The following is a 100,891-nucleotide window of genomic DNA, read 5'->3' as shown; positions in this document are numbered from 1 at the left end:
GCCTGCTCAAAACACTCAGCGAGCTACGAAAACGCAAGCCGAAAAAGATGCGGCATAACGTAATGTAGTCCGCAAACTTGCCGGATAAAAGTGCGACGCGCTTCCGAGCCAAGGCGCCAACGCTGGCGCAAGTCTTTGATCCGTAAGCGGTGTCTGCATTTTTGCCGTCCCTGTTGCTTTCAACTCTGAAAGTTTTATCCCGCAGATTACTGCATGCCGGATAAAACCGCCAAATATTCGGGTCGGTTGCGGGATAAAAGTGTTGGGCGCCTCGCGGTAAAAGTTTTATCCCGCAATCGCCGGTATAAATCTCCCGGGCAGACCCCGCAATGGTCGTCAAGCAGCCCTTGTAACTCGACTCACGATGGCAGGGCGCTCAATAGCGAGCGCGGCGTATCCAATCGAGAAGATCAAGCGAGGTGCAAAGAGAGGGTCAATCGCACCTGCCACTCGATCCAGTGCCACGGATGCCGGGTGGCCGCTTCCCGCAGGTAGAGGAAGGAGCTCGCCCATAGGGCGGCGGAGGGACACGGAGGGAAGCGGCCACCCGGCGTCCGTGACACCGCCCTGAACAGAAAACGAGTCAGCGGCTAATCCCCAGCCGCAAACCACTCCCTCACCACCCGATCCCAAAACCCCGCCCCCACCCCCAAGATATCGTCATTAAAGTCATACGCCGCGTTGTGCAGATTCACCCCCGGCTGCCCATTGCGCCCATTCCCAATAAACCCATAAGCCCCTGGCACCTGCTCCAACATAAAGCCGAAGTCCTCAGACGTCATCGCAGGCAACACATCGTCATGCGCATTGGCTTCACCCACCGTCGCACCCATCACCCGCGCCATGAACCGCGCCTCATCCGGCGTATTCACGGTAGTCGGATAACCGGGTTTGATGATCACCTCCGCAGACCCTAAATGCGCAGCCGCCACATGGTGGCTGATGCGCTCAATGCCTTCCACCAACTGAGCCTGCGTCTGCGTACCCAGTGTGCGGCACGTGCCGTAAATGAACGCATCGTTCGGAATGATGTTTTCCACCGTGCCTGATTCGATCTTGCCAATCGTCAACACCGCGCTATCGAGTGGATCAACGCCACGCGCGACCAGCTTCTGCAACTCACCCACGATGGCGCAGGCTATCGCTATCGGGTCCACCGTGGTATGCGGCTGCGCAGCATGCCCGCCCTTGCCGTGCACGCGTATCTCAAACCGGTTGGCTGACGCCATGATCGGCCCGATGCGCACGCCCATTTGCCCCGCAGGCAGCGCTGGCCAGTTATGCAGCGCGAACACGGCTTTCATCGGGAATTTCTCGAACAGGCCGTCTTCCATCATCCGCTGTGCGCCCGCACCTCCTTCTTCACCGGGTTGAAAGATGAAGTGCACCGTGCCGTTGAAATCGCGGTTCTTCGCGAGCAGCGTCGCGCCGCCCAGCAGCATCGCCGTGTGGCCGTCATGGCCGCAGGCATGCATGCGGCCGGGGTTGGCGCTGGCGTAGTCGAAGTTGTTGGCTTCCTGCACGGGCAGGGCGTCCATATCGGCGCGCAGGCCTATGGCGCGTGCGGGGTCGTCTGCATCGGGCCCGGTGCCGCGCAACGTGGCAACGATGCCGGTGCCGCCCATGCCGCGATGCATTGGCAAGCCTAGCGCTTGCAGCCACGCGGCGATCTGGTCGGAGGTGCGCGATTCTTCAAACTTCAGTTCCGGGTGCGTATGCAAATCCCGCCGGAATTTGATGAGCTGGCCGATGTACGGCGTGATGTCGGGTGGCATTTTCATAGGTGTCCAATCATCTTACTGTCGCAAGGCCGCAGCCTGTGCCAGTTCAAACCAGGGCCGCGTTCTGTCGTGCGTCGCGTTGATCGCAAGCACATCGCCGGCGACCAGTTGCACTGGCTCCATAAAGCTATAGATCGTGTGCTGCCAGTTCGACACGGCGCGCGGCTGCCCGGGGTGGTTTTCAAACCGCACGCCTTCCACCATGTCCACGCGTATCCACTGGATCACGCCGTAGCACAGGCCCGCTTGTGTGCTGGTGATGTCGATCGTCTTTTGCGCTGCGGGAAAGCTGGAGTCGTTCTGAAAATCAAACTGGAACGCTTCCACCGCATCGCTCATCAGCGTCGGCGCCAGGTCTTCGCGATAGATCGGCCGCTTGCGCGGGTTGATCGCGTTGAACGCGCGCAGGTCAAAGCCGAACGATTCATCCACATACAGGTTCTTGCCCAGTGTGTCGCCGCCCACCAGCGCAATCATCACGCCGGCTGCTGCAGGCAACACGGCACCGCCGGGTTTGAGCAGCCGCGCTTTTGCGTCTTCGATGGAAGGCAGCACATGCTCGCCAAGCAACTCGCTCGAAAACACTTCATGCACCAGGATGTCGGCCTTGGCGGGCAGGTCCACACCAATGCGTACTTCGCTCGATGGCTTTGCGAGCACGGTCACTTGCGAATGCAGGCCGTTGCGTTCCACGATCTGCCGCGCGGTCTCGGCGATCAGGCTCACCGCCTCGCACGTCACCACTTTCTTCGCGCCCAGCTTCGCGGCCATCATCGCCAGCAGGCCCGAGCCCGCGCCGATCTCGAACACCACTTTGTCAGGCGTGATGAGCGCGGCCATTCCGTCGTGGAAGGCCTTGTTGCGCTCGTACTCGTTCATCATCGGCACGTGCCACAGCGGCACAAGCTGTGTCAGCACCCATTCGGCGCCTTGCTTGGCTGCCAGGTTGTCAGGCTCGTGTTTGAGGATGCTGTTGCACAGCGCCAGCGCTTCATCGCCCCGGCCCGAAGCAAGCAGGCTCAATATGGCCTTCTTCAGCTCGTCGGGGCCAGTAGGTGTTGGCTTGTTGGCCAGCTTGATGCTGCCTGTTGCAGGGTGCGGGGTGGTTGAGATCATGGCCACAGGGTACGTGCAAATTCGGTTGCACGCGCCGGGCCCAATGCAAAAGGGGGCTTGCGCCCCCTTTTGTTGCTGGCCCTCGGGCTGCTTAGTTGCGGTCTGCGCGCGGGCGGCGCGTGGCGGTTGCAACCATTTCAGGGGCGGGGGCGGGCGTGGCGGCCATCATCGGCGCGGCCGGTGCCGGTGCAGGTGCCTGGACCACAGCGGGCTGCGCCATCATGGGTGCCGGTGCGGCAGCCGTGGGCGCCGGGTTCGACACGCAATCCTTGTTGGTGGCAGAGCCGCCCAGGTTGCCGCCGCGCATGGCGTTGGCAGTGGCCGTGCAGCCGGCGCCGGGCGTCGACGTCACGGGGTTGCCCTGTGCAATCGCGAGGCCGCCAACAGCCATGGTGGCGGCAGCAGCGAGGGTGGTCAGTGTCAGTTTGATGTTCATGGGGTAGCTCCTGGAAGTTGTTGAGGTGGCAAGTCCTCGCCACTGATGAGAAAGGTACTCCCCCACGGTCGAGCCTCGTGTGCGCCAAACGGCATCACACGGCGTGGGACACGGCGACGTGTTCGGCATCGTTTTGTCCTACAACTGCGCCAACTGCCGGACAATTCGGCATCCGCTTGCGAACAGAAAGACACCGTGGCAACTCCCTCTCCGTGGCCGGGCAAGGTGATGGCGATCCTGAAGTCGGGCAACTCCGCCGCAGCCATTGCACAGATCAAGGTGGCACCTACCGTGCGTGATTTGCGCGCGCTTGAAAAGGCGTTGGCCGCCGCCCAACTCACGGGCCGCTGGAAAGACGTTGACATCGCCATCGCTGAAAGCCTGCAGGCCTTGTCTGCACCGCGGCTGCATCGCTCGCCATGACAGCGCACTTCCTCGCGTTCAGCCCGCAGGTCGCCGCCGCGCGTGAAGCAGGCCGGCCCATCGTGGCGCTGGAGTCCACCATCATTGCCCACGGCATGCCGTACCCGCAGAACGTGGAGACAGCGCGCGAGGTAGAGGCCTTGATTCGCGAGCTGGGTGCAGAGCCTGCGACGATCGCAGTGATCGGCGGGCGCATCCGCATCGGCTTGTCAGACGCAGAGCTGGAATTGCTGGGCCGCTCAGGCGAGGCCACCAAGGTCAGCCGCCGCGACTTGCCGGCGGTGCTGGCCAGCGGCGGCCTCGGCGCAACGACGGTGGCGGGCACGATGATCTGCGCAGAGCTCGCGGGCATCGAGGTGTTCGTCACAGGCGGCATCGGCGGCGTGCATCGCGGCGCGGAAACCTCGTTCGATATTTCTGCCGACTTGCAGGAGCTCGCGAAAACTTCCGTGGCCGTGGTGTGCGCAGGCGCGAAGTCAATCCTTGACATCGGGTTAACCCTCGAATATCTCGAAACGCATGGCGTGCCCGTGATCAGTTGCGAGCAAGACAGCTTCGCCGCGTTCTACACGCGCGACAGCGGCTTCAAGGCGGACTATCGGATCGACGACCCCGCCGCGCTGGCCCGCTTCATCCGCACCAAGTGGCAGCTGGGGCTGGCGGGTGGCGTCGTGGTGAGCACGCCTGTTCCCCAGCAAGATGCGATGCCGCGCGATGAGATTGATGCCATCACGCAGCAGGCATTGGCCGAGGCGACGCAGCAGGGCATCACCGGCAAGGCGGTGACGCCCTTCCTGCTGGCGCGCATCAAGGCGCTGACGGGCGGGCGCAGCCTGGCCACGAACATTGCGCTGGTGAAGCACAACGCCTCAGTAGGTGCACGGATCGCTTTGGCTTTGGGGAAATGCTAGGCTTTGCCTCCCATAAACAGGAGACCGCTTCATGTCGAAAAAACGCCTTTTGCCCCTCGTGCTGGTTGTTGCAGGCACTGCTCTAGTTGCTGCATGCGCCACTGGCGGCGGCGGCAGCCCCATGAGCTTTTTCATCACCAGCGCGAATCCTGGCAAGGGCGGCGATCTGGGCGGCCTTGATGGCGCAGACAAGTACTGCCGGCAGCTCGCAGCGAGCGTAGGCGCCGGCAACAAGACATGGCGCGCTTACCTCAGCACGCAAGCCACCGGCAGCCAGCCCGCAGTCAACGCGCGTGACCGCATTGGCAAAGGCCCGTGGATGAACGTGAAGGGTGTGGTGGTTGCCACCAGCGTTGACGACCTGCACAGCGCCAACAACAAGCTCGGCAAGCAGACATCGCTCACCGAAAAGGGCGGCGTGGTCAACGGCCGTGGCGACACGCCGAACATGCACGACATCCTCACGGGCTCCACGCCCGATGGCCGCGCACCCGCCGCAGGCAACGACATGACGTGCGGCAACTGGACGAGCAGCAAGGCCGGCTCCGCCATCCTGGGCCACCACGACCGTGACGGCATCAACCCCAACCCGGTTGCCAACGTCTCGTGGAATTCATCGCATCCGTCACGCGGCTGCGACATGGATGCGCTGAAGGCGACCGGCAGCGCCGGCCTGATGTACTGCTTCGCGGCGAACTAACTCGCCGCTTGTCTGAACGTTACTTCTTCGGGCTCATGACACCCATCATGAGCTCGGTGTTGAGCTTGGCCATTGCCTGAATCAGCGCCCACTGCTTGGTGAGGATGCCGGAGAACTCCGGGCTGCCCGGGTTGGCCTGGCCTGACATGGCGAGCTTCGCCGTGGTCTGCGCCAGGGCTTGCTGGTCGGCCATCAGCTTTTGCACGGCTGTGTTGTATTCGTCGAGTGTCATGTGCTGTCCAGTACGGGCGGGATGCCCTGTGGCATCTTAGCCCCGTAGCGCAACGCGACGTCCCGCGCTCAGGTGGCGTCAGGCTGCGCCATTTCGCGCAGCTGCCACGACACATCGAACAAGCGCGCCTTGCCCATGTAATACCGGTCGAGCCGCCAGTCGCGCAGCACATCGAGCGCGAGCTCGAAGTTGTCGGGGCTGAGGGTATAGAGAAGGCCGAGGTTGAAGGTGCCTTCGCTCTCGAGCGAGAGGACCAGTTGCGCAAGGATCCTGGCGTCGGGGAGATCAGGACTCGTCTCGATCAAACGACGTGCCGACTTGATTGTGCTCATCTGCAGATTTCGGGGGTGAAGACGCGACTGTCACACGAGTATGAGCCTGCTGTCTATCGCGCCGCCGTGTGCCCGGGGTATCTTTGCAGTGTCATCGAAATGTCACATCACTGACACATTCATCCGGGCCAAGCTCAGCGATGGCCGATAGAATTGCGGCGGGTCGTCAGTTCACCCAGGCGTTGCCGGAGCCACATGCTCACGCTAAACCTGCACCACCAAAGCACCAAGCACCCGGACGCAATGTTCCCGTGCCTTCGCTGCAAGCGGCAACCCCAGCACTCATCCTGAGCTCAAGGCACTCAAGGAAAATTGACATGCCCAAACTGCTTGTGCCCTTTGCCACGCCCGATCTTTCGTCGCTGGCCAAATCCCTCAAGGGCTATCTCGACGAACGCCACAACGCCGGCAAGGCTTTGCCTTCGCACGTGGAACTGCTGAACTTGCTGGCGCGCGCCGCCGGCCACCGCAACTACCAGGCGCTCAAGGCCGCTGCGCCAGTTGCTCACGCCGCTCCAACAACCACGGATGTGCGTGCCGCACGGCGCAGCCGCGTGGCGCCCGAGCAGGTCGACGCGCGCGAACTCAGTGCGACGGCACGCAAGACGCTCATGCAGTTCGATGCCCAGGGCCGGCTGGTTCGCCTGCCGAACAAGTTGTCTGTGCAGCAGATGGCGTGCTGGGCGCTATGGACGCAATTCGCGGCCAACCGCGACTACACCGAGAAAGAGGTCAACGCGATCCTCAACCTGCACCACAAGTTTGGTGACCCCGCGACGCTGCGGCGCGAACTGGTCAACATGAAGCTGCTGGGCCGCGAGTGTGACTGCAGCCGCTACTGGAAAGAGCCGCGCCGCCCCGATGAAGAGACGCGCCGGTTCCTGCGGGCATGGCGGGCCGGTTCGCGCTGATCAGCCGCCGGTGCCCAGCGCCGATTTCGGGAACATCACATGGATGCCCTTGTGCTCGTTCACAAGCTGCGACACGCGCACATCAGCCACCAGGCTCATGAGCATCAAGGCGTGGTTGCGTGAAAGACCGGCCTGCGCCACCACGCGATCGACCATGCGGCGCAATGCGTCGCGCGCAGCCGTGTCGAGATCAGGGTCCATGCCCATCGTGATCAGGTGTGTGGGTGTTTCTGCTGCGGGGTAGTCGAGCTGCAGGTCTTTGCGAACATGCAGCTCGAACGTGCCTGTGAGTGCGGTTTCGATCGCTGTCGTGCACACCTCGCCATCGCCTTGCACGGCATGACCATCGCCGCATGAAAAACCTGCGCCTTCATTGAACACGGGCAGGTAGAGCGTGGTGCCCGGAATCAGCTCCTTGTTGTCGAGGTTGCCTCCATGCGCGCGCGGCTGGATCGACGAGATCGAGCCCCATGTTTTGGGCGGCGCCACGCCCATCACACCGAAGAACGGCCGCAGTGGGATCGTGAGGCCCCACGGCAGCAAGGCCGCGTTCTTCTCGCGGTCGAGCCGCGTGTGGATTTGCTCGAACGCTTCGATGTCGTGGGGCAGCGCGCCTGCGAGCGGGCGCACGAAGGTGTAGCCCCAGTCCTGTCGCAGCTGCACGTCGATGATGCGCACTTCGAGCACGTCGCCCGGCTGCGCGCCGTTGACGTGCACCGGGCCAGTGAGGATGTGGCCGGGCAGGCGGCGCGGGGATTGCTCATGCACTTCCAGCAGTTCCGGCGGAACGTGAAAGCCTTCGCCGGGCAAGTTGGCAGGCCCGCCGGAAATCGTGCCGATGGTGATGCGGTCGCCGCTGTCGATGGTGAGCGCGTGCGGGATGCTGGCGTCGAACCAGCCCCAGTGGGTGGTGGCGGGTGAGGCGGCGAGGGCGTGGTTCATCGCGCCCATTGTCCACCTGCGGGAATTCAGCGCATGACGACGCTGGACTCAAAGAGGTAGGGCTTCAGCGCATCCTGCACGGCGGGCAAAAGCGCCCGCGCAGACTCGGGCAGTTCAACTGTGACAGTCATGCCGCGGCGCCCGCCCTCGCGCACATCAATCACAGCGTCGCTCACGCCCAGCTGCTTCACCCATTGCGTCACCAGCCGCGCCGCTGCGTCGCAGCGCAGGCTGGGTTTGTAGATCTTGCCCACGGTGGTAAGCGGCACGACGTCCACGATGAAGATGCTGCGTGGCCATGCGGGCCGCTCGCTGATCGTGGCTTCGGCGTGCTCGCGCAATTCGTCTTCGGTGGCGGTCATGCCCGGGCGCAATTGCACGTAGCAGGCGGGCAGCTCGCCCGCATAGGCGTCGGGGATGCCAACGGCGGCCGCCACGGCCACGCTCGGGTGCTGCTGCATGGCGTTTTCGATCATGAGCGGGTCGATGTTGTGCCCGCTGCGAATGATCAGGTCTTTCGCACGGCCAGCGATGTGCAGCCGGCCCGTGTCGTCGAAGTAGCCCAGGTCGCCCGAGTTCAACTCGCCGCCGTCGATGAACACGCCGTTGTTGTGGTCGGCGCTGCGATAGCCGGGCGATACGTGTGGGCCGGCAATCGTCACCACGCCTACTTCCCCCGGTGCGCAGTCGGCTCCGGGCTTGCCATGGGCGTCGAGCCGGCGTGTGCGCACCTTTGTGTACGGCAGCGGGAATCCCACCGAGCCCACACCGCCCGGGCCTTGCACGGGGTCGATGCAGATCAGGCCCGAAGCTTCGGTCATGCCGTACACCTCGTACAGATTGCATCCCGTCACTTTCCTGAACCGCTCTCCCACCGCCAGCGGCAGCGAGGCAGCGCCGCAGAACCCCGCACGAATGGAGCTGATGTCGGCATCGCCCACAGGCACGTCGAGCACGGCGCCGACGGAAGTGGGCACTGCGCCCGCCAGCGTCACTTTGTATTTGTCGACCAGGCGCCAGAACTGGCTGACCATGGCGGGGTTGCGCATACCGCCGGGCGACATCACCAGCAACTGCACGCCCGCCATAAAGGCCGAGAGCCCGCAGAAGATCGTGCCGCCAACGTGGAAGAGCGGCAGCGATGCCGTGAGCACGTCGCCCGCACGCATGTCTGCCAGCGACGCACCGCCCAGCGCAGCGCTCAGCTGGCCCGTGTGCGTGTGAGCGACGAGTTTGGGCGCGCCTGTAGTGCCACCGGTGTGGAAATAGGCGCACACGTCGTCGCCTTCGCAGGGCTTGCCGAAGACGAGGTGGTCGTGTGGCTGCAGCGCAATGCCTGAATGAAAATCGACGACGCCCGGCTCCAGCGCAACGCCGGGCGCGGCAATGCGCACCAGCGTGAGCCCCGGCACTTCATCGCGCAGCGCCAGCGCCTTCTGCCAGATATCGAGCACCGGATGCGGCCCCAGCGCCACCAGAATCTTCACGCCCGACGCCTTGAGCAGTTCCGCAATCGCTGCGGGCTGCAGCAGGAAATTGATTGGCACGGCATAGCCCGCCGTTTCTGCGCCCCACAGCGTGGCATGCGTCTCGACCAGGCTTGGCAGCATGTACGCGACGCCAGCACGCGGGCCCGCAATCGAATGGAACAGGTTGGCGGTGCGCCCGATCAGCTGCAGCAAATCGGCGTAGTTCACGCGGCGCGGCTGCTCATCGGGCGCGCCGGTCATCAGCATGGTCAACGCCGTTGCATCGGGCCATTGGCGTGCGGCCGCCTCAAACACGTTGTAGATGCTGCGGCCGGGTAGGCGTGCCTGCAGTGGCAGTGCTGCCTCAAAGTGCGCGATATCGGCTGGCGTGCAAAGCGGTGCGTGGCTGGAGTCGGCGTTGGGATGCGTCATGAACAAATGGTCGCATCGCCGCCTGCCTCGCGCAGTGGGGTTTTTCCCGTGCTAGATGCACTGGCCCTGTAACGCCACCACGTCCTCGTAGCCGATCAGGCCCTTGAAGTCGTCCATGCTCACGCGCTCGTGCGGCAGCGCCTTGGACGAATGGGTTTGCGCGAGCACCGCCAGGTTGTCCTGCAATGCCTTGGTGACCGTCATGAGCGCCACGAGCGGGTACGTTGCGAAGGTTGCGACTGATTCGATGTCGGCCGGCGTGAGGTCCGTCTCCAGCCAGTTCAGCAATTGCAGCGACACGAGTTTGCCCACCGCTTCTTTCAGCGCGCGAATGTCCGCCAGCGACTTGATGCAACCCGAGATCGGTTGCACCACATCGGCGCCGGCCTCTGCATACGCTTTGAGGCGCGCGATGCATTCCTCCATCGTGGTTGCATCACTGCGCGCGACGATCACGGTGTCCGGGTTCAAGCGCGCCTCAACTGCTGCGCGAATCTTGGCCTGGCCTTCTTCCAGCGACACCAGGTCGATGGGGCCGGGCAGGCAAGGGCAATGCTTGGGGCTGCGCTGGTCTTCGAAGATCATGCCGGCCACACCGGCCCGCTCGAACTGGCGCATCGTGCGGTGGATGTTGACGATGCCGCCATACCCCGTGTCGCAATCGGTCACGAGCGGCACGCCGCGTATCGCCTCAACCATCGCTGCGACGACGGCCAGGTTCTCGGACATGGTGTAGATCTCGACATCGGGCTTGCCCAGATGCGAGCCGGAAATGCCGTAGCCCGTGGTGCACACCGCCTTGAAGCCCGCTTGCGAAATGAGCCGCGCCGACAGGCCGTCATAAGCGCCCGCCATCCACACGGTGCGGCCCGACGCCATCATCGTGCGCAGCGCAGCAGCCTCGAAGCCGAAAGCAGGAGTGTTGGTCATCACGTGTCCAGTTTGATGTTGGCGGCGCGGGTGACTTCGCCCCACTTTGCGATTTCAGAGGCGATGTAGGAGCGAAACGCGGCCGAGTCGCGCAGGTTGATCACCATGCCTGCGCTTAGCACCGCTTCGCGTACGTCGGGTTTGGCGAAGGCTTGATCGATGATCTTTTCGTACTGCGCCACGGTGGCGCGCGGCATGTTTGCAGGGCCGACCAGCCCGAGCCACGAGTCGGCTTCACAGCCCGCTACGCCCTGCGTCTTGAGCAGCGGCACGGCGGGCAGCTGCGGCGAAGGCTTGTCGCTCGCAATGGCCAGCGCGTTCATGGTGCCGGCCTTGATCTGGCCCAGCACGCTGGGCACCGTCGCAAAGGTCGCGTCAATGCGCCCCGCGACGATCTCCTGCGTCATCTGTGCGCCGCCCTTGAACGGGATGTGCACCAGGTCGATGCCCGCCTTGAGCTTGAGCAGTTCCATCGCGAGGTGTGCGCCAGCGCCACTACCTGTTGATGCGTAGTTCAGTTTGCCCGGGTTGGCCTTGGCATACGCAATCAATTCCTGCACGTTCTTCACGGGCAGGTCTTTGCGCACCACTAGCGTCTGCTGTACGTCGGCCAGGCCCGAGACCATGGTGAAGTCTTTGAGCGGGTCGTAGCCGACGCCTTTGAACAGCACGGCATTTGTCGCCTGCGACTGGCTCGTGCAGAGCATGAGCGTCATGCCGTCGGGTTCGGCGCGCATCACAGTCTTTGCAGCGATGGAGGCGAGGCCGCCCGGCTGGTTCTCGACGATGGCCGCAACGCCAAGTGAATCGCCGAGGATGCGCGCGACGATGCGCGCGAGCGCATCCGTTGGCCCGCCCGCTGGATAGCCGACAACGATGCGAAGCGTGCGGCCTTGCGCCCGCGCGGGCATGGCAGCGAGTGCGGTGAAACCGGCGGCACTGGCGGCACCGACAGCGAGGAGTTGACGGCGGTTCATCATTTCGTAGCCTCCAGCCCCAGTTCGCGGCGCGCCATCTGCGTCTGGTCGCTGCCGTCACGCTTGCCGATGATCCAACCTTCGCGCGGCTGCAGCGCCTTGTACTTCACGTCCTGGATCTGCTTCCAGTCCTGCACGAGATCGCGGCGGGCCACGCGCCACTCGCCATTTCGGCGCTCGACGCGGTCGAGATAGCGCGACGAGGTGAACATGTCCATCGCCGTGCCTTCGTCGCCAGCCGACCCGCCCGTCAACTGCGCGAGCTGCTGTTTCGCTTCCGGCGGGTACTGCTGGATGGTGCGCACATAGGTTTCCACCAACGCCACGTCTTCGCTCGCGAATTCAATTAGCAGGTTGCCGACGAAGTGGCTCGATGTGGCAATGGGTTGGTGGCGCACAAGAATCCAGTCCACCAGCCCTTCAGCGGGCCCGATGTAGGGCCCATGGCTGTCGATGGCACCGGGCCAGAAGATGTCAAGCATGCCTTGCTTGTCGAGCCTGTCCACGGCGCGGCACCACCGATAGACCAGGTCCTGGATGCGAAGGCGGTCGGCGATGCGTTCGGGCGAGTACGCATCGAGTGATTGGGGGGCGGGCGTGGCGGCCATGGCGTTCAGCTGTTGCGCAGGTTCACACGCGTGGAGAGCTCGCGCATCTGCGCGGCTTCGCGCTTCATCAGGGCCGCAAGGTCTTCCGGCGTGCCGCCCACGGGCAGGATGCCAAAGCCTTCGAGCTTGGCCAGCACGGCCTTGTCGGCGAGCATGCTGTTGAGCGCCGTGTTCACCCGCATGATCACGGGGCGCGGTGTACCGGCAGGTGCTCCCACGCAGAACCATGGCGAGCTCACGAAATCCGGAATGGTCTCTGCCAGCGTCGGCACGCCGGGCAACTGCGTCGAGCGAGTGCGTGATGCAACAGCAAGCGCACGGATGCGCCCGGCCTGCATCAGCTTGAGCGCGGATGAAATCTGGTCGATGCTGAAGTCGATCGTGCCGGCCATCAGGTCGTTGAGCATGGGCGTGCCGCCCTTGTAGGGCACGTGCACGGCATCGACGCCGGCGCGCAGCTTCAGCAACTCGCAGGCCACGTGCGCGCTCGATGCAATGCCCGAGCTGCCGTATTGCAGCTTGCCCGGGTTGGCCTTCATGTAGGCGATCAATTCGCCGGGCGTCTTCACCGGCAGGTCGGGCCGCACCATCAGCACGTTGGGCGTTTCGGCGAGGTTGATCACCGGCGCAATCGAGTCGATGGTGAAGGGCAGTTTTTCGTAGGCGAAGTGGTTTGTCACCATCGTGCCGACCGAGCCCATGAGCAGTGTGTAGCCATCGGGTTTGGCGCGTGCCACGGCTGCAACGCCGATGGTGCCCGTGGCGCCCGGTAGGTTCTCGACGATGACCGTGGCACTGAGCTGCTTTTGCAGGTGCTCGGCCACCATGCGGCCGATGATGTCGGTGGAGCCGCCCGGCGGGAACGGCACCATGACCTTGATGGTCTGGTCGCCCGGCCAGGTTTGCGCGTGGAGCGCACTGGCGAAGGGCAGGGCGGCGCCTGCGGTGAGGAGGGTGCGGCGGGTGATAGTCATTGTTGTCTCCTGGGGTCTCAAGCTAGGGTGCCGCGTTCCATGCGGCGGCAAGGGCGGGCGCGCACGCCAGCCCTTGTTCGAGCCCGGCACGTGCACTCGGCACACGGCGGGCGGGGTCGAGGACGTTGTCGCCCATCGCTTCGATAGAGGGCGCGTCGGGCACGATGACGTCCACAAGCGCGCCTGTTCTTTCGAGGAGGGCGATTTCTGCGAGCAGGTGGCCGCTCACCGGGTTGTCTTTGCTGTAACCCAGCGGCGCGAGGATCACCACGTGCTGCGCGCCCGCAGCAAGATCGGCGTTGGTCATCGAGCGGATGCCGCCGTCCATGTAGCGATGCGCGCCAATGGCCACGACCGGCCATGTGCCCGGCACGGCGCAACTGGCGGTGACGGCATCGATCAAGTCCACGCCGCTCGTGCGATCGAACATGCGGTGCTCGCCTGAATCGACATCGACAGCGACGATGCCCAGCCAGCGTTCAGGCCACTGCGTTTGCGCCAGGCGCGACGCGATGATGTCGCGGCGTGCCTCGGGCGCTGTCGTCTCGCTTCGCAAGGCGAAGGCGCCAATGCGTTGACGTGCGGCCTTCAAGTCGCCGCCGACTTTGTCGAACAGCTTGCGGTTCTGTGCGTCGGCTTCCGCTTGCGAATAAGCGCGAGGCTGCTCCTTCGAATCTGCCGGCGGCTCAAGCTGTGCGGCCAGCAAATCTTCAACACTCGCGCCGCATGCGATCTGCGCGCCGCACACCGAGCCTGCCGATGTGCCAATGAAGCCATCCGCCTGCGACAGATCGGCGCCACCGCGCGCCAGCCCTGCGAGCACGCCAGTCGCCCAGGCGATGCCGGCCACGCCGCCACCGCCAAGCACCACCATGCGCTTCACAGGATGCCTGCCGCGGTCAGCTCGGCCACGCGTGCTTCGCTCATGCCCAGCAGGCCGCCATAGATTTCCTGGTTGTGTTGCCCCAGGTCAGGCGCGCATTCGATGGGCTTTTCAGGCGTGCCGGAGAACTTCGGGATCACGCCTGTCATGCGCACCGGGCCGATGTCCTTGTCGGGCACCGACGCGATCGTGCCGCGCGCTGCGTAGTGCGGGTCTTTCATGATGTCGTCGATGCTGAAGATGAACGAGTACGCGAGCTTGGCGTCGTCGAGCTTGCGGCACATCTCTTCGACCGGCTGGTTCTCGATCCACTCTGCCAGCGCGGCGTTGAGCTCATCGACGTGTTCCCAGCGGCTCGCGTGTGTGGCCAGGCGCGGGTCGGCCAGCCAGTCGTCGCGGCCCATCACTGTGGCCAGCCGCTGGAAGCCAGCATCTGCGGATACCGTGAGAATCAGATAGCGCCCGTCAGCCGTGCGGAAGTGCTCGCCCGGTGCAGCGGCAAAGTGCTTGTTGCCGCGACGCTCGCGCACGGTGCCCAGCCTGTCGTACGCGGGCACCAGCACTTCGGTGAAGCGGATGATCGACTCGTACATGGCCAGGTCGATCTCCTGGCCCTCGCCGCCGTGCATGTCGCGGTGATAGATCGCCATCATGAGCGAGAAGGCACCCAGGATCGCAGACTGGTAGTCCGCAATCGATGTGCCGATGCGCACGGGCGGCCTGTCGGCGTAGCCGGTGATGCCCATGAGCCCGCCGAAGGCGAGCGCGATGCGGTCATAGCCCGCGCGTTCGCGATACGGCCCCGTCTGCCCGAAGCCCGAGATGCGCAGCATGATGAGCTTGGGGTTGCGCGCCTTCATCACGTCAAAGCCCAGGCCCCATTTCTCCAGCGTGCCGGGCCTGAAGTTCTCCACCACGGCGTCGGCCTGCTCGATCAGTTGCAGCAGCAAGTCGCGGCCTTCTGGCTGGCGCAGGTCGAGCGTGATCGACTTCTTGTTGCGCGCCTCCACGCTCCAGTAGAGGCACTTGCCATCGACAAAGGGGCCGATGTCGCGCACGGTGTCGCCGCGCTTGGGCACCTCGACCTTGATCACCTCCGCGCCGAAATCAGCAAAGAGCGTGCAGGCCACTGGCCCTGCCACCATCGTGCCCAGGTCCAGGATGCGCAGGCCGCTGAGCAGGTGCGGGCCAGCCGCGCCATGCCCGAGCGTCATGTCGTTTCCCCAACGAGGCCCTTGGCTTCGCGAGCTGCAGCGCCCGTGCGAACCACGTAGTCGCCCAGGTTGGTGGCGCGCATCATGTGCCAGTAGTCGTCATTGCGAAACGGCGTGGGTGCCACCACGCGGCCCGCCGCATTGCGATACCAGTTCGACATGCCCTTGTGCGTCCAGATCATGTTGTCGTGCGCCTTCTGCACGCGCACGTTGTAGGCGTCGTGCACGTCCTTGCGCACTTCGATCTCGAAGGGTCCTGGGTTGGCGTTCATCACCTGCTTGAGGATGCCCATCACATAGCGCACCTGCGTTTCGAGCATGGCGACCACGCTGCCGCCGTGGCCCAACGCCGTGTTCGGGCCCGCCAGCATGAAGAAGTTCGGAAAGCCCGGCGTCGCGACGCCCATGAAGGCTTCTGCGCCCTTGGCGTCCCAGGCCTCGCGCACGGTCTTGCCGCCGCGGCCCACGAGGTTGAACGACGACAGCAGGTTGATCGCATCGAAGCCGGTGCACACCACGAGGATGTCCACTTCATGGCGGCGACCGTCGGCCGTGATCACAGCGTTGCCGTCCACTTCAGTGATCGCGTCGTTGACGAGCGTGACGTTCTCGCGCGTCATCGTGCGGTACCAGCCGTTGTCCATCAGCATGCGCTTGCCGAAGGCGGGGTAGTCGGGCTGCACGTGCGGCAGCAGGTCTTGCCGCTCGCCGAGCTCCTTCTTGATATAGCTTTCGAAGTAGTTGCGGTGCTTGTCGTTGTGCTTGTTGATCGCGCGCTCGGGATGCGGCCATGCTGGGTCGATCTGCAGTGAACCGTGAATGCGGTCATTGAAGACCCACGCAAGCCGCTGGCGATACCACTCCTGGTAATACGGCACTTCGCGCAGCATGAAGCGCTGCAGGGCCGGCACTTCCTTCTGGAATCGCTCGAACGGCGCGGCCCAATGCTTGGAGCGCTGGAACACGGTGAGGTGCGCCACATCTGGCGCAATCGCAGGCACGATCTGCATCGCGCTTGCGCCATTGCCGATCACTGCTATGCGCTTGCCCTGGTATGCAAGGCCCTCGGGCCAGCGTGCGCTGTGAAAGCACGGGCCCTTGAAGGTGTCGAGCCCTTTGATCGCGGGCATCTTGGGCACGTTCAGCAGGCCTACGGCGCTGATCACGATGTTGGCCCGCAGCACATCGGCGCGGCCTGATGCGTCTTGCAGGCGCACCGTCCAGTCCATGCCCGGCTCGTTGTACGAGGCCGATTCCACACGTGTCTCGAAGCGGATGTTCTTGCGGATGCCGAACTTGTGCGACACGCCCACGAAGTAGTCCTGGATTTCGCCGCGCAGTGCGAAGTAGCGCGTCCAGTCAGCCTTGGCGAAGGAGTACGAGTAGATGTGGTTGGGCGTATCGACGCCTGCGCCCGGGTAGTGGTTTTCATACCAGGTGCCGCCGACTTCCGCGTTCTTCTCGATCACCGTGTACGGAATGCCCGCGCCTTGCAGACGGATGGCTGCACAGATGCCCGCAACGCCCGCGCCGATCACGACGACATGAAAATCCTTGGGCACGTTGAACTTGCCCTTCTGGTCCAGCGCAAATTCAGCGTCCAGGCCCAGCCATGAGGCGACCATGGGGCCGTAAGACGCAGGCACTGGCTCGCCAATGCTGCGCGTGAGCATGTCGACCAGCAGCGCCGTGTCAGGCGCCTGCATCGCAGCGGGCTTGCCGGCCTTCCACGCGAGGATCGCTTCGAGCGCATGGCTGCGCACTTCGGCCTGCACCTCGTCGGGCAAGCCGCCCGAATCGTTGTCTTCCAAGCCCTTGATGCGCGTGCATTGAAAGCGCTCGGCCAGCCAGCGCTTGTCGCCAGTCAGGTGCAGCAGCACCATCAACAGCGTGGGAACGTTGGCCGATTGCAGGGCTTGTTCGAGTTCTGCGGCCCATTCAGGGCTGACGGCGACGGGTGAAGTGGTGGTCATCTTGAGTCCTGAAGGCGGTTTATTGCGCGGCCATGCCGGAGGCTTTCACCACATCGCCCCAGCGGGCGTATTCGCTGGCGACGGTGCGTTGCAATTCGGCGGGTGAGCCGGGCCACGGCTCAAAGGCAATCGACATCAGCTTTGCGCGGATTTCCGGCTGGGCCAGGATCTCGCGCACTTGCGCGTTCAGCTTGTTGACGATGGCGTCGGGTGTGCCCTTGGGCGCGACGAGGCTGGTCCAGCCCAGTGCTTCGTAGCCGATCACGCCGGACTCGGCCATGGTCGGCACATCGGGCAGCACGGCGGAGCGCTTGCTGTCGAGCACGGCCAGTGCACGCAGCTTGCCGGCCTTGATGTTCTCCTGCTGCGCGCCAATGGTGTCGATCATCAGCGGCACGCGGCCTGCCATCACGTCGATGGATGCCTGTGCGCCACCGGGATACTGCACCGTGCCGATGTTGACGCCCGCCTTGGACTTGAAGAGTTGCGCTGCGAGCTCGAAGGCCTGCGCGCCCGATGCCAGCATGATCTCACCGGGCTTGGCCTTGGCTTCACGCACGAGCGCATTGACGCTGTCGTACTTCATGGCGGGGCCAGCCAGCAGCACCATCGGTGCCTTTGCCACCATCGAGATCGGCTGGAACTCGGTCAGCGGGTCATACATCTTTGCCTTTTGCAGATGCGGGCCGGTGGTGAGCGTGCCGCTCACACCCAGGCCAAGGGTGTAGCCATCAGGCGGCGCCTTCGCGAGCAGGCTCATGCTGAGCATGCCGCCCACACCGGGCTTGTTCTCGACGACGAAGGCCTGGCCGTTCAACTTCGACAGCTCCTGCGAGAGCAGGCGAGCCACGATGTCGCTCGCGCCTCCAGGCGGGTAGCCCACGAGCACACGGACCGATTTGGTGGGGTAGGGCGCCTGTGCCATGGCCAGGGGTGTGGCCAGCGGCGTTGCGAATGCGGCGATGCAGGTAAGGGCGAGGAAGGCAGAACGTTTCATCAGTTGTCTCCGGGTTCTTTTCAGGTCTTGCCCAGTATCGGCGTGCATGCCGTCGCAGCCCTATTCGAAGTTGCTCAATTGCGCACAATGTGCACGTAGGGTCTTCATCAATTCCCGGAGTGAATCATGGGTAATATGTGCATATGGTGAACATCTCGACCCGGCGCAAGGCGGCTTCATCCACAGACCGTGTGCAAGGTGCGCAAGCGGTTTTTCGCGCGATCGAACTGCTCAAGCTCGTGGGCCTGAACCATGAGCGCGGCATGACGCTGGCATCGATCGTCGCGAGCACCGGCATCGACCGCACGACGGCCTACCGGCTGCTGACGTCACTCGTGCAGACGGGCCTGGTGGCGCGCAACGACCGCAAGCTGTACCGGCTGGGGCTGGAGGCCATGCAGCTGGGCCTGGCCACCATGAGCCGCGTTCCCATCCTCGAGCGTTGCAGGCCGATGATGATCCGCCTTGCGCGCCGTACCGAAGACACCGTGTATCTCGTCGTGCGAAACGGCGATTTCGCGCACTGCATTCACTACGAGGAAGGCGTGTTCCCGATCAAGGCACTGGTGCTGCAAGTCGGCGGGCTGCGGCTGCTTGGCATCGGCTCTGCGGGCACTGCCTTGATGGCGACGTTGAGCGATGAAGAGATCGAGAGCTTCTACACGCGCAATCGCGATGACTTGCCGGCTGATCGCACGCTTGCGCAAATCCGCAAGCAAGTGGCGCAGGCGCGCAGGCGCGGCTACGCGTGCACCGACAACCTCGTGGCCGATGGTGTGAGCGGTGTCGGCGTGAATTTCGAAGTGACGCCTGGCACCTATGCCGCAATCAGCGTGGGTGCCATACGCGCCCGCATGCCTGAAGACCGCAGGCAGTGGATTGCAGGTGTGATGTTCGAAGAGCTGCTGGCCAGCGGATGGGCACCGCCGGGCAAAGGCTGAGCTTCATCGGCGCTGCTGTCGAGTCTGCATTGCGCCACACACGGGCTACATGCGTTGAAGTCCTACAAAGCGCGACGGTTTAACGCGTGATGCTTGCGCTCGTTCCACCGACACAGAAGGTGGACTTCATTTATCTCCAAAGGACTTCTCCATGACCCAACCTCACCAGTTGCCGGCTCGTCTCAAGCTCTCGCTTGTGACGCTTGCCATGCTGGCATGTGCCCCGGCGTTTGCTGCCGAACCTGACGGCTGGTATGCCGGCGGCAACTACGGCAAGACGCGCGGCCACTTCGACAACGCCACCACGCTCACGCCCTTCATCGGCCCCGGCTTCGGTATCTCGGGCGCAACGTCCGACGATAGCGACATGGGCTGGAAGCTCTACGGTGGCTATCGCCTCAACCGCAACTTCGCCATTGAAGGCGGCTACTTCGATCTGGGCAATTTCAACTACACCTACAACACCGTGCCTGCCGGCACGTTCAGTGGTGAGCTTCGCCCGCGTGGCCTGAACCTGGACCTCGTCGGCATCATTCCGATGGGCGAGCGCTTTTCGGTGTTTGGCCGCGTTGGCGCTGCGTACATGGACGCGAAGACGAGCTATAGCCGCTCGGGCGCTGTGCCCCCGATCACGGGTGCTGACGGCGACAAGCACGTTCGCGCCAAGTTCGGCATCGGCGCGCAATATGCGTTCACCGACCGCCTGTCGATGCGCGCAGAGATCGAGCGCTATCGCGTGAGCGATCCGGTGCGTCGCAGCTCGCACATCGACATGGCCTCGCTGGGCCTGGTCTATTACTTCGGCGACATTGCACGCCCTGTCGTGATGGCACCGGCACCTGTGTACGTGGCTCCCCCGCCGCCGCCCCCGCCGCCGATGCGTCCGCTGCCGCCGCCGCCCCCGCCGCCGGTCTACGTGCCGCCGCCCCCGCCCCCGCCGGAGCCGGCACCGCTGCCGCCCAAGCAAGGCCGCAACTAAGTAGCTCATGAGCTATCGAACGGACTTCGCGTCCGTTCACGCAACGGCGGCGAGCCTTTTTCGCCGCCGTTGTGCTTTGTGGCGTGCGTAAAGCACACCCTTACAAATTGATCCACACGTAGACTCGGCCGTGTGGAATTTCAAATGAGGTTGATCGACATGCTGGGTGGCTCATCAGTGCGCAAGTGCCTGGTCATTGCTCTTTCGGGCCTGCTGGCCTTTGGTGCTGTCGCCGCGGAAGAATCGTCCGCGCAGCGGCCGGTTCGCGCGGTGTTCACCGGCGGTGAAGCGCCGTCGCTGGATGTGCAGGATGTGGCTGACCGCATCGTGCAGTCGGCTGACAACAAGCAGCTTCCTTTCATCGTGATCGACAAGGCGCAGGCACGTGTCTTCGTGTTCCACCCCGACGGCAGGCTGCGTGGTGCCACACCGGCCCTGCTGGGCCTGGCGATTGGCGACCACACGGTGCCCGGCATTGGCCAGCGCAAACTCTCGAGCATCCGGCCCGACGAGCGCACCACACCCGCAGGCCGCTTCAAGGCATCGCTCGACAAGGACATTCACGGCATTGAAGTACTGTGGGTGGACTACGACTCTGCGCTGTCGCTGCATCGCGTCGTGCAAGGCACACCCAAAGAGCGGCGGGCGCAGCGGCTCGCATCGCCCGATCCGGCGCAGCGGCGCATCAGCTTTGGCTGCATCAATGTGCCCGTTCGTTTTTACGACGAAGTCGTGAGCCCGGCGTTCAAGGGCACTTACGGCATCGTCTATATCCTTCCGGAGACCAAGCCAGCGCGCGAAGTCTTCACTTTCCTGTCGGCGCAGTAGCGTTCCTGCGCTGGTAGCCATTGGTCTGGCGGGCGGCGCGAGTGGCATCGCGCAGACTCGTGCCCCATGCCTCGACCTTCCCTCCTGCGCCGCGCGCCCGCGCGGCGCTTTCACTTCGCGCCGCCACGCGCACAGACCGGCCCCCCGACCAGCACCCCATCCTCTCTGCGGCGCGGCTACCAGAGTCTGCCAAGCCTGCACGACAAGGCATTTGCCGATGTCGTCTTTCATCTCGACACCACGCGCGCAGGTGTCTTGCTCCAGCACCCTGAGCCGCAAGAGCTGCTGGCCGATCTGCAGCTGTGCGGCAGGCACATGCAAAGCGATCCGCTGGCCTGGCAGGAAGCGGTGCGCCATATCGATCGCGCGATGCAGTCAAGGCAGCTGTCGCAACAAGGCAGCCTGGCGCTTGTGATGCAAACAATGCGCGCGGCTCGCGCATTCACCGGCGAGATGGCAACGCCAGCGTTTGTGTCACTGCTCGCCAACATGCAGCCACTGGACGGCCTGGTTCTTGGCACACAGCAGCAAGACAGGATTGCCAGCTTTGCGAGCGCGGCCGTGCAGCTGGCCGCTGAATGCCTGCCTTCAGGTGGCGCCGCGTTCTTTGCCATGCCCACCAAGCGGCGCATTGAGCTGTTCGCGCGCTTTCTTGAAAAACTTGTCGATGCAGCCTGCGAGATGGAGATGGGCATCCATGAGGATGATCGCGAACTGTTTGTTGTTGAGGCCACTGGCGAGAGCCGGTTTGCGGGCCGGTTCGACGTGCTGGCTGACTCGCCTGACTGGCCGGCCACAGCGCGCTTCAGCCTGGGCGGGCCGATAGGAGCCACTGATGCGTGCAGCCAGCCGGCTGAGGCAAACAGCCACTTCGCCATGCTCATCGAGGTGGCCGTGCATGAAGTCATTCATGCCTGCCAGAACTCATTGGTTGACCGGTCGAGCTTTGCCTGCGACAGGTCATTTTCAAGCGATGCGCAGTATCACGAAGCCCTTGCGGCACTTCTGGGCAGCTGCATTGCTGATTGGGCAAGCTGGGTCGAAAGCGGCACGCAGGCTGATGCTGTGCCACGCACCATCTGGTTGCCCCTGCCCGAGCGGCCTGCGTGGTTCTCATCATGGATGGCGCGCGAGAGTCTGGCCAAGTGCGGCTTCTTCGATGTCGAGCTACGCAACGTGGCGCGAATGACCCATCCGATGGAACGAGAGGCGATTGCCAGGCTGGTCGGCATACGGCCCCGGGGCGCGGTCACCGTCAGCGAGGATGAGCAAAGCGCAGTGCGCATCGTCACTGAACCGTTCCGCTTTCTCGACTCGCAGGAAGACGCTGCGCTGGATGCGCGTGGGCACGCGCTATCAGGCTGACTTGTCGGGCGGCGCTGCAACGATCGGCGCGGCCTTGGCGTTTTCTGCGGCGATGCGCTCTGTCAGGGCCGTGAGTTCGGCGATAGTCATTCCATCGCGCGGCACTTGCCGGTAGGCGCTGTTGCCTTGCGGATCCGAGCGGCCGTGAAAGCGTTGGGTGAAGACTTCGGCCTGCGGAAAAGACTGGGCGAATGCCGCCTGTGCGAATTCGTCCTGCAGCGGATCGCCTTCTGGCATCGTGTGGCCGGACTGGTTGCCCACCTTGAGCACGATGCGCCCGTCTTCCGGCCGCTGGCGGGCCGTGACCATTCCCGCCATGACCATGCGCGGCTCGCTCGTGTCTTGCGCCTTCGCCTTCGCATCGATGCGGGCCATCAGGTCGATGTGCCCTGACTGTTTGCCGTTCGCGTTGATGCCTGCGATGTAGATTTCACCGTGGCTGTCGATGCCATATTTGCGAGGCTTGCCGAACGGAATTTTTCCAGACTCAAGGCCCTCCATGTATTCGGTCTTTGTCAAAGCGGCAGCCACCGGGTTGCCAGCTTCAATATGGCCGTGTTCGTCGCGGTACTGGTTGGTCAGGGTTCGCAAAGGGCGGGCCAACTCGGCCAGGTCGTGTTCAAAGGTGACAAGCCCACCCATAGAGCCGCCCTGCGGCCTGGCGTTGCCATCGGCAACTGTGGAGAAATTCCTTGCCGGCTGTCCGCGCTGGGGCTTCGAAAAGCCACGCGTGCCTTCGTTGGCAGGCACGGCGGCAGGCAGATGCATGAACACCTGGCTCGCGCGTCTTGCGCCCTGTGTGGCTTGGGTGGCTTGGTTAGCTTGGGTTGAGGCGGCACGGGCCACGGCCGTGGCAAGTTTGTCTACTCTGGGCATGTGTTTCTCCTGGCGATGAAGGTTCACTGACAAAAAAGTTTGGGGGCGCGTGACCTACCGGTCCGCACGAGTCATGGCCTGCAGGGCTTGCGCCGACAGGTCGATTTGCGAGTCGAGATAGGCGGCCAGCTCGTCGCCGTCCATCTCGTCGAGGCCGAGGCTGAACGTATAGACGGCCTGCTGTGTTTCAGGGTGCAGCCCGAAGTGCCCGGGTGTCTCTGGCGGCATGTTCAGGTTGGCTTCGAGCATCCGCGCATGCAGCGATGCATCGCGCGGCAGATGGGTCTGGCCCAGTTCGATGAAGATAGAAAGACGGGGCGGATCGCTCTGGTCGTCTGGCACCAGCCCGACCAGCCGGTCGCCCATGCGCAGATGCTGGCTGGCAGCGATCTCGCCCCACGACTCAATGCCCGCAGCACGGCAGAGGCCGTGGATAAGGCTGTCGTACTGTGCTGCCGGATTGCCCATCGCATCTCCTTGGCTGGTGTGTGAACTGAGTAACACGACACGACACTTGGTTCCCGCGCGCTGGCAGCGACGCAAGCGCTGCCAGTGCCTGATGCGCCGCGATAATCGGCGCATGACTTCATCAGCACTCCCGGAAGACGAAACCACACCCCGTTCCACGCCGCTCGACGACGTTCGCATCCGCGACATCCGCCCGATCATTTCGCCCGCGCTGCTCCAATATGAAATGCCGGCAGGGCAAGCAGTGCAGCGCAGCGTGATGCGCTGGCGGCAAGCCACGGCGGACATCGTTCATGGCCGCGACCCGCGCCTGCTGGTGGTGGTGGGCCCGTGCTCCATTCACGACTCGGACGAAGCGCTCGAGTACGCGCGTCGCCTCAAGGCATTCGCGGCTGAAGTGCAGGATGAACTGCTGCTCGTGATGCGCGTGTATTTCGAAAAGCCCCGCACGACGGTGGGCTGGAAGGGTTTCATCAACGACCCGCGGCTGGATGGCAGCTTTCGCATCAATGAAGGGCTGCGCCGTTCGCGCCAGCTGCTGCTCGACATTGCGCAGATGGGCCTGCCCGCCGCGACGGAATTCCTCGACTTGCTCAGCCCGCAATACATTGCCGACCTGGTGACGTGGGGCGCGATCGGTGCGCGCACCACGGAGAGCCCGAGCCACAGGCAACTCGCCTCTGGCCTGTCATGCCCGATCGGTTTCAAGAACGGAACGGATGGTGGTGTGCAGGTGGCGGCGGACGCGCTGGTGTCGGTGCAGTCGCCGCATTCGTTCATGGGCATGACGAAGATGGGGCAGGCCGCGATCTTCGACACATCGGGCAACAGTGACTGCCATGTGATCTTGCGCGGCGGCTCGCGCGGGCCGAACTATTCAGCCCAGGACATCGACGCGGCCTGCGCGATCTTGCGCAAAGCGGGTGTGACCGAACGCGTGATGGTCGATTGCTCGCACGCCAATTCGCGCAAGGACTATCGCAAGCAGGTTGAAGTGGCTGACGATCTCGCCGCGCAGATGCAGGCGGGCGAGCGCCGCGTGATGGGCCTGATGATCGAGAGCCATCTGGCTGAAGGCAACCAGAAGCTCGAAGCCGGTGTGGCCCTGCGCCCTGGTGTGTCGATCACGGATGCGTGCATCGGCTGGGACGCAACGCAGGACGTCTTGCGCAGGCTTGCCAAGGCTGCAAGATCGCCGGCCTGAGCGTTGGGCTGACTGCTGCAAATCCCGGCCTGGGCCAGGGGCTGCCGGTCAGGGCTTGCTGGTCAGGGCTTGCTGATGCGCAGGTGCGTATCGGTCACCTGCATCAGCGCAGCTGACGCATACAGCGCGTGATACTCCGCGACCATCTCGCCATTGATGATGACGGGGTCAGTCGCCGTGAGCTGCTTGGCTTCTTCGATGGTTTTCACGGCGTAGATGAACATGCCGCGCCAGCCTTCCTTGCCATCGAACGGGCCGGCCGCCGCAAGCTTGCCTTGCGTGGCCAGCCGCGTCATGTTCGCGAAGTGCCCCTTGAACATCTCGTCTCGCTCGGGGCCGGCGGGCATTTTGTTTGGCCCGGTCTTGAGCACCACAAAGACATAGCTGCGCATGCCGCGCTCGTCAGCGCCGAGAGACGCGGCTAGCGCGGGGTCGTAGGCGGGCGGGGGTGTTGTCTGTGCAATGGCAGTTGCTCCTGTCAGTGCGACAAGCAGGCACGCGGCGGTGCCTTTCAAGGCGGCGAAGGGCATGGATCGTTCCTGGTGGAGTCGCTGGAATCCAAATATTACCGCTCGTCCGGCGCCGGGCCATCGGCTTGGGATCAGTTGATCCATGTCAAGCGACGCGTCCGGCGGCGGGAATAAGGTGCACGGCAAATGCACCTAATAAATTCCATGAAGGAACCCACGATGAAAACCGCCAGAACCATTGCGCGTGCACTCGCACTCATTGCAGGACTCGGCTTTGCGACGCTCGCCTGCGCAGCGCCCAAAGACGCCGGAGACTTCGGGCCACCGCGCGGCCCGGTCATTCGCGCCGTGCTCACGAGCCCGCCGCAGGTGCCGCCACCCACGGGCCGCAACTACCCGGCCAAGGTGATCGTCGAGCTCGAAGTGATCGAAAAGGAAATGGAGATCTCCGAGGGCGTGAAGTACATGTTCTGGACGTTCGGCGGCACCACGCCGGGCAGCTTCATTCGTGTGCGCCAGGGCGACACGGTGGAGTTCCACCTGAAGAACCATCCGGGCAGCAAGATGCCGCACAACATCGACCTGCACGGCGTGACCGGCCCGGGCGGCGGCGCTGCATCGAGCTTCACGGCACCAGGCCATGAGTCGCAGTTCACGTTCAAGGCGCTCAACGAAGGCATCTATGTCTATCACTGCGCCACGGCGCCCGTGGGCATGCACGTTGCCAACGGCATGTACGGCCTGATCCTGGTGGAGCCGCCACAGGGCCTGCCGAAGGTCGACCACGAGTACTACGTGATGCAGGGCGACTTCTACACCACCGGCAAATACCGCGAGAAGGGCACGCAGCCCTTCGATATGGAAAAGGCCATCGCCGAGCAGCCCACCTATGTGCTCTTCAACGGCGCCGAAGGCGCACTCACCGGCGACAAGGCGATGCTGGCCAAGGTCGGCGAGAAGGTTCGCATCTTCGTGGGCAACGGCGGGCCGAATCTGGTGTCCAGCTTTCACGTGATCGGCGCGATCTTTGACCAGGTGCGCTATGAAGGCGGCACCAACGTGCAGAAGAACGTGCAGACCACGCTCATCCCGGCGGGCGGCGCAGCCGTGGTGACGTTCACGGCCAAGGTGCCAGGCAGTTACGTGCTGGTTGATCACTCGATCTTCCGTGCGTTCAACAAGGGGGCGCTCGCCATCCTGAAGATCGAAGGGCCCGAGAACAAGGCGATCTACTCCGGCAAGGAGCTGGACTCTGTCTACCTGGGCGACCGTGCTGGCACCAACATGGCGGCGGTGAGTCGTGCAACGCAATCGGCTGTCGCCGGCAACCTCACGCAGGAGGAGCAGGTCAAGGCAGGGCAGGCGCTTTTTGCCGGCACGTGCTCGGTGTGCCACCAGGCGAACGGTGCCGGCCTGCCCGGCGTGTTCCCGCCGCTGGCGAAGTCTGACTACCTGGCCGCCGATCTCAAGCGCGCCATGAGCGTGGTGCTGCACGGACTGACCGGCGCCGTCACCGTGAACGGCCAGCCCTACAACTCCGTGATGCCGCCGATGAACCAGTTGAATGACGACGAAGTCGCCAACATCCTGACCTACGTGATGAACAGCTGGGGCAACCCGGGCGGCACCGTGTCGAAGGAGGATGTGCGCAAGGTGCGCGCCACGCCGCCCGCACCGGCCAAATCGGCCACCGGTCATTGAATTGCGCCCGCGCGTGATGAAAGCCCTTGCGACAATCGTGACCGTGCTGGCGGTGCAGCTGGCAACGCCGGCGATCGCGGCAACATACGTGCCCGTTCCGGGCGGGACATTCGAGAGCGTGCTGCCGCAGGGACTGGCGCCAACCGTTTCAACGCCGGTGGAGATCACCAGCTTTGCGATGCGCTCCACGCCCGTCACGGTGGCGCAGTATGAAGCCTTCGTCCGTGCGTACCCGCAGTGGCAAAAGGGCGAGGTGCCCGCGACGCTGGCCGAACGCCGCTACCTGGCCTCGTGGAAGTCCGCCACGGCGGCGGCGGGCCCGGCGGGCGACGCCGCCGCCCCGGTGACTGATGTGAGCTGGTTTGCTGCACGCGCCTTTTGCGAGAGCGAGGGCGCGCGCCTGCCCACCTGGCTTGAATGGGAATACGCCGCCGCCGCCGATGCGACGCGCACCGACGCGCGGCGCGACCCGGCATGGCGCCAGCGCATCCTCTCGTGGTATTCGCAGCCCACGGGCGACACGCCCGGCAGGGTGGGTGGCGAGCCCAACGTGTACGGCGTGCGCGACATGCACGGCCTTGTGTGGGAATGGGTCGACGACTTCAACGCGCTTTTCATTGCGGGCGACAGCCGCACGCAGGGCGACGCGGACTTGCTGAAGTTCTGCGGCGCAGGCGCCATCAACATCATCGACAAGGACAGCTATGCAGTCGTCATGCGCATTGCACTGCTGTCGTCGCTCAACGCTGCGGACACCACAGCCTCCTTGGGCTTCCGGTGTGTACGCGATGCAGGAACAACACCATGAACCAGACACTATTGAACCGGCGCGATGTGCTCGTATCGCTTGCCGCAGCTGGCGCTCTCGTTGCGCTGCCTCGCTTGTCACAAGCAGCGCCGCCACTGCCGGGCGACTCGGTCTACCAGATGCGTGCATCGCTGGTCGACCAGGATGGCCATGCGCTGGAGCTCGACGCCATGCGGGGCACACCCGTGCTCGTGAGCATGTTCTATTCCTCCTGCGACATGGTCTGCCCGATGATCTTCGAGACGATCCATGCGGTGCTGGCTGCTGTGCCTGTGTCAGAGCGCAAGGCGGTGCGCGTGTTGATGGTCAGCTTTGACCCGGCGCGCGATTCGGTCGCGGTGCTGAAGAAAACCGCGGACCAGCGCAACTGCGATTCGCAATGGACGCTCGCACGCTGTGACGAGGCCACCGCCCGCAAAGTGGCGGCGGTGCTCGGCATCCAGTACCGGCGCCTGACCAACGGGGAATTCAACCACTCGACGCTGGTCACACTGCTCGATCGTGATGGCCGCGTGGCAGCGAAGTCGGCCAAGCTCGGTGGTGCGGACGCCGTGCTGGTCAAGGGCGTGCACAAACTCGCTGCGGCATGATGGCGACATGCGCCTGACTGCCTTTACCGACTACTCACTTCGTGTGCTGATGTACCTCGCGACCCGTCCGCAGGAGCAGGCCACGATCTCGGCCATTGCCACTGCTTTCGACATCAAGGAGAACCACCTGACCAAGGTCGTTCACTTCCTGGGCAAGGAGGGCTGGATCACGACGACGCGCGGCAAAGGCGGCGGCATGCGCCTGGCCCGCGACGCGAGCGCCATCGTCGTCGGCGAAGTCGTGCGCAGCACCGAAGGCGATGCGATGCCTGCCGAGTGCTTCGCGCTTGAAGGCGGCAATTGCTGCATCACGCCGATCTGCATGCTCTCGGGTGCACTGCAAGAAGCGGTGGATGCCTTCTATCTCGTGCTGGACAGCTACACGCTGGAAGAAGTGGTGAGCAACCGCGACCAGATTGCGCAATTGCTTTTTGTGCGCAGCAAGGAGCTTCGTGCACCGCATTGAAGAGCCGCAGCAGGGCGAACGGGTGTTGAGCGGTGCGTTCTGGCAGCTGGGCTTTCGGCCGTTCTACCTGGTGGGTGCAACATTCGCCAGCGTGTCGATCCTGTTGTGGGTGTTGCAGTTCACGGGCATTGCCAGCATCACGTACTTGCCCGGTCCGCTCTGGCATGCGCACGAGATGCTGTTCGGCTTTGTGCTCGCGATCATCGTGGGCTTTCTCTTCACGGCGGGCAGCAACTGGACGGGACAGCCCACACCAAGAGGCGTGCTGCTCGCGGTGATGGTGCTGGTGTGGATGCTTGCTCGCGTGCTGTCCGTCACGCCCTATGTCACAGCCGCGGCGATTGTCGATGTCGCATTCCCATTGCTGGCGGCCGTGGGCATTGGCAAGCCGCTGCTCAAGAGCCGCAACCGTCGCAACTATTTCTTCGTTGTGTTACTGCTGGTGCTCGCGGCCATCGATGTGCTGTTCTATCTCGCGCAGTGGGGTGTTGTCAGTATTTCTCCGCGATGGGCGATACAGGCCGGACTCGACGTTGTGCTTGTCATGCTCACGGTGATGGGTGGCCGCGTGATACCCATGTTCACGAACAACGGCGTGCCCGGCGCGGGCGCACGTCGAATCGAAGTGCTTGAGAAGGCCGTCATCGGCACGACCGTGGCCATCCTGGTCTGCGACATCGCCGGCATAGGCAGTGCCTGGATGGCGCCGTTGCTCGCCGCTTGCGGCATTGCGCAGGCCGTGCGCTGGAGCCTGTGGCATCCGTGGACCACGACGCGCACGCCCATCGTCTGGATTCTTCATGCGGGCTACGTGTGGATCCCGATTCACTTGTTCCTGCGCGCGTTGGCCGAAGTGGGTTGGGTCACGTCGTCGTCTGCCACGCATGCGCTCGCAGTGGGTGCAGCCGGTGGTGTCATCCTGGGCATGATCACGCGCACCGCACGCGGACACACCGGGCGCCTGATGAAGGCGGGTCGATCCGAGACAGTGGCGTATGTGCTGGTTGTTGTTGCAGCGTTAGTGCGCGTCGCGCTGCCACTCATTTCGCCGGGCGCGACTGTCGCGGCCGTCACCATCGCTGGTGTCTGCTGGAGCGCAGGGTTCGCGATCTATGCCATTCGCTTCTGGCCAGTCCTCACGCGCAAGCGGGTCGATGGCAAGCCGGGCTGATCTCCCCGGTGATTCGGTCGCTTGTCCTGCTTTCGTGGCGCCACTGTGGAGTAAGGGCCTCGCGTTGCGTTCGGGGTGGGCCACCCATCGGCCGCGGCCCACCCCGAACGGCCGAGTGACTCAAGCAGCCGTCGTCACCCGTATCCCCCGAATCTGCCCGGCAGCTTTCGACACTGCAGGCCGCGGATACACCTGCGGATCAAAGCGATGCAGCAGCTCGGCCTCGCGAGCACGCGTCACCGCAACATTGGCGAGCTTCACATGGCCGTAGCCGCGCATCTGCATCGGCAATGAGGCGATGTCGGTGGCGACTTTCAGACGCTCTGGCGTGAGCGCAGGCAACATGGCTTCGATGCGCTGCATGAAGCTGCCGATCAGCTCGCGCTCCATGCGCCGCTCATCCGTTTTGCCGAACACGTCAAGCGCAGTCCCACGCAGCTTGCGGCCATGCTTGAGCACACGCAGCGCATTCATCATCCAGCTGCCCATCACGACCTTGCGCGGCGGCTTGCCGTCTTTCGATTTCGACAACGCCGGCGGCGCCATGTAGAACTCCAGCTTCACGTCGCCTTCGAACTGGTGGTGGAGCGACTTGAGGAATTCGCCATCGGCGTACAGGCGCGCGACCTCGTATTCGTCTTTGTAGGCCATCAGCTTCAGCAAGCTGCTGGCAACGGCACGGGTGAAGGGCAGCTGTGCATCAAGCTGCGACTCGCGCGCACGCACGGCCTGGATGAAGTCTTCATAGCGCTTGGCATAGGCCGCGTCCTGGTAAGCCGTGAGGTGCAACTTCGCACGCGCGAGCATTGCATCGAGCGACTCGACAGCGGGCGCGTCGAGCTCGTCGCCCTGCGTCAACAGCGACTGGACGGCCTGCGGATCAGCCGCAGCAAGCCGGCCGAGCGAGAACGCGAGCTTGTTGTTTTCCACCGCCACGTTGTTCAGGCCGATCGCATGCAGCATGGCCTCGAAGCTGACGGGTATCAGCCCGCGCTGCCACGCGTAACCCATCGCGACGATGTTGGAGTAAATCGAGTCGCCCAGGAACGTTTCCGCGAGCGATTGCGCTTCGAGTGTCTCCACGCGGTCGGCGCCCGCCGCAAAGCGCAGCTTCTCGATCAGCTCCGGCACTTTCAGGCTCGCGTCGGGGTTGCGCAGGCTCTCGGCCACCGGCACTTGATGCGTGTTGGCCAGAATCTTCGTGCGGCCGTGGCGCACCGTGACGAGCGCATCTGCCGAAGCGCCCACCACCAGGTCGCACGCCAGAATCGCGTCGGCCTGTTGCGTGTCGATGCGCACCTGGTTCAGCCGCTGCGGCACATCGGCGATGCGCACAAAGCTCAGCACCGAGCCGCCTTTTTGCGCAAAGCCCATGAAGTCGAGCACGCTCGCGCTCTTGCCTTCCAGGTGCGCGGCCATCGAGATGAGCGCGCCCACCGTCACCACACCTGTGCCGCCAACGCCCGTCACAAGCAAGTCGTAAGGGCCTGTCCACTCGTGCGCGGCAGGGCGGAGCAGTGCATCGACGAGACGCTCGAAATTGGCCTTGCCGCCACCAAGCGCGCCCGCGCGTTTGCGCAGCTGCCCACCCAGCACGCCGACAAAGCTCGGGCAAAAGCCCTTGGCGCACGAGTAGTCCTTGTTGCAGCTGCTCTGGTCGATCTTGCGTTTGCGCCCGAGCAGCGTTTCCGTCGGCAGCACGGCCACGCAATTGCTTTGCACCGAGCAGTCGCCGCAGCCTTCGCACACGCGTTCATTGATGAACACGCGCCGCGCCGGGTCGACCAGTTCACCTTTCTTGCGGCGGCGGCGCTTTTCGGCGGCGCACGTCTGCTCGTAGATCAGCACCGTGACGCCCGGCATCTCGCGCAGGCGCCGCTGCACGGCGTCGAGTTCGGCGCGGTCATGAAATTCGGTGCCTGCAGGAAAGCGGTGGTGGATCGCGTCGTACTTCGTGATGTCGTCGGACAGCACCACGACCTGCTTCACGCCTTCGGCCTCAACCTGCCGCGCGATGCCGTCCACCGTGATGATTCCATCGACGGGCTGCCCGCCTGTCATCGCAACGGCGTCGTTGAAGAGGATCTTGTAGGTGAGCGTGGCCTTGGCCGCGACGGCCTGGCGAATGGCGAGATAGCCTGAGTGGTAGTACGTGCCGTCGCCCAGGTTCTGGAAGACGTGGGGCACGGTCGTGAACATCGCGTGCGACACCCAATCAACACCTTCGCCGCCCATCTGGATCAGCCCTTCGGTGTCGCGGTCCATCCAGCTGGCCATGAAGTGGCAGCCAATGCCGGCCTGCGCATGCGAGCCCTCGGGCACTTTGGTGGAGGTGTTGTGTGGGCAACCGGCGCAGAAGTACGGCAGGCGCTTGACGCTGTCGCTCGCGTTCGACAGCAAGTCGGGCGGCGTGAAGTCGCGCACGAAGTGGCGGCGGTCCAGGTCGCTGAAGTGGCTGACCAGCCAGTTGGCAACGATCTCGATGAGCCGCGAAGGCCGCAGCTCGCCCAGCTGCGAGATCAGCGGGCGGCCACGCGCGTCGTTCTTGCCGACGATTGCGGGCCGCACCGGCGCGTTGTAGAACATCGAGCGCAGCTGCTCTTCGACGACCGGGCCTTTCTCCTCGATCACCAGCACCTCTTTCAAGCCCTTGACGAACTCGGTCATGCGGGTCGGCTCGATCGGGTACGTCAGCCCCAGCTTGTAGATGCGCACGCCGTGCGCTGCGAGCGTCGATTCTGAAATGTTCAGCCGCCGCAGCACTTCCATGAAATCGTAGTGGGCCTTGCCGGCCGTGACGATGCCGACGGTGGCCTGCGCGCTTTCGACGACGTGCCTGTCGATGCTGTTCACGCGCGCAAAGGCGCGCACGGCTTCGAGCTTGGCGTGCAGCCGCTGCTCGATCACCAGCGAGGGCAGGTCGGGCCAGCGGTAGTGCAGGCCGGTGGCCGGAGGCGTGTAGCCGGTAGCGGCAAGCACGGTATCAGCGCCTTGCCATGCGGCGATGCGCGCGTTGACCAGGTCGAGATCAACTGTCGATGCGCTCTCCACCACTTCGCTCAGCGCCGTGAACCCCACCCAGTTGCCCGAGAACCGCGACAGCTGCCAGCCATACAAACCGAACTCCAGGTATTCCGCCACATTGGCCGGCGACACGATGGGTGCGTGCCAAGACTGGAACGCCTGGTCGCTTTGATGCGGCATGGATGACGACACGCAGCCGTGGTCGTCCCCCGCCACCATCAACACACCGCCGTGGGGCGAGGCGCCGTATGCATTGCCATGCTTGAGCGCGTCGCCAGCGCGGTCCACGCCTGGCCCCTTGCCGTACCACATGGCGAACACGCCGTCGCAGGTCTTGTCGGGATCGGATTCAACGCGCTGCGTGCCGAGTACGGCCGTCGCGCCAAGCTCTTCGTTGATGGCGGGCAGGAAGCGGATGCCGGCTTCTTCAAACTTCTTGCCGGCCTTCCACACCTGTTGATCGACCATGCCGAGCGGCGAGCCGCGGTAGCCGCTGAGAAAGCCGCGTGAGTTCAGGCCGGCGGCTGCGTCGCGTTGGCGCTGCATGAGCATCATGCGGATGAGCGCTTGTGTGCCTGTGAGGAAGATCGCGCCTCCGGTGCCCCAGAGGCTGTCTGCAAGGCGGTAGTCGGGCCGGGCGAGCGGGGAGGCTGTGCTGGTCTTGGGCATGGTGTCGGGCATGCCGAAGCTTAGGGACTTTTGCGAAAAAATTGATTCTCCATTCCGCAGTTCCAGAGCCGGGTGGAGAATATCCTTCTTCAATTCAAGGAGTTCGAAGAATGGATGCCCTCGACCGCCATGACGTGTTGTTGCTCACCGAATTGCAGCGCGATTCGCGCCAGACGGTGCAGCAGCTGGCCACCGCAGTGGGCCTGTCGAGCACGCCGTGCTGGAAGCGTGTGAAAGAGATGGAGGCCGCCGGCATCATCCGCGGCTACACAGCGCTGGTCGATCGCGAGAAGGTCGGTTTGTCGCTGTGTGTGCTGGCCGAGGTCAACCTCACGCGGCACAGCGAAGACGAGGTGCGGCGTTTCGAAAAAGAGGTGGCCGCCTGCCCGCAGATCGTGAGCTGTTACTCCACCACCGGGCAAGCCGATTACGTGCTCAAGGTGCTCGTGCCCGACATCAAGAGCTACGAGTCATTCCTGCACGAGACGCTCTTCAAGCTGCCCGGTGTGACGCATGTGCGCTCGAGCGTGGTGCTCAAGGAAGTGAAGGCTGAGACGCGGCTGCCGTTTGATGCGCCTCGCGCGAAGGCGCCTGCTCGCAAGCGGAAAGCTTGAGGACTGGAATGGTTTAGGCTTGCAGTTGTTCAACACATCAGCCACAGACGGAGCCACCCCATGAAACGCAACCAGTTCCTGCTCACGGCGCTTGCCGCTGCCGTGACCCTGATCGCCGCACCCGCGCAAGCCCAGAACAAGCAAATCCGCGTCGCGCACATCTACAGCAAGACCGGGCCGCTGGAGGCCTATGCCAAGCAGACACAGACCGGCCTGATGATGGGCCTGGACTACTACACCAACGGCACCATGACGGTGGGCGGCAAGAAGATCGTGATCCTCGAAAAGGACGACCAGGGCAAGCCCGACGTGGGCAAGAGCCTGCTGGCTGCGGCCTATGGCGACGACAAGGTTGACTTCGCACTCGGCCCCACGTCGAGCGCCGTGGCACTGGCCATGCTGCCCGTCGCCGAGGAATACAAGAAGATCCTGATCGTCGAGCCCGCAGTGGCCGACGCGATCACCGGCGAGAAATGGAACAAGTACATCTTCCGCACGGGCCGCAACAGCAGCCAGGACGCACTGGCCAACGCCGCCGTCGCCGACTTCGCCGACGTGTCGATCGGCACGCTCGCGCAAGACTACGCGTTTGGCCGCGACGGTATCAAGGCATTCAAGGATTCACTCAAGAAGGCCAAGATCGTCCATGAGGAATACCTGCCGCCCAACACATCCGACTTCACCGCTGGCATCCAGCGCCTGGTCGACCAGCTCAAAGACAAGCCGGGCCGCAAATACATCTCCGTCGTGTGGGCGGGCGCCACGCCGCCGTTCAACGCACTGGCTGCGCAGAACCTCAAGCAGCGCTATGGCATTGACGTGGCCAGCGGCGGCAACATCCTGCCCGCGATGGTGGCGTACAAGCAGTTCCCGGGTATGGAAGGCGCGGCCTACTACTACTTCGGCATGCCGAAAAATCCGGCCAACGAGTGGCTCGTCGCGAACCACTACAGGCAGTTCAAGCAGCCGCCGGACTTCTTCACGGCCGGCGGCTTCAGCGCTGCGGGTGCCATCGTGGCCGCGATGAAGAAGACGAACGGCGACACCAATGCCGAGAAGATGATTGCGGCCATGGAAGGCATGAGCTTCGAGACGCCCAAGGGCAAGATGACCTTCCGCAAGGAAGACCACCAGGCGATGCAGTCGATGTATCACTTCCGCATCAAGAACGACCCGGCGTTTGCTTGGGGCGTGCCGGAACTGGTGCGCGAGATCAAGCCTGAAGAGATGAACGTTCCCATTCGCAACAAGCGCTAGCCATTAGCCTGCGCTATGGGCATCGCGCGTCTATCATGGCGCGCCATGGCCCATCGCTTCCAACTTCCCTTCAAGGCGCTGGCGGCTCTCGCCGCGCTTGCATTGAGCCTCCCGGCCCTTGCGCTCGCAGCGGCGCCCCAGCCGCCAGTCATGCAACTTGGCGACGACGTCAAACCGCTGGCGTACGCGCTCGATGTGACCGTGGTTCCCGACAAGCCGGGTATCACCGGGCGCGTCGACATTGATGTCGATCTTGCAAAGCCGCTCTCGTTCTTCTGGATCAATGGCTCAGACCTTGAGATCAGGCAGGCAACGCTGACTTCGGGCCGAGCGAAATTCGTGGCGAAAGCCATTCGCGGCGGCAAGGACTTCATCGGCCTGCAGTTTGGCAAGACCATTCCTGCCGGCCCCGCCAGGCTGTCCATTGCGTACGCGGCGCGCTTCTCGCTCAACGAAACGCGCGGTGCGTTCAAGCAGAAGGAGCGCGGCGAATGGTATGCGTACACGCAGTTCGAGGCCGTGGATGCACGCCGTGCGTTTCCGTCCTTCGACGAGCCGCGCTGGAAGACGCCCTGGACGCTGACGATGAACGTCAGGCGCGAGCATGTCGCGGTCACGAACAATCCGGTCGAGTCCGAGAAAGACATCGAAGGCGGCATGAAGCAGGTGCGCTTCAAGACAACGCCGCCATTGCCGACGTACCTCGTCGCATTTGCTGCCGGGCCGTTCGATGTGGTCGATGGCGGCACCGCTGGCATCAACAAGACACCGCTTCGCTACATCGTGCCGAAGGGCCGCGCCTCGCAGACGCGCTACGCGAAGGAGACGACGCCAAAGCTCGTTGAACTGCTCGAAGAATATTTCGGCCGCCCGTATCCCTACGCCAAGTTCGACAGCGTGGCCATTCCGATCACGATCGCGTTCGGTGCGATGGAAAACCCGGGAATGATCACCTACCAGTCGGGCTTGCTCACTGCCACGCCAGAGCGTGAGAACGACCGGTTCAAGCAGTACTACACCAGCATCGGCGCACACGAAATCGCGCACCAGTGGTTTGGCGACCTCGTCACGATGAAGTGGTGGGACGACGTGTGGCTCAACGAGTCCTTCGCCACGTGGATGGCGCGCAAGGTCGTGGGCCAGTACAGGCCCGAATGGGATGTGGTTTCGTTCCGCCAGCGCGAGCGCAACGAGGCCATGGGCACTGACCGGCTGAGCTCCACACGGCAGATCCGCCAGCCCGTGCGCACAAGGGATGACCTGGGCAACGCCTTTGACCGCATCACTTACGACAAGGGCGGCGCCATCCTCACGATGTTCGAGCAGCACGTGGGGCAGGAGAAGTTTCGCGATGGCGTTCGCGCCTACCTGAACAAGCACGCGTGGGGCAATGCGTCAGCCGAAGACTTCTTTGCCGCGATTGGCCAGAGCGACCCGGTGGTGGCGCAGGGCTTCGCGAGCTTCGTGTTGCAGCCGGGCCTGCCGGTGATCGACTTCATGATCGATTGCTCACGCCAGGCGGCGGCCGTCGTGCTGCGCCAGAGCCGCTTCGAGCCGCTCGCGCCTGCGGGCAAGGCTGCGCAGCGCTGGACGCTGCCGGTGTGCATGCGTGTCGAAGGTGATGCGGGCGGCAAGCCTGTGTGCACCATGATGCGCGAACAGCAAGAACGCATCGAGCTGGCTGCGGGTGCCTCGTGCCCGGCATGGGTGCTGCCCAACCCCGGCGGCGTGGGTTACTACCTCTCGCGCCTGGAGCCCAGGGCCGCTGCAGCACTGCCGGCGTCGCAGTTCAACGAGCAGGAGGCCACCACGTTCATCAACGACCAGGCGCTGCTCGCCGGCTCCGGCGCGCTGCCGTGGCAGCAGCTGCTCGCCTCGATCAAGCCGTTCACTGCTGACGCACGGCCCGCGGTCGTCGGTGCAGCCGCACACGTTGTGGGCGAGCTCAATCCCGCGCTGTTCGACACCGGTCGCGACCAGGCGCTCGGCGGCTGGGTGCGCGAGCACTTCGGCGCCCGCGCGGCGCAGCTCGGCTGGCTGGCCCAGCCCGGCGACAGCGATGCGGTCAAGCGCCTGCGGGGCGTGGTGGTCCCGCTTGTCGCGGAGATCGCCAGCGATGCTCAGCTGCGGTCGCAAGCGCGTTCGCTGGCATTGGCCTGGCTTGGCGGCGACCGCGGCGCGCTGGGCGCCATGACGCGCTACGTGTTGCAGACGGCTGCCTATGACGGCGATGCAGCACTGTTTGACGCCATGTCTGCTGCGCTTGCCAAGTCGGATGAGATCACCGTCCGCTCAGAGATCTTCGAAGCGCTGGGCCACCTGCGCGACCCCGTCCAGCGCCAGCGCGCGTTCGAGCTCGCCCTGTCTCCCCAGCTCGACGCGCGCGAGTCGTCGAGGATTTTCGAAGGCGCATCCGAGGAGGCGCAGAACGCCGTCGCCTTGCTGGGCTTCATGCAACAGCACTTCGACGCGTTGCAGCGCCGCATGCCTGAGGAGTCGGTGGCGCGCGTGCCGCGCTGGCACACGAAGCTGTGCAGTGCCCAGGACCGCAAGTCGCTTCTGGCGCTCTACGGCAACCGGCGGCCCGCACCACCTGGCTTCGAGCGCAACCTCGCGCAGACCGCCGAGACTGTGGACATCTGCCTGCTCGCGCGCGCTGCTTCGGCGCGTCACTGACCTTCACGCTCGCGCGGCTCACTAGGGCCGCTTGTTGCGAAGTCGCGCTGCACTTGCCTTGTGCAGCGACTTCCACTTCGACCGCTCGGCAATGCGGTCGAGCGGTGTCTGCTCGCTGCGTGCGGCATCGCGCATGAGCTTGTGGAAGTTGAGCAGCCGGTCTGCGGCCACGTGCGCGGCCACGTTGCAGCCTGGCTCGCCCTGATGCCGGCAGTCGCGGAACTGGCATGCTTTTGCCAGCATCTCGATGTCGTCGAACGTGGCGGCGAGTGCTTCGCTGTCCGCATCGGGCCGCCAGGTCCGCAGGCCGGGTGTGTCGATGATGCAGGCGCCTTCACTGCACAGGTGCAGCGAGCGTGACGTTGTCGTGTGCTGGCCGCGGCCATCGCCTCGCCGCACGGGGCCCGTGTCTTGCAATGGCTCGCACGTCAACGTATTGGTAAGCGTTGATTTGCCTGCACCTGACGAGCCGAGCAGCACCAGCGTCTGGCCCGCGCCGAGCCACGGCGCGAGTTCGACGCGTGCCTGTGCATCGAGTCCGTTGACGGCAATGATGGGCAGGTTCGCGGGCAGTCGCTCGCGCAGTTCGGCGACGCGCTGCTGCACGTTGGTGCCAATGTCCGCCTTGGTCAGCACCACGACGGGCGCGACACCCGCGGCGCCGGCCATTGCGATGTAGCGCTCCATGCGCCGCGGGTTGAAGTCTGCGTCCAGGCCCATCGCGAGCAATGCGGTGTCGATATTGCTCGCGAGCGACTGGCGCCGCCCGTCGTTGGCGCGCCGCGCGATGTGGGTGAAGGGCGGTATGCGGGTGGTGATCCACCAATCGCCGGGCGCGTGCTGCTGCACGAGGACCCAGTCGCCCACGGCAAGCGTTGTGGCCTGCGCTTGCAGGACATGGAGCAGTCGCGTCGCAGCGCGTGCGCGGTGCTGTGAATCTCCATCGTGCAGCGTGAACTGGTCACGCTGGGTTTCGACGATGCGCATGAGCTGGGTGGCGTCGTCTGCGTTGGCCGGTACAGCCGAGGTTGAGGTTAAAGAGGCAATGTGCTGGATGAGCTCTTGGTTGAGCCCGATCCTGCGCAGTTTTGCGAAATCGAAATCGATCATTGTGGGGTGCAATCCAGTGCTTCGCTCGCGCGCAGGGCGCGAACAGGTGACCCGTGCGTGCGCCATGCACGCCGGGCCTGAGGAAGGGGTGTGGATGCCGGCCGCTGAAACAGCGGCGATCAACTCGCGGGAATCAACTCGCGGGGATCACCTTGCGGGGATCACCTTGCGGGGATCACCTTGCGGGAATCACCTTGCGGTGATCAATCTGTGATCTGGGGAAGCGCTGAATAGATCAGGCGGCCGACAGGATGAGGGCAAGGGGCGTGTTCGTCATTGCTTTGTCTCCTGTGGCGGTGGATGGGAACGCGGAGTCTGCCACCGCACATGGGGTGGGTCAAGCGCGCGACAATAGGGCGATGGAAGAGAACAACACACCCAACCCCGCCGCTGCCAAGCCAGCATTGCCCGACCGCCTCTCGGCCGATCCGTCGAGCAAGTTTCATGTCGCCGAAATTTTCCAGCACGACATCGGTATTCGCTTCAATGGCAAGGAGAGGCGAGATGTCGAGGAATACTGCATCAGCGAAGGCTGGGTCAGTGTGCCGTCGGGCAAGACGGTGGACCGCAAGGGCAACCCTGTGATGATCAAGCTCAAAGGTCCTGTCGAAGCGTTCTATCGCTGAACAATGAAAAATCGCCCGAGCGAGGCCGGGCGATGATCTGGTGAGTGTGCGTTCATGTCGCGAGCGTGCATTGCAGCCCGCCCGGCATGGAACGCGCTGGCTCAGCGGTTCTTCAGTTTGTCTGCCGCGTCGTCGATCAGGTCGTCCACCTTGGCGACTGCGTCGCCGACATTCTTCTCGGCCTTGCCCTCTTGTTCGCGGATGTGGCCCTTGAGTTCCTGCTCTTTGCTGCCAATGGCGCGGCCGACATGCTCTTGCACTTCGCCTGCAGCTTCCTTGATACGGCCTGTGACTTGTTCCTTGTTCATCTGGAGCTCCTTGAGATAACGAAAAGTCCAGACTAGCGCGGCTGTGGCCCGCCTCATGCAAGTACAGAGGCGGCAAGCCTGTGGGAGCCGGACTACGCAGCAGATTCAGGCTCCTCTTCTTCCAGCTGCTGGAGCAGGTAAAGGCGCTGGTACAGCCCGTTGTCGATGGCCATCAGCTCGCTGTGCGTGCCCAGCTCGGCGATGCGCCCGTGGTTGAGCACCACAATGCGGTCGGCATCGCGAACCGTCGAGAGCCGGTGCGCAATGGCGACGATGGTCACCTTGCCGCGCAGCTGCGTGAGCGCGCGCTGCACGATCTGCTCGGTCTCGGAGTCGATGTGTGACGTGGCTTCGTCCAGGAACAGGATGCGCGGGTCGCCCGCCAGCGCACGCGCAATGGCGATGAGCTGCTTTTGCCCCACAGACAGGCGCGCGCCGCCTTCGCCCAGCGGCGTGTGGTAGCCGCCTTCAAGCGCCGCAATGGAGTCATGCGCATGCGCGGCGCGCGCGGCCCTCTCCACCTGCTCATCGCTGAGCGTGCGGCCCATCGTGATGTTCTCGCGCGCGCTTGCAGCCAGCAGGAAGGGCTCCTGCGGCACCAGGCCGACGCGATCGCGGAAGTGGTCCTCGCCAATCGCATCGACGGGCGTGCCGTCCAGACGGATGCTGCCAGCTGGCGCCGGGTAGAAACGCAGCAGCAGCGAGAGCAAGGTGCTCTTGCCGCTGCCCGTGTGGCCGACGATGCCAACGAAACTGCCGGGGGCGATATGCAGGTCGATGTCGTGCAGCACGGGCCGGCCCGGCAGGTATTCGAAGTTCAGGTGATCGATTGCAATGCCGCCGGCCGTGACTTCGCCTTGCGCGACGGCCACAGGCGCCTCGGCTTCGCGCAGCAGCACATTCACGCGCGCCGCGCCCACCATCGCCTGCTGCAGCTGCGAGAACTGCATCGTGATCTGGATCAGCGGCTCGACGACCCGGCCGATGTAGTTGATGAAGGCGTAGATCACGCCGACTTCCAGCGCCGTCATCGCTGTGCCATGGCTGCGTGAGCCGAAGACGTAGATCACCACGCAGACGAGCAGCACATTCATGAAGTCGAGCACGGGGCGCAGCAGCCATGCGTTGGCGCGTATTTCAAGCTGGCGCGACTGGTAGTGCGCCTCGTTCAGGCCCGCAAAGCGTGCGTTGAACCGGGGCGCTGCGTTGCTGGCCTGCAGGATGGGCATGCCGCCGATCGACTCGGCCATCTGTGCGTTGAGTTCGCTGCGCAGCTCGCGCGAGCGTGTCACGGCCGGGGCCGAGAGGCGCTGGTAGGCATACACAATGACCACCACCACCGGCAGCAACGTCGCCACTATGAGCATCAGCCGCCAGTCAAGCCACAGCATCGCCGTCATGGCGCCGCACAGCACGATCACGCTGTCGAGCATGACAAACAGCACCTGCACATAGAGCGTCTTCACCGCCTCGGTGTCGTTGGTGACGCGGCTGACCAGCTGGCCCGTGATGGCGCGGTCGAAAAAGCTCATGGGCAGGCGCAGCACATGGCCGTAAACGTTTTCGCGGATACGCCGCACGGAGCGCATGGCCAGGCCGGCCAGCCGCGTGAGTTGCATGAAGCGGATCCAGCTCGCTGCCATGCCGGCGACGAGCGCGCCTGCAATCAGCGCGGCGATCTGCGGCACCTGCGCGTCGCGCGGCAGCAGGTAGTTGTCGATGAGGTACTTGCCGGCGAGCGGGCCGAATGTTTCGAGCAGCGCGGCGACGACGAGCCAGATCACGCCCTGGATGATCAGCTTGCGCTCGGGCGCGGCGGCGCGCAGCAGCAGGTTGGCGGCGTCGTTGAAGAGCTCGCGCTTGGGCAGCTGCTCGACGGGCGGCGATGTGGTGATGACGGTATCAGCTGGCATCGAGGCTCGCCTGAAGTTGTTGGTAGCGCCACTGGCGCGCGTACCAGCCGTTGCCTGTGGCGCCGCCCGTCACCAGCTCGGCATGCGTGCCTTGCTCGGCGACGTGGCCATCGCGCAGCACGATCGTTTCGTCGGCATCGGCGACTGTGGACAGCCGGTGGCTCACGATGATCACCGTGCGGCCGACGCGCGCTTGCCGCAGGTGCGCGAGGATGCGCGACTCGGTGTCGGTGTCGACCGCCGACAGTGCGTCGTCGAGCAGCAGCAGCGGCGCATCGGCCAGCAGCGCGCGCGCAATCGCGACGCGCTGGCGCTGCCCGCCCGAGAGCGTCACGCCGCGCTCGCCCACCGGCGTGTCGTAGCCATTCGGCAGTCGCGAGATGTCGTCGTGCACGGCGGCGAGCATGGCAGCGTGCATCACTTGCTCGCGTGTCGCGTCGGGGCGGGCGAGCGCAATGTTTTCAGCGACGGAAGCAGAGAACAGGAACGGCTCCTGTGGCACCCACGCGATGCCGGCGCGCAGCGCGTCGAGCGTGTAGTCGGCAAGCAGCACGCCGTTCCATTCGATGGAGCCTTGCGCCGGCGCATCGTGGCGCATCAACAGGCGCAGCAGTGTGGACTTGCCCGCGCCCGTGGGGCCGACCAGTCCGAGCGTGCGGCCGGGTGCGAGGCTGAGCGACACGTTGTCGAGGGCTGGCCGGGGCTGGCCGGGATAGCTGAAGCTCACGCGCTGCGCCACAACCGGCCCGGGCGTCACGCTGGCAACCGTGCCGTGATCGTCCACCGTCAGCGGCATGTCGAGCACCGGCTGCAGCCGCTCCCACGCCGCCTTGCCGCGCTCGAGCAGTGACAGCACCCAGCCTGCCGCAAACATCGGCCAGATCAGCTGGCCCAGGTAGAGGCTGAACGACGTGAGCTGGCCCACCGTGAGCTCGTCGTGCCACACCAGCCAGCCGCCTACGCCCAGCGTGGTGGCCGTTGCCGTCGCGAGCGTGAAGCCGACAGCCGGCTCGTAAGCTGCTTCCCAGCGCTGTGCATCGAAGCTCGCGTCGGCAGCCGCGCCGGCGAGTTGCGAGAACTGCGTCTCGCTGCGGCCCAGCAGGCCGAGGGCGCGAACGGTGCGCACGCCCGACAGTGTTTCCTGCACGTGGTCGTTGAGTGCGCCGAAGCGTTCGAGCGACAGGCGCGATGCCTCGTGCACGTGGCGCGAGATCCACCAGAAAGCGATGGCCATGAGCGGGAAGGGCAGCAGCGCCATCGCGGCGAGCCGCCAGTCGACGCCCAGCGTCATCACCGCAACGATCAGCGCCAGCGTGAGGCTGCCGTCGAAGCCGGCGAGCATGGCTTCACCGGCGGCGGCTTCGACAGCGTCGATGTCGTTGGTGGCCAGCGCCATCAGGTTGCCGGTGCGCTTTTGCTGGAAGAAGGCGGGCCCCTGCAACGACAGGCGGTGGTACAGGCGCTGGCGCAGCTCGACGCCCAGCCGCATCGACGCGGCAAACAGCCGCAGCCGCCAGCCTGCGCGAAAGAAGTAGACCATGACGCCTGCTGCTATGAGCCAGCCGAGCTGCAGCATCAGCTGCGTGCCTTGCAGCTGGTTGGCGACCAGTGCGTCGACCACATGGCCGATCTGCCGCGGAATCCAGACGCTCAGCACCGCAATGCCCGCCAGCATCAGCGCCGAGGAGGCGTAGGCGGCGGAATGGCGACGCAGGAACTGGCCGATCAGGCGGTAGAGGGACATGCGAAAAAAAAAGGGGCGGGCCGCCCTTGTGGGGCAGCATGGCTCGAAGACTGGGATGACGAATTCTAGGCAAGAATGCTGCATGCCGTGATGCACACAGCAAGTTCACCGGCTGCCTGCAGCACTAGCGCATGTTCACTACTGAGCCGCATGCCTGCGAAGGTGCTCCAGCTCAGGCCTTCTTCTCGATCGCCTTCGCGATGCCGCGCGCCGCCCACGGGCTGCCGGGCCTCTCGACGAGCGCCTCACGGTAGGTGGCTTCAGCTTCCTTGAATTTGCCCGCGCGCAGCTGTATTTCACCGAGCTTCAACTTCGTGCCGTCCCCCAGCGCGGGTGGCTCTTGCGCGTCGATCTTCTCTGCGGCCTTGACCATCGCCTGCTGCTGCGCAATGGCTTCGTCGAACTGCTTCTTGGCGAGCGCCACCTCCGCCTGCAAGCCGGCTTGCGCTGTGTCGGCCATGGCGCGCAGGTTGCGTTGCTGCCTGCTGCTCTTGGTGTACTTGTCTTTCACACCTGTTGCCGTGGCCTTGAGTGCGACCAGCGTTGCGTCAGCTTCGGCCAGCCGCCCCAGCCGCGCCTGTGCCACGCCGCGGGCGTACTCGAACCACAGCTGCGAGATGCCCCTGTCACCCTCTGGCTTGGGCTGCGCCAGGATCTTGTCCCACTGCTCGAAGCGCACGAGCGTGACGAGCGGCAGGCTATTGACGTATTCGGCAAACGCGTGCGGCGTGCCGGGGAACATTTCGCGCATGGCCAGCGCCGTGGTCATGGCAGCGTCTTCGCGCTCGGCCATCAGCGAGGCGTACCAGAGGAAGTGCTGGTTGTGGCCGCGCCAGTCCTTGGTCGTCTCGAAGCCTTGGGCCTTCTGCGTTTGCGCGAGCGTGGCGTCAGCGGCGACGGCGCTCTCGTTCACACGCACTGCATCGGCATAGCGGCCGACATTCACGAACGTGTGCGCGGGCATGTGCACCAGGTGCGGCGACAGGGGCGCGAGCTTGCCCAGCCGGTCAGCTGCCGCCACGGCGCGATGGGCCACGTGCCGGTCATCGACCATGTGGATCATGTAGTGATTGATGCCGGTGTGGCCGGTGTTCGCAGTGAGCAGACGCTCGAGCCGGTCAGCCACTTCGCCCACGCGGCCGACGGGTTTGCCGTCGGCCGTCCATGCATCGTCGCCCGGTGTGGCGATGAGTTCGGCCTCGGCGTAGAGCGAGAGGATGTCTGCGTCCATCGGGTACGCATCCGCGAGCTTGCGCATGCGATCGGCATAGGCGGCGTCGAGCGGATTGACGTCATCGCTTTCACTGGCAGCACCCTTGCCGCAGACCATGGCCACCAGCGGCGCAGTCTCCCGGGCCGTGCTCTCGTGGGCGTAGCGAATGGCAAGCGCCTCGACCAGGGCGCGCTCGCGCGGCGTGGCGTTGGCCAGGCGCTTGAGCGCGTAATCCACGTAGTTCACTGCATCGGCTTCGCGCCGACCGCTGTCGTTGATGTTGGGGCCGAGCTGCCAGGCCACGCCCCACGCGCACATCGCGCACTCGGGGTCTTGCGCGAGCGCGGCCTTGAACGTGCGCACGGCCTCGTTCTCGTTGAAGGCATAGGCTTGCAACACACCTTCATTGAAGAGCTTGCGCGCGGCTTCGGATCGTGTGGTGATGGCAATGCTGGAGCTGCCGTAGCCGTCCAGGTGCGGCGCCCTGGCGGTGAAGTCGGGCGCGAAGGGCGCGGGCACGTTTGCGCATGAAAGCAGCGCCGCCGTGCAGGCCAGCGCGATCGATGTACGGGTGAAAGAACGTGCAGAACGTGCGATGGGCATGCAGGAACTCCTGGCGTCGAGCTGGCAGTATGCATGGGTTCACCGGCGCAAGTGCAGCCAAATCGATGGGACGTTTGACAGCTTGCACTGCCTCTCCTATTATCGACCGCTTGGTCGGTAATCTCTTTTCAGGAGAGCGCATGTACACGCAGGCAATGGACACGATGGGCAAGGACGAAGGCGCTGCAAAGGCCGTTCGCTCGGCTGAGGAAATGAAGCTGCAAGAGCGCTTTGATGCCCGCATCGACAACGGCGACTTCATCGAAGCCAAAGACTGGATGCCGGACCACTACCGCAAGACGCTGGTGCGGCAGATCAGCCAGCACGCCCACTCTGAAATCGTCGGCATGCTGCCCGAAGGCAACTGGATTTCACGCGCGCCCACCCTCAAGCGCAAGGCCATCCTGCTGGCCAAGGTGCAGGACGAAGGCGGCCACGGGCTTTACCTGTATTCCGCCGCTGAAACACTGGGCACCTCGCGCGACCAGATGATTGAAGCGCTGCATAGCGGCCGCGCGAAGTACAGCTCCATCTTCAACTACCCCACACTCACCTGGGCGGATGTTGGCGTGATCGGCTGGCTCGTCGATGGGGCGGCGATCATGAACCAGGTGCCCATCTGCCGTTGCTCGTTCGGCCCCTATGCGCGCGCGATGATCCGCGTGTGCCGTGAAGAAAGCTTCCACCAGCGGCAAGGCTACGAGGCCTTGCTCACCATGATGGAAAAGGGCACGGAAGCGCAGCGCGTGATGGTGCAGGACGCGGTCAACCGCTGGTGGTGGCCGTCGATCATGATGTTCGGCCCGCCGGACGACCAGTCGCCCAACAGCGCGCAGTCCATGCGCTGGGGCATCAAGCGCGTGTCGAACGACGAGCTGCGCCAGAAGTTCATCGACGCCACCGTGGAGCAGGCCAAGCTGCTCGGCGTGACGCTGCCCGATCCTGAACTCAAGTGGAACGAAGAGCGCCAGCACTACGACTTCGGCAAGATCGACTGGGACGAGTTTTTCAACGTGATTGCAGGCAATGGCCCGTGCAACCGTGAACGCCTGGCCGCGCGCGTGAAAGCGTGGGACGAAGGCGCCTGGGTGCGTGAGGCCGCCATGGCCTACGCAGCGAAGCAAACCGAACCGATGAAGGAGGCCGCATGAACGCCGTCACCAAAAGCAATGAATGGCCCTTGTGGGAAGTGTTCGTGCGCAGCAAGTCGGGCCTGGACCACAAGCACTGCGGCAGCCTGCACGCGTCTGACGCGAAGATGGCCATCCAGATGGCGCGTGACGTGTACACGCGCCGGCAAGAGGGCACCAGCGTGTGGGTCGTGCAGTCGGACCAGATCGTCTCCAGCGACCCGGGCGACAAGGACATGTACTTCGACCCGATGGAAGACAAGGTGTATCGCCACCCCACGTTCTACAAGCTGCCCGCAGCTGTGGACCACATGTAAGGCATGCACATGCAAGCGTCGATCCGCGTCACCCTGACTCCCGCCGTGCAGTACCTGCTGCGCATCGGCGACACCGCGCTCGTGCTCGGCCAGCGAATCGCCGAATGGACGGGCCACGCACCCCAGCTTGAAGAAGACATAGCGCTGGCCAACATGGCGCTCGACCTCGTGGGCCAGTCGCGCGCCGTGCTCACCTATGCGGGCGCTGTCGAGAGTGCGGGCCACGATGAAGATGATTTCGCCTTCCTGCGGGACGAGCGCGACTACCGCAACGTCACGCTCGTCGAGTTGCCGCGTGGCGACTTCGCGTTCACCGTGCTGCGCAACGCGATGATGGGCACGTTCTTTCGCCATCTGTGGGACGCACTCAGGTCATCGAGCGACCCGGAGCTTGCGGCCATTGCAGGCAAGGCCGTGAAAGAAGCGCGCTACCACCAGCAGCATGCGGCAGACTGGATGGTGCGCCTGGGCCACGGCACCGATGAATCGCGCCGCCGCCTCACGCAGGCCATGGCTGACCTGTGGCATTACTCGGCTGAGCTGTTCGCGTCGGACGCGATCGACGAAGCCGCGCATGCGTCAGGGCTCGGCCCGCGTTGGGGTGACTTGAAAGACGCGTGGATGCGCGACATGGGCGAGATCCTCACCGCATCAGGCATTGCCATGCCGGCTGAGTCAAAGTTCCTGAGCACGGGCAAGAGTGGCGTGCACAGCGAACACATGGGCTTCATCCTGGCTGAAATGCAGTACCTGCAGCGCGCCTATCCCGGGGGCGTGTGGTGACACAGCCCGCCACACGCGCCGGCCGCGCAGAGCAGCAAGCCACGCGCGCCAGCCGCGCATGGGACGTGCTGGGCGGCGTGCTCGACCCCGAAGTGCCGGCGCTGTCGGTGCGCGACCTGGGCATCGTGCGCGACGTGATCGACCACGGCGACGAGCTCGAAGTAGTGCTGACGCCCACGTATTCCGGCTGCCCCGCAACGGAAGTGATCGAGCAGAGCTGCCTGGCAGCCATCAACGCAGAAGGGCTCGGCCCCGTGCGCGCCACGCTGCAACGCTCGCCCGCGTGGACGACCGACTGGATCACCCAAGAGGGCCGCCGCAAGCTGAACGACTACGGCATTGCGCCGCCCGGCCCGGCGATGCCAGAGGCTGAGCAGCCGATTCGCGTGTTTGGCCGCCGGCGCGAGCCTGATGTCGCCTGCCCGCGCTGCGCCAGCCTGCACACCGAGAAGCTCGCCGCGTTCAGCTCCACCGCATGCAAGGCGATGTATCGGTGCCTCAGCTGCCGCGAGCCGTTCGAGCATTTCAAACCCATCTGACAAGCGAATGACCCCCATCTTCCATCCGCTGCGCGTGCGCGCCATCCAGCCCGACACGGCCGAGGCCGTGATCGTCTCGTTCGATGTGCCGCAAGCGCTGCGATCGGTCTTCGGCTTCACGCAGGGCCAGTACCTCACGCTGCGCAAGGAGATCGAGGGCGAAGACCTGCGTCGCTCGTATTCGATCTGCGCGGGTGTGGACGACGGCGAGCTGCGCGTGGGCGTGCGCAAGGTCAAGGGCGGCGTGTTCTCGAACTGGATCAACGACCACCTGCAGCCTGGCGACACGATCAATGTGATGGCGCCGCAGGGCCGCTTCTTCGTGCCGATCGAGCCGAATGCGCAGCGCCACCACCTGGGCATTGCAGGCGGCAGCGGCATCACGCCCATCCTGTCGATCATGAAGACGGTGCTGGCGCGCGAGCCGCACAGCCGCTTCACGCTGATCTACGGCAACCGGGCGCTGCGCTCGACGATGTTCAAGGAAGAGATCGAGGACCTGAAAGACAGGTACATGACGCGGCTGGTGCTCAACCACGTGTTCTCCGACGAGCACACTGACGCGCCGATCAACATGGGCCTGATGGACCGCCACAAGCTCGGCGAGTTCCTGTCCACCGTGGTGCCCGCCGCGCAGGTGGACCACGCGTACATCTGCGGCCCGTTCCAGATGAACGACGAGGCCGAGGCAGCGCTGCTGGCGGCGGGCGTGCCTGAAGACCGCATCCACATCGAGCGCTTCGGCATCGCGCAGCAGGCGGCGGGGCAGGTTGGCGCTGTGGTGCATGAAGCGCGCCCGGGAGACGCGGAGCAGTCGAAGGTGACGATCATTCGCGATGGCATGCGCCGCGAGATCCAGTTCTTCAAGGGCCAGCCGAGTCTCCTCGATGCGGCGTCGGCGGCCGGGCTGGAAGTGCCGTACTCGTGCACGTCAGGCGTGTGCGGAACCTGCCGGGCGAAAGTGATCGAGGGCGATGTGCGCATGGAGCGCAACTTTGCCCTCGACAAGAATGAAGTGGCCAATGGTTTCGTGCTGACATGCCAGTCGCACCCCATGACCGAGCGCGTCGTCCTGTCATTCGACGAACGCTGACCCAACGCTCAACGCTCAACCAAAAAATGGGACGCGGCCGCCATGCGGGTTATGACGACCAGCGCGGGATGATCCTCGTGCAGGCCGCGGCGCTGTTTGCGCAGCGCGGCTACCCGGCCACTTCGATGAATGAAGTGGCGCAGGCCTGCGGCCTGTCGAAGGCCACGCTGTATCACTACTTCGAAGACAAGTACGCCTTGCTCGTGAGCATCTGCGACAGCCATGTCACGCGGCTGCAGGGCATCGTGCTTGCCACGCTCACGCATGAGCCCACGCCACAGCGACGCCTGCGCGAGCTGATCCGCCGCCTCGTGGAGGAATACGCCGACGCGCAGGACGCGCAGCGCGTGCTCACGCAGGACGTGAAGTTCCTGCAGGACCAGGACCGCCACCGCATCCTCGACAAGGAACGCGAGGTCGTCAATGGCTTCGCGCGCGTGGTGGGCGAGCTGCGGCCCGAACTGGCCCAGGTGGCCATGAGCAAGCCGCTGACCATGCTGCTGTTCGGCATGGTCAACTGGATGTTCACCTGGATGCGGCCGAACGGCGCGCTGGATTACGACCAGATGGCGCCCATCGTCACGGACTTGTTCCTGGGCGGGCTCTCGGCCGTGAAGCTGCCCGAAACCCAGCAGGCATGACAAACAACGATTCGAACGAGGATTGACAAATGACCACCACGCTTCAGAGCTACATTGCCGGCCAATGGGTTGGCAAGCAAGCCGCGCAGGAACTGCGCAGCGCCGTCAACGGCCGGCCTATCGCGTCAACGCACGCTGACAAGATCGACTTTGCGCAAGCGGTGCACCACGCGCGCAAGGTGGGCGTGCCCGCGCTGCTCAAGCTCGACTTCCAGCAGCGCGCCGAGCGGCTGAAGGCGCTCGCAAAATTCCTGGGTGAGCGCAAGGAAGCGCTGTATGCCATTTCGGCGCACACAGGCGCCACGCGCAACGACAGCTGGATCGACATCGAAGGCGGCAGCGGCACGCTGTTCGCGTATGCGGGCGTCGGCTCGAACGAGCTGCCCTCGGGCAACGTCGTTCATGAAGGCCCGGCGCTCTCGCTGGGCAAGAAGGGCGGCTTTGCGGGCACCCACATCCTCGTGCCGCGCGGGGGTGTGGCGGTGCACATCAACGCGTTCAACTTCCCCATCTGGGGGCTGCTTGAAAAGTTTGCGCCGAGCTTTCTGGCGGGTGTTCCATGTATCGGCAAGCCTGCGACGTCAACGAGCTACCTGACTGAAGCGATGGTCCGCCTCGTGATCGAGTCGGGCATCCTGCCTGAGGGCAGTTTGCAACTGGTGATCGGCAGCACGGGCGACTTGCTCGACCGCCTCGACGGGCAGGATGTGGTCACGTTCACCGGCTCTGCCGATACGGCCGCCAAGCTGCGCGTTCACCCGAACATCGTTCGCCACTCGATCCCGTTCAACGCCGAGGCCGATTCGCTCAACTGTGCGGTGCTCGCGCCCGATGTGGAGCCGGGCGATGAAGAGTTCGACCTGTTCGTCAAGGAAGTCGCACGCGAGATGACGGTCAAGGCCGGCCAGAAATGCACGGCCATCCGGCGCGCGATCGTGCCGCGGCGGTATATCGACGAAGTCTCGCAACGCCTGCGCGCGCGGCTGGCCAAGACCGTCGTCGGCGACCCTTCGCTCGCCGACGTGCGCATGGGCGCGCTGGCGTCGCATGACCAGCAACGCGATGTCGGCGAGCGTGTTGCCGCGCTGCTGCAAAACGCTGAGCTTGTGTTTGGCGAGCGCGATGGCTTTGCGCCCCAGGGCGAGGGCGTTGCGCAAGGCTCGTTCTTTGCGCCGACACTGCTGCTCGCGCGCAACCCGATGGGCGACGACAGCGTGCACGACATCGAGGCGTTCGGGCCCGTGAGCACGTTGATGGCCTATGACGGCATCGACGAAGCGCTCGCGCTTGCGGCCAAGGGCAAGGGCAGCCTGGTGTGCACGCTTGTGACCAAGAGCGCGGCGACTGCGGCGCAGTTCGTTCCCGCAGCTGCCATGACGCACGGCCGCATCCTTGTGCTCGACCGTGAAGCTGCCGTTGAATCGACGGGCCACGGCTCGCCGTTGCCGATGCTCAAGCATGGCGGGCCGGGCCGCGCGGGTGGTGGTGAAGAGCTGGGCGGCGTGCGCGCGGTGAAGCATTACCTGCAGCGCACGGCGGTGCAGGGTTCGCCCTCGATGCTGGCGGCAGTGACCGGTGAGTTCGTGCGCGGCGCGAAGGTCACGGAAGACGGCACGCATCCGTTCCGCAAGTATTTTGAGGAGCTGAGCATTGGCGACTCATTGCTCACGCACAGGCGCACCGTGACGGAGGCTGACATCGTCAACTTCGGTGGCATGAGCGGTGACTACTTCTACATGCACTTCGACGAGATCGCCGCGAAGCAATCGCAGTTCGGCAAGCGCATTGCGCACGGCTACTTTGTGCTGTCGGCGGCGGCGGGCCTGTTCGTGTCGCCCGCGCCGGGGCCGGTGCTGGCGAACTACGGGCTGGACACGCTGCGCTTCGTCAAACCCGTGGGCATTGGCGACACGATTCGCGCGCGCCTGACTGCCAAGCGCAAGATCGACCGCAACCGCAAGGACGCGAATGGCGTCGGGCAGGGTGTGGTCGCCTGGGATGTTGAGGTGACGAACCAGGACGAGGAGGTGGTCGCGAGTTACGACATCCTCACGCTGGTCTCCAAGCGGAGTTAGGTCGCAACCCATAAGATGCCGGGTGTCATTCATCACCAGGGCATCAACATGAAGGTACTCGGAATCTGCGGCAGCCTGCGCAAGGCGTCTATCAACCGGATGGCGCTGCACGCGGCGCAGGCGCTCGCGCCAGCGGGCATGCAAATCGATATCGCCGATATCTCGGAGATTCCGCTCTACAACGAGGATGTGCACGCTGCCGGCTTGCCGCCTTCGGTGCAGGCGTTTCGCGCCGCGATCAAGGCTGCGGATGCGTTGTTGATTGTCTCGCCCGAGTACAACTTCTCGATACCGGGTGTGCTCAAGAACGCCATCGACTGGGCTTCGCGCCCGCCCGAGCAGCCGTTCGACGGCAAGCCCACGGCCATCATGGGTGCGAGTCCGGGGCAGGTTGGCACGGCGCGTATGCAATATCACTTGCGCCAGACGCTTTTGTTTCTCAACACGCAGACGGTGGTCAAGCCTGAGGTCTTTATCAACATGGCTTCGGGCAAGTTCAACGCGCAGGGTGAACTGACCGACGAGGGGACTAAGAAGGTTATTGCTGACCTTCTGTTGTCGCTGGAGAAGACTGCGTTGCGTCCTCGGTAAGTCTGTTCGACGGTTCGGGGGTGGACTGCGAGCGGCGGGTGGCCTTTTCCCTCCGTGTCCCCCGCCGGCCCTAGGGGCCGAGCTCCTCCTTTACCTGCGGGAAAAGGCCACCCACCGCTCGCAGTCTGCGCAGTGCGGTGATTGATCAACTCAGTGATAACGCGCTTGTCCGAAACTCGCGCGCAACGGTTATCACCGAGTAACAACTCAACGGCTCTGAGCGGTGCCACACAGCAGCCGTGGCACTACCCCGAATGTCCCCCAACGACCCAAGAGCAAAATTGCTAAGTAAGCGTATTATTTTGCAAATGACCGCTGAGCAAACTTCTTTGGGCAACGAGCACAACTGGAAAGACGCCACCTCCAGTCGCGTGCCGTTCTGGGCGTACACAGACGCACAGCTGTACCAGCGCGAGCTCGACCGGATTTTCTATGGCGATCACTGGAGCTACGTGGGGCTCGAGATTGAAGTGCCGAATATCGGTGACTTCAAACTGAGCTGGATCGGCGAGCGGCAGGTGATCCTGGTGCGCGACCGCGTGGCGCCTAAAGATCGGGCGACAGACACTGGCATTCGCGTGGTCGAGAACCGTTGCGCGCATCGTGGTGTGCGGTTTTGCCAGCAGCCGCACGGCAATGCGCGCAGCTTTGTGTGTCCGTATCACCAGTGGACCTACAAGCTCAATGGCGATCTGGCGGGGTTGCCCTTCAAGGACGGCGTGAAGGCCGAGCAGGCCGACGGCACACCATGCGTCAACGGCGGCATGCCGGCTGACTTTGATATCAAGGACCATGGGCTGACCAAGCTGCGGGTCGCGGTGTTGCATGGACTGGTGTTTGCCACGTTCAGCGACAGCGCACAGTCCCTGGACGACTATCTCGGGCCGCAGGTGATGCCCTGGCTGGACCGCATCTTCAAAGGCCGCACGCTCACGCTGCTGGGCTACAACCGCCAGCGCATTCCAGGCAACTGGAAGCTGATGATGGAGAACATCAAGGACCCGTATCACCCCGGCCTGCTGCACACGTGGTTCGTCACGTTCGGTCTGTGGCGCGCGGACCAGAAAAGCCGGATGGTGATGGATGAACAGGGGCGGCACGCGGTGATGATTTCGCGGCGCAATGAAGGCGGGCAGAACGCCGCCGTGACGCAGGGCGTGACATCGTTCAAGGCCAATATGGCGCTGCATGACGACCGGCTGCTCGACGTGGTGGCCGAGCCGTGGTGGACGATCGACGATCCGTCGAATCCGGGCAGCCACATCACGCCGACGGTGACGATGATCACGCTGTTCCCCAGCTTGATCATCCAGCAGCAGGTGAATTCGCTATCGACACGGCATATCGTTCCGCGCGGTGAGGGCGAGTTCGACTTCGTGTGGACGCACTTCGGCTTTGCCGACGACACGCCGGAGATGACGCGGCGGCGATTGCGCCAGGCGAACCTGTTCGGCCCGGCCGGGTTCGTGAGTGCAGACGATGGCGAGGTGATTGAGTTGAGCCAGCAGGGCTTTGCCCAATGGGGCGATGGCGGCTCGACGCTGTGCGAGCTGGGCGGAACGGGCACAGAAGCGACTGAACACATGGTCACCGAAACGCTGATTCGCAGCATGTACGCCTACTGGCGCAAGGTGATGGCGCCATGAGTGGCTATTCAGACGAAGCGTTTGATGCTGGCCGCCCGGCATCGCCGGCGCCTGCGCGGCAAAGTGCCGCATCATCGACACAGGCGTTGATGCTGCGCCTGCAGGTCGATGCGCTCAATGCCGCCTATGCAGCTGCGCTTGACGAGCGCCGCTTCGACGACTGGCCCGAGTTCTTCACCCAAGACGCGCTCTACCAGGTGCAGGCCCGCGAGAACTTCGACCGCGGCCTGCCGTTGTCGCTGATGGCACTGGAGAGCAAGGCGATGATGAAGGATCGCGTGTACGGCATCACGCAGACGATCTACCACGCGCCGTATTACACGCGGCATGTGATTGGCCCTGCGCAGCTTCTCGCGCCACAGCTGCTCTCGCACGAGGGCGATCGCATCCGGGCCCAGGCTCACTACGCGGTGTTCCGCACGCGGCCCGGTGACGCCACGCAGGTGTACAACGTGGGCCGCTATCTCGATGAATTCGTGCAAACGCCGGCGGGCCTGAAGCTGGCCAGCCGGCGTTGCATTTACGACAGCGAGATGGTGCTCAACTCGCTGATCTATCCGATCTGAGCTTGCCGGGCGCTTAGCGCTTGGTGGCCTGGTTGCCGATGTACGCACCGGCAGCAGCGCCGCCGATCACACCGACAGGCCCGCCGATCACGGCGTCGCCCACGACACCACCCACGACGGCGCCGCCCACCGTACCGGCAGTCTGGCGATCCATGGTGCCGCAAGCGGTCAGGCCCAGCAGCGAAGCGGCGAGTGCAGCCGTAGCAATCAGTCTGGTTTTCATGATGTACCTCTCTTGTGTTGAACTGCAGGCGCGTTCGCAAGTGCGTACGCTTCGATGAACCTGTGGTGCAACTCTAGGGAGCGTTGAAGAGGCGCAGGTGTAGGAGAAGGGGCGCGCGGCGAGTCGGCAGCGGGCGCGACAAGCTCAGCGGCGCCCCAGTACAGGGGTTGATCGGCCCCTACACCACCCGGCTGCGTGCAAGCGGCGGGTTCTTCGCGAAGTAGCGCTCGATGCCGCGCATGATCGCGTCGGCCAGCTTCTCCTGGTAGTCGTCGCTGCGCAGGCGCTGCTCTTCTTCCGGGTTGCTGATGAATGCGGTTTCGACGAGCACGCTGGGAATGTCTGGCGCCTTCAGCACGGCAAAGCTGGCCTGCTCGACACTGCCTTTGTGCAACTTGCCCACGCGCACGATCTCGCCGAGCAGCGCGCTGCCGAGCTTGAGGCTGTCGTTGATCTGGGCGGTGGTGCTCATGTCGAGCATGGCGAGCGAGACGTGGCGGTCTTTCGTTTTGACGTTCACGCCGCCAATCAGGTCGGCGCGGTTTTCCTTGTCGGCCATCCAGCGCGCGGCGGTGCTCGACGCGCCGCCCTGGCTCAAGGCAAACACGCTTGCACCGCGGGCTGTGGGCGTGAGGAACGCGTCGGCATGCAGGCTCACGAACAAGTCGGCCTGAACGCGCCGCGCCTTTTCCACGCGCACCTGCAGCGGCACGAAGAAATCGGCGTCGCGCGTGAGGAAGGCGCGCATCGGGTTGCCGTTGACGGACGACGCATTGATGCGTTCGCGAAGGCGATGCGCAATCTGCAGCACGACATCTTTCTCGCGCGTGCCCGCCGGGCCGATCGCACCGGGGTCTTCGCCGCCGTGGCCCGCGTCCAGCGCGACGATGATCAGGCGGTCGGTTTTGCTGGGCAGGGGCGCTGCAGGTGAGGGCGGCGCCGAGGCGGACGGCGGCGTTGGTGCGGGCGCGGCCTGCGCACTGGGGACCACGCCGGCTTGCGGCGTCCTGTCGAGGCGCTGGGCAATCAACTCGCCCAACGGATCGCCGGGCGGCGCGGCAGGCGCTGCGGGAGCTGAGGGAGCGGAAGCCGCCGGTGGCGAAGGCGGCACCGGCCGGGCTGGCGCAACCGGCTTTTCCTTCAACCGCTCGGCGATCAGTGCTTCCAGTGGATCGACTTCCTTGACGGGATAGAAGTCGAACACGAGCCGGTGCTGGTACGCGGCCACGGGCGACAGCGCGAACACCTGTGGCACGGCAGGCTGCTTCAACTCCACCAGCAGCCGCACGACGCCCGGCGCCTGCTGCGTGGCGCGTATGCCAGCGATGAAGGGGTCGTCCGCGCGCACCTTGCCGACGAGTTCGCGCAGGTGTCCATTGAGCTCCAGGCCTTCGATGTCCACACCCAGGCGCGGCGGATTGGTCATGACGACCTGCTTGCTCGACAGCTTGGTGTCGGACTCGATCGTCACGCGCGAATATTCGGGCGCGGGCCACACCCGCACGGCCACGATGTTCGCGCCGTGTGCAATGTGGGCGGCACCCAGTAGCAGCGCGAGGCTGCCGCCTTGCAGCACGTCACGCCGCTTCATGCGAGCAGCTCCTGGCCGCGCGCTGTTTGTGCGCGCAAGGTGACGTGGCGCGTCTCCTGCGCGTCCGGCTCGATCTGCATGACGAGATCGGCGAGCGGCAGCAGGCCCTGCGCTTTCTCGGGCCATTCGGCGATCTTCAGGCCGGCGCCCGCGAACAGGTCGCGAAAGCCCGCGTCTTCCCATTCCTGCGGGTCATTGAACCGGTAGAAGTCGAAGTGCCAGACCCGCATCGAAGGCAGCTCATACGGTTCGACCACGGCATAGGTGGGGCTCTTGACGCGGCCCTGCACGCCCAGCGCGTGCAGCAGGTGCCGCACGAAGGTGGTCTTGCCGGCGCCCAGGTCGCCATGCAGCTCGATGAATGCGTCGGCGATGGCCGGATGCGCGGCGAGCTTTGCAGCGAAGGCCCGTGTGTCGTCTTCGGTGTGCCAGACGGCGCTTCCTACAATCGGCGGGTGATGTTCAACGGTGGTCAGGCAACAGGTCCTCAATGGGTCGCGCAGATCCAGGAGTGGGCGCGCGAACTCGGATTTTCCCAAATCGGCGTGGCAGGCGTCGATCTTTCTTCGGCCGAGCCCGGTTTGCTGGCATGGCTGGCCAATGGCTTCCATGGCGACATGGCCTACATGCAGGCCCACGGCTTGAAGCGTGCGCGCCCCGCTGAGCTTGTTCCGGGAACCGTGAGCGTGATCACCGTGCGGATGGATTACCTGCCGCGCGACACGCCTGGCGACTGGCAGGCTGTCGAGTTCGCGCGCCTGCAGCGCCCGCATGAGGCCATTGTGTCGGTGTATGCGCGAGGCCGCGACTATCACAAGGTGCTGCGTGCGCGGCTGCAGGCCCTGAGCGAGCGCATCGCGCAGCGCATCGGTGCGTTCGGCCATCGCGTCTTCACCGATTCCGCGCCTGTCCTTGAAGCCGAACTGGCTGCTCGCAGCGGCCAGGGCTGGCGCGGCAAGCACACGCTGGTGCTGTCGCGCGACGCGGGGTCGATGTTCTTTCTGGGCGAGATCTACGTCGACTTCGCGTTGCCCGAAACAGAGCCTGTCACCGATCACTGCGGCAGCTGCCAGGCGTGCATCGACGTCTGCCCCACGCAGGCGATTCTTGGCCCCGGCAAGCTCGACGCGCGGCGCTGCATCTCGTACCTGACGATCGAGCATCACGGCGCTATCCCCGAGGACTTGCGCGCGTTGATGGGCAACCGCATTTACGGCTGCGATGACTGCCAGCTCGTTTGCCCGTGGAACAAGTTTGCACAACGCAGTGCCCTGCCGGACTTCGATGAACGCGCTGGGCTGACAGGCCGGCAGCTCACCGATTTGTTCGCGTGGTCTGAAGGCGAATTCCTGCAACGCACCGAAGGCAGCCCGATCAGGCGCATCGGTCATGAACGCTGGCTGCGCAATGTGGCGGTGGCGATGGGCAACGCGTTGCGCGACCGCGATTCGCCCGATGTGCGCGCTGCATTGCAGTTGCGGGCCAGCGATGCCAGCGCGCTGGTGCGTGAACACGTGTCGTGGGCGCTGGCGCAATAGCGGCGTTGCGCCAACGAAGAGACAGCAGGCCCGTCAGGCCCGGGCGCGCACCCCTGGGGTGACCGGTGCGATTGCGGCGCCGGCCCGGATACGCCGGCGGTGGCCGAACTGTGCCTTTTCAACGGGCACCGTCTCGCCTGTCAGCGGGTCGCGCATCGCAGCGCGCGACGCCATCGCGCGTGCGGCTTCGGCCAGATGCTCGGCTTCGTGCAAAAGGTCTTCAACTTCACTGTCTTCGCGCGCGCCCATGTGCACCACACCGACGCCGATGTCCACGCGCACCTGGACCATCGTGCCGTCGGCAGACTTCACGTGCATCGGCTTGCGCATGGCGCTGGCCACGCGCAGGCCCATCGTGCGCAATGCGGCGGGCGAGTGAATGGACTCGGACAGCGCGATGAAGCAGCGCTCCCAGTAGCGCCCGACGGGATTGACTGCGCCCAGCTGCCTTTGCAAGCGGTGCGCGACTTGCAGGTACACCTCGTTCAACGCGCCGGTGCCGGCCTGCGACACGATGCGCTCGGGCTGGAAGACCAGCACGGCAATCACCGCGCCATCGCGCCGCGTGCGCCGCCTGCGCTCCTGGGCCTTGATCAGCTGCCGCACAAACGGCGCGCCCGAACGCAGCTTGGTCACGGGGTCGAACTGCGAGTGTTCCGGCTCGAAGCCGTGCATGCGGCGTGCGCGCTCATTGCGCTTCCAGAGCATGGCGCCAATCGTGGCCAGGCACAGCACGCAGACCGAAGCGAACATCGCCTGCAAGCCGGTGCCGATGCCCGGCACGCCGAGCGCAATGCCATAAAGGCCGCCGACGCCTACCAGCATCAGCATGCTGCCGATCGCGATGCCCAGGGCGAGCGCGTCACCGTGCATGCGTGCGCGAACGCACATCCAGATCGACAGGCCAACATTGACCATCACGATGATGGCTGCGGCGGGCAGCTGCTGCGAGTGCGGCAATGCCAACGTCGCCATGCCCAGCACGATGGCGGCGACGCCGCTGCCCAGGAGCGCCCTGTCCATGAACCGGTCGCGCTGGCGCGCGCCGAGCCAGCCGCGAATCCAGTAGTTGCCAAGAAAGGAGCAGAGCGGGCCGACCAGCACTTGCGCGGTGTGCAGCGCTGAAGGGTTCAGCTCCGGCACCAGCGCGCGGGGCACGCCGCTGAGCAGGAGCACGAACAGGAGTGCGACGATGTTGTAGGCCGTGCCTTGTGCGGCGGCGACGCTTCGCGTCATGAGAAGGTCAGCCGCGCAGACGAGTACCACCAGTGAAATGGCTCCGCTGGCAGCGCTCCATATCGCAAGTTCGAACTCGCTCATGCAGTCACGATGACATAAATTTCACACTTGCGCTGGAAAAAAGCGTGCACATTTCACGCAAACGGCAAGTGTCTATCGCAGGGCGACGAGCGCAAAGCTCAGGCTGGCGACGCCGAGCAGCGTCGAGAGTGTGACGAGCCCCGCCACATAAGCGCCGTTGTAGCCCATTCGCGAGGCCAGCACATAGCAGCTCGACGCGGTCGGCAATGCGGAGAAGGCAAGCAGTACGGCTGTTTGCGCCGGGTCGAGGCGCAGCAGGCGCGCCAGGCCGAATGCGACAAGTGGCAGCAGCAAGTGGCGAATGGCCAGCACGCTCACCGCCAGTGCCTTGGCCTGGCCGAGGGTGCCGAACTGCATGCCGGCGCCAGCGGACATGAGCCCCAATGCGAGCGACGCTGCGCCGATGCGCGAGAGCGTCGGGTCGAGCCAGCCCGGCACCTTCAGGCCAAGCAGGTTGGCCACCAGGCCCGAGACAGTCGCAATGATCAGCGGGTTGCGCAGCAACGCCCGGCCCAGGTGCGCCTCGCCGTGCCGTGCCATCGGCCACACGGCGGCCACATTGAAGAGCGGCACGCAAAAGCCGATCAGCACGGCGATGAGCAGCAGCCCTTGTGCGCCCGCGAGCTTCTCTGCAATGGCCAATGCCACGAAGGAGTTGAACCGGAAAGCCACCTGCGCGGCGCCGGCGTGTTCGCGCGCATCGATGTGCCGGCCAAGCCAGGGCAGGTGCGGCAACGCGTAAGCCATCGCAATGCCGCTCACCCCCATCAGCAGGCCCGCCGCAATCAGGCTCGACGTCGCGCCCAGGTCCAGCGGGCTCTTGACGATGGAGTGAAAGAGCAGGACCGGGAAGAGAAAGTAGTAGACAAGGCTTTCGACCTGGTCCCAGACGGCGCGGCCGAGTGGGGTGTAGCGGCAGATCAGGTAGCCACAGAGGATCAGGGAAAAGTCGGGAAACAGGAGCTGGGCAAAGTTCACCCGGGTGAGGATAAGCGAGCCCTACGGGATTGCCCCTATGGGTAATCCACACGCGCGGTTTTCAAGCTCGCCTGTAGCATTCGCGGGGTCGCGCCCGTGCGTGTTCAATTCAAGGAGTGTTTCGATGAAATCCAGATTGGTCCTGTCTGCCGCGCTGCTGATTGCTGCGGGCCCGGTGCTCGCCCAGGGTTATCCCAACAAGGTCATCAAGCTGGTCGTGCCTTTTGCACCCGGCGGCACCACCGACATCATCGCGCGCGTTATTGCCGAGCCGCTGGGCAAGGCGCTCGGCCAGTCGGTCGTGGTTGAAAACAAGGCGGGCGGCGGCGGCGTGGTTGGCGCGCTCGATACATCGCGCGCAGCTCCTGATGGCTACTCGCTGGGCATGGCGACAGTGTCGACCGTTGCCGCCAATCCGGCCATCAACCCGAAGATTCCGTACAACTCGCTGACCGACTTCACGCCCATCACGAACATTGCGGCCACACCCAACGTGATCGCCGTGCACCCCACGTTCCCGGCCAAGGATTACAAGACGTTTGTTGCCGAGGTGAAGAAGGCGCCGGGGCGCTATTCGTATTCATCGTCGGGCACGGGCGGTATCGGCCACCTGCAGATGGAGCTGTACAAGAACCTCTCGGGCACGTTCATCACGCACATCCCGTATCGCGGCGCGGGCCCTGCGCTCAACGACACCGTGGCTGGCCAGGTGCCGATGATCTTCGACAACCTGCCATCGGCCTTGCCTTTCATCAAGGAGAACCGGCTGGTGCCCATCGTCGTTGCGGCGCCCACGCGCGTGGCAAGCTTGCCGAACGTGCCGACCTTCAAGGAAATCGGCCTTGAGCCCGTGAACCGCATGGCCTTCTACGGCATCTACGGCCCGAAGGGCATGCCGGCAGATATCGTCGCCAAGATCCACGATGGCGTGGTCAAGGCCCTGCAGGACCCCGCTGTGCGCAAGCGCATCGAGGACACCGGCTCGATCATCATCGGCAACACGCCGCAGCAGTTCGCCGAGCAGATCAAGGCCGAGTATGAGGTCTACAAAAAGGTCGTCGACAGCGCGAAGCTGAAGCTGGATTGAGCCAAGCAGCGCCTGCGGCAGGCATCGACACATTCATCGACGGCCTCTGGCTGGAGGAGGGCTTGTCGCGCAACACGCTGGCCGCGTACCGGCGTGACCTGACGCTGTATGCGCAGTGGCTCGCCGGGCAGGGGCGCGCGCTTGACACCACGACCGAAGCTGACCTCAACGCCTACTTCGCTGCGCGTCACTCGCAAAGCCGTGCGACCACGGCGAACCGCCGCCTCACGGTGTTCAAGCGCTACTTCCGCTGGGCGCTGCGCGAGCGGCTGGTCAGCGCAGACCCTACGCTGCGCCTGGAGTCGGCCAAGCAGCCGCTGCGCGTGCCCAAGACGCTGAGCGAGGCGCAGGTGGAGGCTTTGCTCGCCGCGCCGGACATCGACACGCCGCTGGGCCTGCGCGACCGCACGATGCTGGAGCTGATCTACGCGAGCGGTCTTCGCGTGAGCGAGCTGGTCGGCTTGAAGACGTTCAACGTGAGCCGCTCCGAAGGTGTGCTGCGGGTGCTGGGCAAGGGCAGCAAGGAAAGGCTGGTGCCGTTCGGGCAGGTCGCGGCTGACTGGATTGACCGCTACCTGAAGGACGCACGCGCCCTGATCCTCAACGGCCAGCAGAGCGACGACTTGTTCGTGACCTCACGCGGCCAGGGCATGAGCCGCGTGATGTTCTGGATGATCGTGAAGAAGAACGCGCTGGCGGCGGACATCCACTCGCCGCTGTCGCCGCATACGCTGCGGCACGCCTTTGCGACGCATCTGCTCAATCACGGTGCCGATTTGCGCGCGGTGCAGATGCTGCTCGGCCACGCGGACATTTCGACGACGACGATTTATACGCACGTCGCGCGCGAGCGGCTCAAGCAGTTGCACGCGCATCACCACCCGCGCGGGTGATTTTCCAGGCCGAGCTTGGTTGAAGGGTGGCCAGCCCTCAGACCTGCAACGCGGCCAGTTCCGCTTCATCGAAACCTGCCGCGCGACGCGCTTCAAGGTTGAAAGGCCCGCGCAAGTGCGGTGCTTGATACCGTTCGCAAAGTTGTGCGTACGTTGAAATCGGATCGAGCCCTCGCTGCTCGCACAAGTGCCGGTACCAGCGATTGCCTACTGCCACATGGCCGATCTCATCGCGCAGGATCACATCGAGAATTTCACCTGCCTTCATGTCACCGGCGCTCACGAGTTTCTTCTTGACGGCGGGCGATGCATCGAGCCCGCGTGCCTCCAGCGTGCGCGGAACCAGAGCGATGCGCGCGAGGATGTTGTCCTTTGTCTTCTCGGCCATTTGCCACAGCGCATCGTGTGCGTCGAACGAGCCGTAGTCGAAACCCAGCGTGACGAGGTGATTGCGCAGCAGCGTGAAATGCAGCGCCTCTTCTTTGGCGACCTGCATCCAGTCCAGGTAGAACTGCGGCGGCATTCCTGCGAAGCGCCAGATCACATCAAGGGCCAGGTCGATGGCGTTGAGTTCGATGTGGGTGATCGAATGGATCAGGCCAGCACGCCCCTGAATCGTTGAAAGCGGGCGCTGTTTGATTTGCGTGTGGGGAACGAGTCGGGGCGTTGATGGCCGGCCAGGGATACCCGGTGGAACTTCGAAAACGGTGCCGGTGTCTGGCGGGAGGTCTGGCGACATTTCAAGAACCAGCCGGGCCTTCTTGATGGCGTCGGGTTCAAGTAGCGGCACTAACGCGGCAGATCGCAGTGATGTCATTTCAGAAGGGCGCAGAAAAAAACCGGATGTCAAAAAACTGGCATGCGTCGTTGTCGACGCCGCGCAACCAGTGGAGGAAATTCTCCGAGTCTGCTGTATTGGCAAAGCAGCCAATACACGGGCGGTGATCGGCCCGTCCACTGTACTGCCTGGCAACGCCCTCGCCGCGTAGAGTCAGCGGCATGAATGTAAAGGCCAGCGCACCGACGCATGCGCCCGACACCCGCGGGCTCTGGTTGGGCCTGCTTGGCGTGACCATCTTCGCGATGACGCTCCCCATGACTCGCATCGCGGTTGGCACACCCGGGGGCCCGCAGATGTCGGGAGCCTTCCTCGCGTTGGGGCGTGCGGCGGTTGCGGCCGTCTTGTCGATGGCTTTCCTGGCTGCTACCCGCGCGCCCTGGCCCCTTCGTCGCGACTGGCTGCCGCTCGCGCTGACGTCGGCCGGCGTCGTATTCGGCTTTCCGTTGCTGACGTCGATCGCCATGCGTCACGTCGAGGCCGTGCATGCCAGCGTGATCGTGGGCGTGCTGCCGCTCGCCACCGCAGCAGTTGGCGCGTGGCTTCACGGCCAGCGGCCGTCTGGCGGCTTCTGGGCGTGCGCGGCAGCGGGTAGCGCACTGGTCATCGCTTTCGCGTTGCTTCACAACGGCAGCGGTGATGTGTTGCTGGCACCTGCAGATCTGCTGCTGCTGGCCGCGATGGGGTGCGCCGCCGTCGGTTATGGCTATGGCGGCCAGCTCTCGCAGCGCATGCGCGCGGACCATGTCATCTGCTGGGCCCTTGTGGTGGCATTTCCGTTGACCTTGCCTGGCGCCTGGATGACGTGGCCGACTGGCGGCATTTCGCCGGCAGCCTGGGGCGCTTTCGCTTATGTTGCGGTGTTCTCGATGTGGTTGGGATTTTTCGCCTGGTACCGGGGGCTGGCCTTGGGCGGCACCGTGCGCGTGAGCCAGGTCCAGCTGGTGCAGCCATTTCTCTCGATGCTGTTCGCCGTTCCGCTGCTGGGCGAGCGCATCGATGCCGCGACGATCGCCTTCGGCGTCGCTGTGATTGCGACTGTGTTCGTTGGAAAGAAGATGCCGGTGCGGGCCGGCGCCGGCAACTGAAGGCCGCTACAAGGACATGGACGGCCGCCCGGCCATGGCGGCACGCCAGCGCTGCAGGTGGGGGTGCTGTTCGCCCGGCTTGATCTTCACCACACGGGCGAAGTCCACCGCGACGACAGCAGTGATATCGGCAATGCTGAAGCTGTCGGTGGCGATGAAGTCACGCTCTGCAAGCCGCTCGTTGAGCATTTCGAAAAAGTCCTGCACGCGCACGAGGCCGCGCTGCGCGAGTTCGGGAATCTGCGGATAGTTGCGCGGGCCGGGGAGCGCCCGGTTGATCATTCCCGGGGACGCATTGCGCAAGGCTTCGGCAATGGCCAAAAGCCCCTCGAATTCGACGCGCCAGTTCCAGCTCGCGATCTGCGCCTTCTCAAGAGGGGACGTGCCCAGCAATGCAGGCTCGGGCCACCGTGCCTCGACGTAGGCGGCGATCGCCGCGTTGTCGGTCAGCACCACGCCCTCTTCGGTCTGCAGCGCAGGCACCGTGCATTGCGGATTGATGCGGCGGAAGGCCTCGGCCAGTTGCGCGCCACTGCGCAGGTCGACTTGCACTGTCTCGTGCGCCACGCCCTTTTCGGCGAGCAGGATGCGCGCGCGGCGCGGGCTGGGCGCGGTCGCGCAGTCGTACAAGGTGATCATCGGCGAGTGCTCCTGTGTCCGGATCGGCAGCGCTCAAGCTCCAGGTGCCAGCTTGTCCTGCGTGCGGGCATCGAAATCGCTGGCGTCATGCCGTTCGTGCAACTGGCTGGCAGCATCGCCCCAGGTGCGGTTGACCATGCGGCCGCGCCTGGCGGCCGGCCGCTGCGCGATCTCGTCGGTCCATCGCAGCACATGGCGGTAGTCCTGCACCTGCAGAAATTCGCCAGCGCCATAGAGTTGCCCTTTGACCAGCGTGCCGTACCAGGGCCAGATCGCCATGTCGGCAATGGTGTACTCGTCGCCCGCCATGTAGTGCGCGTTGGCCAGATGCCGGTCGAGCACATCGAGCTGGCGCTTGACTTCCATGGCATAGCGATCGATCGCGTACTCGATTTTCGACGGCGCATAGGCATAGAAGTGGCCGAAGCCGCCGCCCAGGAAGGGCGCGCTGCCCATCTGCCAGAACAACCAGGACAGGCATTCGGCCCGTGCCGCGCCGCCCTGCGGCAGGAAGGCGCCGAACTTCTCGGCCAGGTGCAGCAGGATGGCGCCGGACTCGAACACGCGAACAGGCTGCGGCCCGCTGCGGTCCACCAGCGCCGGAATCTTCGAGTTGGGGTTGGCGGCCACGAAGCCGCTGCTGAACTGGGCCCCTTCGCCGATCCGGATCAGCCATGCGTCGTATTGCGCGCCTTCGTGCCCCAGCGCCAGCAGCTCTTCCAGCATCACGGTGACCTTCACGCCGTTGGGCGTGCCCAGCGAATACAGCTGCAGCGGATGGCGGCCGACCGGCAGTTCCTTGTCATGCGTGGGGCCGGCGACCGGACGGTTGATGTCTGCGAACTTGCCGCCGTTGGCTTTGGACCAGGTCCAGACGGCGGGCGGGATATAGGCTGCGGGATCGCTCATGCTTGGGCTTTCTTTGATGTGCGCCGTCTTGATCGAAGTGATGCGATTGGCGAATGGCCCTGTGTTCGCATGGCCCTGATTCTAGGAGTGCACCCGCAGGCTCCACCCGCTGCCTACAATTTCAGGTCTGCGATGAAAGAAATACATGGCTCTCTATGAACTCGACGGCATCTCGCCGCAACTTGGCGAAGGTGCATGGGTGGCCGACAGCGCCGAGGTGATCGGTAACGTGGTGCTGGGTGAAAACGCCAGCGTGTGGTTCGGCACCGTCATTCGCGGTGATACCGAGGTCATCAAGATCGGCCGCGGCACGAACATCCAGGACCAGTCGATGCTGCATGCCGACATTGGCGTGCCGCTCACGCTGGGCGACAACGTCACGGTGGGCCACCAGGTGATGCTGCACGGCTGCACCATCGGCGATGGATCGTTGATTGGCATCCAGGCTGTGGTGCTGAACAACGCAAAGATCGGCAAGAACTGCATCGTCGGGGCGGGCAGCGTCGTGACCGAAGGCAAGGAGTTCCCCGACAACTCGCTGATCGTCGGCAGCCCGGCAAGGGCCGTGCGCGCGCTTAGCGAAGAGCAGGTCCGGCTGTTGTCCCACCTGGCCGAACACTACGTGGAAAACGCGCAGCGTTACCGCAAGGGCTTGCGGAAGATCGCCTGATGTCTGAACTCCACAAATTCCTTTTTGATGGCCTGCCGGTGCGCGGGTGCATCGTGAAACTGACCGACGCATGGACCGAGATTCTTGCGCGGCGCCTGGCGAACACCCAGACCGGCGCATGGCCGCCACCTGTGGCCGAGTTGCTGGGCGAGATGGCCGCGGCCGGTGTGCTCATGCAGTCGAACATCAAGTTCAACGGCGCGCTCGTGTTGCAGATCTTCGGCGATGGTCCGGTGAAGGTGGCGGTTGCCGAAGTGCAGCATGACTTGTCGCTGCGTGTGACCGCGAAAGTCGTCGGCGATGTGGGCGTCAACGCCCGCTTGCCGGATCTCGTGAATGTGGCGAACAAGGGCCGCTGCGCGATCACGCTGGACCCGAAGGACAAGTTTCCCGGCCAGCAGCCGTACCAGGGCGTGGTGCCGCTGCATGGTGACCACAACGAAAAGCTCGACAAGCTCTCTGACGTGCTGGAGCACTACATGCTGCAGTCAGAGCAGCTGGACACCACGCTCATCCTCGCAGCCGATTCGAAGGTGGCAGCGGGCCTGTTGATACAGCGGCTGCCGATGGCGGGCGAGGGCAATCTGGCGGGCAGCCTCGTCAGCCGCGAGAACGAGGACGAGATCGGCCGCAACGAAGACTACAACCGCATCTCTATCCTGGCGCGCAGCCTGACGCGGCAGGAGTTGCTGGAGCTGGACGTCGATACGATCTTGCAGCGCCTGTTCTGGGAGGAGCGTGTGCTGCGCTTCGAACCGAAGGCGCCCGTGTTTGCATGCACGTGCAGTCGTGCCCGTGTGTCCAGCATGATCCGCGGGCTGGGCATCGAGGAGGCAGAAAGCATCCTGGCCGAGCGCGGCGAGATCGACGTGGGTTGCGACTTCTGCGGCCAGCAATACCGGTTCGATGCAGTCGATGCCGCGCAGATATTCACCTCGGCGGGCGATCAGCCGCCGTCGACATCCAAGGTGCAATAGCGAAGGCGCTTTGGCAACGCCGGGCCAACAGGCTCAGCGCCGCTGGTTCAACAGGAATGGCGTGAGCGGGTCGTCCGCGACCTGCCTGTTGATTTCATTCGCAGCTGCCTCCAGCGCGAGAAGGCGGACTGTGGTGGGAATACGCTCTTCCTTCGACCACCTGGCCCACTCGGCCAGCAGGTTGCGGCGGATGTCTTCCGACAGCTTGATGGGCCTGTCCGCGTAGTCACGTACAAACCTGTCGATGATGTAGCGCAACTGGGCAAAGCGTTGGAGGGAATTGGCCGCACCCTGAAAGTTCCAGCAGCACAACAGGAACTCCAGCGGCTGGGCGCCGGCGCGGCGGCTCAGGCGGTCGCGCAGCGATTCGTTAGCGATGGGGTTAAGCAGTGCGTTCAGGGGTTCTGTACCGCCTGAAGTGAGGCCGCTCCAGCCGCGCGTCCTGGAATTCCTCTGCCCAAAGCCGCTTGTGATCGTGATGGTCACCACGGACAGGACAGCTGCCACACGACGCACAGCGCCCGAGAGCCGGCCAACCGGGCGGTTGGTCGCTTTCGTACGCGGCTCAAGGGGCGCGCGTGGAGGCGAGGCATGTTGCGGCATCAGGTTCCTTCGAACTCGGGCAACTCAAGTTGCTCAAAGTAAGCCGAAGGTTAAGTGCCAGTAAAGCGGGCGGCGTCATACCTCCGTATTGAGGTTTGCCACCCCTATACGAAACGTCAGCGTGAGGAAAGCTTCGCTCGAAAGAGCCTGTGCTCGCACTCCGGATCGCTGCACTTGTCGCAGAGCCAGGTCCACCGTCTTTGCCGGGCGCCTGCAGGCAATGTTGCAGACATTGAATCGATGGCTGACAGCGCATTCGCTGTGCGTTGCGCACCGTTGCCGTAGATCACCCGGTACACAACGCCAGCTTTAGCAAGCGCCGCGCGCAACAGCGCATCCACCGGTTCGCGCACATGCGGGCCGTCGCGCTGCAGGCCGTCGGCCACCCATGGCAGGTCCAGGCCCGTGACCAGCGTGATGTCGTATGTGCGTTGGCGCGCGAGCGCGAATTGGTAGAGGCTGCCATCACCAAACAGCATGGCGCTGTAGATGGCGACCATGATGGCGGTGGTGTCGGTGATCACGACCTGCGCCTGCGTGGCGGAAATGTCAACGAGCCGTTCTTGCTCCTGCGCAATTGGCATCTGCTCTTCGGGGCGCGGTGTGCGGCCCGCTTGCTCGCACCACGAGCGCAGCACTTCGGGCACGACGACAACCGACTTGCCCTGCGCGCGCAGGTGGGCTGCCAGCTCTTGCGTGAGTTGCGTCTTGCCGGTGCTCTCCGCGCCGAGCAGGGCGATTTTCATGCGCGCTTGCTCCACTCACGCCAGCCCACCACGCTGAGCGCGATGAACACCCCATAGAGCCCGACGGTGAGCCAGAGACCCTTGTAGGCAAAGAGCCCGACGCTCACGACGTTGACGACGATCCACACGAGCCAGTTCTCGATGTACTTGCGGCCCAGCAAGTACTGCCCGACGAGGCTCACCGCTGTCGGGAAGCCATCCCACCACGGCACGTCGGTGTCGGTGAACTTCATGAGGAAGAAGGCCGTAAGAGGCCAGAGCACAACGCACGTCACAATCGCCAGCGCCACGCTGCGCCGGGGCAGGCGCGTGACCTTCAGCGCCGAGCCGTCAGGCTGCACGCCGCGCAGCCACTGGTACCAGCCCCACAGCGCCACGAGTGCGAAGAACACTTGCAGGCCCGCATCGCCATAGAGCTTGCTGCGCCAGAACAGCAGGAAGTACAGCGCCGAACTTGCTGCTGCCAGCGGCCAGCCCCAATGGATTTCTCGGATGTTGCAGCCGACCATGGCCAGCGCAAGCACCACTGCAATGACCTCAAGCCACGTGGTGGGCGCGCCCCAGAGTGTGAAGGCTTGTGCGAAGAGGAGGTCCAGCATGAATCAGCTACGCATCAGCGGCTGGGCGTGCAGCCTACCGCTCACCGCGTTACTTCGAGACATTCACCAGTATCTCGTTGGGCCTGACCATCCCCAGCTCGAAGCGGGCCTTTTCTTCTACCGTCTCCAGGCCCTCTTTCAGGTCGCTGACTTCCGAGGCCAGCTGCTCGTTGACGTGCTGCGCCTGCGCATTGGCGGCCTTCTGCGCGTCGAGCTTGCTTTGCATCTTCGCGACATTGCCCACGCTGCCCCGGCCAAACCACAGCTGCGCATGGACGACCATGAGCAGGGCGATGAGGATGGCGGGGACGACGCGGTTGCGCAAGTGACTTCAGCGGAGGTTATAGAAGGCGGCGCGGCCAAGGTAGGCCGCGACGTCGCCCAGATCTTCTTCGATGCGCAGCAGCTGGTTGTACTTGGCTGTGCGGTCGGAGCGGGAGAGTGAGCCCGTCTTGATCTGGCCGGCGTTCGTGCCAACGGCGATATCGGCGATGGTCGAGTCTTCGGTCTCGCCCGAGCGGTGGCTGATCACGGACGTGTAGCCCGCACGCTTGGCCATTTCAATCGCAGCGAACGTTTCGGTCAGCGTGCCGATCTGGTTGATCTTGATGAGGATCGAGTTCGCGATCTTCTTGTCGATGCCTTCCTTGAGGATTTTCGTGTTGGTCACAAAGAGGTCATCGCCCACCAGTTGCACGCGCGAGCCCAGGCGCTCGGTCAGTGTCTTCCAGCCATCCCAGTCGCTCTCGCCCATGCCGTCTTCGATGCTGATGATGGGGTACTTGTCGACCCAGCGCGCGAGGATTTCGGTCCATTCGGCGCTGCCGATCTTCAGGCCTTCAGCCTCGACGTGATACAGGCCGTCTTTGTAGAACTCGCTGGCGGCGCAATCGAGGCCGAGCGCGACCTGCTCGCCGGGGCGATAGCCCGCCTTTTCAATGGCTTGCAGGATGAGGCCGATGGCGGCTTCATGGTTGTCGACGTTCGGCGCAAACCCGCCTTCGTCGCCCACGGCAACGCTCATGCCCTTGTCGTGGATGATGGACTTGAGCGCATGGAACACTTCGGCGCCGTAACGCACGGCTTCACGAAAGCTCGGTGCGCCGACGGGGATGATCATCAGCTCTTGCAGGTCAAGATTGTTGTTCGCGTGCGCGCCACCGTTGACCACGTTCATCATCGGCACTGGCAGCGACATGCCGCCCATGCCGCCGAAGTAGCGATACAGCGGCAGGCCCGACTCTTCAGCCGCAGCGCGCGCAACAGCCATCGACACGGCGAGCGTTGCGTTGGCACCCAGGCGCGCCTTGTTGTCGGTGCCGTCGAGGTCGATCAGCGTTTTGTCGAGGAAGGCCTGCTCGGAAGCATCGAGGCCCAGCACAGATTCGGAGATTTCGGTGTTGATGTGCTCGACGGCCTTGAGCACGCCCTTGCCGCCGTAGCGGCCCTTGTCGCCGTCGCGCAGCTCGATCGCTTCACGCGAGCCGGTGGACGCGCCCGAGGGCACGGCAGCGCGGCCCATGGTGCCGGATTCCAGCAGCACGTCGCATTCAACAGTGGGGTTGCCGCGCGAGTCCAGGATCTCGCGGCCGACGATGTCAACGATTGCGCTCATTCTTTTCCTTTGGGTTAAGCGTTCAGCGTTTGGCGTTGAGCGGGCAAAGGGTTTTACACCCACGCCCAACCCTCAACGCCCAACGCTCAACTGAAGTTCTCTTCCAGGTAGCCGTTTTTCTTGGTGACCGCGTCCAGCGCGAGCAGTGTTTCAAGCAGCGCCTTCATGTGCTTGAGCGGCACGGCGTTCGGGCCATCGGACATGGCCTTGGCCGGGTCAGGATGCGTTTCCATGAAGAGCCCGGCGATGCCCACGGCAACCGCTGCGCGCGCCAGCACAGGGACCATCTCGCGCTGGCCGCCCGAGGTCGTGCCCTGGCCGCCAGGCAACTGCACGGAATGCGTGGCGTCGAACACGACGGGCGCGCCGGTCTCGCGCATGATCGCGAGCGAGCGCATGTCTGACACAAGGTTGTTGTAGCCGAAGCTGGCACCGCGTTCGCAGGCCATGAAGCTGTCTTCCGGCAGGCCCTTTTCTTTCGCGGCAGCGCGTGCCTTGTCGATCACGTTCTTCATGTCGCCAGGCGCGAGGAACTGGCCCTTCTTGATGTTCACCGGCAGGCCCGACTGCGCTACAGCGCGGATAAAGTCGGTCTGGCGGCACAGGAAGGCCGGCGTCTGCAATACATCGACAACCTTGGCGACTTCGGCGATTTCAGTTTCCGAATGCACGTCCGTGATGATGGGCAGGCCCAGGTCTTTCTTGACCTTGGCAAGAATTTCCAGGCCGCGCTGCATGCCGGGGCCGCGAAAGCTGGTGCCGGACGAGCGGTTCGCCTTGTCGTAGCTGCTTTTGAAAATGAACGGGATGCCCAGCGAGGAGGTGATCTCCTTGAGCGTGCCCGCCGTGTCCATCTGCAATTGCTCGGACTCGACGACGCAAGGGCCGGCGATCAAAAAAAAGGGCCTGTGAAGCCCTATTTCAAAGTTGCAGAGCTTCATAGGTATGTGGCTCCCACGTTGACGCTGCCCCCCGAGGGGGCCTTCGCGGCCTGGATCGGTCCGGCGCCGTTCACGCGACGGCTTTCAGTGATTTGTTGCCGGCAGCCTGGTGGTCCACCGCGGCCTTGATGAAGGCGTTGAAAAGCGGATGGCCGTCCCACGGTGTCGACTTGAATTCGGGGTGGAACTGCACGCCCATGAACCACGGGTGCACGTCTTGCGGCAGCTCGACGATTTCGGTGAGTTGCTCGCGCTGCGTCAGTGCGGAAATCACCAGGCCTGCCTGGCGCAGCTTGTTCAGGTAATTCACGTTGGCTTCATAGCGGTGACGATGGCGTTCCGTCACCACGTCGCCGTAGATCTTGTGGGCCAGCGTGCCCTTGACGACGTCGGAGCTTTGCGCGCCCAGGCGCATGGTGCCGCCGAGGTCTGAATTGGCGTCGCGTGTCTTGATGGTGCCGTCGGCGTCTTTCCACTCGGCGATGAGGGCGATGACCGGGTGGGGCGTGTCGGGTTCGAATTCGGTGCTGTTGGCGTCTTTCAGGCCCGCCATGTCGCGCGCGTATTCAATCGTGGCGACTTGCATGCCCAGGCAGATGCCGAGGTAAGGCACCTTGTTTTCGCGCGCGAATCGCGCCGCGGAAATCTTGCCTTCGATACCGCGCTTGCCGAAGCCGCCGGGCACCAGGATGGCGTCGTACTTGGTCAGCTGGCGAACGCTCTCGGCCGTGATCGTTTCCGAATCGACATAGTCGATCTTCACGTGCACGTGGTTTTGCATGCCGGCGTGGCGCAGTGCCTCATTGAGCGACTTGTAGCTGTCGGACAGATCGACGTACTTGCCGACCATCGCGATGTTGACTTCACCGCGCGGATGTTCCGTCTCATAGACAAGGTCGTCCCAGCGCTTGAGGTTGGCAGGCGGCGTGTTCAGGCGCAGCTTGTCGCAGATCAGGCCATCAAGGCCTTGCTCGTGCAGCATGCGCGGCACCTTGTAAATCGTGTCCACATCCCACATCGAGATCACGCCCCATTCGGGCACGTTCGTGAAGAGGGAAATCTTCGCGCGTTCGTCGTCGGGAATCTTGCGGTCGGCGCGGCAGATCAAGGCGTCTGCCGAAATGCCGATGGCGCGCAGCTCTTTGGCGGTGTGCTGCGTCGGTTTTGTCTTGAGCTCGCCCGCTGCCGCAATCCACGGCACATACGTAAGGTGGACGAACGCCGTGGCATTGGTGCCCATGCGCAGGCTCATTTGCCGTGCGGCTTCGAGGAAGGGCAGGGACTCGATGTCGCCCACGGTGCCGCCGATTTCGACAATGGCGACATCGGCCGCGCCAGCTTCACCAAAACGCGCGCCGCGCTTGATGAATTCCTGGATTTCGTTGGTGATGTGCGGGATGACCTGCACCGTCTTGCCGAGGTAGTCGCCGCGGCGTTCCTTCTCGAGCACGGACTGGTAGATCTTGCCGGTCGTGAAGTTGTTGTTCTTGGCCATGCGCGTCGTGACGAAGCGCTCGTAATGGCCCAGATCAAGGTCGGTTTCAGCGCCGTCATCGGTGACGAACACCTCACCATGCTGGAAAGGCGACATCGTGCCGGGATCGACGTTGATGTACGGATCGAGCTTGATGAGAGTGACTTTGAGGCCGCGCGATTCAAGGATCGCGGCGAGGGAGGCTGAGGCGATTCCCTTGCCCAGGGAAGACACCACACCGCCTGTGACGAAGACGAATTTGGTCATGTCATGGCCGGACGTTTGAGTTTCCGGCTGGTGGTAAAGAGCAATTATACGGGCCGACAATCGTCATTACACTGCGTGGCATGAACGATCTTGCAGGCAGACACTTCGTGCTCGGGCTCTCAGGCGGTATCGCCTGTTACAAGGCCGCCGAGCTGTGCCGTGCGCTCATCAAGGAAGGCGCCACCGTGCAAGTCGTGATGACCGAGGCGGCGGAGCAATTCATCACCCGCGTGACGATGCAGGCGCTGTCGGGCCGGCCCGTCTATTCTTCGCAGTGGGATGGGCGCGAGCCCAACACGATGCCGCACATCAATCTCTCGCGAGAAGCCGATGCGATCGTCGTCGCGCCGTGCAGTGCAGACTTCATGGCCAAGCTGTTGCACGGCAGGGCGGATGAATTGCTCTCGCTCATGTGCCTGGCCCGCCCGATCGACAAAGTGCCCCTGCTGCTCGCACCAGCGATGAATCGCGAGATGTGGGCCCACCCGGCGACGCAGCGCAACATGATGCAGTTGACGGCTGATGGCGCGCACATCCTCGGCGTAGGCTCGGGCTTCCAGGCGTGCGGCGAGACGGGCGATGGCCGCATGCTGGAGCCACCCGAACTGCTCGAAGACATCGTCGCGTTTTTCCAGCCGAAGTCGCTTGCGGGAAAGAACATTCTTGTGACCGCAGGCCCGACCTTCGAGGCGATCGACCCCGTGCGTGGCATCACGAATCTCTCCAGCGGCAAGATGGGTTTTGCCATTGCGCGCGCCGCGCGTGAAGCGGGCGGCAACGTCACCTTGGTCGCTGGCCCGGTGAGCTTGCCGACACCGCGCGGCGTGACACGCATCAATGTGCAGTCGGCCCAGCAGATGCTTGAAGCAACAGTGCCGCAAGCGCAGCTGGCAGACATCTTCATCGCCACGGCTGCTGTTGCAGACTGGCGTCCCGCACAAGCATCAGACCAAAAGATCAAGAAGGACGGCTCGGGCAACACGCCGCAAATGTCGTTCACCGAGAACCCGGACATTCTTGCCACTGTGGCCGGCAGCGAGCGCGCCACGTCGGGCGCATTGTTCTGCGTGGGGTTCGCGGCGGAAAGCCATGACCTGCTCGCCCACGCGCAGGCCAAGCGCATTCGCAAAGGCGTGCCGCTTCTTGTCGGCAACATCGGACCCGCTACATTCGGCGCCGATGACAACGCGCTGCTGCTTGTCGATGCCGCCACCACCGTCGAAGTCCCGCGCGCGTCCAAGCTTGAGCTTGCGCGCCACCTCATTGCCGAAATTGCCAGGAGATTATGAAAGTCGATGTCCGTATTCTTGATCCGCGCATGGCGGACCAGCTCCCTTCGTATGCAACACCCGGCAGTGCGGGGCTCGACCTGCGTGCCTGTATCGATGAGCCGCTGACGCTGGCGCCCAACGCATGGAAGCTTGTGCCAACGGGCATCGCGATCTGGCTGAAGGACCCGGGCTACGCAGCGATGATCCTTCCGCGCTCCGGGCTGGGTCACAAGCACGGCATTGTGCTGGGCAATCTCGTCGGGCTTATTGACAGCGACTACCAGGGCCAGCTCATGGTCAGCGCCTGGAACCGCAGCAGCACCGAGTTCACGCTGCAGCCGATGGAGCGGCTTGCACAGCTGGTGATCGTTCCGGTGATGCAGGCGCAGTTCAATGTGGTGGATGAGTTTCCGGCGTCGCAGCGCGGCGAAGGCGGCTACGGCTCGACCGGCAAACATTGACACACATGCCGGTGCGCCCTGCGCCTACAGCAAGGCGCGGCATTGGCGCTACGTTCGCGCCGGCGCCGATGACTGTAATGGCTCCTTCACAGTCCTCGAAGGAGTACACCATGCAATCCACCAAGAGCATCCTGACCCTGGCATCCATCGCTGCACTCACCGCCGGCCTGACCGGCTGCGCCAGCGGGCCGTATTACGGCGCCAACACCTACCCGGCGGGTCCGACAACGACCGTCACGACAGTCGCCAGCGTCCAGCCGGCGGGTGTGGTCGAGTACGGACGCATCACCGACGTTTCGCTCGTGAGCGGCACATCCGGAACGAGCCGTGCCAATAGCACTACCGGAACGATTGTCGGCGCTGTCGTCGGCGGCGCGCTCGGTAACCTGGTAGGCGGCGGCACCGGCCGAGTGGTTGCCACAGTCCTCGGCGCCGCCGGCGGCGCTGTCGTGGGCAACCGCCTGGCCAACAACGATGGCCAGTTGCGCGCAATGAATGGCCCGATTTATCGCCTGACAGTCACCACCGACCAGGGCAACTATCGTCAGTACGACGTCACCGCAGCGTCAGACCTGCGAGTCGGCGATCGCGTGCGGATCGAAAACGGCACGATTTACCAGGGTTGATCGAGCCCGGGCCTGCATGCGCTGGCCCGTGTGATCCGCCTAGTGAACGGTTGAATCCCCGGCACCGGACGGGGGCTTGAAAAAGCTGCTCCCCGCACTGCCGAGGCCGACTTCCTCTTCGGTTGCCTCACGCACGCCCTCGACCTTGATGCGAATGCGCAGTGCGATGCCGGACAACGGATGGTTGCCGTCGAGCACAACGTGCTCGGGGTAAATCTCGGTCACCGTATAGAACAGGTTGGCCGGTGCCGATGCCGTGCCACCGGCAGGCATACCCTCGAAGGTCATCCCCACGTCAAGCTCCGCAGGAAATATCCCGCGAGGCTCCAGAAAGAGCAGTTGATCGTTGAAGTCGCCGAAGGCGTCTTCTGGTTCAAGGTGCAGGTCCAGCACGTCACCGGCTGTGTGACCCTGCAGCGCATCCTCAATGCGGGCGAGAAGATCGTCGCCGCCGACCATGAATTCGATGGGTTCGTCCAGCTCGTCGAGGACTTCGCCCAAGGTGTCCTTGAGCGTCCAGGTCAGCGCCACGACGCATTGTTTGGTGATTTCCATAGGAGAATTGTCGCAAATCCATGGACACATCCGAACCTCTTGCATTGCTGGGCGGCCTCGCGCCGGCCCAGTTCATGAAACGTCATTGGCAGAAAAAGCCGTTGCTGGTGCGCGGCGCGATTGCGGGATTCACGCCGCCCATCGCACGCAATGAACTCTTTGCGCTCGCCGCCCGCGATGACGTCGAGTCGCGCCTGATCGCGCAGGTCAAGGGCAAGTGGTCGGTGCGCCATGGGCCCTTTGCCCGGCGCGGATTGCCGCCTTTGTCGCGTCGTGAGTGGACCCTGCTCGTGCAGGGTGTCGACCAGCTCGACGAGCGCGGCTATGGCCTGCTTCGCCAGTTCAGCTTTGTGCCGCACGCCAGGCTCGACGACTTGATGGTCAGCTATGCCAGTGATGGCGGCGGCGTGGGGCCGCACTTCGACAGCTACGACGTTTTCTTGCTGCAAGCACAGGGCCGGCGCCGCTGGCGCATCGGACGGCAGAGCGACTTGCAACTGCGCGACGATGTGCCGCTGAAGGTGCTCGCGAACTTCGAGCCCGAAGAAGAATATGTCCTGGAACCCGGAGACATGCTGTACCTGCCACCGCGCTATGCGCACGACGGCGTGGCGCAAGGCGAGTGCCAGACGTACTCGATAGGATTTCGCTCACCCGCGCGTGGCGAACTCGCGCGTGAGTTGCTCCAGCGAATCTCCGAAGACGCCGCAGATGCTGCGGGCGAGGCGATCTATGCCGACCCACGGCAAGAGGCGACGCACGCGCCCGGCCACATTCCGGCACACCTGTTGAACTTTGCCGCCGACGCCATGCGCCGCGCGCTTGCCGACCCACTGCTGGTCGAGCGAGTCCTCGGCGAATACCTCACGGAGCCGAAGGCGAGCGTATGGTTCGACCCCGGCGAGGAAGATGCGGCGGGCCGCATGATGCAGGGCATCGAACTCGACCGCCGAACCCGCATGATGTACGACTCCCGGCACGTCTTCATCAATGGCGACAGCTATCGCGCCTCGGGCCGCGACGCGAAGCTGATGCATGCACTGGCCGACAAGCGAAGCCTGAGCGCGAAGGAGCTTGCGAGCGCGAGTGCGGACGCCCACGGCCTCTTGCGCAGCTGGTGCGATGCCGGCTGGGCGCACTCCATCACTTGAGGGTCTGCATATGACTGTGAACGCGTCGCAAGACAACCACCCGCCCGCGCTTCCATCGGCGCGCTTTGAAGGCCGCGAGGCATTCCGCCAGCTGGTTCGCGATGCATTGGCCTGCGCGGCGCGCGAGGGCTGGCGCGAGATCATTCTGGCTGATGCCGACTTTGCCGACTGGCCGCTGGGCGAGCGCGACGTCACGCAGTCGCTGCTGGACTGGTCGAAGACCGGCAGGCATTGCACGCTGCTCGCGCGCAAATACGATGTCGTCATTCGCAACCACGCGCGCTTCGTGACATGGCGCAAGACCTGGTCGCACATCATCGATGCGCGCGCCTGCCCCTCGGCCGATGCGCTGGAGTTGCCGAGCGCGATCTGGAGTTCGGGCTGGGTGATGCAGCGACTGGATATTGAGCGCTGCAACGGTGTGAGCGGCAGCGAGCCCGACAGGCGCTTGTTGCTGCGCGAAAACCTGAACGCATGGCTTGGCAAAAGCTCACCTTCATTTCCAGCGGTGACACTGGGCTTGTAACGCCGTAGTACTCATCTCTCAGGCGACGCTCTACAGGTACTGAGGCGTGAGAAACGTCATATAATCTTAGGCTGAGCAGTAAGAGCTCGAGTGCTTGCGGCTCTGTCTTGCGTGGCGAATGTCTCGCCGAGACAATTTCCGGAAATTGTTACCCCCATAAAAGGACTTTGAAATGAAGAAATCGCTCGTTCTGGCGACCCTGATTGCAGCTGCAGCGCTGGCCGCTTGCAGCAAGACCGAAGCCCCGGCTCCCGCACCCGCACCGGCTCCCGCCGCTGCACCGGCTCCGGCTCCCGCACCGGCTGCTGCCGACGCTGCTGCTGCTGCCGCTTCGACGGCTGCAATGGCTGCTTCTGGCTCCGCAATGGCCGCCTCTGGCTCCGCAATGGCTGCTTCCGGCTCGGCAATGGCCGCTTCGGGCGCCGCTATGGCCGCTTCGGCCACGAAGTAACTACCGGTTCACCGGTACCAGGCGATCACATCCCTGGTAACAAAAAGCCGCCCTCGGGCGGCTTTTTTGTTTTCCGGCGCATTTGCCTAAATCGTCAGCCAGCCATAACCATTGGGCCCGTCGGCCACGTGGATACTGGCCTCATCGCAGTCCATCGCTGTGGCGAGCGCACGCCGCGCCAGCTCGGGCTTGTTGTTCTGCTCGCTCAGGTGCGCCGCAACGACCTGCTTCAGGCCCGTGGGCAGCAGTGCTTGTGCGATAGCGGCTGACGCGTCATTCGCCAGATGACCATACGCGCCTGCAACCCGCTGCTTCAGAAAGTAGGGATAGCTGCCTGACGCGAGCATCTCGGTGTCATGGTTGCATTCAAGCAGCACGGTGCTGCATCCGGCCAGGTGGGCCAGTACGTGCGATGTGCAGTGCCCCAGATCAGTCAACACGCCCATGCGCGCGGCGCCGTCGCCGCAGGTCAGTTGCAGCGGCTCGCGCGCATCATGGGGCACCGTGAAAGGCATGACCGAAAGGGCGCCCACTTCAATGGCCACTGAATCGCTGGCGATGCGCAACATGCCGCCAAAGTCAGGCTCGCCCAAGGCAACGTAGGTGCCATGACTCATGTAGACCGGAATTCGCTCGCGAAGGGCGACTTGCCGCGCACAGCCGATGTGGTCGGCATGCTCGTGCGTGATGAAGATGGCGTCCAGCTGCTCGGCCAGCATGCCCGCAATGCCCAGACGCATGTCAAGCTGGCGGATGCCCAGGCCGCAATCGACCAGCAGGTGCGAAACGGTCGTTCCGCTGCGGGCTTGCACAACGGTTGCATTTCCGGAACTGCCGCTGCCCAGGTTCTTGAATCTGATCAACTTTGTACCGTGTGCGCAAAGAAGAAGGGCCTGCCATCGTGGCAGGCCCTTCTTCGGCTTTACTTCAGGTCGTCTGCGAGCACCTGAACGATGCGTTGTGCGTTGGCCGATGTTTCGACTGCGCCATTCGCGTTCAACACCGAGACAGTGGTGGTATCGCCCGCGCTCTTGAGCGAGATACGGAACTTCAGCGGCGGATCGCTTTCGTCCTTCTTGAACAGCTTGGCCAGGAAGCCTTCGTCCTTCTTCGCCGCATTCGGCTCGACGTAGCGAACGAAATACACGCCCTGTGCGCGATCGCGGTCTTCAACCGTGAAGCCGGTGCGGTCCAGCGCGAGGCCAACACGGCGCCATGCGCGATCGAAGCCTTCATCGATTTGCACGACAGGCGCGTTGTTGAGCGTGGCGATGCGCGATGTTGTCTTCGCAGCGCCGCCCGAGGCGACCACGGCACGGCTCTGTTCGGCCGGCACGCCCAGGCGGATCATCAGGCGACGCAGGAATTCAGTTTCGAGTTCCGGATCGGAGGGGCGCGCCTGCCACACCGTCTGGTCCTTCTGTGTGGTGCTGTACACCTCGATCATGCCGCGATGGCTGATGTAGATCTCGGTGCCGCCATTGGCCGAGCGCTCCAGGCGGGTGCGGAAGCGATCGCGTTCAGCCGTGGAATAGACCGAGTCGATCAACTTGCCCAGCGCATTGCGGATGAAGTCCTGCGGAATCTTCGCGCGGTTTTCAGCCCAGTCGGTCTCCATGATGCCCAGGCTCGACTGGTCGAGTGTGAGCAGGAAGCCGCTTTCGAGCCAGAAGTCACGCACAGGCCCCCAGAGTTGGTCCGCCGGGCGGTTGACCACGAGCCAGCGCTTGCTGCCATCGCGCTCGATACGCACGTCACCGAGCGTGGTGGTCGCTGTGGGCGCGTTCGGGGCTGCCTGACCCACTTGATAGGCGCTGGCCGTGACCGAGCCGCCGGGCACCGTGTAACGCGTTTCGCGCGTGAGCTGGTTCAGGTCGGGCGGGACTTCGAGCGAGACGCCTTTGCCGGCGCTCTTGTAGTCGACCTTCTCGCCTTCCAGGACGGAACAGGCTGACAGCGCGGTACACATGACGAGCGCGAGCCCAACGAATTTTGCGGATTGCTTCACTTCATCCCCTCTGGATTCTTGCAGGACAGTCGGACAGAAAAAATTTTCAGGACACAAGGCCCGCTGCACGCAGCGCGCCTTCCACCACGGCTTCATTCGAAACAGCAAGCGGCGTCATTGGCAGGCGCAGCGTACCGCCACACAGGCCCATGCGCGCCATTGCCCACTTCACGGGAATCGGGTTGGCCTCAACGAACAGGTGCTTGTGCACCGGCATCAGCTTGCGCTGGATCTCCATGGCCGACCGGGCGTCGCCCTTCACGGCAGCCACGCACAACTCGTGCATCAGGCGGGGCGCCACATTGGCCGTCACGCTCACGTTGCCATGGCCGCCGCACAGCATCAGCGCCACAGCGGTCGGGTCATCGCCGGAATATACCGAGAACCCCTTGGGCACCTCGCGGATGAGCCACTGGGCACGTTCGATGTTGCCGGTTGCTTCCTTGATGCCGACGATGCCGGGCACCTGGGCCAGGCGCAAGACGGTGTCGTGCAACATATCGGCAACGGTGCGGCCGGGCACGTTGTAGAGGATAACGGGGAAGTCGCCCACAGCTTCGGCAATTGCCTTGAAGTGCTGGTACTGGCCTTCCTGGGTTGGCTTGTTGTAGTAGGGCACGACTTGCAGCTGGCAATCGGCGCCGACCTTGCGGGCGAACTTTGCGAGCTCGATGGCCTCAGCAGTGGAATTCGCGCCGCAGCCGGCCATGATCGGCACGCGCCTGGCAGCCTGTTCGACAGCGACGCGGATGATCTCGCAATGCTCGTCGACGTTGACCGTCGGCGACTCGCCCGTGGTGCCGACAACGCCGATGCAGTCCGTGCCTTCGGCGATGTGCCAGTCGATCAGCTTGCGCAGCGTGGGGTAGTCCACGCTGCCGTCTTCATGCATCGGCGTGATGAGCGCGACGATGCTGCCTGTTATCGGTGTCATGTGAGCGAGTCTGGTCCGGAAGGTGTTTCCGGGGAATCAGCGATTGTATCTAGAGCGTGTAACGCCGCCGGCCCGCCTGCGCACCGCTGTGCCCGCCGTGATTTCCACCGCTGTGCTGCGGGTCAACGTGCGACAGCTCGACGCGAACTGCCGCGAGCCGCTGCACAAAGCGGTCGGGTGATGGGAGAAAGCCGTCCTCATAGGCAACGACCTGCAGGGTTGCCGCCGCACGCAGCAGTTCCCCCGGCTGAAGCAAAAAGTCAGGCCGCGATGGTTTGCCGACCGTCTCGTTGCCCGCAGCAAAAGTTTCGTAGATCAGCACACCGCCAGGCGCCACGCTCGCCGCCAGCGTCGGCAGCAGCGGCCGCCACAGGTAGTTCGTGACGACCACAGCGCCAAACGTCCGGCCCGCAAAGGGCCAGGGGCCATTCTCGATATCGGCCTGCACGGCTTCGCCGATCCCGGCCACGGCAGCAATGGCTTCCTGCGACCGGTCCACACCCGTTACACGGTGCCCCCGTGACGCAAACCATTTCATGTGCCGGCCATGGCCGCACGCCACATCCAGCACATCGCATGCGGCTGGCAGCAGGTGCGACCAGCGCTGGACCCACTGTGAAGCGTCTTGCGTGCCGTGCATCAGTGCGGCCGTACGTCGTCTTTCAGCGCGGCCAGCGCCATGTTTTCCACGACGCCGGGCGCCATGAGCTTGAGGAAGCGCCCCAGCTTGCCGCGCGCCGTCATCACGACTTCACGCTCGCGGCCGTTCATCCCGTCGATGATGAGGCGCGCGCATTCTTCCACGCTCATGGCATCGTCTTCTTTCAGGCCGCTCGAGCCCGCGGGCACGCCCCGGGCGTTGTAGCCGCGGTAGCGGATTTCAGTTGCGACCACGCCGGGAAAGGCGGTGGTCACGCTCACACCGGCAGGCTTGAGCTCAGCGCGAAGCGCTTCGAAGAACCCGGTCATTGCGAACTTCGTGGCGCTGTAGGCGGTGCGGCCCGGCACGCCAATCAAGCCCGCCAGCGACGAGACCGCGACGATGGCGCCCTTGCTTTGCGTGAGGTGGGGCAGGGCGGCATGGGTGCACCACACGCTGCCCCAGAGGTTGATGCGCATCAGGTCTTCGTACCAATGCAGGTCCTCGGCCGTCACGTCGCCGAACAGCGCTTGCGCGGAGACACCTGCGTTGTTGATCAGTGCGTCGATGCGACCGAACTGCGAGACCGTTTGCCCCACCATCGCGCGGCATTGGGATTCCTGGGCGACGTCCGTCGGCACGACCAGCGTCTTCGTGCCGGACGCACTGCATTGCTGCGCGACGGCCTCCAGCTTGTCGCGATTGCGCGCAGCCAGCACCAGTGCCAATGAATTGCGCTGAGCAGCTGCAAGCTGGCGGGCAACTTCTGCGCCGATGCCGTCCGACGCGCCGGTGATGATGATGACTTTCATGCGGCCGAATGTACGCCCTGTCGCGAGGCTTGCGCATCCCCTGCGGGACATGATGCAATCCGCCGACCATGCCTGTAACCGATCCACGCATCGACGCCTACATCGCGAAGTCCGCAGAATTCGCACGCCCTGTGCTCGATCACCTTCGAGCCGTGGTCCATACGGCCTGCCCTGATGTTGAAGAGACGATCAAGTGGAGCATGCCGTTCTTCCTGCACGGCGCGAAAAGCGCCTGGCCCAGGCCATCGAGTGGATGGAAAAGGGCAAGTCGCGGAACTGGAAATACCAGAACTGCTAGCGGCACTTGGGCTTGCTAGTTAAAGCAGGCCCAAAGCTGGTCGGCGAGCGCCACCAGAATCGTCGGGCGGGTGTACATCGCAAAGACAGCCAGCAGCAGTGCAACGGCGGCGCCGTAAGCCAGCAGTTTCTTGCTGCGCAGCGTCATTTCAGGCGCCTTGCGGTTGCGGCGTGCGGGCAATCGGCGCCTCACGCACGGGCAGGTTGACGATGGCGGCAAAGATGCCCAGCGCAATCGAGATGTACCAGACGATGTCGTAGCTGCCTGTGCGGTCGTACAGCAAGCCGCCGAGCCACACGCCCATGAACGAGCCGATCTGGTGGCTGAAGAAAACAAAGCCGCCCAGCATCGACAAATGCGCGACGCCGAAGATCTGCGCCACGGTTGCATTCGTCGGCGGAACGGTCGACAGCCACAGCAGGCCCATCACGCTGGCAAAGATGTACACCGACATCGGCGAGATCGGCACCCACAGGAAGACAGCGATGGCCGCTGCCCGGCCCAGGTAGATCGTCGCGAGAATCTTGCGCTTGGCCAGGCGTTGGCCCAGGGTGCCGGCGATGTACGTGCCGAAGACATTGAACAGGCCAATCAGCGCGAGCGCGTAACTGGCGACTTGCGGCGACAAACCCTTGTCTTTCAGGTAGCTCGGCATGTGTACGCCGATGAACACAACCTGGAAGCCGCACACGAAGTAGCCCGCCATGAGCAGCTGGAAGCTCGGGTACTTGAAGGCTTCACGCAGCGCCTGCAGGATCGACTGGTCGCGCTTGGGCGCCGTGCCGCCGGCAAATCCCGGTTCACGCAAGCCGAATGAAAGGGGCGCAATCAGCAACACAAAGAGGCTGAGCGTGATCAAGGCCTGCTGCCAGCCCAGCCCCGAAATGAGGAAGCCTTCAACCGGCACCATGAGGAACTGGCCGAACGATCCGGCGGCTGCCGCAACACCCATGGCCCAGGAGCGCTTGGCCGGGTCGATCTGGCGGCCGATCACGCCATAGACCACTGCGTACGTCGTGCCAGCCTGCGCCGCACCGAGGACGACGCCCGTCGTCAGGGTGAACATCAGGGGTGTTGTCGACAGCGCCATGCCCGCCAGCCCGAGGCCGTACAGGATGCTTCCGCCGATCAGCACACGGGCGGCACCGAAGCGGTCGGCCACCATGCCCGCGAAGATGCCGAAGATGCCCCACGAGAGGTTCTGTATTGCCAGCGCAAACGAGAACGTCTCGCGCGTCCAGCCCTGGGCCTGTGTGATGGGCTGCAGCCACAAGCCGAAGCCGTGGCGAATGCCCATCGAGAGGGTGACGACCATGGCGCCGCAGATGAGCACCTGCGTCATGGAGAGCTTTTGTGGCGTGACTGCTTGCATCGCTCGACTGTAGCCAAAGGCCCGGCGCGTTGCTGGCAGCGGGCATGTTCGCCACATTGAAAGTTTTGCGGCTCATTGATGTGCCGTGAACATCAATCCAGGTGCAAAAGCGCAAAGCTGTACATTCATACAGCAAAAGTCAAACCGCGACTACAATCCCCCCTCCCATGGCAAGCAAACTTCCTGCAGTCGACTCCGCCGCGTACTCTGAAGGCTCGATCCGCGTCCTCAAGGGCCTCGAGCCTGTGAAGCAGCGCCCGGGCATGTACACCCGCACCGACAACCCGCTGCACGTCATCCAGGAAGTGCTGGACAACGCTGCCGACGAAGCGCTCGGAGGCTACGGCAAGCGCATCAAGACCACATTGCACGCCGATGGCTCGGTCGCCATCGAAGACGATGGCCGCGGCATCCCTTTTGGCCTGCATCCTGAAGAAAAAGTGCCTGTCGTTGAAATCGTGTTCACCCGCTTGCACGCGGGCGGCAAGTTCGACAAGGGCAAGGGCGGCGCCTACAGCTTCTCGGGCGGCCTGCACGGCGTTGGCGTGTCAGTGACCAACGCCCTGGCCAAGCGACTTGAAGTGACAACGCACCGCGAAGGCCAGGTCGCCAAGATCGTGTTCGCGGCGGGCGACGTGATTGAGCCTTTGCAAGTGCGCAAGGCGGTCGAAGGCGACAGGCGCCAGGGCACGACGATCCGGGTCTGGCCCGACGCGAAATATTTCGAGACGGCGCAGCTGCCCATGGCCGAGCTCGCGCACCTGCTGCGCAGCAAGGCGGTGCTGATGCCGGGCGTGACCGTCTCGCTCGTGAACGAGAAGACCAAAGACTCTCAGAGCTGGCAATACAAGGGCGGCCTGCGCGACTACTTGATGCAGACGCTCAATGGCGAGCCTGTCATTCCGCTTTTCGAGGGCGAAGGCTTCGCGAAGGACAACGACAACTTCGCCGAAGGCGAGGGCGCGCAGTGGTGTGTTGCCTTCACCGAAGACGGCCAGCCCGTGCGCGAGAGCTACGTCAACCTGATTCCCACCAGCGCGGGCGGCACGCACGAAAGCGGCCTGCGCGACGGCCTGTTCACCGCCGTGAAGAGCTTCGTCGACCTGCACTCGCTGCTGCCCAAGGGCGTGAAGCTGTTGCCCGAAGACGTGTTTGCGCGCGCTTCCTATGTGTTGTCGGCCAAGGTGCTCGACCCTCAGTTCCAGGGCCAGATCAAGGAACGGCTGAACTCACGCGACGCCGTGCGGCTCGTCTCCAGCTTCGTGCGGCCAGCGCTGGAGCTGTGGCTCAATGAGCACGTCGAATACGGCCGCAAGCTTGCCGAGCTCGCGATCAAGGCGGCACAGTCGCGCCAAAAAGCCGGCCAGAAGGTCGAGAAGCGCAAGGGCTCCGGCGTTGCGGTGCTGCCGGGCAAGCTCACTGATTGCGAAAGCAAGGACACGAGCCACAACGAAGTCTTCCTGGTGGAAGGCGACTCGGCCGGTGGCAGCGCCAAGATGGGCCGCGACAAGGAATGCCAGGCCGTGCTGCCGCTCCGCGGCAAGGTGCTCAACACCTGGGAAGTCGAGCGCGACCGACTGTTCGCCAACACTGAAATCCACGACATCGCGGTGGCGATCGGCGTTGATCCGCATGGCCCGGACGACACGCCCGATCTCTCTGGCTTGCGTTACGGCAAGATCTGCATCCTGTCTGATGCCGACGTGGATGGCTCGCACATCCAGGTGCTGTTGCTTACACTGTTCTTTCGCCACTTCCCCAAGCTCATTGAAGCGGGGCATGTGTATGTTGCCCGGCCGCCGCTCTTTCGCGTGGATGCGCCGGCGCGTGGCAAGAAGCCGGCGTCCAAAACCTATGCACTTGACGAAGGCGAGCTCACGGCTATCCTCGACAAGCTCCGCAAGGAAGGCGTGCGGGAAGGCGCCTGGAACATCAGCCGCTTCAAGGGCCTGGGCGAGATGAGTGCGGAACAGTTGTGGGACACGACACTCAATCCGGACACCCGCCGCCTGCTGCCCGTGCAGCTCGGCCGCAGTGGATTCGCTGATACTGAAAGTTTGATCACCAAGCTGATGGGCAAGGGCGAAGCCGCCGCCCGCCGTGAATTGATGGAACTCCACGGCGATGCCGTCGAGATCGACGTTTGACTTCTGGAAACGCATGACCGCAGCCAACTTCTCCGCCACTTCGCCTGCCCGCACGGCGGCGTGCGTGAGGCTGCGGCCCACGATGTCCAGCGATCTTGAATACGTGGTCTCGCTTGAGCAGGACCCGGAAAACAATCCGTTCATCACCCCCTGGGACCGCACCCAGCATGAGGCCGCGATCCGCTTCCCGGATTTCCGCCACTTCATCATCGAGGCGGGTGAAGACTTGGCAGCGGCGGGCTTCCTGATCCTCATCGGCTGCCGCAGCCCGCACCAGTCGCTCGAGCTCAAGCGCATGGTGATCCAGGCCAAGGGGTTCGGTTTTGGCCGTGCTGCGTTGCGCGCCGCCAAGAAGATCGCTTTTGACGACCTGCATGCCCACCGCTTCTGGCTCGACGTGAAGTCGCGCAACTCGCGCGCCAAGGCGCTGTACGACAGCGAAGGCTTCGTTGAAGAGGGGTGCCTGCGCGAAGCCGTGAAGCTGGAGAACGGCTTCGAGTCGCTCATCGTCATGTCGATGCTTCGCACTGAATTCACGGGCCGCCGCAGCCTGGCGCTGGAGGTGCGGGGGTGACCATTCGCAACGCCTTGCTGGCTGGCCTCATGCTGTTCGGCGCGCTGCCCTTGGCGCACGCCGAAGTGTGGGGCTATGTCGATAGCAAGGGCGTCGCGCACTTCGCTGCCGGCAAGGTCGATGAGCGCTATGAACTGTTCTTCCGCGGCGGCGAAAGCTTCGACACGTCACGCGGCGTTGGCAGCACGGCCCGGGCCGTGGCTGTGCCCACAGCAGCGCCCAAGCTCATTGCGTTCTTCGAGATTTCGCCAAGCTACAAGCAGGTCAAGCATCACCTGCGTGAAGCCTCCAAGGCCAACGACATCGACTATGAATTGCTCAAGGCGCTGATTGCGACGGAGTCGGGCTTTGATGCGTCGGCCGTGTCACCCAAGGGTGCGGTGGGCTTGATGCAAGTCATGCCCGCCACAGCCGAGCGCTATGGTGTTTCGAGCGATGCCAAGGCGCCCGTCGCCAGAAAGCTCGCTGACCCGGGCACGAACATCAAGACAGGCTCACGGTACCTGCGCTACCTGCTCGACTTGTTCCCAGGCAAACTTGAACTGGCGCTCGCTGCGTACAACGCAGGCGAGGGCGCCGTGATGCGTGCGGGCAACCGCATCCCGAACTACCCGGAGACGCAGAACTACGTCAAGACGGTCATGCAGCTCTACACGATGCTCAAGCCGCCGGCGACCATCATGGGCGGCGGCCGGGTGCCGGGGCGTGTGCACATGGAAATCCCGGTGGGTGGGGCTGCGGGCCGCGGCAACTTGCCGCCTGCCTCGCCCAGTGCGGTGAATGGGCCCATAGCGTCGAACTCGCCCACGGTGCCGGCTTCACCGGCAAGGCCGCGCACCACGGCGGCCGCCGCGCTTTTGACGTCGACGCCTATCGCCGCTGTCATGCAAGACGACGGCAAGACCGCGCGTGAATAACGGGCGCCGTCCGCAAGCAGTACCCCCCGCGCCGACGAAAGGCGTTTCCACGTGATCCTGCCCGGAGACCCCGAAGAGCTGGTGGCGCTGGGCGCCTTTGCGGGCGCGCAAATCGTGGTGCTGTGCTTCAGCGTCATCATCGCCAACGCCTATCGTGAACGAGCGCTGCTCGTTCACGGCGCGTCGATCACGCTCGCGCTTCTCACCGTGCAGCTGATCGTCGGCGGGTCGGCATTGCTCGCCCAGGCGGCGATGCTCGCGCTGCTGGCGGTCGACGGCATGCACCTGCGCGAACTCGTGAGCCACGCGGGCGCGCTGCGTACGTTGCGCCGTGTGTTGATCGTCACCTGCGTGGCCATGTTGCCCGTACTGGCTGTGGTGGGCCACGTGGCAAGCGTGCCCCTGCTGCTGCCTGCGGCCGTGGCGTGGGCCACTGTCGTGACCGTCATCATGCTGCGCGCGTGGCCGCAGAGCCAGCCCTGGGCCAGCTGGCTTGTCGCAGGCCAGCTGGCGCTCGCCTGTGGCGCGATCTGGCAGGGATGGCACTCGCTCGATGGCTCGCAGGACGGCGTGATTTCGCTCGCCTTGTTGCTATCGGTCTGGGCCACCACGACCTACCTCTCCAGCGTGTGGCGCAGCCGGATCTCGGCGGAGACGCGTGTGCGAATCGATGCGCGCAACACGATCGATCCGGTCACGGGCCTGCTCATGCCGCTGATCTTCTACGACCGTGTAGAGGCCGTGCGCAGCCTGATGATCCGCTACGGGCACCCGAGCGTGCTGCTCTTGATCCATGTTGAAAACGTGGCCAGGCTGACGGCTGAATTCGGCCCGGGTGTGGGCGAGTCGGTCTTGCCCGAGGCGGCGGACCGCATTCGCGGCATCCTGCGCGAGGGCGATGTCGCAGCGCGCCTGTCGCAATCGCGCATAGCGGTGCTGGCCGAAGGCATGGCGACCGCCGAAGCGGCTGGTAACGTGGCCAGTCGCATACTCGTGGCCGGCATGAAAGAGCCGCTGCCGCTTGCCGCCACTGAATTCCTGCATTTCCGCATCATCCTGGCAGCCGTGCCGGTGGACGACATGCCGCCCAAGGCGCTTTTGCAGCGCATGGCAGACAAGCTCGACGAGCAGGTGCGCACGCCGAGCGAAAGGCGCATCGTCACGCTCACCGGCGAAGAGCTGCTCGCCTGATTTCAATCACCCACCTTCGTATTTCGCAGTAGGCAGATTTCCCCATGGAGCAAGACCTGATTTCCCTCGCCGCGGGCGGTGACGACAACGAGCTCGACCTCGCTTCGTACGCACAACGCGCTTACCTCGAATATGCGCTCAGCGTCGTCAAGGGCCGCGCCCTGCCAGATGTGTGCGACGGCCAAAAGCCCGTGCAGCGGCGCATCCTGTATTCGATGGAGCGCATGGGCCTGGGCTTTACCGGCACGGGCGGCGCGCGCCCCGTCAAGAGCGCGCGCGTCGTGGGCGACGTGCTCGGCCGCTTCCATCCGCACGGTGACCAGGCCGCTTACGACGCGCTCGTGCGCATGGCGCAGGATTTTTCACAGCGCTACCCGCTTATCGACGGCCACGGCAACTTCGGCAGCCGCGATGGCGATGGCGCCGCAGCCATGCGCTACACCGAAGCGCGCCTGGCCAAGATCACCAACTTGCTGCTCGACGAGATCGACGAGGGCACTGTCGAGTTCATCCCGAACTACGACGGCAGCACGCAAGAGCCCAGGCAGTTGCCCGCACGCCTGCCGTTCACGCTGCTCAACGGCGCGAGCGGCATCGCGGTGGGTCTCGCCACGGAAATTCCTTCGCACAACCTGCGTGAAGTTGCCGATGCGTGCGTGGCGCTCGTCAAGAACGCGAAGCTGTCCGACGAAGAACTGGCCGAGCTGTTACCCGGCCCGGACTACCCCGGTGGCGGCCAGATCATCAGCCCCGCCGCCGACATCGCCGAGGCGTATCGAACGGGGCGCGGCTCATTGAAGGTGCGGGCACGCTGGAAGATCGAAGAGCTCGCGCGCGGCCAGTGGCAGATGGTCGTGACCGAACTGCCGCCCGGCGTGAGCTCGCAAAAGGTGCTCGAAGAAATCGAGGAACTCACCAACCCGAAAGTGCGCGCGGGCAAGAAGGCGTTGAGCCAGGAGCAGATGCAGCTCAAGCAGACCGTGCTGTCGGTGCTTGACGCTGTGCGCGACGAGTCGAGCAAAGACGCCGCCGTGCGCCTCGTGTTCGAGCCCAAGACGAGCCGCATCGAGCAGCAAGACCTGATCACCACACTGCTTGCGCACACCAGCCTTGAAAGCTCGTCGCCGATCAACATGACCTCGATCGGCATGGACGGCAGGCCCGTGCAGAAGTCGCTGCGGCAGATCTTGCTGGAGTGGATCGAATTCCGGCACCAGACCATAGAGCGGCGCTCGCGCCACCGCCTGGGCAAGGTGCTCGACCGCATCCACATCCTCGAAGGGCGGCAGCTGGTGCTGCTGAATATCGACGAGGTGATCCGCATCATCCGCAACGCCGAAGAGCCGAAGCCGGCCCTGATCGAGCGCTTCAGGCTGAGCGACAGGCAGGCCGAAGACATTCTTGAAATCCGCCTGCGCCAGCTCGCGCGCCTGGAAGCCATCAAGATCGAGCAGGAGCTCAAGGAACTGCGTGACGAGCAGAAGAAGCTCGATGAAATCCTGGGCAGCCCGGCAGCGCTTCGCAGGCTGATGATCAAGGAAATCGAGCAGGACGCCAAACAGTTCGCCGACGCACGCCGCACGTTGATCCAGGCCGAGAAAAAGGCCGTGGCCGAGATCAAGCTGATCGACGAACCAGTCACGGTGATCGTCTCGCAAAAGGGCTGGGTGCGCGCACAAAAAGGCTGGGCACGCGACAAGGCCACCGGCGCACCCATCGCGCAGGAATACGTGTTCAAGGCGGGCGACGGTTTGTACGGCACGTTTGAATGCCGCACGGTCGATACGCTGCTCGCTTTCGGCAACAACGGGCGCGTGTACACCGTGCCGGTCGCAAGTTTGCCGGGCGCGCGCGGCGACGGCCAGCCGGTGACGACGATGATCGAACTCGAAGCGGGCACGCAGCTCGTTCACTACTTCGCCGGTGCCCCAGGGGCGTGGCTGCTGCTCTCGGGCTCGGGCGGCTACGGCTTCCTTGCGACGGTGGAGAACATGATGTCGCGCCTGAAAGCGGGCAAGGCCTTCGTGAGCTGCGGCGAAGGCGAGACGCTGTGCAAGCCGTCGCCTGCCAACGTGGCGCCGCAACCAGCGGCCACGCATGTGGCGTGCGCATCAACGGGCGGGCGCATCCTCACATTCGAGATCAGCGAGTTGAAGCCGATGGCTAACGGTGGCCGCGGCCTGATGCTGATCGACCTCGACAAGAACGATTCGCTCGCTGGCGCTGCGGCCTACACGCGCAGCGTGAAAATCGTGGGCGTGGGGCGCGGCGGCAAGGACCGTGACGAAACGCTGGAGATCCGCTCGCTCAACAACGCGAAGGCCGGGCGCGGCCGCAAAGGCAGGGCGGCAGACCTGGGCTTCAAGCCGACGTCTGTCGAGCGGGTGGAATGATGGGCAAGATAGCCACTTCCACCGCGTCGACGGCGGCCGCTGCCGACGTCCCGCCATTCCGCGCAATCGCTGACCTCGCTCGCGAACACGCCGCTGCACGCCCCCATGCACGTGCGCTCGTGCAAGCAGGGCGCAGCGTCACGTGGGGCCAGCTCGACGCGATGATGGATCGCGTGGCCGCCTCATTGCAGCGCGACGGCTTCAAACCGACCGACAGCATTGCGATCTGCGCCTACAACTCGCTCGAGTACGCGGCCGTGTTCCTCGGCGCGTTGCGCGCGGGCGTGGCCGTGGCGCCGCTGCCGACGGGCGCGCTGCCGTCGCAGATTGGCACGATGGTGGAAGACAGCGGCGCGAAACTTTTCTTTGTAGATGCTGTCGTTCCCGCATTCGGAACGAAAGCAAAACGCATTCGGCTGGATGTCCCCGGCGCTGATTCATTCGAGCAGTGGTTGATGCCCGAAGGCGCGAAGCCCAGGCGCGTCGTGACCAGGCCCGAGTGGCCGTTCAACATCATCTATTCATCGGGCACAACTGGCACACCGAAGGGCATCGTGCAGTCGCATGCCATGCGCTGGATGCATGTTGCGCGCGGCGAGGGCTATGGCTACGGCCCGCAAGCCACGGCGATGATTGCGACATCGCTTTGTTCGAACACCACGCTCGTCTGCTTCTTCCCCGCCATCGCCAAAGGCGGCTGCGTCGTGATCGGCCCGCCGAAGTTCGACCCTGCGAAGTACCTCGCCATCGCCGAGCAGGAGAAAGCCACGCACACCATGCTCGTGCCGGTGCAGTACCAGCGGATCATGTCGCTGCCGGATTTCGGCAAGTACGACTTGCGAGCCTTCCAGATGAAGTTTTGCACCAGTGCGCCGTTCCATGCCGAGTTGAAGGCGGACATCCTCAAGCGCTGGCCCGGTGGCCTGGTCGAGTTCTACGGCATGACCGAAGGCGGCGGCACCTGCATCCTCGATGCGCACAACCACCCCGACAAGCTGCACACGGTAGGCAAGCCTTCAGAAGGCCATGACATCCGGGTGATCGACGAAGACGAGCGCGAGTTGCCGCGCGGCGAGATCGGCGAAATCGTGGGCCGCTCGCGCGCCATGATGACGGCCTATCACCATCAGCCGCAGAAGACACGCGAGGCCGAGTGGTACGACGCCGAGGGCAATCGATTCATTCGCACCGGCGACGTAGGCCGCTTCGATGATGACGGGTTTGTCACGCTGATGGACCGCCGCAAAGACATGGTGATTTCAGGCGGCTTCAACATCTACCCCAGCGATATCGAAGCGATCCTGCGACAACACGCAGGTGTCGCTGATGCAGCTGTAGTGGGCGTGCCGTCGCTAGAGTGGGGCGAGACGCCTGTCGCGTTTGTGGTGCCGTCGAAAGAGCGAATTGCTGAAGAGGCGTTGCGCACGTGGGCGAACTCGCAGCTCGGCAAGACGCAGCGTTTGAACGCAGTGCGCTATCTCGATGAGTTGCCGCGCAGTGAGATTGGCAAGGTACTCAAGCGGCAGTTGCGGGAGAAGTACACGGCGCAGTCGGCTTGAGGCTTCGCCTTGGCTGCGAGGCAAAAAAAAAGGGCTCCACGCCGAAGCGGGAGCCCTTTCAGGTTGCAGTCATCGCGGAGCCAGTTTCACCAGCCCGTTGAGCACCTGGTCCAGACCTCCGAAAACGGAGATCTTGTCAATGCGCTCGGCGATGCGCTCCAGCGTCTCGAGCTCCTTCAGGCGCAAGGCGACGGGGTTGTCCTCCATCACCTTGGCCGTGTTGAGCAGCGAGCGCGTTGCCGCCGTCTCTTCGCGACGGCGAATCACGTTGGCCTCGGCAGCCTTGCCGGCTTCGACCACCTGCGCGAGGATGGTCTTCATCTCGCCTGGCAGCACGATGTCCTTCACGCCAACACCGTCAAGCTCCAGCCCAAAAGCCGACAGCTTCGCGTGCACGTGTTTGAACACCACCTCGTCGATCACTGTCTTGTTCTCCAGCAACTCGTCGAGGGTGCGCGTGCCGACTGCAGCGCGCAGGCCGAACTGCAACTCGCGGTACATCTGCTCGGCCGGCTTGGCCAGCTGGGCGTGTGCCTTCAGCACGTCTGTGTAGCGCCAGGTCGCAGCGAGGTTCAGGCGCAGGCTCACCTTGTCTTTGGTGAGAATTTCCTGGCCGGTGACTTCGACGACCTGCAGGCGCAAATCGACAAGTTCCACCGCGATGTTGTGCCCGAACTTCCAGAACGCGTAGCTGCCAGCCTCGAGCAGGCGAGTGACTTTGCCATCGACATACAGCAGGCAGGCGCCACGGTCGGGCACCTGCACTTGCAGCACGCCAGCCAGCCCGGTCACCGCGCGCTGGCGCAGCTGCGTCTGGGTCAGGCGATGCGCGAGTTCGTCAGGCAGCTGCGGGTCGCCCGCGATATCCACGACATCGACGCGCACGTCAACGACGCCGCGCCAGTAGAGACGCCGCGTGGCAGGCGGCAAGATCTCGACCAGCACGCCGTTCTCGCAGCGCAGGCCTGCCTGCGTCTCGGAGAGTTCGACGCGAACAAAGTGCTCGGCAACCACTGCGGGCTCGCTGGCCAGCAGGTAGTCAGCGATGGTGTGCGTGAAAGCGGGCTGTTCGAGCGCGAACTTCTCGACAGTGAGCTTGTCCACAAGGCTGGCGAGCACGTGCGTGCCCGGGCCAAGGATGCGCTCGAAGTCGCCGTTGCGCAGCAGCATGCCGCGCTCGTTTTTGCGGATAGTGACACGCTTGAATTCCATGTTGTTCTCCTTTGAGGGGCGTGTGTTGAAAAGATGGGGTTGCCGTTACAGGGGCACGGCGGGCCTGCACTGCCAGGGACCGGGTGCCACGGTGCGCCGCCGCCATTCAAGGGGCTGGCTGGCCGTGGACGCGAATCCCCGCTTGGCACAGACACAGGACCGGGCCGCTGACATCGTTTGCTCGCCGCATGGCGGACAGCAATTGATGCGTTCGGCGGGGTGGTCTTTCGACCGTTCTATGGTGTTGGTACAGGAGTCGAACCTGTGACAGACGAGTTATGAGTTCGTTGCTCTACCACTGAGCTATCCAACGTGGCAGCGATGCCGGGAATCGAACCCGGGGACACACCAAGTCATCGCTAGCTTCCTTCGGTTCCGGCAATGGCGGCACGTTCGGCGCCGACGGCTTGAGGGCCGGGCGCCGCACGCCGGCGGGGTTTGGGAGCCCCAGCCTGTAAGCGCATTGCTTTTCCACGAAAGAACTGGGACGCGACGCCGCGAGCGGCAAGCTCACTGCAGTCGCGAATGTTTGGGCAACCGTGCGGCCAGCCACTCGTGCACATCGGCGCGGATGCGACGGCCTTCCAGCAGGAAGCCTTCGAACCGGTTCGGCACGTACGGCAGGTACAACAGCGGCATGCCTGCTTCCTCGGGTGTGCGGTCGGCCTTGCGCGCATTGCACGCGGCACATGCCGTCACGAGGTTCATCCACGAGTAAGGACCGCCGCGGGACTCAGGCACGATGTGCTCGACCTGCAGCACGCGCTCGTCATGAACCTCGCCGCAGTACGCGCAGGTGAGCCGGTCGCGGCGCAGCAGTTTGCCCTTGGTGACGCACACCGGTACGTCGAACAGGTTGACACGTGAATGGCCGCGCACAGCGACGATCGGGTGCACCGACAGAGTCGATTGCAGACCTGTCACGCTGTTCCAGCCGCCACGCAGCACGGCGAGCGGGCCGGCGCCGTCAGCCCACGCCACCGAATCGGCAGCGTAGTGCAGCGCTGCCTGCTCGAGCGAGATCCAGGCTTGCGGAGTGCCCTGGATGTCCAGTTGCAGGACAGTTGATTTCATGGGTTTCTCCAGTAGATGGGTGCCGGTGCGGCGAGAGGTGCCGACACCGGTTCACTCTCCGGGTCAGCCCTTCACGCACAGCACCTGTTTGAGGGTGTGAACGACCTCGACGAGATCGGCCTGGGCGGCCATCACGGCGTCGATGTCCTTGTAGGCGCCTGGAATCTCGTCCAGCACGCCTGCGTCCTTGCGGCACTCGACACCCGCCGTTTGCGCGGCCAGCGCATCGAGGTTGAAGTGACGCTTGGCGGCGCCGCGCGACATGCGTCGTCCGGCACCGTGGCTGCAAGAGCAGTACGAGAGCGGATTGCCGCGGCCACGCACGATGTAGCTGCGCGTGCCCATGGAGCCCGGGATGATCCCGAGCTGGCCCTCGCGCGCGCTCACCGCGCCCTTGCGCGTAATCCACACCTTCGAGCCGAAGTGCTCTTCGATCGTTGCATAGTTGTGATGGCAATTCACGACTTCGGTGGTGACCTTGATCGGATGCGCAAGCGTTGCACGCAACGCGTTCAGCACCCGAAACAGCATCAGCTCGCGGTTCAGCGCTGCGTAGTCTTGCGCCCACTGCAACGCCTCGACGTACTGGTTGAACTCGGCGGTGCCTTCGTTCAGCCACGCGAGATCCTTGTCAGGCAACCCAATACCAGCGTGATGCGCAGCTTCCCGCGCCATGCCGATCGCCGCTTCACCAATCGTCTTGCCGATGTTGCGCGAGCCGGAGTGCAGCATCACCCACACGTCGCCGGCCTCGTCGAGACACAGTTCGATGAAGTGATTGCCACCGCCGAGGGTGCCGAGCTGGCGCCAGATACGGCGGGCATCCACGCGGCGCAGCGTCGTCAGAATCGCGAGCGTCTCGAAGCGCGCATACAGCGCCTGCATCTTGGTGCGCAGGTCGCGACCATGCGGCCCTTGGTGCGTTGGGTTGAGCTCGACGTCGTGCACGTCGAAGCCGACAGGCACGGCTGCTTCGATCGCCGACCGGATTTGCATCAGGCTCTCGGGCAGTTGCGCCGCCTTCAGCTGCGTGCGCAGCGCGGCCATGCCGCAGCCGATATCGACACCCACAGCAGCAGGGATGATCGCGCCACGCGTTGGCACCACGGTTCCGACAGTGGCGCCCTTGCCGAGGTGCACGTCGGGCATCACAGCGATGTGCCCCGCAACGATAGGCAGGCCCGCGATATTGCGGATCTGTTGCATGGCGTCCCATTCGATTTCGACGCCTTCAGTCCATGCCTGGACGTTCTTCATGAGTTCCATAGAACCTCCTTGATTGTAGAAATTGGCGGGGGCGGCAGGATTCGAACCTGCGATACCCTGGTTCAAAGCCAGGTAACTGAAGCCGCTCGTTTACGCCCCTGCGTCGCTACTGCGCGATGTGGTGGTCCCCTCGGTCCGAGTCGAACGGACATGCCCGTGGGCCCCGGCTTCTGAGACCGGTGCGTCTGCCTATTCCGCCACGAGGGGATCAATGCTGGTGCCCGATGCAGGTCTCGAACCTGCATGCCGCGAGGCCACGGCTTTTGAGGCCGCTGCGTCTGCCGATTCCGCCAATCGGGCAAATGGTTTGGGGTGCGTGGTCGGGATCGAACCGACGACCACCGGGACCACAACCCGGAGCGCTGCCACTGCGCCACACGCACCACTGATGCTGGTCTCCGCGGAGAGGCTCGAACTCCCGACCCCATGCTCCCAAAGCACGTGCGCTACCAACTGCGCTACGCGGAGAAACGAAACTGGTAGCCACGGCTGGAAACGATCCAGCGACCTCTCGGTTATCGACCGAGTGCTCTTCCGACTGAGCTACGCGACCACGCGAAAAATGGTGCCCCGCGCACGATTCGAACGTGCGACCCCCGGCTTCGTAAACCGGTGCTCTTGTCCGCTGAGCCAGCGGGGCGAATCTGCAATGTGGACTGGTGCCGCAAGATGGGATCGAACCACCCACGCCTGCGTTTTCAACACAGCGCTCTACCATCTGAGCTATTGCGGCATTTATCTGGCGGTCCGTGCGGGGATCGAACCCGCGGCCCTCTCCTCGACAGGGAGACGCTCTTCCACTGAGCTAACGAACCATTGATGGGTGGAGGTATGGGGCCGGTGACGAGTTCCGGCGCCGCCCTATCTTTGCGGCCGGTTTCCGCCCCGCGCGTGAGCACGTGGGACTTCTGGTTCATTGGCGTCATGTACGGGATTCGAACCCGTGTTCCCTGCTTGAAAGGCAAGTGTCCTCAGCCGGCTAGACGAACACGACGTATCTGGTGCCCAGGGCGACGATTCGAACGCGCGACCGGCTGCTTACAAAGCAGCTGCTCTGCCAACTGAGCTACATGGGCCTATTCCATTTCGGCTGTGTCCAAGCGCGAGTGGCCAGAAGAGCCGGCCAGGTTCCCTCGCTGCACATGGGGGGCGACCCCGTGCACATCCCGCCCTTACCGTTCCCACGGCGCGCGCGCCAGGCGGTGGTGCAAGGGCACACCCGAAATGGAGCGAACGGTGGATGTTGAATCCACGACCTCGAGAGTGACACCCTCGCGCTCTTTCGACTGAGCTACGTCCGCTTTGGTTGCGAGGTTTGCATCCGGCCAGTACCGGTGCAGCCTCGCGGCAACTTGTTAATGAACATCGCTGCTTGCACAGCATTGCGGTGCGATGACCGCAGGCCCCGGAGGACAGGAAAACAAAAAGGCCCGGTTCCGTCAGGAAACCGGGCCTCTCGTGCGAGAAGTGAGCAGGACGCGTTTACACGTCTTGCTGACCCGGATGTTGATGGGGATCGCGATAACCGTGGTTCCACGGCTCCATGCCAAAGCTCTCAAGCCCGCATGCAAACGCAATCTGGTTGGCGACCACCGTGGCGGCCACACGCATAGACCTGCCCCGTGCCGCTGTGCGGGTGGGCTGGATCGATAGCTGCTGAAGCGTTTTCACGATGTGTCCTAGATAAAACTCAGTTGATGGCGATGAAGTGCCAGAAGCACGTTGGATGCGGACTGTAAAGACTCTTAACTAAACTGTCAAGCGCTGCGACAATCAAGTTGTTTCACGTTGCACCTGAGTCACAAGTTGCCCAACATCACAGTCACAAGACGACAGAACGCGCTGGCCCTGTTTCAGGAGTTCGCGGCGCAGCAGCTCGCAGCAGGCGAGCCGGCCAAAGGAATGGAGCAGGCCTTTGCTGCTGCATTGGAGATTTCGCCGAGCATGTGGAGTCAAGTCAAAGCGAGCAGACCGATTTCAGACAAGCTCGCGCGGCAGATTGAGAGCCACACCAAAAAGCCTGCGGGCTGGCTGGACACAGAACAGGCGGTGCCAATAGCGAACGCGGCCGAAGAGCGGTTTGTGGAACTGGCGCGGTCTGCGTGGCGCGCGGCAAACGCCGGGAAGAAGCGCGAATTGATGAGAGTGATGCGGGATGAAAGCAAGCGGTAGGTGCATCGCACGTGTGCGCCTACAATCCGCCGGCCCCGGTCGTCGGGGTCTATTTTTTTTCGGAGGTGTGCCATGCGTACAACCAAGAGCCTCCTCGACCAACACTGGTTTTGAGGTCACGAGCAAGCGTCGAAAAGGTTTCCCGTCGGAAACACAAGTCAAGCGCGGCGACCGCGTTGTCAACGGGCGCAAGGAACTGGTCGAGAAACTTGGCCGCAACGACCCGTGCCCCTGCGGCTCCAGTCTTCGGTTTCAAGCGGTGTTGCATGCTCAGCGGCGACTACGACGGCTCCGATCGCGATCATTTCTTTCAGGGATTGAAGAGGCAGCGATGCTGAGCCGTATGCGGCCTTTGTCGCCGCCTTTGTACGGAACTGCGCCTGATAAACCTGTAGCAGCGAGGGGCGCCACACTTTTATCGTGCAGACGCTCCGAATATTTGGCGCTTTTATCCAGCATGCAGTAGTCTGCGTGATAAAAGTTTCTGGGTTGAAGGCAACAGGGGCGCAGGCATGCAAAGACGGGTTGTGAATCAAAGACTTGCGTTTGAAATGGCGCGTCGGCCGGGAAGTGCGTCGCACTTTTATCCGGCGGGTTTGCTGACTACATTACGTTAAACCGCAAAAATGCTCACGTTTCTTTGCCTGACCCTTGCCGTCGTGACGTTGGTGGCGCTCACCACACACGTTGTCATGTGGTTCTGGGCGTATCAAGAGGTGAGAGCTATTGACTCTTGGTCGCAGCAGGCGCGGGTACTCAACGCTTGGTGGATATTCGATAAAAGTCTTTTGCCGAAAGAGCGTGATCACCTTCGGGTCACCGCACTGTGGAGCGGCCTTGTCGGCGCTTTGGGAAGCTGGGCGCTCGTCTATTTGGTGGACAAACTGCGGTGAAGTTGCGGCTTAACATGTCAATCGACACGGATGCACAGCAGCAGGCTGCGGCGCTCGCCGCAGTTGCCGTGCACCGGTCATTTTTACGTTATGCCGCATCTTTTTCGGCTTGCGTTTTCGTAGCTCGCTGAGTGTTTTGAGCAGGC

At 64.0% G+C, this 100,891-nt stretch carries 102 protein-coding genes and 12 tRNA genes; 50 read left to right on the top strand and 64 right to left on the bottom strand.

All coding sequences use genetic code 11. From position 1 onward, the window contains the following. The 4 genes from GHT07_RS21555 to GHT07_RS21330 all read right to left on the bottom strand — a co-directional run. On the bottom strand, window positions 1-340 hold a 340-nt coding region (locus GHT07_RS21555; protein WP_228488406.1), incomplete at its 3' end, for a hypothetical protein. A gap of 250 nt (window positions 341-590) precedes the next feature. Then, complete coding sequence (locus GHT07_RS17235; protein ID WP_153586333.1) at window positions 591-1,781, bottom strand: M20 aminoacylase family protein; 1,191 nt, start codon at window positions 1,779-1,781, stop codon at window positions 591-593. A 15-nt stretch (window positions 1,782-1,796) separates the two neighbouring features. Further along, the gene (locus GHT07_RS17230; protein ID WP_153586332.1) at window positions 1,797-2,897 is read right to left on the bottom strand and encodes a 50S ribosomal protein L11 methyltransferase; all 1,101 of its coding nucleotides are present in this window, start codon (window positions 2,895-2,897) and stop codon (window positions 1,797-1,799) included. A 91-nt stretch (window positions 2,898-2,988) separates the two neighbouring features. Beyond that, complete coding sequence (locus tag GHT07_RS21330; protein ID WP_194792980.1) at window positions 2,989-3,333, bottom strand: hypothetical protein; 345 nt, start codon at window positions 3,331-3,333, stop codon at window positions 2,989-2,991. A gap of 195 nt (window positions 3,334-3,528) precedes the next feature. Here GHT07_RS21330 and GHT07_RS17220 point away from each other — a divergent pair, with 195 nt between their 5' ends. From GHT07_RS17220 to GHT07_RS17210, 3 genes are read left to right on the top strand one after another with little or no spacing between them, the layout of a single operon-like run. Further along, window positions 3,529-3,756, top strand: a complete 228-nt coding sequence (locus tag GHT07_RS17220) for a hypothetical protein (protein WP_323740981.1) — start codon at window positions 3,529-3,531, stop codon at window positions 3,754-3,756. Continuing rightward, window positions 3,753-4,667 (top strand): pseudouridine-5'-phosphate glycosidase, encoded by a 915-nt coding sequence (locus GHT07_RS17215; RefSeq protein WP_153586331.1) that lies wholly within the window; start codon window positions 3,753-3,755, stop codon window positions 4,665-4,667. Before GHT07_RS17220 ends, GHT07_RS17215 begins: the two co-directional genes overlap by 4 nt. Before the next feature lie 31 nt (window positions 4,668-4,698). Next, a complete protein-coding gene (locus GHT07_RS17210) occupies window positions 4,699-5,367 on the top strand; it encodes a hypothetical protein (protein ID WP_153586330.1) in 669 nt (222 codons plus the stop codon). 19 nt (window positions 5,368-5,386) lie between these two features. Here GHT07_RS17210 and GHT07_RS17205 read toward each other — a convergent pair whose 3' ends face one another. Both GHT07_RS17205 and GHT07_RS17200 read right to left on the bottom strand, forming a co-directional pair. Beyond that, a complete protein-coding gene (locus tag GHT07_RS17205) occupies window positions 5,387-5,599 on the bottom strand; it encodes a hypothetical protein (protein WP_153586329.1) in 213 nt (70 codons plus the stop codon). Window positions 5,600-5,667: 68 nt separating this feature from the next. Continuing rightward, window positions 5,668-5,931, bottom strand: a complete 264-nt coding sequence (locus GHT07_RS17200; protein WP_153586328.1) for a hypothetical protein — start codon at window positions 5,929-5,931, stop codon at window positions 5,668-5,670. A gap of 317 nt (window positions 5,932-6,248) precedes the next feature. Between GHT07_RS17200 and GHT07_RS17195 the strand changes: the two genes are divergently transcribed. Next, window positions 6,249-6,842: a DUF2087 domain-containing protein gene (locus GHT07_RS17195; RefSeq protein ID WP_153586327.1), complete on the top strand. Its 594-nt coding sequence runs from the start codon at window positions 6,249-6,251 to the stop codon at window positions 6,840-6,842. Here the strand turns inward: GHT07_RS17195 and GHT07_RS17190 are convergent, their stop codons facing one another. From GHT07_RS17190 to GHT07_RS17145, 10 genes are read right to left on the bottom strand one after another with little or no spacing between them, the layout of a single operon-like run. Further along, window positions 6,843-7,784, bottom strand: coding sequence for an acetamidase/formamidase family protein (locus GHT07_RS17190; protein WP_153586326.1), 942 nt, complete (start codon window positions 7,782-7,784; stop codon window positions 6,843-6,845). Between the two features lie 26 nt (window positions 7,785-7,810). After that, window positions 7,811-9,685: an acyl-CoA synthetase gene (locus GHT07_RS17185; protein ID WP_153586325.1), complete on the bottom strand. Its 1,875-nt coding sequence runs from the start codon at window positions 9,683-9,685 to the stop codon at window positions 7,811-7,813. Between the two features lie 51 nt (window positions 9,686-9,736). After that, window positions 9,737-10,615, bottom strand: coding sequence for an isocitrate lyase/PEP mutase family protein (locus GHT07_RS17180; protein ID WP_153586324.1), 879 nt, complete (start codon window positions 10,613-10,615; stop codon window positions 9,737-9,739). Beyond that, complete coding sequence (locus tag GHT07_RS17175; RefSeq protein WP_153586323.1) at window positions 10,615-11,595, bottom strand: Bug family tripartite tricarboxylate transporter substrate binding protein; 981 nt, start codon at window positions 11,593-11,595, stop codon at window positions 10,615-10,617. The genes GHT07_RS17180 and GHT07_RS17175 overlap by 1 nt, the downstream gene beginning before the upstream one ends. Further along, complete coding sequence (locus GHT07_RS17170) at window positions 11,592-12,200, bottom strand: nuclear transport factor 2 family protein (RefSeq protein WP_153586322.1); 609 nt, start codon at window positions 12,198-12,200, stop codon at window positions 11,592-11,594. The genes GHT07_RS17175 and GHT07_RS17170 overlap by 4 nt, the downstream gene beginning before the upstream one ends. A gap of 5 nt (window positions 12,201-12,205) precedes the next feature. After that, a complete protein-coding gene (locus GHT07_RS17165; RefSeq protein ID WP_153586321.1) occupies window positions 12,206-13,174 on the bottom strand; it encodes a Bug family tripartite tricarboxylate transporter substrate binding protein in 969 nt (322 codons plus the stop codon). Window positions 13,175-13,196: 22 nt separating this feature from the next. Continuing rightward, entirely contained in the window at window positions 13,197-14,048 is an 852-nt protein-coding gene (locus GHT07_RS17160; protein ID WP_153586320.1) for a patatin-like phospholipase family protein, read from the bottom strand. Window positions 14,049-14,053: 5 nt separating this feature from the next. After that, complete coding sequence (locus GHT07_RS17155; protein ID WP_153586319.1) at window positions 14,054-15,271, bottom strand: CaiB/BaiF CoA transferase family protein; 1,218 nt, start codon at window positions 15,269-15,271, stop codon at window positions 14,054-14,056. Further along, the gene (locus GHT07_RS17150; RefSeq protein WP_153586318.1) at window positions 15,268-17,244 is read right to left on the bottom strand and encodes a flavin-containing monooxygenase; all 1,977 of its coding nucleotides are present in this window, start codon (window positions 17,242-17,244) and stop codon (window positions 15,268-15,270) included. The genes GHT07_RS17155 and GHT07_RS17150 overlap by 4 nt, the downstream gene beginning before the upstream one ends. 19 nt (window positions 17,245-17,263) lie before the next feature. Continuing rightward, complete coding sequence (locus GHT07_RS17145) at window positions 17,264-18,241, bottom strand: Bug family tripartite tricarboxylate transporter substrate binding protein (protein ID WP_194792979.1); 978 nt, start codon at window positions 18,239-18,241, stop codon at window positions 17,264-17,266. Window positions 18,242-18,384: 143 nt separating this feature from the next. Here GHT07_RS17145 and GHT07_RS17140 point away from each other — a divergent pair, with 143 nt between their 5' ends. The 4 genes from GHT07_RS17140 to GHT07_RS17125 all read left to right on the top strand — a co-directional run bounded on the left by GHT07_RS17140 (window position 18,385) and on the right by GHT07_RS17125 (window position 22,354). Further along, window positions 18,385-19,182: an IclR family transcriptional regulator gene (locus GHT07_RS17140; RefSeq protein ID WP_153586316.1), complete on the top strand. Its 798-nt coding sequence runs from the start codon at window positions 18,385-18,387 to the stop codon at window positions 19,180-19,182. A 151-nt stretch (window positions 19,183-19,333) separates the two neighbouring features. Further along, window positions 19,334-20,161, top strand: coding sequence for an outer membrane beta-barrel protein (locus tag GHT07_RS17135; protein ID WP_194792978.1), 828 nt, complete (start codon window positions 19,334-19,336; stop codon window positions 20,159-20,161). 144 nt (window positions 20,162-20,305) lie between these two features. Then, window positions 20,306-20,989: a hypothetical protein gene (locus GHT07_RS17130; RefSeq protein ID WP_228488405.1), complete on the top strand. Its 684-nt coding sequence runs from the start codon at window positions 20,306-20,308 to the stop codon at window positions 20,987-20,989. 66 nt (window positions 20,990-21,055) lie between these two features. Further along, window positions 21,056-22,354 (top strand): hypothetical protein, encoded by a 1,299-nt coding sequence (locus tag GHT07_RS17125; RefSeq protein WP_153586315.1) that lies wholly within the window; start codon window positions 21,056-21,058, stop codon window positions 22,352-22,354. Here GHT07_RS17125 and GHT07_RS17120 read toward each other — a convergent pair. Further along, window positions 22,346-23,230, bottom strand: coding sequence for a hypothetical protein (locus GHT07_RS17120; RefSeq protein WP_194792977.1), 885 nt, complete (start codon window positions 23,228-23,230; stop codon window positions 22,346-22,348). The genes GHT07_RS17125 and GHT07_RS17120 overlap by 9 nt on opposite strands. Before the next feature lie 54 nt (window positions 23,231-23,284). Then, window positions 23,285-23,698 carry a CesT family type III secretion system chaperone gene (locus GHT07_RS17115; RefSeq protein ID WP_194792976.1) on the bottom strand — a complete coding sequence of 138 codons (414 nt, stop codon included), beginning with the start codon at window positions 23,696-23,698 and terminating at the stop codon, window positions 23,285-23,287. 91 nt (window positions 23,699-23,789) lie between these two features. Here GHT07_RS17115 and GHT07_RS17110 point away from each other — a divergent pair, with 91 nt between their 5' ends. After that, window positions 23,790-24,902 (top strand): 3-deoxy-7-phosphoheptulonate synthase, encoded by a 1,113-nt coding sequence (locus GHT07_RS17110; RefSeq protein ID WP_407646650.1) that lies wholly within the window; start codon window positions 23,790-23,792, stop codon window positions 24,900-24,902. A 62-nt stretch (window positions 24,903-24,964) separates the two neighbouring features. On the opposite strand, the gene GHT07_RS17105 is transcribed toward GHT07_RS17110, so the two are convergent. Beyond that, on the bottom strand, window positions 24,965-25,432 hold the full coding sequence (locus tag GHT07_RS17105; RefSeq protein ID WP_194792975.1) for a YciI family protein: 468 nt from the start codon (window positions 25,430-25,432) through the stop codon (window positions 24,965-24,967). Window positions 25,433-25,591: 159 nt separating this feature from the next. Here GHT07_RS17105 and nirK point away from each other — a divergent pair, with 159 nt between their 5' ends. From nirK to GHT07_RS17080, 5 genes are read left to right on the top strand one after another with little or no spacing between them, the layout of a single operon-like run. Then, window positions 25,592-27,073 carry a copper-containing nitrite reductase gene (gene nirK, locus GHT07_RS17100; RefSeq protein ID WP_153586310.1) on the top strand — a complete coding sequence of 494 codons (1,482 nt, stop codon included), beginning with the start codon at window positions 25,592-25,594 and terminating at the stop codon, window positions 27,071-27,073. A gap of 16 nt (window positions 27,074-27,089) precedes the next feature. Next, on the top strand, window positions 27,090-27,881 hold the full coding sequence (locus GHT07_RS17095) for a formylglycine-generating enzyme family protein (RefSeq protein ID WP_153586309.1): 792 nt from the start codon (window positions 27,090-27,092) through the stop codon (window positions 27,879-27,881). Then, a complete protein-coding gene (locus GHT07_RS17090) occupies window positions 27,878-28,471 on the top strand; it encodes an SCO family protein (protein WP_153586308.1) in 594 nt (197 codons plus the stop codon). The genes GHT07_RS17095 and GHT07_RS17090 overlap by 4 nt, the downstream gene beginning before the upstream one ends. A gap of 7 nt (window positions 28,472-28,478) precedes the next feature. Then, window positions 28,479-28,937, top strand: a complete 459-nt coding sequence (locus GHT07_RS17085; RefSeq protein WP_153586307.1) for an RrF2 family transcriptional regulator — start codon at window positions 28,479-28,481, stop codon at window positions 28,935-28,937. After that, window positions 28,924-30,108, top strand: a complete 1,185-nt coding sequence (locus tag GHT07_RS17080) for an NnrS family protein (RefSeq protein WP_323740980.1) — start codon at window positions 28,924-28,926, stop codon at window positions 30,106-30,108. The genes GHT07_RS17085 and GHT07_RS17080 overlap by 14 nt, the downstream gene beginning before the upstream one ends. Window positions 30,109-30,228: 120 nt before the next feature. On the opposite strand, the gene GHT07_RS17075 is transcribed toward GHT07_RS17080, so the two are convergent. Further along, window positions 30,229-33,813 (bottom strand): indolepyruvate ferredoxin oxidoreductase family protein, encoded by a 3,585-nt coding sequence (locus GHT07_RS17075; RefSeq protein ID WP_228488404.1) that lies wholly within the window; start codon window positions 33,811-33,813, stop codon window positions 30,229-30,231. 98 nt (window positions 33,814-33,911) lie between these two features. Between GHT07_RS17075 and GHT07_RS17070 the strand changes: the two genes are divergently transcribed. From GHT07_RS17070 to GHT07_RS17060, 3 genes are read left to right on the top strand one after another with little or no spacing between them, the layout of a single operon-like run. Further along, entirely contained in the window at window positions 33,912-34,415 is a 504-nt protein-coding gene (locus GHT07_RS17070) for an Lrp/AsnC family transcriptional regulator (RefSeq protein WP_153586306.1), read from the top strand. Window positions 34,416-34,475: 60 nt separating this feature from the next. After that, entirely contained in the window at window positions 34,476-35,672 is a 1,197-nt protein-coding gene (locus tag GHT07_RS17065) for a substrate-binding domain-containing protein (protein ID WP_153586305.1), read from the top strand. 45 nt (window positions 35,673-35,717) lie between these two features. Beyond that, window positions 35,718-38,348: a M1 family metallopeptidase gene (locus GHT07_RS17060; protein WP_194792974.1), complete on the top strand. Its 2,631-nt coding sequence runs from the start codon at window positions 35,718-35,720 to the stop codon at window positions 38,346-38,348. Window positions 38,349-38,369: 21 nt separating this feature from the next. Here the strand turns inward: GHT07_RS17060 and rsgA are convergent, their stop codons facing one another. Beyond that, a complete protein-coding gene (gene rsgA, locus GHT07_RS17055; protein ID WP_153586303.1) occupies window positions 38,370-39,458 on the bottom strand; it encodes a ribosome small subunit-dependent GTPase A in 1,089 nt (362 codons plus the stop codon). Window positions 39,459-39,817: 359 nt separating this feature from the next. On the opposite strand from rsgA, the gene GHT07_RS17050 reads away from it, so the two are divergent. Then, window positions 39,818-40,084 (top strand): DUF3297 family protein, encoded by a 267-nt coding sequence (locus GHT07_RS17050; RefSeq protein WP_153586302.1) that lies wholly within the window; start codon window positions 39,818-39,820, stop codon window positions 40,082-40,084. Between the two features lie 101 nt (window positions 40,085-40,185). Here GHT07_RS17050 and GHT07_RS17045 read toward each other — a convergent pair whose 3' ends face one another. From GHT07_RS17045 to GHT07_RS17030, 4 genes are all read right to left on the bottom strand, one after another. Next, window positions 40,186-40,392: a CsbD family protein gene (locus GHT07_RS17045; RefSeq protein ID WP_153586301.1), complete on the bottom strand. Its 207-nt coding sequence runs from the start codon at window positions 40,390-40,392 to the stop codon at window positions 40,186-40,188. Between the two features lie 92 nt (window positions 40,393-40,484). Continuing rightward, on the bottom strand, window positions 40,485-42,305 hold the full coding sequence (locus tag GHT07_RS17040; protein WP_153586300.1) for an ABC transporter ATP-binding protein: 1,821 nt from the start codon (window positions 42,303-42,305) through the stop codon (window positions 40,485-40,487). Next, window positions 42,295-44,049, bottom strand: coding sequence for an ABC transporter ATP-binding protein (locus tag GHT07_RS17035; RefSeq protein WP_153586299.1), 1,755 nt, complete (start codon window positions 44,047-44,049; stop codon window positions 42,295-42,297). Before GHT07_RS17035 ends, GHT07_RS17040 begins: the two co-directional genes overlap by 11 nt. Window positions 44,050-44,221: 172 nt before the next feature. Further along, window positions 44,222-45,865 carry a tetratricopeptide repeat protein gene (locus GHT07_RS17030; protein ID WP_153586298.1) on the bottom strand — a complete coding sequence of 548 codons (1,644 nt, stop codon included), beginning with the start codon at window positions 45,863-45,865 and terminating at the stop codon, window positions 44,222-44,224. A 140-nt stretch (window positions 45,866-46,005) separates the two neighbouring features. Here GHT07_RS17030 and paaA point away from each other — a divergent pair, with 140 nt between their 5' ends. The 10 genes from paaA to GHT07_RS16980 all read left to right on the top strand — a co-directional run bounded on the left by paaA (window position 46,006) and on the right by GHT07_RS16980 (window position 55,246). Continuing rightward, window positions 46,006-47,016, top strand: coding sequence for a 1,2-phenylacetyl-CoA epoxidase subunit PaaA (gene paaA, locus GHT07_RS17025; protein ID WP_153586297.1), 1,011 nt, complete (start codon window positions 46,006-46,008; stop codon window positions 47,014-47,016). Then, a complete protein-coding gene (gene paaB / locus GHT07_RS17020; RefSeq protein ID WP_153586296.1) occupies window positions 47,013-47,312 on the top strand; it encodes a 1,2-phenylacetyl-CoA epoxidase subunit PaaB in 300 nt (99 codons plus the stop codon). The genes paaA and paaB overlap by 4 nt, the downstream gene beginning before the upstream one ends. 9 nt (window positions 47,313-47,321) lie before the next feature. Beyond that, window positions 47,322-48,095 (top strand): 1,2-phenylacetyl-CoA epoxidase subunit PaaC, encoded by a 774-nt coding sequence (gene paaC, locus GHT07_RS17015; protein WP_153586295.1) that lies wholly within the window; start codon window positions 47,322-47,324, stop codon window positions 48,093-48,095. Then, window positions 48,089-48,634, top strand: a complete 546-nt coding sequence (gene paaD / locus GHT07_RS17010; RefSeq protein ID WP_407646648.1) for a 1,2-phenylacetyl-CoA epoxidase subunit PaaD — start codon at window positions 48,089-48,091, stop codon at window positions 48,632-48,634. The genes paaC and paaD overlap by 7 nt, the downstream gene beginning before the upstream one ends. 7 nt (window positions 48,635-48,641) lie before the next feature. After that, a complete protein-coding gene (gene paaE / locus GHT07_RS17005; RefSeq protein WP_153586294.1) occupies window positions 48,642-49,727 on the top strand; it encodes a 1,2-phenylacetyl-CoA epoxidase subunit PaaE in 1,086 nt (361 codons plus the stop codon). Between the two features lie 26 nt (window positions 49,728-49,753). Then, window positions 49,754-50,368, top strand: coding sequence for a TetR/AcrR family transcriptional regulator (locus GHT07_RS17000; protein ID WP_153586293.1), 615 nt, complete (start codon window positions 49,754-49,756; stop codon window positions 50,366-50,368). A 29-nt stretch (window positions 50,369-50,397) separates the two neighbouring features. After that, the gene (gene paaZ, locus GHT07_RS16995; protein ID WP_153586292.1) at window positions 50,398-52,443 is read left to right on the top strand and encodes a phenylacetic acid degradation bifunctional protein PaaZ; all 2,046 of its coding nucleotides are present in this window, start codon (window positions 50,398-50,400) and stop codon (window positions 52,441-52,443) included. Between the two features lie 48 nt (window positions 52,444-52,491). Continuing rightward, window positions 52,492-53,034 carry an NADPH-dependent FMN reductase gene (locus tag GHT07_RS16990; protein ID WP_153586291.1) on the top strand — a complete coding sequence of 181 codons (543 nt, stop codon included), beginning with the start codon at window positions 52,492-52,494 and terminating at the stop codon, window positions 53,032-53,034. A gap of 308 nt (window positions 53,035-53,342) precedes the next feature. Further along, entirely contained in the window at window positions 53,343-54,680 is a 1,338-nt protein-coding gene (locus GHT07_RS16985; RefSeq protein WP_153586290.1) for an aromatic ring-hydroxylating dioxygenase subunit alpha, read from the top strand. Window positions 54,681-54,769: 89 nt separating this feature from the next. Next, entirely contained in the window at window positions 54,770-55,246 is a 477-nt protein-coding gene (locus GHT07_RS16980) for an aromatic-ring-hydroxylating dioxygenase subunit beta (RefSeq protein ID WP_153586339.1), read from the top strand. 13 nt (window positions 55,247-55,259) lie between these two features. Here GHT07_RS16980 and GHT07_RS16975 read toward each other — a convergent pair whose 3' ends face one another. The 3 genes from GHT07_RS16975 to tsaE form a co-directional block, all read right to left on the bottom strand. Then, entirely contained in the window at window positions 55,260-55,469 is a 210-nt protein-coding gene (locus GHT07_RS16975; protein WP_153586289.1) for a glycine zipper 2TM domain-containing protein, read from the bottom strand. Window positions 55,470-55,647: 178 nt separating this feature from the next. Further along, window positions 55,648-57,060 (bottom strand): N-acetylmuramoyl-L-alanine amidase, encoded by a 1,413-nt coding sequence (locus GHT07_RS16970; protein WP_153586288.1) that lies wholly within the window; start codon window positions 57,058-57,060, stop codon window positions 55,648-55,650. After that, the gene (gene tsaE / locus GHT07_RS16965; protein WP_407646651.1) at window positions 57,057-57,536 is read right to left on the bottom strand and encodes a tRNA (adenosine(37)-N6)-threonylcarbamoyltransferase complex ATPase subunit type 1 TsaE; all 480 of its coding nucleotides are present in this window, start codon (window positions 57,534-57,536) and stop codon (window positions 57,057-57,059) included. The genes GHT07_RS16970 and tsaE overlap by 4 nt, the downstream gene beginning before the upstream one ends. Between tsaE and queG the strand changes: the two genes are divergently transcribed. Continuing rightward, window positions 57,519-58,598 carry a tRNA epoxyqueuosine(34) reductase QueG gene (queG, locus tag GHT07_RS16960; protein ID WP_153586286.1) on the top strand — a complete coding sequence of 360 codons (1,080 nt, stop codon included), beginning with the start codon at window positions 57,519-57,521 and terminating at the stop codon, window positions 58,596-58,598. The two genes, tsaE and queG, sit on opposite strands and share 18 nt — an antisense overlap. A 33-nt stretch (window positions 58,599-58,631) precedes the next feature. On the opposite strand, the gene GHT07_RS16955 is transcribed toward queG, so the two are convergent. Beyond that, a complete protein-coding gene (locus GHT07_RS16955) occupies window positions 58,632-59,918 on the bottom strand; it encodes a 7TM diverse intracellular signaling domain-containing protein (RefSeq protein ID WP_153586285.1) in 1,287 nt (428 codons plus the stop codon). 72 nt (window positions 59,919-59,990) lie between these two features. Beyond that, the gene (locus GHT07_RS16950; RefSeq protein WP_323740978.1) at window positions 59,991-60,896 is read right to left on the bottom strand and encodes an AEC family transporter; all 906 of its coding nucleotides are present in this window, start codon (window positions 60,894-60,896) and stop codon (window positions 59,991-59,993) included. Between the two features lie 124 nt (window positions 60,897-61,020). On the opposite strand from GHT07_RS16950, the gene GHT07_RS16945 reads away from it, so the two are divergent. Together GHT07_RS16945 and xerD are read left to right on the top strand one after the other, a co-directional pair. After that, complete coding sequence (locus GHT07_RS16945) at window positions 61,021-61,983, top strand: tripartite tricarboxylate transporter substrate binding protein BugE (RefSeq protein ID WP_153586284.1); 963 nt, start codon at window positions 61,021-61,023, stop codon at window positions 61,981-61,983. After that, entirely contained in the window at window positions 61,980-62,876 is an 897-nt protein-coding gene (xerD, locus tag GHT07_RS16940; RefSeq protein ID WP_153586283.1) for a site-specific tyrosine recombinase XerD, read from the top strand. The genes GHT07_RS16945 and xerD overlap by 4 nt, the downstream gene beginning before the upstream one ends. A gap of 37 nt (window positions 62,877-62,913) precedes the next feature. Here the strand turns inward: xerD and GHT07_RS16935 are convergent, their stop codons facing one another. Further along, window positions 62,914-63,693, bottom strand: a complete 780-nt coding sequence (locus GHT07_RS16935; RefSeq protein WP_153586282.1) for a ferritin-like domain-containing protein — start codon at window positions 63,691-63,693, stop codon at window positions 62,914-62,916. Between the two features lie 182 nt (window positions 63,694-63,875). Here GHT07_RS16935 and GHT07_RS16930 point away from each other — a divergent pair, with 182 nt between their 5' ends. Beyond that, window positions 63,876-64,802 (top strand): DMT family transporter, encoded by a 927-nt coding sequence (locus tag GHT07_RS16930; RefSeq protein ID WP_153586281.1) that lies wholly within the window; start codon window positions 63,876-63,878, stop codon window positions 64,800-64,802. A 6-nt stretch (window positions 64,803-64,808) separates the two neighbouring features. On the opposite strand, the gene GHT07_RS16925 is transcribed toward GHT07_RS16930, so the two are convergent. Together GHT07_RS16925 and yghU are read right to left on the bottom strand one after the other, a co-directional pair. Beyond that, window positions 64,809-65,441, bottom strand: coding sequence for a glutathione S-transferase family protein (locus tag GHT07_RS16925; protein ID WP_153586280.1), 633 nt, complete (start codon window positions 65,439-65,441; stop codon window positions 64,809-64,811). Window positions 65,442-65,474: 33 nt separating this feature from the next. Continuing rightward, window positions 65,475-66,350: a glutathione-dependent disulfide-bond oxidoreductase gene (yghU, locus tag GHT07_RS16920; RefSeq protein ID WP_153586279.1), complete on the bottom strand. Its 876-nt coding sequence runs from the start codon at window positions 66,348-66,350 to the stop codon at window positions 65,475-65,477. A 145-nt stretch (window positions 66,351-66,495) separates the two neighbouring features. Between yghU and GHT07_RS16915 the strand changes: the two genes are divergently transcribed. Both GHT07_RS16915 and hslO read left to right on the top strand, forming a co-directional pair. Continuing rightward, complete coding sequence (locus tag GHT07_RS16915; RefSeq protein WP_153586278.1) at window positions 66,496-67,020, top strand: gamma carbonic anhydrase family protein; 525 nt, start codon at window positions 66,496-66,498, stop codon at window positions 67,018-67,020. Further along, window positions 67,020-67,997 (top strand): Hsp33 family molecular chaperone HslO, encoded by a 978-nt coding sequence (gene hslO / locus GHT07_RS16910; RefSeq protein WP_153586277.1) that lies wholly within the window; start codon window positions 67,020-67,022, stop codon window positions 67,995-67,997. Before GHT07_RS16915 ends, hslO begins: the two co-directional genes overlap by 1 nt. 33 nt (window positions 67,998-68,030) lie before the next feature. On the opposite strand, the gene GHT07_RS16905 is transcribed toward hslO, so the two are convergent. From GHT07_RS16905 to GHT07_RS16875, 7 genes are all read right to left on the bottom strand, one after another. After that, on the bottom strand, window positions 68,031-68,600 hold the full coding sequence (locus tag GHT07_RS16905; protein WP_153586276.1) for a regulator of G-protein signaling domain-containing protein: 570 nt from the start codon (window positions 68,598-68,600) through the stop codon (window positions 68,031-68,033). Between the two features lie 116 nt (window positions 68,601-68,716). Beyond that, on the bottom strand, window positions 68,717-69,346 hold the full coding sequence (locus GHT07_RS16900) for an AAA family ATPase (protein ID WP_153586275.1): 630 nt from the start codon (window positions 69,344-69,346) through the stop codon (window positions 68,717-68,719). Continuing rightward, window positions 69,343-69,945 (bottom strand): nicotinamide riboside transporter PnuC, encoded by a 603-nt coding sequence (pnuC, locus tag GHT07_RS16895; protein WP_153586274.1) that lies wholly within the window; start codon window positions 69,943-69,945, stop codon window positions 69,343-69,345. The genes GHT07_RS16900 and pnuC overlap by 4 nt, the downstream gene beginning before the upstream one ends. Before the next feature lie 49 nt (window positions 69,946-69,994). Beyond that, window positions 69,995-70,270 carry an FtsB family cell division protein gene (locus GHT07_RS16890; RefSeq protein ID WP_153586273.1) on the bottom strand — a complete coding sequence of 92 codons (276 nt, stop codon included), beginning with the start codon at window positions 70,268-70,270 and terminating at the stop codon, window positions 69,995-69,997. A gap of 6 nt (window positions 70,271-70,276) precedes the next feature. After that, window positions 70,277-71,560, bottom strand: coding sequence for a phosphopyruvate hydratase (eno, locus tag GHT07_RS16885; RefSeq protein WP_153586272.1), 1,284 nt, complete (start codon window positions 71,558-71,560; stop codon window positions 70,277-70,279). 86 nt (window positions 71,561-71,646) lie between these two features. Further along, window positions 71,647-72,501 carry a 3-deoxy-8-phosphooctulonate synthase gene (gene kdsA, locus GHT07_RS16880; RefSeq protein WP_153586271.1) on the bottom strand — a complete coding sequence of 285 codons (855 nt, stop codon included), beginning with the start codon at window positions 72,499-72,501 and terminating at the stop codon, window positions 71,647-71,649. A 70-nt stretch (window positions 72,502-72,571) separates the two neighbouring features. Then, on the bottom strand, window positions 72,572-74,242 hold the full coding sequence (locus GHT07_RS16875) for a CTP synthase (RefSeq protein ID WP_153586270.1): 1,671 nt from the start codon (window positions 74,240-74,242) through the stop codon (window positions 72,572-72,574). 80 nt (window positions 74,243-74,322) lie between these two features. On the opposite strand from GHT07_RS16875, the gene coaBC reads away from it, so the two are divergent. The 3 genes from coaBC to GHT07_RS16860 all read left to right on the top strand — a co-directional run bounded on the left by coaBC (window position 74,323) and on the right by GHT07_RS16860 (window position 76,600). Beyond that, a complete protein-coding gene (coaBC, locus tag GHT07_RS16870) occupies window positions 74,323-75,531 on the top strand; it encodes a bifunctional phosphopantothenoylcysteine decarboxylase/phosphopantothenate--cysteine ligase CoaBC (protein ID WP_153586269.1) in 1,209 nt (402 codons plus the stop codon). Further along, on the top strand, window positions 75,528-75,974 hold the full coding sequence (dut, locus tag GHT07_RS16865; protein WP_153586268.1) for a dUTP diphosphatase: 447 nt from the start codon (window positions 75,528-75,530) through the stop codon (window positions 75,972-75,974). The genes coaBC and dut overlap by 4 nt, the downstream gene beginning before the upstream one ends. A gap of 110 nt (window positions 75,975-76,084) precedes the next feature. Next, window positions 76,085-76,600 (top strand): outer membrane lipoprotein, encoded by a 516-nt coding sequence (locus GHT07_RS16860; protein WP_194792973.1) that lies wholly within the window; start codon window positions 76,085-76,087, stop codon window positions 76,598-76,600. A gap of 39 nt (window positions 76,601-76,639) precedes the next feature. Here GHT07_RS16860 and GHT07_RS16855 read toward each other — a convergent pair whose 3' ends face one another. Then, window positions 76,640-77,155 (bottom strand): FKBP-type peptidyl-prolyl cis-trans isomerase, encoded by a 516-nt coding sequence (locus GHT07_RS16855; protein ID WP_153586266.1) that lies wholly within the window; start codon window positions 77,153-77,155, stop codon window positions 76,640-76,642. Window positions 77,156-77,175: 20 nt separating this feature from the next. On the opposite strand from GHT07_RS16855, the gene GHT07_RS16850 reads away from it, so the two are divergent. The 3 genes from GHT07_RS16850 (at window position 77,176) to GHT07_RS16840 (ending at window position 79,283) form a co-directional block, all read left to right on the top strand. Then, the gene (locus GHT07_RS16850) at window positions 77,176-78,306 is read left to right on the top strand and encodes a ribosomal protein uL16 3-hydroxylase (RefSeq protein ID WP_153586265.1); all 1,131 of its coding nucleotides are present in this window, start codon (window positions 77,176-77,178) and stop codon (window positions 78,304-78,306) included. Window positions 78,307-78,316: 10 nt separating this feature from the next. Then, window positions 78,317-78,832 (top strand): hypothetical protein, encoded by a 516-nt coding sequence (locus GHT07_RS16845; protein ID WP_153586264.1) that lies wholly within the window; start codon window positions 78,317-78,319, stop codon window positions 78,830-78,832. A 172-nt stretch (window positions 78,833-79,004) separates the two neighbouring features. After that, window positions 79,005-79,283 (top strand): hypothetical protein, encoded by a 279-nt coding sequence (locus GHT07_RS16840; protein ID WP_153586263.1) that lies wholly within the window; start codon window positions 79,005-79,007, stop codon window positions 79,281-79,283. An 86-nt stretch (window positions 79,284-79,369) separates the two neighbouring features. Here GHT07_RS16840 and GHT07_RS16835 read toward each other — a convergent pair whose 3' ends face one another. The 5 genes from GHT07_RS16835 to GHT07_RS16815 all read right to left on the bottom strand — a co-directional run bounded on the left by GHT07_RS16835 (window position 79,370) and on the right by GHT07_RS16815 (window position 83,677). Next, complete coding sequence (locus GHT07_RS16835; protein WP_153586262.1) at window positions 79,370-80,146, bottom strand: MBL fold metallo-hydrolase; 777 nt, start codon at window positions 80,144-80,146, stop codon at window positions 79,370-79,372. 59 nt (window positions 80,147-80,205) lie between these two features. Continuing rightward, window positions 80,206-81,252: an outer membrane protein assembly factor BamC gene (gene bamC, locus GHT07_RS16830; RefSeq protein WP_153586337.1), complete on the bottom strand. Its 1,047-nt coding sequence runs from the start codon at window positions 81,250-81,252 to the stop codon at window positions 80,206-80,208. 85 nt (window positions 81,253-81,337) lie between these two features. Then, window positions 81,338-82,225 carry a 4-hydroxy-tetrahydrodipicolinate synthase gene (gene dapA / locus GHT07_RS16825; RefSeq protein ID WP_153586261.1) on the bottom strand — a complete coding sequence of 296 codons (888 nt, stop codon included), beginning with the start codon at window positions 82,223-82,225 and terminating at the stop codon, window positions 81,338-81,340. A 49-nt stretch (window positions 82,226-82,274) separates the two neighbouring features. Beyond that, window positions 82,275-82,865: a class I SAM-dependent methyltransferase gene (locus GHT07_RS16820; RefSeq protein WP_153586260.1), complete on the bottom strand. Its 591-nt coding sequence runs from the start codon at window positions 82,863-82,865 to the stop codon at window positions 82,275-82,277. Beyond that, window positions 82,865-83,677: an SDR family oxidoreductase gene (locus GHT07_RS16815; protein ID WP_153586259.1), complete on the bottom strand. Its 813-nt coding sequence runs from the start codon at window positions 83,675-83,677 to the stop codon at window positions 82,865-82,867. The genes GHT07_RS16820 and GHT07_RS16815 overlap by 1 nt, the downstream gene beginning before the upstream one ends. A 68-nt stretch (window positions 83,678-83,745) precedes the next feature. Between GHT07_RS16815 and GHT07_RS16810 the strand changes: the two genes are divergently transcribed. Then, window positions 83,746-83,994 carry a DUF1801 domain-containing protein gene (locus GHT07_RS16810; RefSeq protein ID WP_153586258.1) on the top strand — a complete coding sequence of 83 codons (249 nt, stop codon included), beginning with the start codon at window positions 83,746-83,748 and terminating at the stop codon, window positions 83,992-83,994. On the opposite strand, the gene GHT07_RS21660 is transcribed toward GHT07_RS16810, so the two are convergent. Beyond that, window positions 83,991-84,122: a hypothetical protein gene (locus GHT07_RS21660; RefSeq protein ID WP_267237655.1), complete on the bottom strand. Its 132-nt coding sequence runs from the start codon at window positions 84,120-84,122 to the stop codon at window positions 83,991-83,993. The two genes, GHT07_RS16810 and GHT07_RS21660, sit on opposite strands and share 4 nt — an antisense overlap. 1 nt (window position 84,123) lies before the next feature. Further along, the gene (locus GHT07_RS16805) at window positions 84,124-85,347 is read right to left on the bottom strand and encodes an MFS transporter (protein WP_194792972.1); all 1,224 of its coding nucleotides are present in this window, start codon (window positions 85,345-85,347) and stop codon (window positions 84,124-84,126) included. Window positions 85,348-85,514: 167 nt separating this feature from the next. Here GHT07_RS16805 and GHT07_RS16800 point away from each other — a divergent pair, with 167 nt between their 5' ends. Genes GHT07_RS16800 through GHT07_RS16775 form a run of 6 tightly spaced genes read left to right on the top strand, consistent with a single transcriptional unit; the run spans window position 85,515 to window position 94,128 of the window. Continuing rightward, window positions 85,515-87,494: a DNA topoisomerase IV subunit B gene (locus GHT07_RS16800; RefSeq protein WP_153586257.1), complete on the top strand. Its 1,980-nt coding sequence runs from the start codon at window positions 85,515-85,517 to the stop codon at window positions 87,492-87,494. Between the two features lie 13 nt (window positions 87,495-87,507). Next, on the top strand, window positions 87,508-88,068 hold the full coding sequence (locus GHT07_RS16795; RefSeq protein ID WP_153586256.1) for a GNAT family N-acetyltransferase: 561 nt from the start codon (window positions 87,508-87,510) through the stop codon (window positions 88,066-88,068). Window positions 88,069-88,097: 29 nt separating this feature from the next. Continuing rightward, the gene (locus GHT07_RS16790; RefSeq protein WP_153586335.1) at window positions 88,098-88,985 is read left to right on the top strand and encodes a lytic transglycosylase domain-containing protein; all 888 of its coding nucleotides are present in this window, start codon (window positions 88,098-88,100) and stop codon (window positions 88,983-88,985) included. Between the two features lie 51 nt (window positions 88,986-89,036). Continuing rightward, window positions 89,037-90,176: a GGDEF domain-containing protein gene (locus GHT07_RS16785; protein ID WP_153586255.1), complete on the top strand. Its 1,140-nt coding sequence runs from the start codon at window positions 89,037-89,039 to the stop codon at window positions 90,174-90,176. A gap of 44 nt (window positions 90,177-90,220) precedes the next feature. Continuing rightward, window positions 90,221-92,569 (top strand): DNA topoisomerase IV subunit A, encoded by a 2,349-nt coding sequence (parC, locus tag GHT07_RS16780; protein ID WP_153586254.1) that lies wholly within the window; start codon window positions 90,221-90,223, stop codon window positions 92,567-92,569. Further along, the gene (locus GHT07_RS16775) at window positions 92,566-94,128 is read left to right on the top strand and encodes a class I adenylate-forming enzyme family protein (RefSeq protein ID WP_228488402.1); all 1,563 of its coding nucleotides are present in this window, start codon (window positions 92,566-92,568) and stop codon (window positions 94,126-94,128) included. Before parC ends, GHT07_RS16775 begins: the two co-directional genes overlap by 4 nt. Window positions 94,129-94,197: 69 nt before the next feature. Here GHT07_RS16775 and GHT07_RS16770 read toward each other — a convergent pair whose 3' ends face one another. From GHT07_RS16770 to GHT07_RS16695, 16 genes are all read right to left on the bottom strand, one after another. Then, window positions 94,198-95,340 (bottom strand): slipin family protein, encoded by a 1,143-nt coding sequence (locus GHT07_RS16770; protein WP_153586253.1) that lies wholly within the window; start codon window positions 95,338-95,340, stop codon window positions 94,198-94,200. A 239-nt stretch (window positions 95,341-95,579) separates the two neighbouring features. Further along, a tRNA-Met gene (locus tag GHT07_RS16765) sits at window positions 95,580-95,652 on the bottom strand. Between the two features lie 198 nt (window positions 95,653-95,850). Beyond that, entirely contained in the window at window positions 95,851-96,414 is a 564-nt protein-coding gene (locus GHT07_RS16760) for an HNH endonuclease (protein ID WP_153586252.1), read from the bottom strand. Window positions 96,415-96,477: 63 nt separating this feature from the next. Then, window positions 96,478-97,680, bottom strand: coding sequence for an RtcB family protein (locus GHT07_RS16755; protein ID WP_153586251.1), 1,203 nt, complete (start codon window positions 97,678-97,680; stop codon window positions 96,478-96,480). A 122-nt stretch (window positions 97,681-97,802) separates the two neighbouring features. Then, window positions 97,803-97,887, bottom strand: a tRNA-Leu gene (locus GHT07_RS16750). 8 nt (window positions 97,888-97,895) lie between these two features. Continuing rightward, window positions 97,896-97,980: transfer RNA gene (locus GHT07_RS16745), tRNA-Leu, on the bottom strand. An 8-nt stretch (window positions 97,981-97,988) separates the two neighbouring features. Then, window positions 97,989-98,063, bottom strand: a tRNA-His gene (locus GHT07_RS16740). Window positions 98,064-98,072: 9 nt separating this feature from the next. After that, window positions 98,073-98,148, bottom strand: a tRNA-Pro gene (locus GHT07_RS16735). A 9-nt stretch (window positions 98,149-98,157) separates the two neighbouring features. Next, window positions 98,158-98,233, bottom strand: a tRNA-Ile gene (locus GHT07_RS16730). Window positions 98,234-98,243: 10 nt separating this feature from the next. Continuing rightward, window positions 98,244-98,320: transfer RNA gene (locus tag GHT07_RS16725), tRNA-Arg, on the bottom strand. A 17-nt stretch (window positions 98,321-98,337) separates the two neighbouring features. After that, window positions 98,338-98,413, bottom strand: a tRNA-Phe gene (locus GHT07_RS16720). A gap of 7 nt (window positions 98,414-98,420) precedes the next feature. Further along, window positions 98,421-98,495: transfer RNA gene (locus tag GHT07_RS16715), tRNA-Asp, on the bottom strand. A 102-nt stretch (window positions 98,496-98,597) separates the two neighbouring features. After that, a tRNA-Glu gene (locus GHT07_RS16710) sits at window positions 98,598-98,674 on the bottom strand. A 5-nt stretch (window positions 98,675-98,679) separates the two neighbouring features. Further along, window positions 98,680-98,756 (bottom strand) — tRNA-Thr (locus GHT07_RS16705). Window positions 98,757-98,905: 149 nt separating this feature from the next. Further along, a tRNA-Asp gene (locus tag GHT07_RS16700) sits at window positions 98,906-98,981 on the bottom strand. A gap of 181 nt (window positions 98,982-99,162) precedes the next feature. After that, window positions 99,163-99,351, bottom strand: coding sequence for a hypothetical protein (locus GHT07_RS16695; RefSeq protein WP_153586250.1), 189 nt, complete (start codon window positions 99,349-99,351; stop codon window positions 99,163-99,165). A gap of 135 nt (window positions 99,352-99,486) precedes the next feature. Here GHT07_RS16695 and GHT07_RS16690 point away from each other — a divergent pair, with 135 nt between their 5' ends. The 3 genes from GHT07_RS16690 to GHT07_RS16680 all read left to right on the top strand — a co-directional run bounded on the left by GHT07_RS16690 (window position 99,487) and on the right by GHT07_RS16680 (window position 100,745). After that, a complete protein-coding gene (locus tag GHT07_RS16690) occupies window positions 99,487-99,852 on the top strand; it encodes a hypothetical protein (RefSeq protein WP_153586249.1) in 366 nt (121 codons plus the stop codon). Further along, the gene (locus GHT07_RS21790) at window positions 99,836-100,318 is read left to right on the top strand and encodes an SEC-C metal-binding domain-containing protein (protein ID WP_153586248.1); all 483 of its coding nucleotides are present in this window, start codon (window positions 99,836-99,838) and stop codon (window positions 100,316-100,318) included. Before GHT07_RS16690 ends, GHT07_RS21790 begins: the two co-directional genes overlap by 17 nt. A 160-nt stretch (window positions 100,319-100,478) precedes the next feature. Then, window positions 100,479-100,745, top strand: a complete 267-nt coding sequence (locus GHT07_RS16680) for a hypothetical protein (RefSeq protein ID WP_153586247.1) — start codon at window positions 100,479-100,481, stop codon at window positions 100,743-100,745. The last annotated feature ends 146 nt before the right edge of the window (window positions 100,746-100,891 follow it).

This window comes from Caenimonas koreensis DSM 17982 (genome assembly GCF_009646335.1).
GTDB lineage: Bacteria > Pseudomonadota > Gammaproteobacteria > Burkholderiales > Burkholderiaceae_C > Ramlibacter > Ramlibacter koreensis.
Note: the sequence above shows the minus strand (reverse complement) of the source record. Positions and strands in the feature narration are given on the sequence as shown.

What these genes read in the sequence shown, in the direction of transcription:
- GHT07_RS17235 (WP_153586333.1), bottom strand. Translation starts at nt 1,781, where the DNA reads ATGAAAATGCCACCCGACATCACGCCGTACATCGGCCAGCTCATCAAA.
- GHT07_RS17230 (WP_153586332.1), bottom strand. Translation starts at nt 2,897, where the DNA reads ATGATCTCAACCACCCCGCACCCTGCAACAGGCAGCATCAAGCTGGCC.
- GHT07_RS21330 (WP_194792980.1), bottom strand. Translation starts at nt 3,333, where the DNA reads ATGAACATCAAACTGACACTGACCACCCTCGCTGCTGCCGCCACCATG.
- GHT07_RS17215 (WP_153586331.1), top strand. Translation starts at nt 3,753, where the DNA reads ATGACAGCGCACTTCCTCGCGTTCAGCCCGCAGGTCGCCGCCGCGCGT.
- GHT07_RS17210 (WP_153586330.1), top strand. Translation starts at nt 4,699, where the DNA reads ATGTCGAAAAAACGCCTTTTGCCCCTCGTGCTGGTTGTTGCAGGCACT.
- GHT07_RS17205 (WP_153586329.1), bottom strand. Translation starts at nt 5,599, where the DNA reads ATGACACTCGACGAATACAACACAGCCGTGCAAAAGCTGATGGCCGAC.
- GHT07_RS17200 (WP_153586328.1), bottom strand. Translation starts at nt 5,931, where the DNA reads ATGAGCACAATCAAGTCGGCACGTCGTTTGATCGAGACGAGTCCTGAT.
- GHT07_RS17195 (WP_153586327.1), top strand. Translation starts at nt 6,249, where the DNA reads ATGCCCAAACTGCTTGTGCCCTTTGCCACGCCCGATCTTTCGTCGCTG.
- GHT07_RS17190 (WP_153586326.1), bottom strand. Translation starts at nt 7,784, where the DNA reads ATGAACCACGCCCTCGCCGCCTCACCCGCCACCACCCACTGGGGCTGG.
- GHT07_RS17185 (WP_153586325.1), bottom strand. Translation starts at nt 9,685, where the DNA reads ATGACGCATCCCAACGCCGACTCCAGCCACGCACCGCTTTGCACGCCA.
- GHT07_RS17180 (WP_153586324.1), bottom strand. Translation starts at nt 10,615, where the DNA reads ATGACCAACACTCCTGCTTTCGGCTTCGAGGCTGCTGCGCTGCGCACG.
- GHT07_RS17175 (WP_153586323.1), bottom strand. Translation starts at nt 11,595, where the DNA reads ATGATGAACCGCCGTCAACTCCTCGCTGTCGGTGCCGCCAGTGCCGCC.
- GHT07_RS17170 (WP_153586322.1), bottom strand. Translation starts at nt 12,200, where the DNA reads ATGGCCGCCACGCCCGCCCCCCAATCACTCGATGCGTACTCGCCCGAA.
- GHT07_RS17165 (WP_153586321.1), bottom strand. Translation starts at nt 13,174, where the DNA reads ATGACTATCACCCGCCGCACCCTCCTCACCGCAGGCGCCGCCCTGCCC.
- GHT07_RS17160 (WP_153586320.1), bottom strand. Translation starts at nt 14,048, where the DNA reads ATGGTGGTGCTTGGCGGTGGCGGCGTGGCCGGCATCGCCTGGGCGACT.
- GHT07_RS17155 (WP_153586319.1), bottom strand. Translation starts at nt 15,271, where the DNA reads ATGACGCTCGGGCATGGCGCGGCTGGCCCGCACCTGCTCAGCGGCCTG.
- GHT07_RS17150 (WP_153586318.1), bottom strand. Translation starts at nt 17,244, where the DNA reads ATGACCACCACTTCACCCGTCGCCGTCAGCCCTGAATGGGCCGCAGAA.
- GHT07_RS17145 (WP_194792979.1), bottom strand. Translation starts at nt 18,241, where the DNA reads ATGAAACGTTCTGCCTTCCTCGCCCTTACCTGCATCGCCGCATTCGCA.
- GHT07_RS17140 (WP_153586316.1), top strand. Translation starts at nt 18,385, where the DNA reads ATGGTGAACATCTCGACCCGGCGCAAGGCGGCTTCATCCACAGACCGT.
- GHT07_RS17135 (WP_194792978.1), top strand. Translation starts at nt 19,334, where the DNA reads ATGACCCAACCTCACCAGTTGCCGGCTCGTCTCAAGCTCTCGCTTGTG.
- GHT07_RS17130 (WP_228488405.1), top strand. Translation starts at nt 20,306, where the DNA reads ATGAGGTTGATCGACATGCTGGGTGGCTCATCAGTGCGCAAGTGCCTG.
- GHT07_RS17125 (WP_153586315.1), top strand. Translation starts at nt 21,056, where the DNA reads ATGCCTCGACCTTCCCTCCTGCGCCGCGCGCCCGCGCGGCGCTTTCAC.
- GHT07_RS17120 (WP_194792977.1), bottom strand. Translation starts at nt 23,230, where the DNA reads ATGCCCAGAGTAGACAAACTTGCCACGGCCGTGGCCCGTGCCGCCTCA.
- GHT07_RS17115 (WP_194792976.1), bottom strand. Translation starts at nt 23,698, where the DNA reads ATGGGCAATCCGGCAGCACAGTACGACAGCCTTATCCACGGCCTCTGC.
- GHT07_RS17110 (WP_407646650.1), top strand. Translation starts at nt 23,790, where the DNA reads ATGCGCCGCGATAATCGGCGCATGACTTCATCAGCACTCCCGGAAGAC.
- GHT07_RS17105 (WP_194792975.1), bottom strand. Translation starts at nt 25,432, where the DNA reads ATGCCCTTCGCCGCCTTGAAAGGCACCGCCGCGTGCCTGCTTGTCGCA.
- nirK (WP_153586310.1), top strand. Translation starts at nt 25,592, where the DNA reads ATGAAAACCGCCAGAACCATTGCGCGTGCACTCGCACTCATTGCAGGA.
- GHT07_RS17095 (WP_153586309.1), top strand. Translation starts at nt 27,090, where the DNA reads ATGAAAGCCCTTGCGACAATCGTGACCGTGCTGGCGGTGCAGCTGGCA.
- GHT07_RS17090 (WP_153586308.1), top strand. Translation starts at nt 27,878, where the DNA reads ATGAACCAGACACTATTGAACCGGCGCGATGTGCTCGTATCGCTTGCC.
- GHT07_RS17085 (WP_153586307.1), top strand. Translation starts at nt 28,479, where the DNA reads ATGCGCCTGACTGCCTTTACCGACTACTCACTTCGTGTGCTGATGTAC.
- GHT07_RS17075 (WP_228488404.1), bottom strand. Translation starts at nt 33,813, where the DNA reads ATGCCCGACACCATGCCCAAGACCAGCACAGCCTCCCCGCTCGCCCGG.
- GHT07_RS17070 (WP_153586306.1), top strand. Translation starts at nt 33,912, where the DNA reads ATGGATGCCCTCGACCGCCATGACGTGTTGTTGCTCACCGAATTGCAG.
- GHT07_RS17065 (WP_153586305.1), top strand. Translation starts at nt 34,476, where the DNA reads ATGAAACGCAACCAGTTCCTGCTCACGGCGCTTGCCGCTGCCGTGACC.
- GHT07_RS17060 (WP_194792974.1), top strand. Translation starts at nt 35,718, where the DNA reads ATGGCCCATCGCTTCCAACTTCCCTTCAAGGCGCTGGCGGCTCTCGCC.
- rsgA (WP_153586303.1), bottom strand. Translation starts at nt 39,458, where the DNA reads ATGATCGATTTCGATTTCGCAAAACTGCGCAGGATCGGGCTCAACCAA.
- GHT07_RS17050 (WP_153586302.1), top strand. Translation starts at nt 39,818, where the DNA reads ATGGAAGAGAACAACACACCCAACCCCGCCGCTGCCAAGCCAGCATTG.
- GHT07_RS17045 (WP_153586301.1), bottom strand. Translation starts at nt 40,392, where the DNA reads ATGAACAAGGAACAAGTCACAGGCCGTATCAAGGAAGCTGCAGGCGAA.
- GHT07_RS17040 (WP_153586300.1), bottom strand. Translation starts at nt 42,305, where the DNA reads ATGCCAGCTGATACCGTCATCACCACATCGCCGCCCGTCGAGCAGCTG.
- GHT07_RS17035 (WP_153586299.1), bottom strand. Translation starts at nt 44,049, where the DNA reads ATGTCCCTCTACCGCCTGATCGGCCAGTTCCTGCGTCGCCATTCCGCC.
- GHT07_RS17030 (WP_153586298.1), bottom strand. Translation starts at nt 45,865, where the DNA reads ATGCCCATCGCACGTTCTGCACGTTCTTTCACCCGTACATCGATCGCG.
- paaA (WP_153586297.1), top strand. Translation starts at nt 46,006, where the DNA reads ATGTACACGCAGGCAATGGACACGATGGGCAAGGACGAAGGCGCTGCA.
- paaB (WP_153586296.1), top strand. Translation starts at nt 47,013, where the DNA reads ATGAACGCCGTCACCAAAAGCAATGAATGGCCCTTGTGGGAAGTGTTC.
- paaC (WP_153586295.1), top strand. Translation starts at nt 47,322, where the DNA reads ATGCAAGCGTCGATCCGCGTCACCCTGACTCCCGCCGTGCAGTACCTG.
- paaE (WP_153586294.1), top strand. Translation starts at nt 48,642, where the DNA reads ATGACCCCCATCTTCCATCCGCTGCGCGTGCGCGCCATCCAGCCCGAC.
- GHT07_RS17000 (WP_153586293.1), top strand. Translation starts at nt 49,754, where the DNA reads ATGGGACGCGGCCGCCATGCGGGTTATGACGACCAGCGCGGGATGATC.
- paaZ (WP_153586292.1), top strand. Translation starts at nt 50,398, where the DNA reads ATGACCACCACGCTTCAGAGCTACATTGCCGGCCAATGGGTTGGCAAG.
- GHT07_RS16990 (WP_153586291.1), top strand. Translation starts at nt 52,492, where the DNA reads ATGAAGGTACTCGGAATCTGCGGCAGCCTGCGCAAGGCGTCTATCAAC.
- GHT07_RS16985 (WP_153586290.1), top strand. Translation starts at nt 53,343, where the DNA reads ATGACCGCTGAGCAAACTTCTTTGGGCAACGAGCACAACTGGAAAGAC.
- GHT07_RS16980 (WP_153586339.1), top strand. Translation starts at nt 54,770, where the DNA reads ATGCTGCGCCTGCAGGTCGATGCGCTCAATGCCGCCTATGCAGCTGCG.
- GHT07_RS16975 (WP_153586289.1), bottom strand. Translation starts at nt 55,469, where the DNA reads ATGAAAACCAGACTGATTGCTACGGCTGCACTCGCCGCTTCGCTGCTG.
- GHT07_RS16970 (WP_153586288.1), bottom strand. Translation starts at nt 57,060, where the DNA reads ATGAAGCGGCGTGACGTGCTGCAAGGCGGCAGCCTCGCGCTGCTACTG.
- queG (WP_153586286.1), top strand. Translation starts at nt 57,519, where the DNA reads ATGTTCAACGGTGGTCAGGCAACAGGTCCTCAATGGGTCGCGCAGATC.
- GHT07_RS16955 (WP_153586285.1), bottom strand. Translation starts at nt 59,918, where the DNA reads ATGAGCGAGTTCGAACTTGCGATATGGAGCGCTGCCAGCGGAGCCATT.
- GHT07_RS16945 (WP_153586284.1), top strand. Translation starts at nt 61,021, where the DNA reads ATGAAATCCAGATTGGTCCTGTCTGCCGCGCTGCTGATTGCTGCGGGC.
- GHT07_RS16935 (WP_153586282.1), bottom strand. Translation starts at nt 63,693, where the DNA reads ATGACATCACTGCGATCTGCCGCGTTAGTGCCGCTACTTGAACCCGAC.
- GHT07_RS16930 (WP_153586281.1), top strand. Translation starts at nt 63,876, where the DNA reads ATGAATGTAAAGGCCAGCGCACCGACGCATGCGCCCGACACCCGCGGG.
- GHT07_RS16925 (WP_153586280.1), bottom strand. Translation starts at nt 65,441, where the DNA reads ATGATCACCTTGTACGACTGCGCGACCGCGCCCAGCCCGCGCCGCGCG.
- yghU (WP_153586279.1), bottom strand. Translation starts at nt 66,350, where the DNA reads ATGAGCGATCCCGCAGCCTATATCCCGCCCGCCGTCTGGACCTGGTCC.
- GHT07_RS16915 (WP_153586278.1), top strand. Translation starts at nt 66,496, where the DNA reads ATGGCTCTCTATGAACTCGACGGCATCTCGCCGCAACTTGGCGAAGGT.
- hslO (WP_153586277.1), top strand. Translation starts at nt 67,020, where the DNA reads ATGTCTGAACTCCACAAATTCCTTTTTGATGGCCTGCCGGTGCGCGGG.
- GHT07_RS16905 (WP_153586276.1), bottom strand. Translation starts at nt 68,600, where the DNA reads ATGCCGCAACATGCCTCGCCTCCACGCGCGCCCCTTGAGCCGCGTACG.
- GHT07_RS16900 (WP_153586275.1), bottom strand. Translation starts at nt 69,346, where the DNA reads ATGAAAATCGCCCTGCTCGGCGCGGAGAGCACCGGCAAGACGCAACTC.
- pnuC (WP_153586274.1), bottom strand. Translation starts at nt 69,945, where the DNA reads ATGCTGGACCTCCTCTTCGCACAAGCCTTCACACTCTGGGGCGCGCCC.
- eno (WP_153586272.1), bottom strand. Translation starts at nt 71,560, where the DNA reads ATGAGCGCAATCGTTGACATCGTCGGCCGCGAGATCCTGGACTCGCGC.
- kdsA (WP_153586271.1), bottom strand. Translation starts at nt 72,501, where the DNA reads ATGAAGCTCTGCAACTTTGAAATAGGGCTTCACAGGCCCTTTTTTTTG.
- GHT07_RS16875 (WP_153586270.1), bottom strand. Translation starts at nt 74,242, where the DNA reads ATGACCAAATTCGTCTTCGTCACAGGCGGTGTGGTGTCTTCCCTGGGC.
- coaBC (WP_153586269.1), top strand. Translation starts at nt 74,323, where the DNA reads ATGAACGATCTTGCAGGCAGACACTTCGTGCTCGGGCTCTCAGGCGGT.
- dut (WP_153586268.1), top strand. Translation starts at nt 75,528, where the DNA reads ATGAAAGTCGATGTCCGTATTCTTGATCCGCGCATGGCGGACCAGCTC.
- GHT07_RS16860 (WP_194792973.1), top strand. Translation starts at nt 76,085, where the DNA reads ATGCAATCCACCAAGAGCATCCTGACCCTGGCATCCATCGCTGCACTC.
- GHT07_RS16855 (WP_153586266.1), bottom strand. Translation starts at nt 77,155, where the DNA reads ATGGAAATCACCAAACAATGCGTCGTGGCGCTGACCTGGACGCTCAAG.
- GHT07_RS16850 (WP_153586265.1), top strand. Translation starts at nt 77,176, where the DNA reads ATGGACACATCCGAACCTCTTGCATTGCTGGGCGGCCTCGCGCCGGCC.
- GHT07_RS16845 (WP_153586264.1), top strand. Translation starts at nt 78,317, where the DNA reads ATGACTGTGAACGCGTCGCAAGACAACCACCCGCCCGCGCTTCCATCG.
- GHT07_RS16840 (WP_153586263.1), top strand. Translation starts at nt 79,005, where the DNA reads ATGAAGAAATCGCTCGTTCTGGCGACCCTGATTGCAGCTGCAGCGCTG.
- bamC (WP_153586337.1), bottom strand. Translation starts at nt 81,252, where the DNA reads ATGTGTACCGCGCTGTCAGCCTGTTCCGTCCTGGAAGGCGAGAAGGTC.
- dapA (WP_153586261.1), bottom strand. Translation starts at nt 82,225, where the DNA reads ATGACACCGATAACAGGCAGCATCGTCGCGCTCATCACGCCGATGCAT.
- GHT07_RS16820 (WP_153586260.1), bottom strand. Translation starts at nt 82,865, where the DNA reads ATGCACGGCACGCAAGACGCTTCACAGTGGGTCCAGCGCTGGTCGCAC.
- GHT07_RS16815 (WP_153586259.1), bottom strand. Translation starts at nt 83,677, where the DNA reads ATGAAAGTCATCATCATCACCGGCGCGTCGGACGGCATCGGCGCAGAA.
- GHT07_RS16810 (WP_153586258.1), top strand. Translation starts at nt 83,746, where the DNA reads ATGCCTGTAACCGATCCACGCATCGACGCCTACATCGCGAAGTCCGCA.
- GHT07_RS21660 (WP_267237655.1), bottom strand. Translation starts at nt 84,122, where the DNA reads ATGACGCTGCGCAGCAAGAAACTGCTGGCTTACGGCGCCGCCGTTGCA.
- GHT07_RS16805 (WP_194792972.1), bottom strand. Translation starts at nt 85,347, where the DNA reads ATGCAAGCAGTCACGCCACAAAAGCTCTCCATGACGCAGGTGCTCATC.
- GHT07_RS16800 (WP_153586257.1), top strand. Translation starts at nt 85,515, where the DNA reads ATGGCAAGCAAACTTCCTGCAGTCGACTCCGCCGCGTACTCTGAAGGC.
- GHT07_RS16795 (WP_153586256.1), top strand. Translation starts at nt 87,508, where the DNA reads ATGACCGCAGCCAACTTCTCCGCCACTTCGCCTGCCCGCACGGCGGCG.
- GHT07_RS16790 (WP_153586335.1), top strand. Translation starts at nt 88,098, where the DNA reads ATGCTGTTCGGCGCGCTGCCCTTGGCGCACGCCGAAGTGTGGGGCTAT.
- parC (WP_153586254.1), top strand. Translation starts at nt 90,221, where the DNA reads ATGGAGCAAGACCTGATTTCCCTCGCCGCGGGCGGTGACGACAACGAG.
- GHT07_RS16775 (WP_228488402.1), top strand. Translation starts at nt 92,566, where the DNA reads ATGATGGGCAAGATAGCCACTTCCACCGCGTCGACGGCGGCCGCTGCC.
- GHT07_RS16770 (WP_153586253.1), bottom strand. Translation starts at nt 95,340, where the DNA reads ATGGAATTCAAGCGTGTCACTATCCGCAAAAACGAGCGCGGCATGCTG.
- GHT07_RS16760 (WP_153586252.1), bottom strand. Translation starts at nt 96,414, where the DNA reads ATGAAATCAACTGTCCTGCAACTGGACATCCAGGGCACTCCGCAAGCC.
- GHT07_RS16755 (WP_153586251.1), bottom strand. Translation starts at nt 97,680, where the DNA reads ATGGAACTCATGAAGAACGTCCAGGCATGGACTGAAGGCGTCGAAATC.
- GHT07_RS21790 (WP_153586248.1), top strand. Translation starts at nt 99,836, where the DNA reads ATGAAAGCAAGCGGTAGGTGCATCGCACGTGTGCGCCTACAATCCGCC.
- GHT07_RS16680 (WP_153586247.1), top strand. Translation starts at nt 100,479, where the DNA reads ATGCTCACGTTTCTTTGCCTGACCCTTGCCGTCGTGACGTTGGTGGCG.